General features: G+C 69.5%; 135 protein-coding genes and 1 pseudogene (1 of these 136 only partly in view). 72 read left to right on the forward strand and 64 right to left on the reverse strand.

Translation table 11 applies throughout. The features are described from left to right. Positions 1-594: pseudogene (locus tag BM272_RS09865) on the reverse strand (heterodisulfide reductase subunit B); the annotation flags it as partial. A gap of 184 nt (positions 595-778) precedes the next feature. On the opposite strand from BM272_RS09865, the gene BM272_RS09870 reads away from it, so the two are divergent. After that, positions 779-1,222, forward strand: coding sequence for a hypothetical protein (locus BM272_RS09870; RefSeq protein ID WP_093428633.1), 444 nt, complete (start codon positions 779-781; stop codon positions 1,220-1,222). A gap of 31 nt (positions 1,223-1,253) precedes the next feature. Here BM272_RS09870 and BM272_RS09875 read toward each other — a convergent pair whose 3' ends face one another. After that, positions 1,254-1,694, reverse strand: coding sequence for a DUF1249 domain-containing protein (locus BM272_RS09875; protein WP_159433062.1), 441 nt, complete (start codon positions 1,692-1,694; stop codon positions 1,254-1,256). Positions 1,695-1,808: 114 nt separating this feature from the next. On the opposite strand from BM272_RS09875, the gene BM272_RS09880 reads away from it, so the two are divergent. Continuing rightward, positions 1,809-2,813: a hypothetical protein gene (locus tag BM272_RS09880; protein ID WP_093428635.1), complete on the forward strand. Its 1,005-nt coding sequence runs from the start codon at positions 1,809-1,811 to the stop codon at positions 2,811-2,813. 36 nt (positions 2,814-2,849) lie between these two features. On the opposite strand, the gene BM272_RS09885 is transcribed toward BM272_RS09880, so the two are convergent. Genes BM272_RS09885 through lexA form a run of 3 tightly spaced genes read right to left on the reverse strand, consistent with a single transcriptional unit; the run spans position 2,850 to position 5,286 of the window. Beyond that, positions 2,850-3,470, reverse strand: coding sequence for a hypothetical protein (locus tag BM272_RS09885; protein ID WP_143613228.1), 621 nt, complete (start codon positions 3,468-3,470; stop codon positions 2,850-2,852). Next, a complete protein-coding gene (locus BM272_RS09890) occupies positions 3,467-4,900 on the reverse strand; it encodes a hypothetical protein (RefSeq protein ID WP_093428637.1) in 1,434 nt (477 codons plus the stop codon). The genes BM272_RS09885 and BM272_RS09890 overlap by 4 nt, the downstream gene beginning before the upstream one ends. Further along, the gene (gene lexA, locus BM272_RS09895) at positions 4,897-5,286 is read right to left on the reverse strand and encodes a transcriptional repressor LexA (RefSeq protein ID WP_399349520.1); all 390 of its coding nucleotides are present in this window, start codon (positions 5,284-5,286) and stop codon (positions 4,897-4,899) included. Before lexA ends, BM272_RS09890 begins: the two co-directional genes overlap by 4 nt. 173 nt (positions 5,287-5,459) lie before the next feature. On the opposite strand from lexA, the gene BM272_RS09900 reads away from it, so the two are divergent. From BM272_RS09900 to BM272_RS09910, 3 genes are read left to right on the forward strand one after another with little or no spacing between them, the layout of a single operon-like run. Beyond that, on the forward strand, positions 5,460-6,092 hold the full coding sequence (locus BM272_RS09900; protein ID WP_159433063.1) for an SCO family protein: 633 nt from the start codon (positions 5,460-5,462) through the stop codon (positions 6,090-6,092). Further along, positions 6,089-6,967, forward strand: a complete 879-nt coding sequence (gene asd / locus BM272_RS09905) for an archaetidylserine decarboxylase (protein WP_093428640.1) — start codon at positions 6,089-6,091, stop codon at positions 6,965-6,967. Before BM272_RS09900 ends, asd begins: the two co-directional genes overlap by 4 nt. Before the next feature lie 37 nt (positions 6,968-7,004). Next, complete coding sequence (locus BM272_RS09910) at positions 7,005-7,184, forward strand: DUF3330 domain-containing protein (protein ID WP_093428641.1); 180 nt, start codon at positions 7,005-7,007, stop codon at positions 7,182-7,184. A 42-nt stretch (positions 7,185-7,226) separates the two neighbouring features. Here BM272_RS09910 and epmA read toward each other — a convergent pair whose 3' ends face one another. Both epmA and efp read right to left on the reverse strand, forming a co-directional pair. Continuing rightward, complete coding sequence (gene epmA, locus BM272_RS09915; RefSeq protein ID WP_093428642.1) at positions 7,227-8,198, reverse strand: EF-P lysine aminoacylase EpmA; 972 nt, start codon at positions 8,196-8,198, stop codon at positions 7,227-7,229. A 4-nt stretch (positions 8,199-8,202) separates the two neighbouring features. Beyond that, positions 8,203-8,772, reverse strand: a complete 570-nt coding sequence (gene efp / locus BM272_RS09920) for an elongation factor P (protein ID WP_093428643.1) — start codon at positions 8,770-8,772, stop codon at positions 8,203-8,205. Between the two features lie 32 nt (positions 8,773-8,804). Here efp and epmB point away from each other — a divergent pair, with 32 nt between their 5' ends. After that, positions 8,805-9,809, forward strand: coding sequence for an EF-P beta-lysylation protein EpmB (epmB, locus tag BM272_RS09925; protein WP_093428644.1), 1,005 nt, complete (start codon positions 8,805-8,807; stop codon positions 9,807-9,809). Between the two features lie 4 nt (positions 9,810-9,813). Here the strand turns inward: epmB and BM272_RS09930 are convergent, their stop codons facing one another. Next, positions 9,814-10,371 (reverse strand): GNAT family N-acetyltransferase, encoded by a 558-nt coding sequence (locus BM272_RS09930; RefSeq protein ID WP_093428645.1) that lies wholly within the window; start codon positions 10,369-10,371, stop codon positions 9,814-9,816. Between the two features lie 141 nt (positions 10,372-10,512). On the opposite strand from BM272_RS09930, the gene BM272_RS09935 reads away from it, so the two are divergent. Further along, complete coding sequence (locus tag BM272_RS09935; protein ID WP_093428646.1) at positions 10,513-12,519, forward strand: EAL domain-containing protein; 2,007 nt, start codon at positions 10,513-10,515, stop codon at positions 12,517-12,519. A 22-nt stretch (positions 12,520-12,541) separates the two neighbouring features. On the opposite strand, the gene htpX is transcribed toward BM272_RS09935, so the two are convergent. Further along, positions 12,542-13,432, reverse strand: coding sequence for a protease HtpX (gene htpX, locus BM272_RS09940; protein WP_093428647.1), 891 nt, complete (start codon positions 13,430-13,432; stop codon positions 12,542-12,544). Between the two features lie 175 nt (positions 13,433-13,607). On the opposite strand from htpX, the gene BM272_RS09945 reads away from it, so the two are divergent. From BM272_RS09945 to folE2, 6 genes are all read left to right on the forward strand, one after another. Continuing rightward, complete coding sequence (locus BM272_RS09945; RefSeq protein WP_093428648.1) at positions 13,608-15,431, forward strand: SulP family inorganic anion transporter; 1,824 nt, start codon at positions 13,608-13,610, stop codon at positions 15,429-15,431. 98 nt (positions 15,432-15,529) lie between these two features. Continuing rightward, positions 15,530-15,823 (forward strand): exodeoxyribonuclease VII small subunit, encoded by a 294-nt coding sequence (locus BM272_RS09950; RefSeq protein ID WP_093428649.1) that lies wholly within the window; start codon positions 15,530-15,532, stop codon positions 15,821-15,823. A gap of 2 nt (positions 15,824-15,825) precedes the next feature. Beyond that, positions 15,826-16,701, forward strand: coding sequence for a (2E,6E)-farnesyl diphosphate synthase (gene ispA, locus BM272_RS09955; protein ID WP_093428650.1), 876 nt, complete (start codon positions 15,826-15,828; stop codon positions 16,699-16,701). A gap of 99 nt (positions 16,702-16,800) precedes the next feature. Beyond that, positions 16,801-18,669, forward strand: a complete 1,869-nt coding sequence (dxs, locus tag BM272_RS09960) for a 1-deoxy-D-xylulose-5-phosphate synthase (protein WP_093428651.1) — start codon at positions 16,801-16,803, stop codon at positions 18,667-18,669. Positions 18,670-18,735: 66 nt separating this feature from the next. Then, positions 18,736-19,125 (forward strand): 6-carboxytetrahydropterin synthase QueD, encoded by a 390-nt coding sequence (queD, locus tag BM272_RS09965; RefSeq protein ID WP_093428652.1) that lies wholly within the window; start codon positions 18,736-18,738, stop codon positions 19,123-19,125. Next, positions 19,122-19,931: a GTP cyclohydrolase FolE2 gene (gene folE2 / locus BM272_RS09970; protein WP_093428653.1), complete on the forward strand. Its 810-nt coding sequence runs from the start codon at positions 19,122-19,124 to the stop codon at positions 19,929-19,931. Before queD ends, folE2 begins: the two co-directional genes overlap by 4 nt. A gap of 129 nt (positions 19,932-20,060) precedes the next feature. Here folE2 and BM272_RS09975 read toward each other — a convergent pair whose 3' ends face one another. The 3 genes from BM272_RS09975 to thiL are packed head-to-tail and all read right to left on the reverse strand — an operon-like array spanning position 20,061 to position 21,939. Next, positions 20,061-20,459: a hypothetical protein gene (locus BM272_RS09975; RefSeq protein WP_093428654.1), complete on the reverse strand. Its 399-nt coding sequence runs from the start codon at positions 20,457-20,459 to the stop codon at positions 20,061-20,063. Then, the gene (locus BM272_RS09980; protein ID WP_093428655.1) at positions 20,456-20,971 is read right to left on the reverse strand and encodes a phosphatidylglycerophosphatase A family protein; all 516 of its coding nucleotides are present in this window, start codon (positions 20,969-20,971) and stop codon (positions 20,456-20,458) included. The genes BM272_RS09975 and BM272_RS09980 overlap by 4 nt, the downstream gene beginning before the upstream one ends. Beyond that, positions 20,968-21,939: a thiamine-phosphate kinase gene (gene thiL, locus BM272_RS09985; RefSeq protein WP_317622793.1), complete on the reverse strand. Its 972-nt coding sequence runs from the start codon at positions 21,937-21,939 to the stop codon at positions 20,968-20,970. The genes BM272_RS09980 and thiL overlap by 4 nt, the downstream gene beginning before the upstream one ends. A gap of 63 nt (positions 21,940-22,002) precedes the next feature. Here thiL and BM272_RS09990 point away from each other — a divergent pair, with 63 nt between their 5' ends. Next, positions 22,003-22,494, forward strand: a complete 492-nt coding sequence (locus BM272_RS09990; protein WP_159433064.1) for a DsrE family protein — start codon at positions 22,003-22,005, stop codon at positions 22,492-22,494. Between the two features lie 18 nt (positions 22,495-22,512). Here BM272_RS09990 and nusB read toward each other — a convergent pair whose 3' ends face one another. From nusB to BM272_RS10030, 8 genes are all read right to left on the reverse strand, one after another. Next, a complete protein-coding gene (nusB, locus tag BM272_RS09995; protein WP_093428657.1) occupies positions 22,513-22,959 on the reverse strand; it encodes a transcription antitermination factor NusB in 447 nt (148 codons plus the stop codon). Next, the gene (gene ribH / locus BM272_RS10000; protein ID WP_093428658.1) at positions 22,956-23,441 is read right to left on the reverse strand and encodes a 6,7-dimethyl-8-ribityllumazine synthase; all 486 of its coding nucleotides are present in this window, start codon (positions 23,439-23,441) and stop codon (positions 22,956-22,958) included. Before ribH ends, nusB begins: the two co-directional genes overlap by 4 nt. Further along, positions 23,438-24,586 carry a bifunctional 3,4-dihydroxy-2-butanone-4-phosphate synthase/GTP cyclohydrolase II gene (ribBA, locus tag BM272_RS10005; protein WP_093428659.1) on the reverse strand — a complete coding sequence of 383 codons (1,149 nt, stop codon included), beginning with the start codon at positions 24,584-24,586 and terminating at the stop codon, positions 23,438-23,440. Before ribBA ends, ribH begins: the two co-directional genes overlap by 4 nt. A gap of 43 nt (positions 24,587-24,629) precedes the next feature. Beyond that, positions 24,630-25,289, reverse strand: a complete 660-nt coding sequence (locus BM272_RS10010; RefSeq protein WP_093428660.1) for a riboflavin synthase — start codon at positions 25,287-25,289, stop codon at positions 24,630-24,632. 1 nt (position 25,290) lies between these two features. Beyond that, entirely contained in the window at positions 25,291-26,415 is a 1,125-nt protein-coding gene (ribD, locus tag BM272_RS10015) for a bifunctional diaminohydroxyphosphoribosylaminopyrimidine deaminase/5-amino-6-(5-phosphoribosylamino)uracil reductase RibD (protein ID WP_093428661.1), read from the reverse strand. Continuing rightward, positions 26,408-26,869 (reverse strand): transcriptional regulator NrdR, encoded by a 462-nt coding sequence (gene nrdR, locus BM272_RS10020; protein ID WP_093428662.1) that lies wholly within the window; start codon positions 26,867-26,869, stop codon positions 26,408-26,410. Before nrdR ends, ribD begins: the two co-directional genes overlap by 8 nt. Positions 26,870-26,887: 18 nt before the next feature. Beyond that, complete coding sequence (gene glyA, locus BM272_RS10025; protein ID WP_093428663.1) at positions 26,888-28,141, reverse strand: serine hydroxymethyltransferase; 1,254 nt, start codon at positions 28,139-28,141, stop codon at positions 26,888-26,890. Positions 28,142-28,306: 165 nt separating this feature from the next. Next, entirely contained in the window at positions 28,307-29,251 is a 945-nt protein-coding gene (locus BM272_RS10030) for an arginase family protein (protein ID WP_093428664.1), read from the reverse strand. A 138-nt stretch (positions 29,252-29,389) separates the two neighbouring features. Between BM272_RS10030 and BM272_RS10035 the strand changes: the two genes are divergently transcribed. From BM272_RS10035 to BM272_RS10060, 6 genes are all read left to right on the forward strand, one after another. Continuing rightward, entirely contained in the window at positions 29,390-29,899 is a 510-nt protein-coding gene (locus BM272_RS10035) for an ATP-dependent zinc protease family protein (protein ID WP_093428665.1), read from the forward strand. Then, positions 29,896-30,804, forward strand: a complete 909-nt coding sequence (gene rimK, locus BM272_RS10040; protein WP_093428666.1) for a 30S ribosomal protein S6--L-glutamate ligase — start codon at positions 29,896-29,898, stop codon at positions 30,802-30,804. The genes BM272_RS10035 and rimK overlap by 4 nt, the downstream gene beginning before the upstream one ends. After that, complete coding sequence (locus tag BM272_RS10045; RefSeq protein WP_093428667.1) at positions 30,801-31,841, forward strand: succinylglutamate desuccinylase/aspartoacylase family protein; 1,041 nt, start codon at positions 30,801-30,803, stop codon at positions 31,839-31,841. Before rimK ends, BM272_RS10045 begins: the two co-directional genes overlap by 4 nt. Before the next feature lie 17 nt (positions 31,842-31,858). Then, positions 31,859-32,572: a hypothetical protein gene (locus tag BM272_RS10050; protein ID WP_093428668.1), complete on the forward strand. Its 714-nt coding sequence runs from the start codon at positions 31,859-31,861 to the stop codon at positions 32,570-32,572. Between the two features lie 66 nt (positions 32,573-32,638). After that, complete coding sequence (gene ettA, locus BM272_RS10055; RefSeq protein WP_093428669.1) at positions 32,639-34,306, forward strand: energy-dependent translational throttle protein EttA; 1,668 nt, start codon at positions 32,639-32,641, stop codon at positions 34,304-34,306. Between the two features lie 4 nt (positions 34,307-34,310). Next, positions 34,311-35,168, forward strand: a complete 858-nt coding sequence (locus tag BM272_RS10060; RefSeq protein ID WP_093428670.1) for an ATP-binding protein — start codon at positions 34,311-34,313, stop codon at positions 35,166-35,168. A gap of 17 nt (positions 35,169-35,185) precedes the next feature. Here BM272_RS10060 and BM272_RS10065 read toward each other — a convergent pair whose 3' ends face one another. Further along, on the reverse strand, positions 35,186-35,536 hold the full coding sequence (locus BM272_RS10065) for a DsrE/DsrF/TusD sulfur relay family protein (RefSeq protein ID WP_093428671.1): 351 nt from the start codon (positions 35,534-35,536) through the stop codon (positions 35,186-35,188). A gap of 45 nt (positions 35,537-35,581) precedes the next feature. Continuing rightward, on the reverse strand, positions 35,582-36,271 hold the full coding sequence (locus BM272_RS10070) for an ArsR/SmtB family transcription factor (RefSeq protein WP_093428672.1): 690 nt from the start codon (positions 36,269-36,271) through the stop codon (positions 35,582-35,584). A gap of 128 nt (positions 36,272-36,399) precedes the next feature. Here BM272_RS10070 and BM272_RS10075 point away from each other — a divergent pair, with 128 nt between their 5' ends. Beyond that, a complete protein-coding gene (locus tag BM272_RS10075; RefSeq protein WP_093428673.1) occupies positions 36,400-37,083 on the forward strand; it encodes a hypothetical protein in 684 nt (227 codons plus the stop codon). On the opposite strand, the gene BM272_RS10080 is transcribed toward BM272_RS10075, so the two are convergent. Genes BM272_RS10080 through BM272_RS13885 form a run of 8 tightly spaced genes read right to left on the reverse strand, consistent with a single transcriptional unit; the run spans position 37,080 to position 42,364 of the window. Next, positions 37,080-37,454, reverse strand: coding sequence for a hypothetical protein (locus BM272_RS10080; protein WP_093428674.1), 375 nt, complete (start codon positions 37,452-37,454; stop codon positions 37,080-37,082). The genes BM272_RS10075 and BM272_RS10080 overlap by 4 nt on opposite strands. Positions 37,455-37,486: 32 nt before the next feature. Further along, positions 37,487-37,720, reverse strand: coding sequence for an RND transporter (locus BM272_RS10085; RefSeq protein ID WP_093428675.1), 234 nt, complete (start codon positions 37,718-37,720; stop codon positions 37,487-37,489). Next, entirely contained in the window at positions 37,717-38,352 is a 636-nt protein-coding gene (locus tag BM272_RS10090) for a TIGR04282 family arsenosugar biosynthesis glycosyltransferase (protein WP_093428676.1), read from the reverse strand. The genes BM272_RS10085 and BM272_RS10090 overlap by 4 nt, the downstream gene beginning before the upstream one ends. Beyond that, a complete protein-coding gene (locus tag BM272_RS10095) occupies positions 38,349-39,023 on the reverse strand; it encodes a TIGR04283 family arsenosugar biosynthesis glycosyltransferase (protein ID WP_093428677.1) in 675 nt (224 codons plus the stop codon). Before BM272_RS10095 ends, BM272_RS10090 begins: the two co-directional genes overlap by 4 nt. Next, positions 39,024-39,986 (reverse strand): arsenosugar biosynthesis radical SAM (seleno)protein ArsS, encoded by a 963-nt coding sequence (gene arsS, locus BM272_RS10100; RefSeq protein ID WP_093428678.1) that lies wholly within the window; start codon positions 39,984-39,986, stop codon positions 39,024-39,026. A gap of 19 nt (positions 39,987-40,005) precedes the next feature. Continuing rightward, a complete protein-coding gene (locus BM272_RS10105; protein WP_093428679.1) occupies positions 40,006-40,497 on the reverse strand; it encodes a DsrE family protein in 492 nt (163 codons plus the stop codon). 44 nt (positions 40,498-40,541) lie between these two features. Further along, complete coding sequence (locus BM272_RS13880; protein WP_205407793.1) at positions 40,542-41,510, reverse strand: VTT domain-containing protein; 969 nt, start codon at positions 41,508-41,510, stop codon at positions 40,542-40,544. Continuing rightward, the gene (locus BM272_RS13885; RefSeq protein WP_205407794.1) at positions 41,507-42,364 is read right to left on the reverse strand and encodes a sterol desaturase family protein; all 858 of its coding nucleotides are present in this window, start codon (positions 42,362-42,364) and stop codon (positions 41,507-41,509) included. Before BM272_RS13885 ends, BM272_RS13880 begins: the two co-directional genes overlap by 4 nt. A 116-nt stretch (positions 42,365-42,480) precedes the next feature. Between BM272_RS13885 and BM272_RS10115 the strand changes: the two genes are divergently transcribed. The 5 genes from BM272_RS10115 (at position 42,481) to katG (ending at position 51,697) form a co-directional block, all read left to right on the forward strand. Next, positions 42,481-43,671, forward strand: coding sequence for a BaiN/RdsA family NAD(P)/FAD-dependent oxidoreductase (locus tag BM272_RS10115; protein WP_093428680.1), 1,191 nt, complete (start codon positions 42,481-42,483; stop codon positions 43,669-43,671). Between the two features lie 36 nt (positions 43,672-43,707). Further along, positions 43,708-44,445: a sulfite exporter TauE/SafE family protein gene (locus BM272_RS10120; RefSeq protein WP_093428681.1), complete on the forward strand. Its 738-nt coding sequence runs from the start codon at positions 43,708-43,710 to the stop codon at positions 44,443-44,445. A gap of 652 nt (positions 44,446-45,097) precedes the next feature. Continuing rightward, a complete protein-coding gene (locus tag BM272_RS10125; protein ID WP_143613233.1) occupies positions 45,098-47,893 on the forward strand; it encodes a TrlF family AAA-like ATPase in 2,796 nt (931 codons plus the stop codon). Between the two features lie 260 nt (positions 47,894-48,153). Beyond that, positions 48,154-49,206, forward strand: a complete 1,053-nt coding sequence (locus BM272_RS10130) for a lipase family protein (protein ID WP_093428682.1) — start codon at positions 48,154-48,156, stop codon at positions 49,204-49,206. Between the two features lie 316 nt (positions 49,207-49,522). After that, positions 49,523-51,697: a catalase/peroxidase HPI gene (gene katG / locus BM272_RS10135; protein ID WP_093428683.1), complete on the forward strand. Its 2,175-nt coding sequence runs from the start codon at positions 49,523-49,525 to the stop codon at positions 51,695-51,697. An 83-nt stretch (positions 51,698-51,780) separates the two neighbouring features. On the opposite strand, the gene soxB is transcribed toward katG, so the two are convergent. The 24 genes from soxB to BM272_RS10250 all read right to left on the reverse strand — a co-directional run bounded on the left by soxB (position 51,781) and on the right by BM272_RS10250 (position 64,843). After that, the gene (gene soxB / locus BM272_RS10140; RefSeq protein WP_093428684.1) at positions 51,781-53,562 is read right to left on the reverse strand and encodes a thiosulfohydrolase SoxB; all 1,782 of its coding nucleotides are present in this window, start codon (positions 53,560-53,562) and stop codon (positions 51,781-51,783) included. A 217-nt stretch (positions 53,563-53,779) separates the two neighbouring features. Next, on the reverse strand, positions 53,780-54,388 hold the full coding sequence (locus BM272_RS10145) for a protein-methionine-sulfoxide reductase heme-binding subunit MsrQ (RefSeq protein ID WP_093428685.1): 609 nt from the start codon (positions 54,386-54,388) through the stop codon (positions 53,780-53,782). Beyond that, positions 54,389-55,342, reverse strand: a complete 954-nt coding sequence (msrP, locus tag BM272_RS10150; protein WP_093428686.1) for a protein-methionine-sulfoxide reductase catalytic subunit MsrP — start codon at positions 55,340-55,342, stop codon at positions 54,389-54,391. Between the two features lie 253 nt (positions 55,343-55,595). Then, complete coding sequence (locus BM272_RS10155; protein ID WP_205407795.1) at positions 55,596-56,429, reverse strand: tyrosine-type recombinase/integrase; 834 nt, start codon at positions 56,427-56,429, stop codon at positions 55,596-55,598. A 202-nt stretch (positions 56,430-56,631) separates the two neighbouring features. Next, positions 56,632-56,853 (reverse strand): DUF4224 domain-containing protein, encoded by a 222-nt coding sequence (locus BM272_RS10160; protein ID WP_159433065.1) that lies wholly within the window; start codon positions 56,851-56,853, stop codon positions 56,632-56,634. Beyond that, on the reverse strand, positions 56,850-57,419 hold the full coding sequence (locus BM272_RS10165; RefSeq protein WP_159433066.1) for a 3'-5' exonuclease: 570 nt from the start codon (positions 57,417-57,419) through the stop codon (positions 56,850-56,852). Before BM272_RS10165 ends, BM272_RS10160 begins: the two co-directional genes overlap by 4 nt. A gap of 15 nt (positions 57,420-57,434) precedes the next feature. After that, positions 57,435-57,893, reverse strand: a complete 459-nt coding sequence (gene ssb / locus BM272_RS10170; protein WP_093428690.1) for a single-stranded DNA-binding protein — start codon at positions 57,891-57,893, stop codon at positions 57,435-57,437. A 28-nt stretch (positions 57,894-57,921) separates the two neighbouring features. Beyond that, complete coding sequence (locus BM272_RS10175; protein ID WP_093428691.1) at positions 57,922-58,398, reverse strand: hypothetical protein; 477 nt, start codon at positions 58,396-58,398, stop codon at positions 57,922-57,924. 9 nt (positions 58,399-58,407) lie between these two features. After that, positions 58,408-59,007, reverse strand: coding sequence for a hypothetical protein (locus BM272_RS10180; RefSeq protein WP_093428692.1), 600 nt, complete (start codon positions 59,005-59,007; stop codon positions 58,408-58,410). After that, positions 59,004-59,246 carry a hypothetical protein gene (locus tag BM272_RS10185; protein ID WP_093428693.1) on the reverse strand — a complete coding sequence of 81 codons (243 nt, stop codon included), beginning with the start codon at positions 59,244-59,246 and terminating at the stop codon, positions 59,004-59,006. Before BM272_RS10185 ends, BM272_RS10180 begins: the two co-directional genes overlap by 4 nt. Next, a complete protein-coding gene (locus BM272_RS10190) occupies positions 59,243-59,842 on the reverse strand; it encodes an HNH endonuclease signature motif containing protein (protein ID WP_093428694.1) in 600 nt (199 codons plus the stop codon). Before BM272_RS10190 ends, BM272_RS10185 begins: the two co-directional genes overlap by 4 nt. Continuing rightward, positions 59,839-60,228 (reverse strand): DUF7768 domain-containing protein, encoded by a 390-nt coding sequence (locus tag BM272_RS10195; RefSeq protein WP_093428695.1) that lies wholly within the window; start codon positions 60,226-60,228, stop codon positions 59,839-59,841. The genes BM272_RS10190 and BM272_RS10195 overlap by 4 nt, the downstream gene beginning before the upstream one ends. Continuing rightward, on the reverse strand, positions 60,225-60,422 hold the full coding sequence (gene lysC, locus BM272_RS14310) for an Rz1-like lysis system protein LysC (protein ID WP_449649473.1): 198 nt from the start codon (positions 60,420-60,422) through the stop codon (positions 60,225-60,227). The genes BM272_RS10195 and lysC overlap by 4 nt, the downstream gene beginning before the upstream one ends. Continuing rightward, a complete protein-coding gene (locus BM272_RS10200; protein WP_093428696.1) occupies positions 60,340-60,771 on the reverse strand; it encodes a hypothetical protein in 432 nt (143 codons plus the stop codon). Before BM272_RS10200 ends, lysC begins: the two co-directional genes overlap by 83 nt. Then, positions 60,768-61,073 (reverse strand): hypothetical protein, encoded by a 306-nt coding sequence (locus BM272_RS10205; protein ID WP_093428697.1) that lies wholly within the window; start codon positions 61,071-61,073, stop codon positions 60,768-60,770. Before BM272_RS10205 ends, BM272_RS10200 begins: the two co-directional genes overlap by 4 nt. Continuing rightward, on the reverse strand, positions 61,058-61,402 hold the full coding sequence (locus tag BM272_RS10210) for a hypothetical protein (RefSeq protein WP_093428698.1): 345 nt from the start codon (positions 61,400-61,402) through the stop codon (positions 61,058-61,060). The genes BM272_RS10205 and BM272_RS10210 overlap by 16 nt, the downstream gene beginning before the upstream one ends. Positions 61,403-61,785: 383 nt before the next feature. Continuing rightward, the gene (locus tag BM272_RS10215; RefSeq protein ID WP_093428699.1) at positions 61,786-62,106 is read right to left on the reverse strand and encodes a hypothetical protein; all 321 of its coding nucleotides are present in this window, start codon (positions 62,104-62,106) and stop codon (positions 61,786-61,788) included. Further along, the gene (locus BM272_RS10220; protein WP_205407796.1) at positions 62,103-62,606 is read right to left on the reverse strand and encodes a hypothetical protein; all 504 of its coding nucleotides are present in this window, start codon (positions 62,604-62,606) and stop codon (positions 62,103-62,105) included. The genes BM272_RS10215 and BM272_RS10220 overlap by 4 nt, the downstream gene beginning before the upstream one ends. Then, positions 62,600-63,124 (reverse strand): DNA N-6-adenine-methyltransferase, encoded by a 525-nt coding sequence (locus BM272_RS10225; protein WP_093428700.1) that lies wholly within the window; start codon positions 63,122-63,124, stop codon positions 62,600-62,602. Before BM272_RS10225 ends, BM272_RS10220 begins: the two co-directional genes overlap by 7 nt. Next, positions 63,124-63,642: a class I SAM-dependent methyltransferase gene (locus BM272_RS10230; protein ID WP_093428701.1), complete on the reverse strand. Its 519-nt coding sequence runs from the start codon at positions 63,640-63,642 to the stop codon at positions 63,124-63,126. Before BM272_RS10230 ends, BM272_RS10225 begins: the two co-directional genes overlap by 1 nt. A gap of 94 nt (positions 63,643-63,736) precedes the next feature. Continuing rightward, a complete protein-coding gene (locus BM272_RS10235; RefSeq protein WP_093428702.1) occupies positions 63,737-64,009 on the reverse strand; it encodes a hypothetical protein in 273 nt (90 codons plus the stop codon). Next, the gene (locus tag BM272_RS10240; protein WP_093428703.1) at positions 64,006-64,335 is read right to left on the reverse strand and encodes a hypothetical protein; all 330 of its coding nucleotides are present in this window, start codon (positions 64,333-64,335) and stop codon (positions 64,006-64,008) included. Before BM272_RS10240 ends, BM272_RS10235 begins: the two co-directional genes overlap by 4 nt. Beyond that, positions 64,332-64,598 (reverse strand): hypothetical protein, encoded by a 267-nt coding sequence (locus BM272_RS10245; RefSeq protein WP_093428704.1) that lies wholly within the window; start codon positions 64,596-64,598, stop codon positions 64,332-64,334. Before BM272_RS10245 ends, BM272_RS10240 begins: the two co-directional genes overlap by 4 nt. Further along, the gene (locus BM272_RS10250; RefSeq protein ID WP_093428705.1) at positions 64,595-64,843 is read right to left on the reverse strand and encodes a helix-turn-helix domain-containing protein; all 249 of its coding nucleotides are present in this window, start codon (positions 64,841-64,843) and stop codon (positions 64,595-64,597) included. The genes BM272_RS10245 and BM272_RS10250 overlap by 4 nt, the downstream gene beginning before the upstream one ends. Positions 64,844-64,961: 118 nt before the next feature. Here BM272_RS10250 and BM272_RS10255 point away from each other — a divergent pair, with 118 nt between their 5' ends. Next, complete coding sequence (locus BM272_RS10255) at positions 64,962-65,576, forward strand: hypothetical protein (RefSeq protein WP_093428706.1); 615 nt, start codon at positions 64,962-64,964, stop codon at positions 65,574-65,576. On the opposite strand, the gene BM272_RS10260 is transcribed toward BM272_RS10255, so the two are convergent. Then, complete coding sequence (locus BM272_RS10260) at positions 65,554-66,279, reverse strand: LexA family protein (protein WP_240308106.1); 726 nt, start codon at positions 66,277-66,279, stop codon at positions 65,554-65,556. The two genes, BM272_RS10255 and BM272_RS10260, sit on opposite strands and share 23 nt — an antisense overlap. Before the next feature lie 263 nt (positions 66,280-66,542). Between BM272_RS10260 and BM272_RS10270 the strand changes: the two genes are divergently transcribed. From BM272_RS10270 to BM272_RS10465, 41 genes are all read left to right on the forward strand, one after another. Beyond that, positions 66,543-67,190: a hypothetical protein gene (locus BM272_RS10270; RefSeq protein WP_143613235.1), complete on the forward strand. Its 648-nt coding sequence runs from the start codon at positions 66,543-66,545 to the stop codon at positions 67,188-67,190. Continuing rightward, positions 67,180-67,392: a TraR/DksA C4-type zinc finger protein gene (locus tag BM272_RS10275; RefSeq protein ID WP_093428709.1), complete on the forward strand. Its 213-nt coding sequence runs from the start codon at positions 67,180-67,182 to the stop codon at positions 67,390-67,392. Before BM272_RS10270 ends, BM272_RS10275 begins: the two co-directional genes overlap by 11 nt. Then, complete coding sequence (locus tag BM272_RS10280) at positions 67,382-67,591, forward strand: hypothetical protein (RefSeq protein ID WP_093428710.1); 210 nt, start codon at positions 67,382-67,384, stop codon at positions 67,589-67,591. Before BM272_RS10275 ends, BM272_RS10280 begins: the two co-directional genes overlap by 11 nt. 65 nt (positions 67,592-67,656) lie before the next feature. Continuing rightward, positions 67,657-68,586 carry a hypothetical protein gene (locus tag BM272_RS10285; protein ID WP_093428711.1) on the forward strand — a complete coding sequence of 310 codons (930 nt, stop codon included), beginning with the start codon at positions 67,657-67,659 and terminating at the stop codon, positions 68,584-68,586. A 52-nt stretch (positions 68,587-68,638) separates the two neighbouring features. Next, the gene (locus BM272_RS10290) at positions 68,639-69,235 is read left to right on the forward strand and encodes a hypothetical protein (protein ID WP_093428712.1); all 597 of its coding nucleotides are present in this window, start codon (positions 68,639-68,641) and stop codon (positions 69,233-69,235) included. After that, positions 69,232-69,519: a hypothetical protein gene (locus tag BM272_RS10295; RefSeq protein ID WP_093428713.1), complete on the forward strand. Its 288-nt coding sequence runs from the start codon at positions 69,232-69,234 to the stop codon at positions 69,517-69,519. Before BM272_RS10290 ends, BM272_RS10295 begins: the two co-directional genes overlap by 4 nt. Continuing rightward, entirely contained in the window at positions 69,516-69,875 is a 360-nt protein-coding gene (locus BM272_RS10300; protein ID WP_093428714.1) for a hypothetical protein, read from the forward strand. Before BM272_RS10295 ends, BM272_RS10300 begins: the two co-directional genes overlap by 4 nt. 7 nt (positions 69,876-69,882) lie before the next feature. Continuing rightward, the gene (locus BM272_RS10305) at positions 69,883-71,100 is read left to right on the forward strand and encodes a tyrosine-type recombinase/integrase (protein WP_093428715.1); all 1,218 of its coding nucleotides are present in this window, start codon (positions 69,883-69,885) and stop codon (positions 71,098-71,100) included. After that, a complete protein-coding gene (locus tag BM272_RS10310; RefSeq protein WP_143613237.1) occupies positions 71,097-71,519 on the forward strand; it encodes a hypothetical protein in 423 nt (140 codons plus the stop codon). Before BM272_RS10305 ends, BM272_RS10310 begins: the two co-directional genes overlap by 4 nt. Before the next feature lie 168 nt (positions 71,520-71,687). Next, positions 71,688-72,197, forward strand: a complete 510-nt coding sequence (locus BM272_RS10315) for a DUF1441 family protein (RefSeq protein WP_275886937.1) — start codon at positions 71,688-71,690, stop codon at positions 72,195-72,197. Beyond that, positions 72,190-74,250 carry a phage terminase large subunit family protein gene (locus tag BM272_RS10320; protein ID WP_159433068.1) on the forward strand — a complete coding sequence of 687 codons (2,061 nt, stop codon included), beginning with the start codon at positions 72,190-72,192 and terminating at the stop codon, positions 74,248-74,250. Before BM272_RS10315 ends, BM272_RS10320 begins: the two co-directional genes overlap by 8 nt. Positions 74,251-74,327: 77 nt before the next feature. Then, on the forward strand, positions 74,328-74,693 hold the full coding sequence (locus BM272_RS10325) for a hypothetical protein (protein ID WP_093428719.1): 366 nt from the start codon (positions 74,328-74,330) through the stop codon (positions 74,691-74,693). Then, complete coding sequence (gene gpW / locus BM272_RS10330) at positions 74,693-74,920, forward strand: gpW family head-tail joining protein (protein ID WP_093428720.1); 228 nt, start codon at positions 74,693-74,695, stop codon at positions 74,918-74,920. The genes BM272_RS10325 and gpW overlap by 1 nt, the downstream gene beginning before the upstream one ends. Next, positions 74,917-76,356, forward strand: a complete 1,440-nt coding sequence (locus BM272_RS10335; protein WP_093428721.1) for a phage portal protein — start codon at positions 74,917-74,919, stop codon at positions 76,354-76,356. Before gpW ends, BM272_RS10335 begins: the two co-directional genes overlap by 4 nt. Then, positions 76,349-77,638, forward strand: coding sequence for a S49 family peptidase (locus tag BM272_RS14205; RefSeq protein ID WP_093428722.1), 1,290 nt, complete (start codon positions 76,349-76,351; stop codon positions 77,636-77,638). The genes BM272_RS10335 and BM272_RS14205 overlap by 8 nt, the downstream gene beginning before the upstream one ends. 15 nt (positions 77,639-77,653) lie before the next feature. After that, positions 77,654-77,989, forward strand: a complete 336-nt coding sequence (locus BM272_RS10345) for a head decoration protein (protein ID WP_093428723.1) — start codon at positions 77,654-77,656, stop codon at positions 77,987-77,989. A 12-nt stretch (positions 77,990-78,001) separates the two neighbouring features. Then, entirely contained in the window at positions 78,002-78,997 is a 996-nt protein-coding gene (locus BM272_RS10350) for a major capsid protein (protein ID WP_093428724.1), read from the forward strand. A 64-nt stretch (positions 78,998-79,061) separates the two neighbouring features. Further along, positions 79,062-79,418 carry a hypothetical protein gene (locus tag BM272_RS10355; RefSeq protein ID WP_093428725.1) on the forward strand — a complete coding sequence of 119 codons (357 nt, stop codon included), beginning with the start codon at positions 79,062-79,064 and terminating at the stop codon, positions 79,416-79,418. A gap of 3 nt (positions 79,419-79,421) precedes the next feature. Further along, positions 79,422-79,964, forward strand: a complete 543-nt coding sequence (locus BM272_RS10360) for a phage tail protein (protein ID WP_093428726.1) — start codon at positions 79,422-79,424, stop codon at positions 79,962-79,964. A gap of 54 nt (positions 79,965-80,018) precedes the next feature. Continuing rightward, positions 80,019-80,516, forward strand: a complete 498-nt coding sequence (locus BM272_RS10365) for a hypothetical protein (protein WP_093428727.1) — start codon at positions 80,019-80,021, stop codon at positions 80,514-80,516. Next, positions 80,513-81,139 carry a phage baseplate assembly protein V gene (locus tag BM272_RS10370; RefSeq protein ID WP_093428728.1) on the forward strand — a complete coding sequence of 209 codons (627 nt, stop codon included), beginning with the start codon at positions 80,513-80,515 and terminating at the stop codon, positions 81,137-81,139. Before BM272_RS10365 ends, BM272_RS10370 begins: the two co-directional genes overlap by 4 nt. Before the next feature lies 1 nt (position 81,140). Continuing rightward, entirely contained in the window at positions 81,141-81,332 is a 192-nt protein-coding gene (locus tag BM272_RS10375; RefSeq protein ID WP_093428729.1) for a hypothetical protein, read from the forward strand. 2 nt (positions 81,333-81,334) lie between these two features. After that, a complete protein-coding gene (locus BM272_RS10380; RefSeq protein ID WP_093428730.1) occupies positions 81,335-81,670 on the forward strand; it encodes a GPW/gp25 family protein in 336 nt (111 codons plus the stop codon). After that, positions 81,667-82,587, forward strand: coding sequence for a baseplate assembly protein (locus tag BM272_RS10385; protein WP_093428731.1), 921 nt, complete (start codon positions 81,667-81,669; stop codon positions 82,585-82,587). Before BM272_RS10380 ends, BM272_RS10385 begins: the two co-directional genes overlap by 4 nt. Then, positions 82,580-83,206 (forward strand): phage tail protein I, encoded by a 627-nt coding sequence (locus BM272_RS10390; RefSeq protein WP_093428732.1) that lies wholly within the window; start codon positions 82,580-82,582, stop codon positions 83,204-83,206. The genes BM272_RS10385 and BM272_RS10390 overlap by 8 nt, the downstream gene beginning before the upstream one ends. Positions 83,207-83,215: 9 nt before the next feature. After that, positions 83,216-84,277: a phage tail protein gene (locus BM272_RS10395; RefSeq protein ID WP_093428733.1), complete on the forward strand. Its 1,062-nt coding sequence runs from the start codon at positions 83,216-83,218 to the stop codon at positions 84,275-84,277. A gap of 1 nt (position 84,278) precedes the next feature. Continuing rightward, positions 84,279-84,599, forward strand: coding sequence for a hypothetical protein (locus BM272_RS10400; protein ID WP_093428734.1), 321 nt, complete (start codon positions 84,279-84,281; stop codon positions 84,597-84,599). A 3-nt stretch (positions 84,600-84,602) separates the two neighbouring features. Further along, positions 84,603-85,655, forward strand: coding sequence for a phage major tropism determinant (locus BM272_RS10405; protein WP_093428735.1), 1,053 nt, complete (start codon positions 84,603-84,605; stop codon positions 85,653-85,655). Next, on the forward strand, positions 85,648-86,043 hold the full coding sequence (locus tag BM272_RS10410) for a four helix bundle protein (protein WP_093428736.1): 396 nt from the start codon (positions 85,648-85,650) through the stop codon (positions 86,041-86,043). Before BM272_RS10405 ends, BM272_RS10410 begins: the two co-directional genes overlap by 8 nt. A gap of 290 nt (positions 86,044-86,333) precedes the next feature. After that, positions 86,334-87,374, forward strand: coding sequence for an RNA-directed DNA polymerase (locus BM272_RS10415; RefSeq protein ID WP_093428737.1), 1,041 nt, complete (start codon positions 86,334-86,336; stop codon positions 87,372-87,374). A gap of 372 nt (positions 87,375-87,746) precedes the next feature. After that, positions 87,747-88,466: a hypothetical protein gene (locus BM272_RS13590; RefSeq protein ID WP_143613239.1), complete on the forward strand. Its 720-nt coding sequence runs from the start codon at positions 87,747-87,749 to the stop codon at positions 88,464-88,466. 130 nt (positions 88,467-88,596) lie between these two features. Then, positions 88,597-89,814, forward strand: coding sequence for a phage tail sheath C-terminal domain-containing protein (locus tag BM272_RS10420; RefSeq protein ID WP_093428738.1), 1,218 nt, complete (start codon positions 88,597-88,599; stop codon positions 89,812-89,814). Between the two features lie 3 nt (positions 89,815-89,817). Next, positions 89,818-90,324: a phage major tail tube protein gene (locus BM272_RS10425; RefSeq protein ID WP_093428739.1), complete on the forward strand. Its 507-nt coding sequence runs from the start codon at positions 89,818-89,820 to the stop codon at positions 90,322-90,324. A 13-nt stretch (positions 90,325-90,337) separates the two neighbouring features. Continuing rightward, a complete protein-coding gene (locus tag BM272_RS10430; protein WP_093428740.1) occupies positions 90,338-90,586 on the forward strand; it encodes a hypothetical protein in 249 nt (82 codons plus the stop codon). Beyond that, positions 90,579-90,821: a phage tail assembly protein gene (locus BM272_RS10435; protein ID WP_093428741.1), complete on the forward strand. Its 243-nt coding sequence runs from the start codon at positions 90,579-90,581 to the stop codon at positions 90,819-90,821. Before BM272_RS10430 ends, BM272_RS10435 begins: the two co-directional genes overlap by 8 nt. 155 nt (positions 90,822-90,976) lie before the next feature. Beyond that, entirely contained in the window at positions 90,977-93,349 is a 2,373-nt protein-coding gene (locus BM272_RS10440; protein WP_093428742.1) for a phage tail tape measure protein, read from the forward strand. After that, on the forward strand, positions 93,342-93,740 hold the full coding sequence (locus BM272_RS10445; RefSeq protein ID WP_093428743.1) for a phage tail protein: 399 nt from the start codon (positions 93,342-93,344) through the stop codon (positions 93,738-93,740). Before BM272_RS10440 ends, BM272_RS10445 begins: the two co-directional genes overlap by 8 nt. Next, the gene (locus BM272_RS10450; protein ID WP_093428744.1) at positions 93,737-93,946 is read left to right on the forward strand and encodes a tail protein X; all 210 of its coding nucleotides are present in this window, start codon (positions 93,737-93,739) and stop codon (positions 93,944-93,946) included. The genes BM272_RS10445 and BM272_RS10450 overlap by 4 nt, the downstream gene beginning before the upstream one ends. Then, positions 93,946-94,941, forward strand: coding sequence for a phage late control D family protein (locus BM272_RS10455; protein ID WP_093428745.1), 996 nt, complete (start codon positions 93,946-93,948; stop codon positions 94,939-94,941). The genes BM272_RS10450 and BM272_RS10455 overlap by 1 nt, the downstream gene beginning before the upstream one ends. 62 nt (positions 94,942-95,003) lie before the next feature. Then, entirely contained in the window at positions 95,004-95,714 is a 711-nt protein-coding gene (locus tag BM272_RS10460) for a hypothetical protein (RefSeq protein ID WP_093428746.1), read from the forward strand. A 170-nt stretch (positions 95,715-95,884) separates the two neighbouring features. Beyond that, positions 95,885-96,898, forward strand: a complete 1,014-nt coding sequence (locus tag BM272_RS10465) for a quinone-dependent dihydroorotate dehydrogenase (RefSeq protein ID WP_093428747.1) — start codon at positions 95,885-95,887, stop codon at positions 96,896-96,898. Between the two features lie 23 nt (positions 96,899-96,921). Here BM272_RS10465 and serB read toward each other — a convergent pair whose 3' ends face one another. Continuing rightward, entirely contained in the window at positions 96,922-97,758 is an 837-nt protein-coding gene (gene serB / locus BM272_RS10470; protein WP_093428748.1) for a phosphoserine phosphatase SerB, read from the reverse strand. A 115-nt stretch (positions 97,759-97,873) separates the two neighbouring features. Between serB and BM272_RS14080 the strand changes: the two genes are divergently transcribed. From BM272_RS14080 to BM272_RS10490, 4 genes are read left to right on the forward strand one after another with little or no spacing between them, the layout of a single operon-like run. Next, the gene (locus BM272_RS14080) at positions 97,874-98,614 is read left to right on the forward strand and encodes a pentapeptide repeat-containing protein (protein ID WP_159433069.1); all 741 of its coding nucleotides are present in this window, start codon (positions 97,874-97,876) and stop codon (positions 98,612-98,614) included. An 8-nt stretch (positions 98,615-98,622) separates the two neighbouring features. Then, on the forward strand, positions 98,623-99,516 hold the full coding sequence (locus tag BM272_RS10480) for an ABC transporter ATP-binding protein (protein WP_093428749.1): 894 nt from the start codon (positions 98,623-98,625) through the stop codon (positions 99,514-99,516). 4 nt (positions 99,517-99,520) lie between these two features. After that, positions 99,521-100,510 carry an ABC transporter permease gene (locus BM272_RS10485; RefSeq protein ID WP_093428750.1) on the forward strand — a complete coding sequence of 330 codons (990 nt, stop codon included), beginning with the start codon at positions 99,521-99,523 and terminating at the stop codon, positions 100,508-100,510. A 4-nt stretch (positions 100,511-100,514) separates the two neighbouring features. Continuing rightward, positions 100,515-101,000: a DUF6231 family protein gene (locus BM272_RS10490; RefSeq protein WP_093428751.1), complete on the forward strand. Its 486-nt coding sequence runs from the start codon at positions 100,515-100,517 to the stop codon at positions 100,998-101,000. A 9-nt stretch (positions 101,001-101,009) separates the two neighbouring features. Here BM272_RS10490 and xerD read toward each other — a convergent pair whose 3' ends face one another. The 8 genes from xerD to ffh form a co-directional block, all read right to left on the reverse strand. Continuing rightward, positions 101,010-101,924: a site-specific tyrosine recombinase XerD gene (gene xerD, locus BM272_RS10495; RefSeq protein WP_275886938.1), complete on the reverse strand. Its 915-nt coding sequence runs from the start codon at positions 101,922-101,924 to the stop codon at positions 101,010-101,012. Then, positions 101,911-102,405, reverse strand: a complete 495-nt coding sequence (locus tag BM272_RS10500; protein WP_240308107.1) for a methylated-DNA--[protein]-cysteine S-methyltransferase — start codon at positions 102,403-102,405, stop codon at positions 101,911-101,913. Before BM272_RS10500 ends, xerD begins: the two co-directional genes overlap by 14 nt. After that, positions 102,395-104,176 (reverse strand): hypothetical protein, encoded by a 1,782-nt coding sequence (locus tag BM272_RS13795; protein ID WP_093428753.1) that lies wholly within the window; start codon positions 104,174-104,176, stop codon positions 102,395-102,397. The genes BM272_RS10500 and BM272_RS13795 overlap by 11 nt, the downstream gene beginning before the upstream one ends. A gap of 26 nt (positions 104,177-104,202) precedes the next feature. Continuing rightward, entirely contained in the window at positions 104,203-104,550 is a 348-nt protein-coding gene (gene rplS, locus BM272_RS10510; protein ID WP_093428754.1) for a 50S ribosomal protein L19, read from the reverse strand. Between the two features lie 36 nt (positions 104,551-104,586). Then, positions 104,587-105,333: a tRNA (guanosine(37)-N1)-methyltransferase TrmD gene (gene trmD, locus BM272_RS10515; protein WP_093428755.1), complete on the reverse strand. Its 747-nt coding sequence runs from the start codon at positions 105,331-105,333 to the stop codon at positions 104,587-104,589. Between the two features lie 4 nt (positions 105,334-105,337). Continuing rightward, entirely contained in the window at positions 105,338-105,859 is a 522-nt protein-coding gene (gene rimM / locus BM272_RS10520; RefSeq protein WP_240308109.1) for a ribosome maturation factor RimM, read from the reverse strand. A gap of 9 nt (positions 105,860-105,868) precedes the next feature. Further along, positions 105,869-106,120, reverse strand: a complete 252-nt coding sequence (gene rpsP / locus BM272_RS10525; protein ID WP_093428756.1) for a 30S ribosomal protein S16 — start codon at positions 106,118-106,120, stop codon at positions 105,869-105,871. A gap of 150 nt (positions 106,121-106,270) precedes the next feature. After that, positions 106,271-107,319, reverse strand: the 3' portion of a protein-coding gene (ffh, locus tag BM272_RS10530) for a signal recognition particle protein (protein WP_093428757.1). The gene runs 304 nt beyond the window's last position; 1,049 of the gene's 1,353 nt are visible here — the last part of the coding sequence; its start codon lies off the right edge, out of view; the stop codon is at positions 106,271-106,273.

Genomic DNA, 107,319 nt, shown 5'->3' on the forward strand with positions numbered 1-107,319 from the left:
CTCCTTGTAGTTGCCGAAGGAGGTGCCGCAGTGCACCAGCGGGAAGAAGTGGCCGGCCTGGTGGCCGTGCTGCTGGCCGGAGACGTAGGCCTGGTGGAAGTTGCGCAGGAACACCGCCGACAGCGACTCGACGTTGCCGATGCCCGAGCCGTGGTAGTTCCAGGCGGTGCAGGAGGTCTGGTCGGTCTCGTCCAGGTAGTCCTTGCCCGGCTCGAAGCCGAACTGGTTCATGAACCACATCAGCGAGGCCGGGTAGCCCGGGATGTTGCCGCACTGGCCGCAGGACTTGTGGTGCCACAGCTTCTTGGTCGGCACCCGCTTGGTCCAGCCGAACAGCGTCTCCACCTCCACCGGCTCCATGTCGTCGGTGATGCGATGGACGATGATCTCGCCGTCCTTCTCCAGCTCCCACATGTGCTCGCGGATGTCGTCCATCCGGTCACCCAGGTCCACCGTCCGGCGGTCCACCTGACGGCGCACCCATTCGGTCGCCGCCTCGGCCTCGTTGGCGTTGAGATTGGTGTCCTGAAAGAAGGAACCGTGACCGGCCACGCCCTCGGCGCCGGTGGTGTTGTGCTCGGTCTCGTCAGCCATGCCTGTGTCCTCCATGGGCCTTGTCGGGGCCTCGTCGAGGCCGCCGGTAAACCCGCACCCTTTGCGCGGGCAAAACCTGAGTGTTTGACTCAACTTTAGGGGCGAGGCCGGTCACTGTCAAGACACCCGCCGGGCCGCCGCCTGCGCTACAATCCGCGCCCACAGGCACCAGAGGAGTCGAACCATGCAGCAGCACCTGGACCATCTCGCCCAGCAGGCCCGCGCCGACCGGGTTGCGGTCACCCCCGATCTCGACGCCGCCCTCGCGGCCCTGGACGAGGCCATCGAGGCCATCGCCCCCGAGCTGGAGGTGGAGGCCTACGGGCCCGGCGTGGGCGTGGAGGGAGAGCAGGACGTCTACCGGCTGGTTATCCGCAACCACGAGTGGAATGCCGGTGATTACCGCTGGGGCCTGAAGGTCTGCGACGCCCTTCCCAACGCCGGCTGGCGCGTGGCCTGGCCCATCCAGGGGGTGGCCCGGCTGCGCAAGGGCGAGGTGGTCCGCGGCCTGCCGGCCATGCTGGGGGAGTGGCGCCGGGCCGTGGCCAAGGCCGGCCTGGCGGAGAGCGATGCCGGTCGCCGGGTCTCGGAACTGGCGGCGGCGCTGGGTGCCCCCGCCGACGCCTGAGGCGTTTCAGCCAGGTGGCCGTTGTCAGACGTCAGACGTCGGCGGCGTCCGCCACCCGGCGCAGGCCCAGGCGCAGGCAGTAGCGCAGCCAGTCCTCCAGGAAGCGGTTCACCTGGCCCTTCTCGTCGGGCAGACGCATGGCGGGATTGGGATAGGCGTAACGCGGCTGGAAGCGATTCCCGCCCTGATAGTCGATGACCTCGGCCACCCGGGCGTCGTGGTAGGCGCGCACCTTGAGGCTGACGTCGGGGAGGCAGGCGGCCTCCCCGCCCAGGCAGTGGTCCAGGCGGATAGTGGAGGTGTAGCGGGCCCGCTCCAGCAGCTCCACGCGCAGCTGCCCTGCCCCCTCCCCGGCCACGGCCACCGCGCCAGCCCGGTCCGGCATGGCACCGAGTACGCGCAGCAGCATGCGGTAGTTCGCCGCGTAGACGCGCATGCTTCCGGGGGTGTCATTGCCGGTGTCCACGGCCATGGGGGCAGTCCTCACTGGGTTCGGACCCATGGTATCAGGCTCCACCACCCTGTGCGCCCTTGCCGACGCCCGCTACGTGGGGATAATGGCCCCTTTGACCAGCGCGAGGTTCCCATGGATCAGGCCCCCACTGTGCTCCTGGCCCCCGATGAGGCGGTCCGCCACGCCGACGCCTTTCTGGACCGGCTGGAGGCGGAGACCGGCCCCCTGGTCCTGGCGACCCCGGGCGGCCAGGGCAGCGACCGGCACCCGGCGCGCAAACTGCCCTGGCTGGGCAAGCGGCGCTGGCTGGCGCGACTGGCGCCGCGACGGCTCCTTCGGCTGGGCGCCGCGCCCACCGTACCGGCCCCGGAGGGAACCCCGGCGGTCTGGATCAACGCCCCCGTCGACGCCGATCCCGCCCTGGCGGACCGGCTCCTCTACGCCGACCCGACCGAGGGGACGCCGTCGAGGGAAGTCACCGGCGATCCCGTCCTCTGCCTGGAGGAGCCGGCCACCGGCGGGGACACCGACCTGTGCGAGCGCTTCCGGGAGCTGCGGGAGGCCGGCCGCTGGATCTGCTACTTCGCGGGCACGGTGGAGGGGGAGGAGAGCCGGGCCTACGGCGCCTTCTTCGACCTACTGCGCCAGCGCATGGGCTTCATGATTCTGGCGCCCCGGGATCCCGAGCGCTACGAGCCCGTCTACCGCGACGCCATCAAGTACAACCTGCCCACCAACCGCCACAACCGGCTCTCCACCAGCTGGATCCCCAAGAAGAGCCGCGTCTACTACGTGGAGGATCCCGAGACCCTGGCCGGGATCTATCCCTGCGCCGACCTGGTGGTGCCGGGCGGGACGCTGGTGGGGGATGGGCGCACACCGGACCTGGCGACCCCCCTGGCCCGGGGCTGTGCCGTGGCCGTGGGGCCGGCGGGGCGGGCACATCCGGTGGTGGCCTCGGCGGTGGCGGCCGGGGCGGTGGCCGCGGCCGGTGACGAGGAGCTGGAGGAGACCCTGGCCGCCCTGCTCACCGACCCGGAGCGCCGCGAGGCGCTGGCCACGGCCGGCCAGGCCTGGCTGCGGCACCACTCCGGGGCCCTGGAGCGGGTCCTGCGGGCCGTAAAGGAGGCCGGTTAGGGACGCACGGCAGGAAAAGGCAGGAAGCGGAGCGGCTCAGCGCTCCAGAATGGTGGCCATGGCCTCGCGCATGCCGTTGGCCACGGTCCATTCCGCCTCCCGCGACTCCACGGCCCGGCGCCACGCCTCCACCCGGCGAAGATAGGCCCAGGGCTCCTCACCGGCCCCGATATCCCCTACGTTCAGCGCCACGAAGCGGTATCCGCCGAAGTGCGGGCCCAGCTCCTCCGGCTCGCCGGCGGTGAGGTCGGTGGCCAGTACGATGATCCGGTTCCGGCAACGGGTCTCCTCGAGAAGGGTCCGGGCCCGGCGAATCGCCGCCACGCCCTCCACCGGCTCGGCCGAGGGCTCGGCCTCGAGGAGGCCATCCACCTGGCGCAGCAGGGCGCGCCGCTCCACGACCGCCACGCTGGGACGCCCGTCCAGATTCACCCCCAGGCGGTGTTCATTCCCCGTCCGGGCACCATCGATCCGTTCCACTGCGAAGGTATCCCCGGCCTCCAGGCCAAGAATCAGCCGCCGAGTGAGGCGTCTCAGGGCGGCGGTCTCCACCCCTTCGGCATCCAGAACGAGATAGACCCCCCGCGAGTCAGGAGCGGTATCCAGGCAGCCGGTGGTCACCACCACCGCGAGCAGCAATACCGCGACTGTCCTCACGCGGTGGCACTCCCCTCGATCTGTTCACCGGACGGAGGAGCGGGGCGACGACGGTTCAGGCGCCCCTGGATCCACAGGGGCAGGAAGATCACGGCGTCGTAGAGGCGGGTCAGGACCCGCGCCAGGGCAACCAGGGCGTTCCCCAGCCAGCGCAGGGCCAGGGCCAGCAGGGTCAGCAGCGCCTCGGCGAGGAGACCGGCGACTACCCGGGTGGCCTGAACGAACCCCTCCAGTGGGAGCAGGGCCACGGCCAGGGCCAGCGGGAAGATGAGCCCCAGGAGCATGTGGATCACGGTCGCTGCCACTCCCGGGCGGGAAGGCTGCAGCCCACCCGCTTCGGCGGCCAGGGAGGCCACCTCGGCCTCCACCGCCTGGTGGAGATAGCCGAGGACCGCGCCCAGCAGGGCGGTAGCCACTACCAGCACCACGCCGACCACGAGCAAGCTCCTGCGGCCGCCGCCCTCCAGAGAGTCCAGCTGCGGTAACAACCGGGTGAACCGGGCCGACTCCAGGATCAGGGCGCCACCCAGGATGGCCATGCCCACCAGGGCCGCTGCGGCGACCGAGGCCGCGGACCACGGCCCCAGCTGATTCCCCGCCCCCACGACCTCCTGCAGGGGGAAGGTGGCCACGGCCATGTGTGCCGCCGCGATGAGCACGAGGACCGCCACGGCCCCGCCATTGATGAAGAACCGGACCAGCGCCGACAGATTGAGCTGGCGGTCCATGCCGTCGCCGGCCTCCAGGAGGCCCTGATAGGAGTGCCACAGGCCGTCGATGTGCCGCCCCCGTTCCTCCAGCGTCCGGATGCGCCCGCGCACCGCATCCAGGCTGGCCTGTACCCGGCGCCAAAGCGGCAGCAGTGCCCGCAGCCGGCGCTGGCGCCGACGGAACTCCCGGCGGTGCCGGCGCAGGGCGCGATCCTCCGAACGCTCCAGCGACTGTCGAATCCGGGCGAGCATGTCGGCAGTCGTACCGTCGCCGCGGTCGGAGACGGCGGCGACGGCCTCGGTGGCCTCCCCCCAGGCCGCCGGCAGGGGCGGCGGGGTGCTGCTGGCCTCGTATTCGCGCTCCTGTTCGGCGATGGCGTCGTTGAGTCGCCGCTGGAGCTCGGGGAAATGGCCGAACTCCCGCTCCACCAGCGCCTCCATGCCGTTGAGCGACCGCGCCAGCCGCTCCTCGGTGCGATCCACCGCCAGGGCCCGGCGGACGCGCGTATTGCGCTCCGCCAGCCCGCGCCGGGCAGCGTCCACCGCGGCGGCCAGGTGGCGCAACAGCCCCCGGAGCTGGCGGGCGACACTGAGCAGGAGCCGATGGGCCATCCGGCGGGCCAGGAAGAGCAGAACCAGCCCTGCCACCACCCCGACCAGAATGGCGCTGACGGGATAGTCGTGGATCCAGCCCAGGGTCAGGTAGGCGAGATCGCTCACGCGCCCTCCGCCTCCGGAAGGCGGAGTACCCCCGTGACGATACCCAGGATCTCCACCTCCGCGTGGGCCAGGTGGATAGGCGCCATATCCGGATTGGCCGGCTGCAGGCGGATCCCGTCCGGCTCCACGTAGAAGCGCTTGAGGGTCACCCGTTCGCCGTTGATCATGGCCACCACGGACTGACCGTTCTCCGCCGTCTCGCGCTTGTCCACCACGATGATGTCGCCATCCTGGATGCCGTCATCGATCATGGAGTGGCCCCGCACCCGCAGCGCGTAGCTGTTCTTGCGCACCATGTTGGACGGGACCTGGACGGTCTCCTCGTCCACCACCGCATCCAGCGGTTCGCCGGCCGTGATCCGCCCGAGCAGCGGGATCGTTGCCATCGCGGCCGGCTCGACTTCCCTGTCATCGGCGCCCGGAACCCACAACGGCCGCTGCCGTCGGGACAGTAAGAGGCTTACATCCGCCATGCCGATGCTCCCGAAAAATGGAGGGGTCTGCGTGGAAACGGTACGCGGCGGCGTGGTATAGATCAATGTTCAACAAGGGAGAACCCATGCGACGCAACTGGCTCACCCCCGCCCTGGTCCTCGGCCTCGCCGCCCTGGCCGGCGCCTGGCTCACCACCCAGCTCACCCCCGGAGCGGACGCGCCGGAACACGGCGGGGCCGGCGAACTGGCCGCCGACGCGCTGCCCCGAACGGTGGAGCCCTTCGAACTCACCTTCGCCGACGGGTCGCCGTTCACCGAGGCCGCGCTGGAAGGGGGCTGGCAGCTGGTCTTCTTCGGCTATACCCACTGCCCCGACGTCTGCCCCACCACCCTGCACAACCTCCAGCGGACCGTCGGGCTGCTAGAGGAGCGCGGGGCCACGCTGCCCGAGGTGGTCTTCGTCTCGGTGGACCCGGCGCGGGACGACCGCGAACAGCTGGGGCAGTACGTGCGCTTCTTCCGGGACGACTTCCGCGCCGCCACCGGCGCGCGGGAGGCCATCGACAATCTCACCGACCAGTTCGGCGCGGTCTACCGCATCAACCGGGAGGAGGGGGAGGACTACACCGTGGACCACAGCGCCGCCATTGCCGCCGTGGGGCCCGAGGGCCGGATCCGCGCCCTGCTCAACCCGCCGCACCGACCGACGGAGATGGCGACCCGGCTGGAGCGCCTGATGAGCGGGAATGAATCGTGAGCCTGGGCGACCGACTGCGCGCCCTGCTCCAGTACCCGCTGCCCCAGCACGCCCTCTCCCGCCTGGCGGGGCCGGTAGTGCGCTGCCGCTGGCGTCCGTTCCGGAGCGCCCTCATCCGCTGGTTCGTGCGCCGCTATCGGGTGGAGCTGGAGGAGGCGGAACACGCCGACCCCGCCGCCTATCCCCACTTCGATGCCTTCTTCACCCGCGCCCTGGCCCCGGGGACCCGGCCGGGGCCGGCCGCCGCCGAGGCGCTGGCCGCGCCGGTGGACGGCACCGTCTCCGAGGTGGGCCGCATCGAGGACGGGCGGATCTACCAGGCCAAGGGGCGACACTACACCGCCGCCGAGCTCCTCGGCGACGAGGCGGAGGCCGCGCGCTACGAGGGCGGCCACTTCATCACCCTCTACCTCTCGCCGCGGGACTACCACCGCATCCACGCCCCGGCGGCGGGGCGGCTGGTGAGCAGCCACTACCTGCCGGGTCGCCTGTTCTCGGTGAACCCGGCCACCACCCGGGCCGTGCCACGCCTCTTCGCCCGCAACGAGCGCCTGGCCACCCGCCTGGAGACGGCGGTCGGCCCCGTGGGCCTGGTGATGGTTGGTGCCCTCATGGTGGCCGGCATCGAGACCACCTGGGGCGGCTGGATCACCCCGCCCCATCGGCGCCACGCCCGGCGGCGCGACCACGATGGACCGGACTTCCACCGAGGCGACGAGATGGGCCGCTTCCACATCGGCTCCACCGTGATCCTCCTGCTGCCGCCGCGCGCCAGCACGACCTGGAGCCCGGGATTGACCCCGGGGACCCCGGTGCGGCTGGGCCAGCCGCTGGCCAGCCTTGCCACCGGCGTGGACCAGTACCATCCTGAATAGGAAGGGCCGAACCACGCCAAGCACGGGGAGAAGGGATATGGCCGACAACGACGAGCAGGAGACCCCCACCATCGCCTGCGATGTCTGCATGGCAGAGGTGCCCGCCTCGGTGGCCCAGACGGCCGAGGGGCCGGACTACGTCCAGCACTTCTGCGGCCTGGACTGCCTGGAGAAGTGGCAGGAGCAGAGCGAGAAGGAGGAGAAGAAGCCGGGCTGACCGCCCCCTGCCCAGGGATCATCCAGAGTCATTCCGGGCCGCTCAGGCCCGGTCAACCGGGAAGGCCAGCACCCCCTCGATGGCCACCGCCCCCGTGGCGGCCATGATCAGGCGGTCCACGCCCATCGCCATCCCGCAGGCATCGGGCAGCCCCGCCTCCAGCGCCGCCAGCAGATGCTCATCCACCGGCAGCGGCTGCTGCCCCGCGAGGCGACGTCGATCGTTGTCGTCCTCGAAACGCCGCCGCTGCTCCGCCGGATCCGCCAGCTCGTGATAGCCATTGGCCAGCTCCAGGCCGTGGAGGTAGATCTCGAAGCGCTCCGCCACCGCCGGCTCCTTCGGGTCATCGGCCGGCCGGAGCCGGGCCAGGGCCGCATCATCGGCAGGGAAGTCGGACACCACGACCAGCCCCCTCTCCGCCAGGGCCGGCTCCACCAGGCATGCCTGAAGGAGGTGGCGCCAGGGGCGCGGATCGCCCTCCCCCTCCAGCCCGGTGACGACCAGACCGGCCGCCCGGGCCGCCTCCGCCAGCTCACCGGCATCGGCGCGGTGGGGATCCACGCCACAGGCCTGGTGAAAGGCGTCGGCATAGGACAGCCGGGTCACCGCCGGCTCCGCCCCCAGCCCGGCTGCCGCCAGCGCCACCGCCTCGGCGATGAAGGCCGCCGGGGCGACCCCCGGGGCGTACCACTCCAGCAGGGTGAACTCGGGATTGTGCCGACGCCCCTGCTCCTCCCGGCGAAAGGCGCGGGCCATCTGGTAGATGGGGCCGGAATCGGCGGCCAGCAGGCGCTTCATGGGGAATTCGGGGGAGGTTGCCAGCCACAGGGGGCCGGCGTCGCCCGCCACGGAGAAGGGCTCCACGGCGGGATCGGGATTGGCCGCGGCGGAGAGCTGGGGGGTCTCCACCTCCAGGTAGCCGCGCGCCTCCAGGAAGTCCCGCAGGCGGCGGCGAACGGCGGCGGCGGCGGCCAGGGCCGCCCGGTCGGCGGTGGGCCGCCAGTCCGCCGCCACCGGCCTACTCCTTGACCCGGCCGACGTACTCCCCGGTGCGGGTATCCACCTTGATCACCTCGCCCTCGTCCAGAAAGAGCGGAACCTTTACCACCGCGCCGGTCTCCAGGGTCGCCGGCTTGGTGCCGCCCTGGGCGGTATCGCCCTTGAGACCCGGATCGGTCTCGGTGACCTTCAGGGTCACGTGGTTGGGCGCCTCGACGATGATGGGCGACCCATTGTAGAGGGTGACGGTGCAGGTGTCCTGCTCCTTGAGCCACTGGGCGGCATCGCCCACCACCGCCTTGTCGGCGGGGTACTGCTCGAAGGTCTCGGGATGCATGAAGTGCCAGTGCTCGCCGTCGTTGTAGAGGTACTGGAGGTCCAGCTCCATGACGTCGGCCCCTTCCAGGGATTCGCCGGACTTCAGGGTCCGCTCCACCACCCGGTCGGTCTTGAGATTGCGCAGCTTCACCCGGGTGAAGGCCTGCCCCTTGCCGGGCTTCACGAATTCCACATCGACGATGGCGCAAGGGTCGCCATCGTTCATTACCTTGAGCCCGTTCTTGAGTTCGTTGGTACTATAGCTCGCCATTCTCGCCTCGTAGTGGTCCGACGCAGCGCCCCATGATAGCCCGAACCGAAGCGCCCGCCCAACGCCTGCCGGAATGGCAGCGCCAGGCCGCCGAAGCGGTCCGCGATCCCGATACCCTCTGGGCGCTACTGGACCTGCCCCCGGAGGGCCTTCCGGCAGCCCGGGCAGCGGCCGAGACCTTCGGTCTGCGCGTCCCGCACCCCTATCTGGCCCGGATGCGCCGCGGCGACCCCGACGATCCCCTGCTTCGCCAGGTTCTGCCGCTGGGAGCGGAGCTCACCCCTGCCCCGCCGGGCTTCACCACCGACCCGGTGGGCGACGGCCCGGCCCGGGCGGAGACCGGGCTGCTGCAGAAATACCACGGCCGCGCCCTGCTCTTAGCCTCCGGCGCCTGCGCCGTCCACTGCCGCTACTGCTTCCGGCGCCACTACCCCTACGCCGAGGCCGGCGCCGGCCGCTGGGAGGCGGCCCTGGAGGCCATCGCCGCCGATCCCTCACTGGAGGAGGTCATCCTCAGCGGCGGCGATCCCCTCTCCCTGGCCGACCACCGCCTGGCGGAGCTGGTCGCCGCCATCGAGGCCATCCCCCACATCCGCCGCCTGCGCCTGCACACCCGTCAGCCGGTGGTCCTGCCGGCTCGGGTGGACGACAACCTGCTGGAATGGCTGGGCCGTACCCGACTTTCGACGGTAGTGGTCTGGCACCTCAACCACGCCCGGGAGATGGATGCCGAGGTGGCGGCCGCCGCCGGGCGGCTACGCGAGGCGGGGGCCACGCTGCTCAACCAGGCGGTACTGCTGGCGGGGGTTAACGATAGCGTGGAGGCCCAGGCGAACCTGGCGGCGGCCTCCTTCGATGCCGGGATCCTCCCCTACTACCTCCACACGCTGGACCGGGTGGCCGGGGCGGCCCACTTCGAGAGCGGGGTGGACACGGCCGCACTCATGGAGGGCCTGCGACGCCGCCTGCCCGGCTACCTCGTCCCGCGCCTGGTGCGCGAGGAGGCCGGCGGGGCCTACAAGACCCCGCTGGAGTGAGGACCTACGCCTCCACCGGGCGGCGGTAGAAGGCGCGGAAGGGGGCGGGATAGTCCAGCCGGCCACCCCCGGCCAGGGCCCCCTCGGTGATCTCCAGGGCGGTGGCAAAGTCCGCGGCCACCGGCAGGTCGTGGTGGAGGCCGTGCTCGGTGATGGGTCGGAAACCCAGCCGCTGGTAGAAGGCCGGGAAGCCCACCTCCACGATGGCGGAGAAGCCCATCTGCCGGGCCCGCTCCACCCCCTCGCGAACCAGGGCGGTCCCCAGTCCGCGATGGGTGCGGGAGGGGACCACGGCCGTGGGCGCCAGGGTGAGGATGGTCTGCTCGTTCCCCTCGCCGGTCAGGGTACTCCGGAAGAGCATGAGGTGGCCGGCCACGCGGCCACCATCCTCGGCCACCAGGGAGAGCTCCGGCACGTAGGCCGGCGTCTTGCGCAGTTCGTCCACCAGCCGGGCCTCGGCATCACCGGCGAAGGCGCTCATGTTGATGAGATCGATGGCCCCGGTATCATCGGCGGTCTCGGGGCGGATGGGACGTTGCTCCGCAGCTACCGCTTCGCTCATGGTGCGCTCCCGTGGACGTTGGGCCGCCACCGGCCCTCACATCCCCGATTATAGTAGAGGTCCCGGGGGTGGAAACCCGGCGGGAGGCGCGGCATCCTAGGCGGGTCGGCAGGATGCCGACGACAGCCTGGAAGGGAAGCCGTGAGCCACGAGGAACCGACCCCCCTGCGCCTGCTCGTCGTCGACGGCGACGATGCCCTCAAGGAGAACGCCGTGCGCGCCCTGCGCCGCCGCGGCGACCCCGTCAGCGCGGCCCGAGTCGAGGATACCGCCGGCCTGGAGACGGTTCTGGCTGGGGATGGAGCGGACCTCGTACTGCTTCACCCCCACCTCACCGGGGTGGACCCCGCCGCGATAGTCGCTGCCGCCACTCAGCCGGAGCCCCCGGTCCCGGTACTCCTCCTGGCGGGCTCCACGCCACCGGCGGCTGTTGGCGCCCGTGATCGGGTGGACCCCGATGACCCCGAGGACCTGGTCCACCGCCTGCGCCGGGAGGCAGCGGATCTGGCCGCCCGCCGGCGGCTGAGTCTGGTGGAGCGGCGCTATCGGGACAGCGAGCGGCGCGCCCACGAGCTGGTGGACCGCTCCCGGGACCCCATCGCCTACATCCAGGAGGGCATCCTAGTCCATGCCAACCCGGCCTTCCGCCGCCGCCTGGGCGAGGAGGCCGAGCCAGAGGGCACTCCGCTGCTGGAGTGGCTCCGCGGCGAGGGGCGCGAGGCCGTAAAGAAGGCCCTGCGCCGGACCGAGGGGGGCCAGGGGCGGCCCGGCCCCCTCTCCTCGGAACTGCTCCGGGCCGGTGGCCACAGTGAGACCGTCCAGCTCGACCTCCGCCCCGCCGACCACCAGGGCGAGCCGGCCATCCAGCTCACCCTCCAGAGCGGCGAGGAAGAGGGCGCCCTGAGGCAGCGCGTCCGGCGACTGGAGCACCAGGACCCCATCACCGGCCTCTTCAACCGCCAGCACTTCCTCCAGAACCTGGAGGCGCTCTCGCCCGACCGGGATCCGGGCGCCGTGGTGGTCTGCCTCACCGTGGATCACTTCGAACAGCTGCGGGAGCGCCTGAACCCTGCCGGCGCCGATGCCCTCCTGGCCCGGATCGCGGAGCGCCTGCGGCGACGCTTCAGCCCCCGCCACCACCTGGCCCGGTTCCAGGGCTCACGCTTCACCGCCGTCCTGGAGGCGCTGGACACACCGACCCTGGAGCGGCTCGGCCAGGCCCTGTGCCGGGACATCGCCGACGACCTCTTCGAGGTGGGGGAACACTCACTCCCGGTAAGCGCCAGCATTGGCATCGCCTGCTGGGACGGCGACGAGAGCCCGGTGGAACTGCTGGAGCGCGCCTTTGACGCCGCCCGGGAGGCCGCCGACGGCGGCGGCAATACTGCCCGCCTGGCCCCGGCGCCGGACCGCGGCGAGGAGGCGGACGACTGGCTGAATGCCCTGGAGCGGGCGCTGGCCGAGGACCGACTGGTCCATGTCTTCCAGCCCGTGGGCGATGTCCGTTCCGCCGCCACCCACGGCGGGGAATTACTGGTCCGCCTGCGGGATCGCGAAGGGACCCTCCATCCGCCGGGGCCCTTCCTCTCGGCGGCGCGACGCGGAGGCCTCATGCCGCGCCTGGACCGCCTGACCCTGGATCACGCGGCCGAGCGCCTGGCCAGAGACGGGAGCGGCCCCCTCTTCCTCAAGGTGGCGGCGGAGAGCCTGGAGGAGGCCGACTTCCCCGCCTGGTTCGGGGACCGCTTCGCCGGCGAGGGGGCCAACGGCCTGGTCATCGAGCTGGCGGAGGCCGACGTGGTGGCCCACCTCAAGGCGGCGGTGGCCCTGGCGGAGGCGGTGCGGGCCGCTGGCGGCGCCGTGGCACTGGAGCACTTCGGCACGGCACCGGATGGCGAGGCGGCCCAGGAACGGGTACAGGCCGAATACCTCAAGATCGACGGCGAGGTCATCGCCCGACTGGAGGAGGACCCGGACTGCCTCGCGCGGCTGGAGGGGATCGTCCGCCTTGCCGGGGAGACCGGCGCTACCACCATCGCCGAGCAGGTGGAGAGCGCCCGGACCCTGCCGATGCTCTGGCAGGCCGGGGTCGACCGGATCCAGGGCTACTTCCTCCACGCCCCGGGGAGCGAGCGCGCCGCCGGTTGACCGCCGCGCGCCTGCACCCGACTCAGGCGCCGCGCTGCTGCTTCAGGGCCTCGATGCGCTCCTGCAGTGGGGGGTGGGACATGAACAGCCGCTTGAGCCCCTGGCCGAAGCCGCCGCTGATCCCGAAGGCGGCCATCTGGTCCGGCAGATGGGGCTCCCCGGCGTAGCGCTGCAGGGCCTGCAGCGCCCCGATCATGGACTCCCGGTCCGCCAGCCGCGCGCCACCGGCGTCGGCCCGGAACTCCCGCTTGCGGCTGAACCACATGACGATGGCGGAGGCGAGGATCCCCAGGACCACCTCGGCGATGATGGCGGTGATCCAGAAGGCCGGGCCGTGGCCCTGCTCGGTCTTGAAGACCACCCGGTCCACCAGATGGCCGATGACCCGGGAGAGGACGATGACGAAGGTGTTCACCACCCCCTGGATGAGGGCGAGGGTAATCATGTCGCCGTTGGCCACGTGGCTCACCTCGTGGCCCACCACCGCCTCCGCCTCGCGCTGGCCCATGTGCTGGAGCAGGCCGGTGCTCACGGCCACCAGGGCGTCGTTGCGGTTCCAGCCGGTAGCAAAGGCGTTGGGATCCGGCGAATCGAAGATGGCAACCTCCGGCATGCCGATGCCGGCCGCCCGCGCCTGACGCTCCACCGTATCCACCAGCCACTGTTCGGTGGCGCTGGAGGGGGTTTCGATAACCTGCGCCCCGGTAAGGTGCTTGGCGGTCCACTTGGAGATGACCAGGGAGAAGAGCGAGCCGCCGAAGCCGAGGACGGCCGCGAAGAGCAGCAGGCTGCTCATGTCCAGGCCCACGCCCTGCTCGTCGAGGATGTCCTCGAACCCCAGCAGCCGCAGGGTAATGGAGAGCACTACCAGGATGGCGAGGTTGGTCGCCAGGTACAGGGCAATACGCTTCATGCTGGAAACTCCCGAAGAGGACCGGAATCACCCCTTCGACCACGGCCGGGAGGATTCCGGCCCACCCCGCCCCCGGCGGGACAGTCGAAGGGTAGCCGTAATATAATGGCGGTTTTACAGGATTCAAGGGGCCGGCCTTGCCGGTTCCCCGGTAACCACATAGGGAGGAAGAGCGATGTCCCAGGCGCAGCAGTGCAACCTTCTACTGGCGCGACTTTTCCCGCCCATGCGCTGGCTGCACCGGGTCAACCGTTCCACCTTCCGCGACGACCTCATGGCCGCCATTACCGGCGCCATCATCGTCCTTCCCCAGGGCGTGGCCTTCGCCGCCATCGCCGGCATGCCGCCGGAGTACGGCCTCTACGCCGCCATGGTGCCGGCCATCATCGCCGCCCTTTTCGGCTCCTCCTGGCACCTGGTCTCCGGCCCCACCACCGCCGCCTCCATCGTCCTGTTCGCCTCGCTGTCGACCATGGCGGAGCCGAGTTCGGAGCAGTACGTGGCCCTGGCCATCACCCTGACCTTCATGGTCGGAGTCATACAGATCGCCATGGGCATGGCGAAGCTGGGAACGCTGGTCAACTTCATCTCCCACTCGGTGGTGGTGGGCTTCACCGCAGGGGCGGCCATCCTCATCGCCGCCCAGCAGATCCAGAACTTCTTCGGCATCGCCATTCCCCGGGGCTCCGACTTCCACGAAACGCTGTGGCACTTCGCCACCGGCCTGGACGAGCTGGACGGCTTCATTACGCTGATCGGCGTGGTGACGCTGATCAGCGGCATCCTCGTACGCCGCTACTTCCCCCGGTTCCCCTATATGGTCATCGCCATGGGCGCGGGCACGGCGGTCTCCATCGGGCTCAACCTCTACTTCGGGCGCGAGAACACGGACATTGCCACCGTGGGCGCCCTGCCCGCCTCCCTGCCGCCGCTCTCCGCGCCGGATCTCACCCTGGAGACGCTGCGTGAACTCGCCCCGGTCGCCCTGGCGGCGACACTGCTCGCGCTCACCGAGGCGGTCTCCATCGCCCGCGCCCTGGCCGCCCGCTCCGGGCAGCGCCTCGATGGCAACCAGGAGTTCATCGGCCAGGGGCTGTCCAATGTCGTCGGCAGCTTCTTCTCCTCCTACGTGGCCACCGGCTCCTTCAATCGTTCCGGGGTCAACTACGAGGCCGGCGCCCGGACGCCGCTGGCCGCCGGCATGGCCGGGATCCTGCTCATCCCGCTGACCCTGGTGGTAGCGCCCTACGCCGAGTTCCTCCCCAACGCCGCCATGGCCGGGATCCTCTTCCTGGTGGCGTGGGGTCTCATCGACTTCCACCACATCCGCCAGATCCTCCAGACCAGCCGGTCGGAGGCGATGATCATGGGGACCACCTTCCTGGCCACCCTCTTCCTGGAGCTGGAATTCGCCATCCTCATGGGCGTCTTCCTCTCCCTGGTGGTCTACCTCAGCCGCACCTCCCGGCCGCGCATCGTCAGCCGCGTCCCCGGCCTGCGCGACGGCAAGCGCACGATGGTGACCAATGAGACCGGTCTGGCGGAGTGCCCCCAGCTCAAGGTCATCCGCATCGACGGCTCCCTCTTCTTCGGCGCCGTGCCCCACGTGGAGGAGGCGCTGCAGAACATCGATGCCGAGGACCCCGAGCGCAAGCATCTGCTCATCGTCGCCGACGGCATCAACTTCGTGGACGTCGCCGGCGCCGAGATGCTGGCCCAGGAGGCCGAGCGCAGGCGCTACATGGGGGGCGGCCTCTACCTCTACGGGGTGAAGGCGTCGGTCTGCGCCACGCTGCGCTCCGGCGGCTACCTCGACGCCATCGGTGACAAGAATATCTATACCTCCAAGACCGAGGCGCTGCACGACATCGTCCTCCTGCACCTGGACCCGGAGATCTGCCGCGGCTGCGACAAGCGGATCTTCCAGGAGTGCGACCAGCAGCCCGGTGGTGCCGGCCTCGCCGCGAGCGCCGCCGCCTCCCGGGGCGATGGCACTTGAACCGCCCGGCGGAGGATAGCCACATCGTGGGCAATTGACCCCCGCGGCGGTGCGGCCTATCTTGTCGCCGCACCGCCCATGCATCCGGAGAAACCCTGGTGTCCGACGAATCCACCCAGCCCGAGACGGCCGGCACCGAGCCGGCAGCCACCGAGGAGCCACTGGCCCCGGAGGGCTTCGAGTCCGCCCTCAAGGAGCTGGAGAGGCTCGTAGAGCGCCTGGAGCAGGGTGATCAGGGACTGGACGCGGCCCTGCGGGACTTCGAGCGCGGGATCGGCCTCTCCCGCCAGTGCGAGCAGGCGTTGAAGGCGGCCGAGCAGCGCGTGGCGACCATCACCGGCGACGATGGTGACGGTGAGTCGGCCGGCGACGAAGACAGCCTCCCCTTCTGACCATGGCCATCACCCTCGCCGAAGCCGCCGAGCGCGCCGAAGGGGCGCTCTCCGCCCGCCTGCCCCCCGAGGCCGACGACCCCACGCCGCTGGCGGCCGCCATGCGCTACGCCGTCACCGGTGGCGGCAAGCGCGTCCGCCCCTTCCTGGTCTACGCCGCCGGGAGCGCCCTGGGTGCCCCGCTGGAGCACCTGGACGCCCCGGCGGCCGCGGTGGAGTTCATCCACGCCTACTCCCTGGTCCACGACGACCTGCCGGCCATGGATGACGACGACCTCCGTCGGGGACGGCCCACCTGCCACCGCGCCTTCGACGAGGCCACCGCCATTCTCGCCGGCGACGCCCTCCAGGGCCTCGCCTTCTCGGCGCTGGCCGAGGCGGGAGCGCTCCCCGAGGTTACCCGGCTGCGCATGGTTGCCAGCCTGAGCCGCGCCGCCGGGGCGGAGGGAATGGTCGGCGGCCAGGCCCGGGACATCAACGCCGTGGGCCGGGAGACCGACCTGGCCGGGCTGGAGGCCATGCACCGCCGCAAGACCGGCGCCCTCATCGAGGCCAGCGCCCGCCTGGGCGGCCTCGCCGCGGGGGCCGACGACGCCACCCTGGGGACCCTGGAGCGGTACGCCGCCGCCGTGGGCCTGGCCTTCCAGATCCAGGACGACATCCTGGACGTGGTGGGCGATACCGCGACCCTGGGCAAGACCGGCGGCGCCGACGCCGCCCGGGAGAAGCCCACCTACCCCGCCCTGCTGGGGCTGGAAGGGGCCCGGGAACGGGCCCGCGCCATGGTCGACGACGCCCTGGAGGCCCTGGCCGAACTGGGCGACGGCGCGGAACCCCTGCGAGACCTGGCGCGCTACGTCATCGAGCGGGATCACTAGGGCGGAATCACCCGGCAGCCCGATTCCCCGGCTCCCGTCCCGCTTGCCCGGAACGGGCAGACAGCGCATCATTACCGTTTATCCTGGCCAGAACCCCCGATGCCCGGCAGCGACTACCCCCTCCTCCAGCAGATCGACGACCCGGCCGCCCTGCGCGCCCTCCCCGAGGGCGAGCTGGCGCCCCTGGCGGCGGAGCTGCGCGCCTTCCTCATCGACTCGGTGGCCCGCACCGGCGGCCACCTGGCGGCGGGGCTGGGTACGGTGGAGCTCACCGTCGCCCTCCACCGGGTCTTCGAGACCCCGGAGGACCGCCTGGTCTGGGATGTGGGCCACCAGAGCTACCCGCACAAGATCCTCACCGGCCGCCGCGAAGCCATGCCGACCCTGCGTCAGCACGGCGGCCTGGCCGGCTTCCCCAAGCGCGACGAGAGCCCCTTCGACACCTTCGGCACCGGCCACTCCAGCACCTCCATCAGCGCGGCCCTGGGCATGGCCCTGGCGGCCCGGCGCGAGGAGGACCCGCGGCAGGTGGTGGCCATCATCGGGGACGGCGCGCTCACCGCCGGCATGGCCTTCGAGGCGCTGAACCACGCCGGCGGCATGGATGCCAACCTGCTGGTGATCCTCAACGACAACGACATGTCCATCTCCCCCAATGTCGGCGGGCTCTCCAGCCACCTGGCCCGGATCCTCTCCGGCCGTCTCTACGCCGGCATGCGCGAGGGGGGCAAGAAGGTCCTGTCACTGATGCCGCCGGTCCACGAGCTGGCCCGCCGCGCGGAGGAGCACTTCAAGGGCATGGTGGTGCCGGGGACGCTGTTCGAGGAACTGGGTTTCAACTACATCGGCCCGGTGGACGGCCACGACCTCTCCACCCTGGTGCCCACCCTGGACAACGTCCGCCAGCTGGAGGGGCCGCAGTTCCTCCACGTGGTCACCCGCAAGGGCAAGGGCTACGAGCCGGCGGAGGATGCCCCCACCCGCTACCACGGCGTCGGTCGCTTCGACCCGGCCCAGGGGCAGACGCCCAGCGCCCCCGCCCCCTCGCCCACCTATACCGAGGTCTTCGGCGACTGGCTCATGGAGACCGCCGCAGCGGATGAACGCGTCCACGCCATCACCCCGGCCATGGGGGAAGGGTCCGGCCTGGTCGCCTATGCCGAGCAGTTCCCGGAGCGCTACTACGATGTCGGCATCGCCGAGCAGCACGCCGTCACCATGGCCGGCGGCCTCGCCTGCGAGGGGGCGAAGCCGGTAGTGGCCATCTACTCCACCTTCCTCCAGCGCGCCTATGACCAGGTCATCCATGACATCGCCCTGCAGGACCTGGATGTGCTCTTCGCCATCGACCGGGGCGGCCTGGTGGGCCCGGACGGCCCCACCCACGCCGGCAGCTTCGACCTCGCCTACCTGCGCTGCCTGCCCAACCTGGTGGTGATGGCCCCGGCGGACGAGGCGGAGAGCCACGCCATGCTCACCGCCGGCCTCGCCCACCCCGGCCCGGCGGCAGTCCGCTACCCCCGGGGCCGGGGACCGGGCCGGCCGGTGGCCGACGCGCCGGCGGAACTCCCCCTGGGCCGGGCGGAGGTCCGCCGGCGCGGGCAGCGCGTCGCCCTCCTCGCCTTCGGCAGCATGGTCGCCCCCGCCACCGAGGTGGCCGAGGAGCTGGACGCCACCCTGGTGAACATGCGCTTCGCCAAGCCCCTGGACGAGGCGGCCATCCTCGAGGCCGCCGCGGGCCACGAGCTGCTCGTTACCCTGGAGGAGGGGGCGGTGATGGGCGGCGCCGGCAGCGGCATCCTGGAGACCCTGGCCCGCCACGGCCGGCTGGCGCCGGTGCTGCAGCTCGGTCTGCCCGACCGCTTCCAGGAGCAGGGCAGCCGCGAGGAGCTACTGGCCGAGGCGGGGCTGGATGCCGCCGGCATCCGCACCGCCATCCGCGAGCGCCTGGGGGAGTCCGCGGCGTAGCCGGCGGGACGACCCTCGCTCCCGCGCTGGATCTCGATAATAGTTCAGTAATATACTCAGGATTCAATGACTGCACGCTACACCATGACCATCCGCACCGAGTTCGCCGCCGCCCACTGGCTGCGCGACTACGACGGCCCCTGCAACCGCCTCCACGGCCACAACTGGAAGGTCGATGTCGAGGTGGATGCCAGCGGCCTGGACGAGCTGGGGATGGGCGTGGACTTCGGGGACATCAAGGCGGCAACCCGCGAGATCACCGACGGCCTCGACCATCGCAATCTCAACGACCTGCCGCCCTTCGACCGACTCAATCCCACCGCCGAGAACATCGCCGCCCACCTGCACGGCGAGCTCTCCGAGCGCCTGAACGACGAACGGGTGCGGGTCCGCGCCGTCACCCTCTGGGAGACCGACCGCGCCTGCGTCCGCTACACGGAGGACGAACCCGCATGAACGACACCACCAAGCCGACCATCGCCGACGTCCAGGCCAGCGCCGACACCCGCAACATCCCCATCAACAAGGTGGGGGTCAAGGACGTCCGCCATCCGGTGCGGGTGCGGGATCGCAGCGGCGGCGAACAGCACACCGTCGCCAACTTCAACATGTACGTGAACCTGCCCCACAACTTCAAGGGCACGCACATGTCCCGCTTCGTGGCGATCCTCAACAACCACGACTACGAGATCACCACGCACTCCTTCAAGGAGATGCTGCGGGAGATGACCCACACCCTGGAGGCGGAGGCGGGCCACATCGAGATGAGCTTCCCCTACTTCGTGAACAAGGCGGCGCCGGTGAGCGGGGTCCAGAGCCTCATGGACTACGCCGTCACCTTCCAGGGGGACTTCCGCGCCGGGGAGCCGGAGCTGACCATCAAGGTCCAGGTCCCGGTAACCAGCCTCTGCCCCTGCTCCAAGGAGATCAGCGACTACGGCGCCCACAACCAGCGCTCCCACGTCACCGTGGCGGCGCGGACCCGGGACTTCGTCTGGATCGAGGAGCTCATCGACCTGGTGGAGTCGGAGGCCTCCTCGGAGCTCTGGGGGCTGCTCAAGCGGCCGGACGAGAAACACGTCACCGAGCGCGCCTACGACAATCCCAAGTTCGTGGAGGACATGGTCCGGGACGTGGCCGCCCGCCTGAACGCGGACCACCGGATCGCCGGCTACACCGTGGAGTCGGAGAACTTCGAGTCCATCCACAACCACTCCGCCTACGCCCGCATCGAGATCGACAAGGAGGCGCACGGCGCCTGAATCCCGTCGTTCCGGATGGCGCGCAGCGCCAGTCCGGAACCTCGAGAACAGGCCCGTAGCGGTCGGTTCAGGCCGGTGGCTACGTTCGCGGGATTCCCGCCTGCGCGGGAATGACGGGGAATACGCCCGCTAGAAGGGCCGCAGCCGCCAGCGCTCGCCCTCGGTGGCCTCCCCCTCCAGCTCCACCACCACCGGATTGCCGCCCCAGCCGTGGAGCCGATCGTGGGCCTCCACCTGCAGCCGCGTCACCCCCTCGGGGAGGCGGACCCCGCGGAGGGTCGCCCGTCGAGGCGGCGCCTGGGGCCGGGGATGCTTGAAGTCCTGCTCGGCCAGGACCTCCCCCTCCGGCGTAGTCACCCGCCAGCCGTCCAGGAAGTGGTAGCGCGCCTCGTCGTCGTGCTCCAGCACGGCGGTGACCGTGTAGCTTCGCACCTCCTCGGTGACCTCCACCCAGGAGACCCGGGGCTCCCCCGCCTGCGTAGTGGTAACCAGCAGTAACAACAGCAGCGAACCCAGCGCGCGGCTCATGCGCCCACCCCCCATGCCAGCAGTTGCAGGACCGCCAGGGCCAGCAGCCCGGCGGCGACGTCATCGGCCATCACGCCCAGGCCGCCGGGCAGATTCCGGTCCAGCCAGCCCACCGGCGGCGGCTTGGCGATATCGAAGAGCCGAAAGAGCAGAAAGCCGCCCAGGACCCAGTACCAGCCGGCCGGTACGGCGACCAGCGCGATGAGCAACCCGGCCACCTCGTCCCAGACGATGGCCGGGTGATCGGAGACGCCCAGGGCCCGGCCGGTGCGCCCGCAGATCCCGACGCCGGCCACCACCACGATGAGGGTGGCGACCAGATACGCGGTCAGGGAGAGCTGGCTCAGCGGCCACCAGAGGAGAAGCGCGGCCACCGTGCCGAAGGTCCCGGGCGCCTTCAGGGCAAGGCCACTACCCAGCCCCAGGGCCAGGGCGTGGCCGGGATCCCGGAGCAGTCGCGGGGACGGCGGAGCGGGTCGTTCCTCGGCAGAACGCCTGGCGGTCCGGCTCATGGGTCTCTCCGAAAGTGATCGTGGCCGCCGGCCGCCAGCAGGGCCACGTGGCCGTCGGCCCCCCGCCCGCGCAGGCCGGGCTCGGGGTCGATGGTGCCGATGCGGGTGAGGGTTCCCCCGGTCTCGGCGACGGCGGCCACCGCCTCCTCTTCCACAGCTGGTGGCAGGGTCACCACCAGCTCGTAATCATCGCCGCCGGCCAGGGCCGCCTGGCGGGCCACCTCCTCGCCGGCGGCACGGACCCCGGCGGGGACCAGAGGAAGGTCGACCAGCTCCAGGGTCGCCCCCGCGCCGCTGGCGGCCAGGATGTGGCCGAGATCGGCGGCCAGGCCGTCGGAGACATCCACCGCCGCGGTGGCTCGCCGGGCCAGGGCCCGTCCCGCCCGCACCCGTGGCTGCGGCCGATAGTAGCGTTCCCGCAGGACCTCGCCATCCGCGTCGCCGGGGGTGAGCCGGCCCAGGACGACCTCCAGGCCGATGCCGCCACCCCCCAGTTCGCCGGTGACCCAGATCCCGTCCCCCGGGCGGGCCCCGCCCCGGGGCAGGGGGCGGTCGACGAAGCCGGCCACCCCCACGGTGACGGTGAGCGGGCCACCGGTGGTATCCCCGCCCACCAGGGCTACCTCGTGCTCGGTGGCGAGGTCACAGAGGCCGGCGGCGAAGCCGGTGAGCCACGCCTCCTCGGCCTCGGGCAGGGTCAGGGCCAGGGTGGCCCAGGCAGGCTGGGCGCCCATGGCGGCGAGGTCGGAGAGGTTCACGGCCAGCGCCTTGTGGCCCACCGCGGCCGGATCCGCCCCCTCCGGGAAGTGGCGACCGGCCACCAGGGTATCGGTGGCCCAGGCCAGGCGACGGCCGGCGGCCGGGATGAGCAGGGCCGCGTCGTCGCCGACACCCAGCTCCACATCGGGCCGGAGGGCGCCGCAATGGGCGAAATAGCGGTCAATGAGGTCGAATTCGCTCAGGGACACCGTGAACCCCCGAGAACACGGGCGGTCACAGGAGGTGCAACCCCAACTGCAATGGAGGCAGTCATGCCACGCATCATCCTCTCCCTGCTCACCGCCCTTCTCGCCTTCGGCCTGATGGCCCCCGCAGCGGCGGTCCAGCCCTCCGCCGGTCTCGACGGCGTGGAGCAGGCGAAGGCGGTCTACCAGTTCAACACCGGCAAGCCCAGGAAGGCGGCCTTCATGCTCAAGGGCGTGGGCAAGAACTTCGACGCCCTGGCCGAGGCCGGCCACGATCCCGACTTCGTGGTGGTCTTCGCCGGCCCGGCGGTGCGCCTGCTCACCGAGGAGCCGCCGGAGAAGATCGCCAACCGTCACGGCGACCGGCTGCTGGCCATCGAGGGCACCGTGGAAGAGCTGGCCGAGGCCGGGATCCGCATGGAAATCTGCGCCACCGCCCTGAACGCCTTCGACATCGACCCGGAGAGCGTCCTCGACGGCATCCAGCCGGTCCCCTCCGGCCACCAGGCCATTATCGGCTGGCAGAACCGCGGCTACGCCCTGGTCCCCGTGCTGTAAGAGTCGGAGCCGGGGCGGTCAGGCCGCCCCGCCTCCCGTCGCCTCGATCTCGGTCCTGCGCAGCTCGCGGGCGGCGCGGTCGAGGACCGCATTCACGTAGCGGTGGCCCTGTTCCGCCCCGAACTGGTGGGCAAGCTCCACCGCCTCGCTGATCACCACCCGCCACGGCACCTCGGGGCGGTGGATGAGTTCCCACGCACCCAGGCGCAGGATGGCGCGCTCCACCGGGTCCACCGACTGGAGGCTCCGGTCCATGTGCGGGGAGACGGCCTCGTCCAGCGCCCCCAGGTGTTCGGGGACGCCGGTGAGGAGGTCGTGGAGGTACTCCAGGTCGGCCCCGTCGGCCGCCGGCGTGGTGAGGATGTGCTCCTCCACCTGCCGCGGTGTGTTACCGGTGAGCTGCCACTGATAGAGCCCTTGCACCGCGGCCATGCGGGCGCGGTGTCGTTCGCGGCTCGCCTTCATCCGCGGCCCTCCGGCGCCAGCTGGCGCAGGGCGTTGGCCGTCTCGATGGCCGCCATGGCCGCCTCGGCGCCCTTGTTGCCGGCCTTGGTCCCGGCCCGCTCGATGGCCTGCTCGATGGTATCCACGGTGAGGACACCGAAGGTAACCGGCCGGTCCTCCTCCATGGAGACCGAGGCGAGCCCCTTGGTGCACTCCCCGGCAACGTAGTCGAAGTGGGGGGTGCCGCCGCGGATGACGCAGCCCAGGGCGATGACGCCGTCCAGCTCCCGCGCGCGCAGCAGGCGACGCGCCGCCATGGGGAGCTCCCAGGCGCCGGGGACCAGGACCTCCTCCATGTCCGCCTCGCGCGCGCCGTGGCGGCGCAGGGTGTCCACGGCCCCGCCGCGCAGGCGGTCCACGATGAAGTCGTTGAAGCGGCCGACGACGAGGCCGAAGCGCAGGCCGGTGGCGTCGAATCCGCCCTCGTGGGTGGCGATGGTCATGGTGCAGTTCTCCTGTTCGTTTCCCCGGACGGCCGCTCGCCGTCCACGTATTCCACGACCTCCAGGCCGTAGCCGGAGAGGGCGTGCAGCCGCTTGGGCGCCGACAGCACCCGCATCCGGCGCACGCCGAGGTCGGTAAGGATCTGGGCGCCGATACCGTAGGTGCGCAGGTCCTCGGCACCCCCCTCGCCCGGCGCCTCGGCCCCCTGGTCCCGCAGCTCCCAGTCCTGGACCCGGTGCAGCAGCGCGCTCTCGTCCTCCGGCGGCCGCAGGATCACGGCGACACCGCTCTCGGCCTCGGCGATCCGCGCCAGGGCATCGTCCAGGGGCCAGCCGCACTCCGGCCGCCGGCCGAGGACGGTGTCGCAGAGTCCGTCCTGGACGTGGACGCGCACCAGGGTGGACTGCTCGGGGTCAGGCTCGCCGCGGACCAGCGCCCAGTGGAGCCGGCCGTCGGTGGTATCACGGTAGGCCACCATGCGGAAGTCGCCGTGGGCGGTGGGCATGGTGGTCTCCGCCACCCGCTCCACGGTCTTCTCGTTGCGCAGGCGGTACTCGATGAGATCCGCGATGGTCCCCATCTTCAGGCCGTGCTCCTCGGCGAAGGCCTCCAGGTCCGGGCGCCGGGCCATGGAGCCGTCCTCCTTGAGGATCTCGACGATGACCGAGGCCGGTTCCAGCCCGGCCAGCCGGGCCAGGTCACAGCCCGCCTCGGTATGGCCGGCCCGGGTGAGGACCCCGCCGGGCTGGGCCATGAGCGGGAAGATGTGGCCGGGCTGAACCAGGTCGTCCGGGCCGGCGTCGGGGGCGACGGCGGCGCGCACCGTCACCGCCCGGTCGGCGGCGGAGATCCCGGTGGTCACCCCCTCCGCCGCCTCGATGGAGACGGTGAAGTTGGTCGCCTCGCCGGGGTTGTTGTCGCTGACCATCAGCGGCAGCTTGAGCTGCCGGCAGCGCTCCTCGCTCAGGGTCAGGCAGATGAGCCCGCGGCCGTAGCGGGCCATGAAGTTGATGTCCTCCGGGCGGACCCAGGAGGCGGCCATGACGAGATCGCCCTCGTTCTCGCGATCCTCGTCATCCATGATGACCACCATCCGCCCCTGGCGGAGGTCGTCGATGATGGCTTCGGTATTATCCAGCGGCATGGGGCCAAGTATCCGTGCGGTCGGGGGGGCGGGGCAAGGGCGATCAGCCGCCCAGGAAGCCGTGCTCGGCGAGGAAGGCGCGATCGATGCCCGCGTCGGGGTCGGCGGCGGCCTCGCCCAGGAGCAGCCGCTCCAGGTAGCGCGCCACCAGGTCCACCTCGATGTTCACCCGGGAGCCGGTGGTCCAGCCGTCCAGGGTGGTCGCCGCCAGGGTGTGGGGGACGATGTTCAGGTCGAAGCGGGCCCCGTCCACGGCGTTCACCGTGAGGCTGACCCCGTCCAGGCAGACCGAGCCCTTGCGCGCCAGGTAGCGCGCCAGCTCCGCCGGTGCCTCCAGGCGGAAGCGCTCGCTCCGCCCCTCCGGGGCCCGCTCCAGGACCCGGGCGACACCGTCCACGTGGCCGCTGACGAGGTGGCCGCCCAGGCGGGTGGTGGGCAGCAGCGCCTTCTCCAGGTTCACCGGCGAGCCGGCGGCAAGTTCCCCCAGGGCGGTGTTCGCCAGGGTCTCCCCGGAGACGTCGGCGACGAAGCGCTCGCGCCCCGCCTCCACCGCCGTGAGGCAGACGCCGTTGACCGCCACGGAGTCGCCCACCGCCAGGTCGGCGGTATCCAGCTCCCCGGTGGCCACGGTCACCCGGCGGTCGCCGCCCCGCGGCTCCATGGATTCGATGCGGCCCACGGCCGTGACGATCCCGGTAAACATGTCAGCCCTCCTCCCGACGGATCCACAGCCGCTGGTCATCCCCGAACATCCGCCGCTCCACCACCCGGAGCGTGGTCCGCTCCGCCATGGAGGCCGGCTCCGGCAGGCGGAAGAGGCCCCGGGCGGCGTCGCCCAGCAGGTGCGGGGCCTGGTAAAGGACCAGCTCGTCCCACAGGCCGGCCTCCAGGAAGGCACCGGCCAGGGTGGCGCCGGTCTCCACCAGGAGTTCGTTGACCTGCTCCTCGGCCCCCAGGTGGTCCAGCAGCGGCCCCAGACGGATGGTCCCGCCGTGGGCCGGGAGGCGGATGACCTCCGCCCCGGCGGCCACCAGGGCCGCCTCCGCCCCGTCATCGGCCTGGCCATCGCCGCCGGCGGCGGCCACCACCAGGGTCCGGCCGGGTTCGCGCAGCAGGGCGGCCTCCGGCGGCAGGGCGAGGTGGGGATCCAGGACCACCCGCAGGGGCTGGGCCACCGCGTCCTCCACTCGCGCCGTCAGCCGGGGATCGTCGGCCAGAACGGTGCCGATGCCGGTGACCACCGCCGAGCTGCGCGCCCGCAGCCCATGGACGTCGGTCCGGGCCGCCTGGCCGGTAATCCACTGGCTCTCGCCGGAGGCCAGGGCGGTCCGCCCATCCAGGCTGGCCGCCATCTTCAACCGCACATGGGGGCGGCCGGTCTGCATCCGCCGGATGAAGCCGGGGTTGAGGGTCCGTGCAGGCCCCTCCATGAGGCCGCTGGCCGTCTCCACCCCGGCCACCTTCAGCCTTTCCAGGCCCTGGCCGGCCACCTGCGGATTGGGATCCTCCATGGCCGCCACCACCCGGGCCACCCCGGCCCGGGCCAGGGCCTCGGCACAGGGCGGGGTCCGGCCGTGGTGGGCACAGGGCTCCAGGGTGACGTAGGCCGTGGCCCCGTGGGCCGACTCGCCGGCCGCCTCCAGGGCGCGGACCTCGGCGTGGGGTTCACCGGCACGCAGATGCCAGCCCTCCCCCACCACCTCGCCGCTGCGGACCAGGACACACCCCACCCGCGGATTGGGATCGGTGGTCCGGAGCCCGCCCTCGGCCAGGCGCAGGGCCCGGGTCATGAAGGCGTGGTCGGCGGCGCTGAAGGGGGTGTCAGCCATCCTCCCCCCGCTCGAGCCGATCGATGGTCTCGCGGAAGGCGCGGATATCCTCAAAGCTGCGATAGACGGAGGCGAAGCGGACGTAGGCGACGTGGTCCATGGCCCGGAGTTCGTCCATGACCCACTCGCCCAGCAGGTCCGCCGAGACCTCGCGCTCCCCGCGGCTGTGGAGCTGACGGGTGATCCGGCCCACGGCCGCTTCCACCTCGTCCGCCCCCACGGGCCGCTTCTCCAGGGCGTGCTGGATCCCGGCGCGGAGCTTGGCCTCGTCGAAGGTCTCCCGGGAGCCGTCACGCTTGACGATGCGCGGCATGGTCAGCTCGGCGGTCTCGAAGGTGGTGAAGCGCTCACCACACTCCCCGCAGGCCCGTCGCCGGCGGACCGCATCGCCCTCCTGGGCGAGGCGCGAGTCCACCACGCGGGTATCGGCGGCACCGCAGAAGGGGCAGCGCATCGCGGCTCCCGGCCCCGATCAGTTGCCGTAGACGGGGAAGCGCCCGCAGATCTCCAGCACCTTCTCCTTCACGGACTGGATGGTGGCCTCGTCACCCATGTTGTCGATGACGTCACACATCCAGGTAGCCAGCTCCTTGGACTCGGCCTCGCCGAAGCCGCGGGTGGTGATGGCCGGCGTGCCGATGCGGATGCCGCTGGTGACGAAGGGGGACTGCGGATCGTTGGGCACGGCGTTCTTGTTCACCGTGATGTTGGCGCGACCCAGGGCGGCGTCGGCGTCCTTCCCGGTGAGCTCCTTGGGCGTGAGGTCCACCAGGAAGAGGTGGTTGTCGGTGCCGCCGGAGACGATGCGGAAGCCGCGCTCCACGAACACCTGCGCCATGGCGCGGGCGTTGTCGACGACCTGCTGCTGGTAGGCCTTGTAGTCCGGCTCCAGCGCCTCCTTGAAGGCCACCGCCTTGGCGGCGATGACGTGCATCAGGGGGCCGCCCTGGGTACCGGGGAAGATCAGGGAGTTGAGCTTCTTCTCCAGGTCCGGGTTGGACTTGGCCAGGATGATGCCGCCGCGCGGACCGCGCAGGGTCTTGTGGGTGGTGGAGGTCACCACGTCGGCGTACTCCATGGGGCTCGGGTAGACCCCGGCGGCCACCAGGCCGGCGACGTGGGCCATGTCCACCAGCAGCCAGGCACCGACCTTGTCGGCGATGGCGCGGAAGCGGGCCCAGTCCACCTCGCGGGAGTAGGCGGAGAAGCCGCCGACGATCATCTTCGGCTTGTTCTCGACGGCCAGGCGCTCGATCTCGTCGTAGTCGAGGTAGCCCTCGTCGGTGATGCCGTACTGCACGGCGTTGTAGATCTTGCCGGAGAAGTTCGGCTTGGCGCCGTGGGTCAGGTGGCCGCCGGCGTCCAGGCTCATGCCCAGGACGGTGTCGCCGGGCTGGCAGAGCGCCATGTAGACGGCGGCGTTGGCCTGGGAGCCGGAGTGGGGCTGGACGTTGGCGTAGTCGGCGCCGAAGAGCTGCTTGGCGCGGTCGATGGCCAGCTGCTCGACGATGTCCACGTGCTCGCAGCCGCCGTAGTAGCGCTTGCCCGGGTAGCCCTCGGCGTACTTGTTGGTCAGCGCGGAGCCCTGGGCCTCCATGACCCGGGGGCTGGCATAGTTCTCGGAGGCGATGAGCTCGATGTGCTCTTCCTGCCGGGTGCGCTCGGCCTCCATGGCATTAAAGAGGTCATCGTCGAAACCGGCAATCTTCATATCGTTCTTGAACATGGGGGATCCTTCGCGGTTGCGCCCGCGTTTCGTCTGCGTGTCTTTGAGTTCGCGCGCCTGCGGGCTTGGCTCGCGGTAGGCGGCGGCGCGTCCCCGCCAACGGGGGATGCGGCCGCGTGACCCTCCATGATAACGCAAATGCCCCCGTTCTTCATGGCCTCCTGTTCAGTGCCCCAGCAGGGCCTCCAGCACGGCGCGCCAGCCGGCGGCGATATTGGGATCGAAATAGCCGCCGCCGCCCAGGGCCAGGAGGCGGCCGTGGCCCAGTTCATCGGCCCGATCCGCCAGCCGCCGGGTGGCGTGGCGATGGGCCGCCGGGGTGAAGGCGAGATGGGCCAGGGGATCGCCGCGCAGGCTGTCCACGCCACACAGGAAGAGGACGAACTGGGGGCGCGCCCGCTCCAGGTGCTCCTCCACCGCCTCCCAGGCGGCATGGAACTCGGCGTCCCCCGCCCCGGGCTTCAACGGCAGGTTGAGCTTGGTCCCCTCGGCGGCCCCGGTGCCCGTCTCGTGGCGGTGGCCGGTGCCGGGAAAGTTGTGAGCCCCGTCCTCGTGGATATCGGCGGTCCAGACGCGGGGATCGTCATCGAAGGCGTACTGGACGCCGTCGCCGTGGTGGGCGTCGATATCCACGTAGGCGATGCGCTCCAGGCCGTACTCCGCCAGCAGGGTAGCGATGACCACGCCGGCATCGTTGAAGACGCAGAAGCCGGAGGCGGCATCGCGGCCGGCGTGGTGGAGCCCGCCGATGGGGACGAAGGCGCGGCGGCAGGTGCCGTCCATGAGCCGGCCGGTGGCGTCCACGGCGGCGCCGACCACGGTGGCCGCGGCCTCGTAGATCCCGTTCCAGGCCGGGGTGTCGCCCCCGTCCAGAAAGCCCTCGCCGCTCTCGGAGGCCGCCCGCACCCGCTCGATATGGGCCGCCGTGTGGAAGCGCTCCAGCACCGCGGGCGAGGCGGGTTCGGCGTCCCGCAGGCGCACCCAGGCATCCAGCCCGGCGAAGCGCACCCCATCCATGAAGCGGTTCAGCCGCCCCTGGTGGAAAGGGTGCTCCCCCGGAAAGCCGTAGCGCCCGATTTCGTCGCCGTCGTAGAGACAGACCGCTGCCATTACTCACCTCGCTCTCTCGCCCAGTGTAGGCGGTTTGGTCGGCGCTTCACCGCAAGCCCAGGCATTGACCCGCCGGCGCGGCTGTCGCATAAAGCGGCCGTGACTCATGCGACCGACCCATCATCCCCCACCCCGACCGTGGCGCCAAGCGAGGCGCTCGTCGTCGGCTGGCGCGAATGGCTTGCCCTCCCCCGACTGGGAGTCGACGCCATCAAGGCCAAGGTGGATACCGGCGCCCGGACCTCGGCACTCCACGCCTTCGAGCTGACCACCGAGGAGACGGACCAGGGCAGCTGGGTCCACTTCGGCCTCCATCCCGACCAGGGCCCCGAGAGCCGGGTGGTCTGGTCCAGCGCCCCGCTGGTGGATCAGCGCTGGGTCACCGACTCCGGTGGCCACGGCGAGTGGCGCTACGTCATCGAGACCCCCCTGGTCCTCGGCGACCGCTGCTGGCCGGTGGAGATCACCCTCACAGTCCGCGACAGCATGCGTTTTCGCATGCTCTTGGGCCGGACCGCCATGCGTGGCATCATCCACGTGGATCCCGGGGCCTCCTACCTCGCCGGCCCGCCCCATACGGGGCCGGACGAAGCGACTCAGGACGCCCCGGAAACGCCCAGCCCTTACCGCCAGGACCATTCGACTTGAAGATCGCCATCCTCTCCCGCCGCTCCAGCCTCTACTCCACCCGGCGCCTGGTGGAGGCCGGCCGTGAACGCGGCCACGAGGTCCGGGTCATCGACACCCTCCGGTGCTACATGAACATCACCTCGCACCGGCCGGAGATCCACTACAAGGGAGAGAACCTCACCGGCTTTGACGCCGTGATCCCGCGGATCGGCTCCTCCATCACCTTCTACGGCACGGCGCTCATGCGCCAGTTCGAGATGATGGGGGTCTTCCCGGTGAACGAATCCGTGGCCATCGCCCGCTCCCGGGACAAGCTGCGCTCCCTGCAGCTCCTCTCCCGCGAGGGGATCGGCCTGCCAGTGACCGGCTTCGCCCACTCGCCGGACGATGTCCAGGACCTCATCACCATGGTCGGCGGCGCCCCCCTGGTCATCAAGCTGCTGGAGGGGACCCAGGGGATCGGCGTGGTCCTGGCGGAGACGCGCAAGACCGCCGAATCCATCATCGAGGCCTTCATGGGGCTGCGCGCCAACATCATGGTGCAGGAGTACATCAAGGAGGCCGGCGGCGCCGACATCCGCTGCCTGGTGGTAGCCGGCAAGGTGGTGGCCTCCATGAAGCGCCAGGCCAAGGAGGGCGAGTTCCGCTCCAACCTCCACCGCGGCGGCAATGCCACCCTGGTGCGCATCACGCCGGAGGAGCGCGCCACCGCCGTGCGCGCGGCCAAGGCCATCGGCCTCAACGTGGCGGGCGTGGACATCCTGCGCTCCAACCACGGCCCGGTGGTCATGGAGGTGAACTCCTCCCCGGGCCTGGAGGGGATCGAGGCGGCCACCCACAAGGACGTCGCCGGCCAGATCTTCAGCTTCATCGAGAAAAACGCCGCCCCCAACCGGACGCGCACCAAGGGCCGGCGGGGGTGAGCACCCCGCTGGTCATCAACGGGACCACCATCCCCCCCGGCCGGCGGACCACGGTCGAACTCCCCGCCGGCCGCCTCTACACCCACGCCCCCATCAATGTCCCGGTCCACGTGGTCCGCGGCCGCAAGGACGGGCCGCGGCTCTTCGTCTCGGCGGCCATCCACGGCGACGAGATCAACGGCGTGGAGATCATCCGCCGACTGCTGGGCAACAGCCTCCTGCGCCGGCTGCGCGGGACGCTCATGGCGGTGCCGGTGGTCAACGTCCACGGCTTCATCGACCGCACCCGCTACCTCCCCGACCGGCGCGACCTCAACCGCAGCTTCCCCGGTTCGGAGAAGGGCTCCCTGGCGGCCCGGCTGGCGCACCTGTTCATGAACGAGGTGGTGGCCAATTCCACCCACGGCATCGACCTGCATACCGGCGCCCTCCACCGCAGCAACCTGCCCCAGATCCGGGCCAACCTGGACGACCCGGAGACCCGCGACCTGGCGCTGACCTTCGGCACCCCCATGGTGCTCAACTCCGACCTGCGCGACGGCTCCCTGCGCCAGGCCGCCGCCGATGCGGATGTCCCCATCCTCCTCTACGAGGCCGGCGAGGCCCTGCGCTTCGAGGAGCCCTCGGTGCGCGCCGGGGTCTCCGGGATCATCGAGGTCATGCGCAAGCTGGGCATGCTCCCGCCCTCCACCCGCCGTCGGAAGAAGACCACCGAGCCGGTGGTGGCGCGGACCTCCGGCTGGGTCCGCGCCCCCCAGAGCGGGATCCTGCGCTCCACCACCGCCCTGGGCGCTCGGGTCCACCGCGGCAGCACCCTGGGCATCATCGCCGACCCCTTCGGGGTGCGCGAGGAGCGCATCGAGGCCCCCTGGTCGGGGGTCATCATCGGCCGGCTCAACATGCCCCTGGCCTACGAGGGCGACGCCCTCTACCACATCGCCCGGTTCGAGGGGCCCGACGAGGCGGAGCAGGTGGAGGCCTCCAGCAACGCCCTCTCCGACTGGGCCGGGGACGACGACGAGCCGCCCCTGGTCTAACGAGGTTCGCCGCGACCATGTCCGACCCCCATCGCCTCTCCGACCCCTACTATGCCCAGCGCGTGGCCGGCACCATCAACGGTCTGCTGAGCGATGTCATCGCCATCGGCCTGCTGCTGCTCTCCTTCAACTACATCCGCCTGATCCTCGAGTACCCGGAACTCCTCGGCGACCCCGAACTCTGGAAACGACTGGTGCTGCTGCTCCTGGCCATCGCCTTCATCGCCTACGATGTCCTCGCCTACAAGACCCACCTCGCCCTCCAGGAGGGGGAGACCCGACCCGCGGATGGCGGCAGCAGCCCGCGCCGGATCCTGGCGCTCTACTTCATCGACCTCTTCCGGATCGGCGTCTCCGCCTGGCTGCTGGCGGCGCTGGCCATCGGCGACCTCGCCGAAGACCCGCTGAACGCGAAGCTACGGGCGGAACTGGCCGTGGGCCCCTCGCTGTTCGCCACCGTCTTCACCTTCGTCGCCCTCTGGCACGCCACCATCGGTCTCTGGTACGTGGTCGAGGGCTCCAATCGCCGGAACAAACGCCTCCACGCGGCCTACGCCCTGGGCCACGCCGCCGCGGCGTTCTTCTTCGCCGGCCTGGCCCCCGCCAGCTACGCCGCCGCCAAGGACCTCTGGGACCTCGCTGCCACCGGCTGGCTGGCCCTGTTGATCGCCCTGGTCTATCGCACCCAGGTGATGGCCTTCCTGCGCTCGGACATGGAGCGCGCTCGCTAGCCCCCGGCGGGCATCTGTTACAATCGCGACCTTTCCACCTCAGCCCAGCGGAGCTTCGAGCGAACCATGGCGCAGTACGTCTATACGATGAACCGGGTGAGCAAGGTCGTGCCGCCCGGCAAGACCATTCTCGAGGACATCTCGCTCTCCTTCTTCCCGGGGGCGAAGATCGGTGTGCTCGGTCTCAACGGCTCCGGCAAGTCGAGCCTGCTGCGCATCATGGCCGGCGAGGACACCGAGTACGAGGGCGAGGCGCGCCCGCAGCCGGGGATCCGCATCGGCTACCTCTCCCAGGAGCCGCAGCTGGACCCGGAGAAGGACGTGCGCGGCAACGTCGAGGAGGGCGTGGGCGAGCTCAAGGCGCTGGTGGACCGCTTCAACGCCGTCTCCGAGCAGTTCGCCGATCCCGAGGCCGACTTCGAGGCGCTCATGGCCGAGCAGGCCGAGCTGCAGGACAAGATCGACGCCGCCGGGGCCTGGGAGCTGGACCGCACCCTGGAGATCGCCGCCGAGGCCCTGCGCCTGCCGCCCTGGGATGCCGACGTGAACAACCTCTCCGGCGGCGAGCGCCGCCGGGTGGCGCTGTGCAAGCTGCTGCTCTCCAAGCCGGACATGCTCCTGCTGGACGAGCCCACCAACCACCTGGACGCCGAGTCGGTGGCCTGGCTGGAGCGCTTCCTGGGCGAGTTCCAGGGCACCGTGGTGGCAGTGACCCACGACCGCTACTTCCTGGACAACGTCGCCGGCTGGATCCTGGAGCTGGACCGCGGTCGCGGCATCCCCTTCGAGGGCAACTACTCCGCCTGGCTCGAGGCCAAGGAGAAGCGCCTGGAGCAGGAGGAGAAGCAGGAGAACGCCCGCCGCCGCGCCATGAAGGAAGAGCTGGAGTGGGTGAAGTCCAATCCCAAGGGGCGCCAGGCCAAGAACAAGGCCCGTCTGCAGCGCTTCGACGAGCTGGCCTCCCAGGAGTACCAGAAGCGCAACGAGACCCGGCAGCTCTACATCCCGCCGGGTCCGCGCCTGGGCGACAAGGTCATCGAGGCGGACCACGTGCGCAAGGGCTTCGGTGACACCCTGCTCATCGACGACCTCACCTTCCGCCTGCCGCCGGGGGGCATCGTCGGCGTCATCGGCCCCAACGGCGCCGGCAAGACCACCCTCTTCCGCATGCTGGTGGACCAGGAGCAGCCCGATGACGGCTCCTTCGACGTCGGTGACACCGTGGATCTCGCCTACGTGGACCAGTCCCGCGACACCCTGGACCCGGAGAAGACGGTCTGGGAGGAGATCAGCGAGGGCCAGGACATCATCAAGGTGGGCGACTACGAGGTGCAGTCCCGCGCCTACGTGGGCAAGTTCAACTTCAAGGGCACCGACCAGCAGAAGCGCATCGGCGAGCTATCCGGCGGCGAGCGCAACCGCGTCCACCTGGCCAAGCTCCTGCGCTCCGGCGGCAACGTCCTGCTCCTGGACGAGCCCACCAACGACCTGGACGTGGAGACCCTGCGCGCCCTGGAAGAGGCCCTGCTGGAGTTCCCCGGCTGCGTGGTGGTGACCTCCCACGACCGCTGGTTCCTGGACCGCATCGCCACCCACATCCTCGCCTTCGAGGGCGACTCCCACGTGGAGTGGTTCGAGGGCAACTTCGCCGACTACGAGGCCGACCGCCGGCGCCGGCTGGGCAGCGAGGCCGACCAGCCGGAACGGATCAAGTACCGCCGCCTCCAGGGCTGAGACCGTGGAGCTGGACGAGTTCCTCGACCGCGCCGCCCGGGTCCTGGAGCGGGCGGAGGCCTGGCTGCCGCCGGCGCCGGAGCCGGTGGACTGGGCCGCCACGCCGGCGGCGCGCTGGCGCCCCCACCCCGCCGGCGGCGGCCACCTGGAGGCGATCACCCGCCCCGACCCGGTGAACCTCGCCGACCTGCGCGGCGTGGACGAGGCCATCGCCCGGCTCACCGGCAACGCCGAGCAGTTCCTGGCCGGCGCCCCGGCCAACAATGCCCTGCTCTGGGGCGCCCGGGGCACCGGCAAGTCCAGCCTCATCAAGGGGCTGCTCACCGCCTACCGGGAGCGCGGCCTGCGCCTGGTGGAGGTGGACAAGGCCGACCTCGTCCACCTCCCGGCCATCGTCGAGGGGCTGGCGGCCGAGCCCTACCGCTTCATCGTCTTCTGTGACGACCTCTCCTTCGACGCCGACGAGCGCGGCTACAAGGCGCTCAAGGTCGCCCTGGACGGCTCCCTGGCGGCCCCGCCGGCCAACGTCCTCATCCACGCCACCTCCAACCGGCGCCACCTGCTGCCGGAGAGCATGGAGGAGAACCGCCAGGCCCGGATGGTCGACGGCGAGATCCACCCGGCGGAGGCCACCGACGAGAAGATCGCCCTGTCCGAGCGCTTCGGCCTCTGGGTGCCCTTCCACCCCTTCTCCCAGGAGGAGTACCTGACCGCGGTGGACCACTGGCTGCTCCACCACGGCCTGGAGGCGGACGCGGACCGCCACGAGGAGGCGCTGCGCTTCGCCCTGGAGCGGGGCTCGCGCTCCGGCCGCGTGGCCGCCCAGTTCGCCCGGGATTGCGCCGGGCGGGCGGCGCTCTAGGGCCCTCGCTGCTCCGCCTAGAAGACCAGGACCTTTTCGGCGGCGGTGGTCCACTGGGTGAGTTCGTCCATGGTGCTGCGATGGGCCCCTTCGAAGAGTTCCTCCGCCTTGATGCCGCGGGCATCCATGCAGGTGCCGCAGACGCCGATCTCGCCACCGTGGCGGACGACGATGGAGAGCATCTGCTGGAGGTTGTAGTAGCCCTTGGGCACCTTCTGCCCGCCGTGGCCGGCGACGGCGGCATCCCCCATGAGGAAGAGGCGGACCGCGTTGCCCTCCTGCCGGATCAGGGACTCCGCCAGGCGGACGGCGTTGAAGGTGCGCTCGGAGCCGTAGGGGCTGTCATTGAGGATGAAGAGGTAGTTCATGGGAGGCCCTCCCGGGCGCTGGGGACAGGGTCGTGGCAGCGGGGTTCATTCACCCCGCGCCACCGGTAGATGGGCGGCATTCCACTCCGGATAGCCGGCCTCCAGTCGACGGACCTGGTAGCCCTGCTGGCGCAGGCGTTCCACCGCCTCGAAGGCGAGCATGCAGTAGGGGCCGCGACAGTAGGCGACCACCTCCCGGTCCCGCGGCAGCTCGGCCAGGCGGTCATCCAGCTCCTCCAGGGGGACGTTGACCGCCCCCTCGATGTGGCCGGCGCGGTACTCCTCGTCGGGCCGGACATCGATCACCGTGACGTCGCCCTCGCGGGCCCGCTCCATGAGCTCATCGTGGCTCACGGGGGTCAGCGGATCCCGACTCTCAAAGGCCTCGCGGACGATCCGGTTCACCTCGGCGAGCTGCTCCTCGGCGATCCGGCGCAGGCCGTTCAGGACACCGACGATCTCCTCCTCGTCACTGAGGCGATAGAAGGCCTGGACCCCCGCCCGGCGAACATTGACGAGCCCGCCCTCCCGGAGGACCTGGAGATGATGGGAGGTATTGGCCTTGGGGGCGCCGATGGCCTGCGCCAGCGCCTCTACGCTGTGCTCCCCCTGGGCCAGCGCCTCCAGAATATCCAGCCGCTGGGGGCTGGCCATGGCCTTGGCCACCCGGGCAAAGCACTCCAGCAATCGCTGCTTGGGAGGCGTCTCGCCGCCGGGATCCGACTGTCCTGCCATGTAATGTTCCTCTCCTGCTTCCTTCTTTATCCCAGTCTACCCCAGGGGCGGCCCCCAGGGGCAGCGCACGGCGGACATCCCTTCGGCAAGCTGCTAGACTCCCAAGGGTCACGAACGCGGAGATCGTCATGGCCCGGATGTCCCTGGAACAGGTCCGACCCGGCATGGTGCTGGCCAGCCCCGTCATGGGGGCCAACCAGCGGGTCCTTCTGCGCGCCGGGGTCCAGCTCACCCGCAAGCACCTCCAGAGCCTGGCCAGCCTCGGCTTCACCCAGCTGGACATCCGCCAGGCGGAACAGCCCACCCGGGGCGAGGAGCCGGCGAAGGCCCAGCAGCCGCAGCGCCGCCGGACGAGCCAGCAGCAGCCCCGGCGCCCGCGCCCCAGCCGGCCCGAGCCGCGCCCGGCCACCCCGCGCCGGGAACGGATCGCGGACAAGCCCATCCTGGACCACGTCCCCGACGAGCCCATCCCGGAGCGCGCCCGGGAGGTGATGAGCACGCTGGAGGTCAGTCGGCCGGCCAGCCGCTCCCTGCACGAGCGCACCAGCGCCGACCCCGAGACCGTCCGGCAGGCGCGCGCCATCTCCGAATCCCTGCTGGCCCACACCCGCCACGCCGAGGGCTCGGCCCTGGGCGAGGCCCTGCAGCGGGCGGCGGCGCGCCGGCTGGGCGATGATGGCGTCGCAGAGGGGGAACCCGCCACGGCCCCCCAGGCCACCGGCGAGGCGGAGGCCACCAGCGACCCGCTGGAGGTCCGCAACGACGCCCTCAAGGACCTCATCGCCGGCCAGTTCGGCCGCCGGCCGAGTTAGCCCGCCAGGCAGTGCTCCCGGATGGCCGTCTCCAGGGCGGCGACATCCGCGCAGGCCGCCAGCGCCTCCGGTTCCAGGCACGGCGTCAGCGCTGCACCCTCGCGCACGAAGACCGCCGGCAGCCCTACCGGCGGCTCCCCGTACTGCTCGCGGAACTGGTCGCGGTGGAGGAACTCCGCGGCCAGTGGCAGCCCCTGCACGAAGGCCTGCCACTCCTCGCGGACGCTGAACAGGCCGTAGGTGATCCGGCAGAGGTCGCACTGGTAGGTCTGCGGCGAGAAGAGCTTGTGGCCGATGTCGGCCACGGTATTGAAGAGCCCGCTGTCGGCGTTGTAGACGAAGACCAGGGCGCGTTCCGTTTCATCAGCCATCCTGTGCACCTCCCCGTCCGGGTTCGATGGGTTCAGCCGCGGTGGAAGGTCGCCACCCCGGCCATGCGCCCGAGCTTGGCCGCCAGCAGCATCCACGGGGCGCCGTGGAGCACCAGGTCGAAGATGTCCAGGGGCCGCGAGAGTTCGCCGGCCGAGAGCATCTTCAGCTTCTGCCACAGATGCGGCTCCGGAATGAAGGGAGCCAGCCCCAGGGTCAGGGCGATAAGCAGGATCAGGGGCAGGGATTGGCGGTCGAGCCAGTTCATGGTTCCTCCGTGGTGATGAGTTCCGGGAAGGCGGCCAGGTCCGCCGGCGTATCCAGGTCCTGCAGCGTGGCCACCTCGGCCAGCCTCAGGCCGGCGGCCGCAGCCCGCGCCCGGGTGGCCGCCGCCACTTCCGGGCCGCCCCAGGGGATCCCGGTAAAGAGCGCCCGGGCCGGCCGGCGCAGACCCACGAGATAGTACCCGCCATCGACGGCGGGACCCAGGACAGCATCCGCCCCGGCAGCCATTTCGGCGAAAGCCGCGGCGACCGGTTCGGCGGTGAGGCCCGGGCAATCGCTGCCCACCAGGACCGCCGCCGGAGCGCCCTCCTCCAGGGCCGATTCCAGAGCGCCGGCCATGCGCTCGCCCAGGTCGTTGCCGGCCTGCTGACGTAGCCGGAATCCCCGCGCTTCCGCCGCCCGGAAGACCGGGTGGTCAATATCGGGATGGCACCAGAGCTCCGCCTCCAGGCCAGGGATGCGCGCGGCTGCCCGCTCCGCCACTTCCAGGGTACGCTGCAGCAGCCGGTGATGGACATGGGCCGCACCCGCCGCTCCCAGCGCCGGTATGAGGCGCGTCTTGGCCGCCCCCGCCACCGGGGCGCGGGCGAAGAGTTGCAGGCGCGGACCGGTCATCGATACCACGCCGCCAGTCTCCGCGCCGGCACGCCCAGGAAGAAGGCCAGCCGCAGCCCCCACATGAGCAGGATGGTCCGGGCCACCCCGCCCTCCTCCCAGCGGCGGCTGGCGGTGGTCAGCGCCGGCCGCAGGCAGGCCGGCCAGCCGGCCCGGCGCCGCAGGCGGCGGGAGAGCTCCACATCCTCCATGAGCGGCAGCGCCGGCCAGCCGCCCACGGCGGTGAGGGCCGCGCGGGTGACGAAGATCCCCTGATCGCCGGTGGCGATGCCGGTGAGGCAGGAGCGGCGATTCATGAGGGCGGCGATGACGCGGAAGATCGGCCGGCGACCGGAGAGGCGGACGTCGAATCGCCCCCAGCGTCGGCCGGCGGCCACCGCGGACCGCAGCGCCGCCTCCGCCCCCGCCGGCAGCCGGGTATCGGCGTGGAGGAACCAGAGCAGCTCCCCGCTGGCCGCCGCCACGCCGGCCGCCATCTGGCCGGCCCGGCCACCATCGGCGGTGAGGACCCGGTCCGCGCCGGTCCGCGCAAGGTCCGGGGTGCCGTCGACGCTGCCGCCGTCGACCACGATGACCTCCCCGCCGGCGGCGCGCAGCGGCGCCAGGTCGGCGAGGAGTGCCGGCAGTGCCGCCGCCTCGTTGCGGGCGGGGATGACCACCGACAGCCGCATTCAGCCGGCGGCCAGGGCGCCCCCGCAGGAGGAACCCTGGCCGGCGGTGCAGCCGTAGCAGTGGTCCGCCACGGCGATGGGCTCGCCGGCGAGATCGCGCTGGAGCAGGTCGGCCAGGTGGACCGGCCCGCCCCCGCCCAGGTGGAGGCCCAGCATCTGGTTGAAGTCGCAGTCGTAGACCTGCCCCTGCCAGTCGACGCTGATGAGGCTGCGGCACATTACCGCCGCCAGGTTCTCGTCGCGGTGGGAACCGCGCAACAGCGCCATGTAGTCGTCGAACTGGCCCCGGCTTACCAGGGTGGAGCCGAAGCGCTGGATGGGGAGGTTGGCCAGGGCCAGGAGGTGGTCGAAGACGATCCCGAAGCGCCCCTGCAGCTCCTCACGATAGGCCGCCTCCAGCGCCCCCTGCTCCGGCGGCAGATGGGGGCCGCCGGGGTTGTAGACCAGGTCCAGCCGGTGGCGACCGTCCCCGCTGCCGTAGCCTCGCTGGTTGAGCAGCCGCAGGGCCCGGATGCTGCCGTCGTGGACCCCCTCGCCGCGCTGGGCGTCGACGTTCTCCGCCTCGTAGCAGGGCAGGGAGGCGACCACCTCCACGTCGTGGTCGGCCAGGAAGTCGGCCAGGTCCTCGTGGCCGGGCTCCAGGAGGATGGTGAGGTTGCAGCGGTCGCGGACGTGGACGCCCCGCTCCCGGGCCGCGACCACCAGCCGCCGGAACTCCGGGTGGAGCTCCGGGGCGCCGCCGGTGAGATCCAGCTCCCGCACCCCGCTGGCCTCCAGGAAGGCGATGACGGTATCCACCGTCTCCGCGCTCATCATCTCCGTACGCTTGGGGCCGGCGTTGACGTGGCAGTGGAGACAGGCCTGGTTGCACTGGTAGCCCAGGTTGACCTGCAGGGTCTCCAGCGCCCCCCGGCGGATGGCCGGGAAGTCCGAGCGCTGCAGGCGATGGAGTGTGGCGTGCATGGGTCCTCCCGGACTCCCCTCACCGGATCCCGATGATGGAGTACCCCTTCTGGGTGTAGCCGATATTGGAGACGTAGGTGTTGCCCACCACCTCTACGTCGTCGCGGATGGCGCCGCGATCGGCGCCGTAGACGCGGGTGGCAATGGCGCAGGCCTCGACGCGAACGCCGTCCAGGGCCAGGAGCTTGTCCAGGGCCTGGTTGAACTGCTCCACCTGGTCGACCTCCTCCAGCGGCACGGACTCCAGGTCCTCGGTGAGGAAGTGGACGTTGCGGCCGTGGAAGGCCAGCACCATGCGCGGCTCGATGCCGTTCTCCTGCAGGTCGTGGTAGGTCTCGCGGATCACGCCCATCTGGCCGGTGAGCTGCGCCGGCTTGGAGAGGGTGATATCCCAGATGACATCGCCGTTCTCCACCCCTTCCAGGGCGTGGTCGTTGTTCTGGGGCTCGGCCATCGCTGCCAGGGGCAGTGCCAGGGTCGCGGCCAGGGCCGGGATGCGGACGTTCTTCATGGCAGGCTCCTTGTTGTTCTGAGCGGGTCGCGCCTCAGTATGGATCATCCGCGGCCGGAAGGGGCCCCCTCGCCGGCCCGCCAGGCAGTCATGCCGCCCCGGACCACGGCCACCTCGGGAAAGCCCCGGGTGCGCAGTTGCCGCGCCGCGGTCAGGGAGCGGCGGTCGGTCTTGCAGACCAGGGCCAGGGGCCGGTCCGCCGGGATCTCGTCCAGCCGGCCCTCCAGCTCGTCCAGGGGCAGGTTGAGGGCACCGTCGATGTGGCCGAGCTCGCCCTCGAACTCGTCGGGGCCGCGCACGTCCACCACCACCGGCGGCTCGCCCCCCTCCAGGCGCCGGGCCAGCTCCGCGGCATCCACCCACTCGGAGGGCCCGCGCATCCGCTGGACCAGCCGCGGCAGGAAGGCCACCGCCGCCAGCAGCCCCAGGGCGATGAGGGCGGTCTGGATGACGGTCTCGCCCCCGGCCACCGCCTGGCGACCGGCGTAGCCCACGTAGGTGTAGGCCAGCGCCCCGGGCGCCATGCAGATGGCGGTGGTCAGGGCGTAGGCCACCAGGGGGATCCGGGTCAGCCCCAGGGCGTAGTTGAGCAGGTTGAAGGGGAAGAGCGGCACCAGCCGGGTAAAGGCGACGAAGCGCCAGCCCTCCGCCTCCACGCCGTGGATGAGCTTCGCCAGCCGGCCGCCGGCGCGCCGGGCCACCCAGTCCGAGGCAATGTAGCGCGCCACCAGGAAGGCCAGAGTCGCCCCCAGGGTCGCCCCGGCGAGGTTGAGCAGCGTCCCCCACACCGGCCCGAAGAGCGCCCCTCCGGCCAGGGTCATCACCGACCCGGGCACGAAGAAGACCGCGCCCAGGGCGTAGACCAGGATGAAGAGCGCCGGCCCCATCCAGCCCGCCGCCGCGACCCAGGCCTCCAGCGCCGCGGGGTCGATGCGGTCGCGGTTGAGCAGGACCACGGCGATCCCCGCCGCCAGGACGACGACCAGTAGGATGCGCAGCCACCGCCCGCTCACGACTGGCCCCCGGAGAAGCGGCGATTGATGGCGTACTCGCCCACCGGCCCCTTGAAGGGCAGGGCCAGCATCCCGGGCAGGTAATCGCACTCGCGCACGTCCCGGATGTTGTGGATGCCGATGGTCATGCCCTCGTGGCCGGCCCGGGGCTGGGCGCGGTAGGTGCCCAGGAGCCGGTCCCACCAGGGGAAGTTGAAGCCGAAGTTGGAGTTGGTCTCGTCCCCCTCCACCGAGTGGTGGACCCGGTGCATGTCCGGGGTGACCACGAACAGCCGCACGATCCGGTCCACCGCCAGGGGCATGCGGATGTTGCTGTGGTTGAACATGGCCGTGGCGTTGAGCAGCACCTCGAACAGGACCACCGCCACCACCGGCACACCCAGCAGGAGGATGACCCCGAACTTGATGACCATGGAGAGGATGATCTCGATGGGGTGGAAGCGGGCGCCGGTGGTCAGGTCGAAGTCCAGGTCGGCGTGGTGCATCCGGTGGACCCGCCACAGCGCCGGGATGGCGTGGAACATCACATGCTGGACCCAGATGGCCAGATCCATGAGCAGGACCCCGGCGACCACCGCCAGCCACCACGGCACCTCCCAGAGATGGAAGACCCCCCAGCCCTGGCTGGTGGTGAAGGCGGCCACCCCGACGGCGGCCGCCGGGAAGAGCAGGCGCAGGAGGATCGTATTGAAGACCACCAGGGTGATATTGTTCGTCCAGCGCACCGCCCGGGGGAGCAGCCGCACCCGGCGCGGGGCGGCGATCTCCCACAGGGCCATGAGGGCGAAGATCCCCAGGAAGGCGGACAGCCGGATGGCCGGCTCGTTCTCGGTAATGAAGGTCTGGAACTCCATGCGCTCCTCCTGCGATGGTTATAATACAAATATACTTTTGATTAATAGTGAATGCAGGGCCCGGGCCTGTCAACGCACCGGACAGGGGAAGCGGCGGGGACAACGAGGGCAGGCCCATGGCCGGTAGCGGCGCGACCTTCGACGTCGTCGTCATCGGCGCGGGGGCGGCCGGGCTCATGGCGGCGGCCACCGCCGGCGCCCGCGGCCGCCGGGTGCTGGTCATCGACCACGCCGAGCGGCCGGGCAAGAAGATCCTCATGTCCGGCGGCGGCCGCTGCAACTTCACCAACCTGGAGTCGGGGCCGGAGCACTTCCTCTCCGACAACCCCGACTTCTGCCGCTCCGCCCTGGCCCGCTACACCCCTTGGGAGTTCCTGGCGCTGGTGGAGGGCCACGGGATCCCGTGGGTGGAGAAGGCCGCCGGCCAGCTCTTCTGTCGCGACTCCAGCCGGGATATCGTGACCCTGCTGGAGCGGGAGAACCACGCCGCCGGCACCACCCTGTGGCTGGAGACCCGCGTGGAATCGGTGGAGGCGATGGAGGGCGGCTACCGGCTGGCGACCTCCGCCGGGCCCGTGACCTGCGAGTCGCTCATCGTCGCCACCGGCGGCCGCTCGGCGCCGAAGATGGGCGCCACCGGCTTCGGCTACGCCCTCGCCGAACAGTTCGGCCTGCAGGTGCTGCCCACCCGCCCCGCCCTGGTCCCCTTCACCCTGGACGAGGGGCTGCGCCGCCAGCTCTCCGAACTGGCCGGGGTGAGCATCCCGGTGGAGGTGGCCGCCGGCGAGGCCGCCTTCCACGAGCCCATGCTCATCACCCACCGCGGCCTCAGCGGCCCGGCCATGCTCCAGGTCTCCGGCTTCTGGGAGCCCGGCGAGGCGCTGACCATCGACCTGCTCCCCGGCGAGGCGGCCCTGGATCTGCTCCGGGAGTGGCGGGAGGACCACCCGACCCGCCCCCTGGATCGGCTGCTGGCCACCCGCTTCCCCCGCCGTTTTGCCCGGGGGCTGGCCGCCCTGCACGGCTGGACCGGCCCCCTGCAGGGCTACTCCAACGCCGACCTGGAGCGGGCGGCGGCCACCCTCGCCGGCTGGCGCCTGGTGCCGGCGGGCACCGAGGGCTGGCGCACCGCCGAGGTCACCCTGGGCGGGGTGGATACCCGCGCCCTCTCCTCCCGCACCTTTGAGGTCCAGGGCCAGCCGGGGCTCTACTTCATCGGCGAGGTGCTGGACGTCACCGGCCAGCTGGGCGGCCACAACTTCCAGTGGGCCTGGGCCTCCGGGATCGCCGCCGGTCGCCACGCCTGATTTCCCGAATTTCCCGAAACCCGAGGATCGCGAACCATGCTCGAAGCCCTTCCCCTGACCCTGACTGAATGGCTCCTGGCCAGCCTGGTGCTGGTAGGCGGGGCGATCGTGCAGGGTTCGGTGGGTTTCGGCGTGGCCCTGGTGGGGGCGCCGCTGCTCTTCCTGGTGAACCCCGCCCTGGTGCCGGCCCCCATGCTCATCGCCGGGCTCTTCCTGCCCGCCCTCATCCTGATCCGGGACCGCGCCGGCCTGGAGATGGGGCCCGTGGCCTGGGCCGTGCCGGGCTTCATGGGGGGCTCCATACTGGCCGGCGGCGTGGTGGCCGCGCTGCCCGAGGGCGGCCTGGCCCTGGTCTTCGGCAGCCTGGTCCTGCTGGCGGTGGCCCTGAGCGCCCTGGGCTGGGCCCCCGCACACCCCCGCCGCGGCCACCTGGCGGCGGCCGGAACGCTGGCCGGCTTCATGGCCACGGCCACCTCCATCGGCGGCCCGCCCCTGGCCCTGGTCTTCCAGCACGCCTCCGGCCACCGGCTGCGGGCGACCCTGTCCGCGATCTTCGTGCCCGGCGGCCTGTTCGCGCTGCTCTCCCTGGCGGCAGTGGGCCGCTTCGGTGTAACGGAGCTGACCCTCGGCCTGTCACTGCTGCCGGCCATCTTCGCGGGCTTCTGGCTGTCCAGCTTCACCGCCCACGCCCTGGACCGGTCCTGGCTGCGCCACGCAGTGCTGGCCGTCTCTGCCGTCGCCGGGGTCGGGGCCGTGGTCCGGGCGTTCATCTGAGCCGGGCGCCTGCCCCAAGTTCCGGAAACAACGGTAAAACGAGGCCCTGCGAACGAGGCCCTGCGCAAGAAGGTATACACGGCTTCCCGCTTGCTGCATAAGGATTCCATCGCTACCGTGGCTGAACGTCCGGTCCGCAAGGAGCGCTTCCGCCGTGGACACTACCAGCCCCCGCATCCCCCTAGCGCCGCCTCATCGCCATGATGAGGGAGCTAACGGCAAGCCTACTGCGCACCACCTTCTCCAACGTGGCATCCAAGGCCAACTACCTCTTCATCGGCGACTTCGCCTGGGAGTCATGGGCGTTCGCCCTAAATTGAACGTCCTCGAGGCTGCAGCCATCCCGAACGGGATGCAGGCAGATTCTAGGTTCGCGAGCAATGCCCTAAAACGCGCGGCCTCTGGAGAGAACGCTAATTGGGAGATCGGGCAATCCCAAGGGTAATAACGAAATCGAGCGCACGACTGCGGGTGCGAATTAAGGGTCCAAGAACCCAACCACCAACGTCTCCGTCATCGCTGACCGAATCCGAGCTAAATAGGTGGGGAGTCCTGAAGACTGAATAAGCGTTCTGGAAGGCTAACATTTGAGGCTGGCCTGATTCCCAAATGTGTACAGAAGCCCTATCGAAGATTCCGGCCAGGGGTGCCTTTGAACCGAAACCTCACCACCCCACAAAACCATTCTTTCGCTAATAACTCACAGGCTTTAATAATGCAAGAAACTGAGTACAAATTCGGATCGGAATGGATTAGGTGCGATCTTCATGTTCACACTCCGGAGTCCTTGGTAAACACTAACTACGGGGGAGCCGGGAACGAGCCTTGGGAAGAGTTTATCGCCGATCTAGAAAACCTACCCGAAGATTTTAAACTCCTAGGAATTAATGATTATTTGTTTCTAGATGGGTATAAAAAAGTACAAGAATACAAAAAACAAGGGAGACTTAAAAATATAGACTCCATCATCCCTGTCATAGAATTGAGACTAGCTCAGTTTGCATCTTCCAGCGGGAAGTGGCAAGAAGTTAATTACCACGTAGTTTTCTCAGACGAACTGTCAGCGGAAGATATTGAGACTCAGTTCATTGGCGGCCTAATGGCTGATTTCCAGCTTTCTGATTCGTATGCTTATTTGAAGGAGCGCTTTTCGGCGGCCCCTACTTATAAATCCCTAACAGAACTCGGAAAGTTAATTATTGATGCCGCCCCAGAAGATAAAAGAAAAGATTTCTCTGCACCATTAATAGAGGGATTCAATAATTTAGTTTTTGAAAGAAACGTCATTGAAAAACTACTCCAGAAATCTGTATTCAACAACAAAACATTGACAGCAATAGGAAAAACTGAATGGGATAAATTACAATGGAACGATCATAGCATCGCCTCAAAAAAACACACCATACAGTCTGTCGATTTTTTATTCGTCTCCTCCGAAAATGCGTCTGCGGCAACTAATGCGTGGCAAAAGTTAAAAGACCAGAACGTCAATGACAGGTTGATAGATTGCAGTGATTCTCACTATCACTCTTGGAGCTCTAATAAAGACCGATTAGGAAACTCTTTTTCTTGGATACGAGCCAAGCCTTCTTTTGAGGGAATACGGCAGGCTCTTTATGAGTACCCGGCCCGTGTTCGATTCTCGGACGCAAAACCTAATGAACCAGTTCAAAGGCTAGACAATTTCAAAGCATCCCTTCCAAATGACATTTACTTAAAAGAAGAAAAGTTTTGCTTTAGTGGTGATTATGAATTCAACTTCAACCCCTGCTTTACGTGCATAATTGGAGGCAGAGGCTCAGGCAAGAGCACACTACTCCAAATGGTAGCGAAAAGTTATGGGGCTTCTATAACTAACGATATTTGGGATCAAACTTTAGGATCGTTGTCCTCGGATGGAGGCCCCTTACAAGTCACAGATTTTTTTGAAACGAAGGGCACTGCCTATTCATCAGAGATAGAATATATACACCAAAATGCTGTTGAGGCCTTTGCGCAAGACACATCAAAATTAAAAACCGCGATCAATAATAGGGTTAAAAAGAGGGTCGATAAAACCGAATACGAGGAAATCAAGGAAGACTTGAAAAGCAGCCACGAATTGAGTAATGAGGAAATCAATAAAGTCAAAGAAACGATTTCTCTGCAAAAGGAGAAGGACTCACTCTCTTCGCAGATTAAAGAAAAAAGGTCTCTAATTGAAACTGTCTCGGACGAAAAGTATAGAGAAAAGCAGAACAAACTCGATAAATCCCAACAACACGAAAAGGAGTTAAAAAAGGCGTACGATAAAACGTCTGACGCTCTGTCCGGGCTTAAAGAATGTCAAGATCGCCTAGATGAAGTTACGTCTTTGGAAAATAATCCTCTGGCCTCTCCAGCGGAAGCGGCAAAGAAATATCTAGAAGAGGCCATTTCGGAGCTATCAAAGAAGGAACCTTGGCAACGATCAAACGAGCAATTAAAGGCTGCCAAGGATGACGCTACACACGCTCAGCATGAAATCCAGAAAATTTTTCAGGATAAGGGGTTGGATCCTGAATCAGTAACGGATGTTCAAACTGCAAGTTCAGAAATCGGCCCTTTAGAAGACCGCCTTTCTGAAATTGACGGTATTCTGGGGAGTTTCAATGAAGAAGACGACCCTAAGAGGTTATGCGCTGAAAACGCGAAACGCTTGGAATGTTATTTAGATTCCGTTTTGGAGTCGATGGTTAAAGAATTGGCAAGCTCTTCAGACCAGGTTTCTGACCTTCAGATTGTTAGCGAGAGGGCGCGCTCTAAGGCTCATGAAGATTGGGTGCAATGGTTAATCGAGGAAATCAGGAAATCCAACAAAGAAGAGAGAGTTCAAGAAGCGAAAATCACAGAGATTTTTGCAACCATCCCCCTAAAGGATGATCTGGTTTGGAGCGATATAGATTCCGCTTTGACATCCTCCTCTGCCCAAAAAGCTTCAACTCAAATAAGAGAGTTTCTAAAGGATCCATCCGTATTCAAGATCGCCCAAATCAAGTGGAACTCTCTTCAAACGGATGTTGAAAACTATAGAAGTTATCGACTTTTATATAATGGCCGTAATATTGAAGATTTATCTTTTGGCCAAAGATGTACAGCTGTTCTAGTTTTTTTGTTAAAAATGGGAAACACTCCTGTCATTATTGATGAACCTGAGGCCCACTTGGATTCATTGCTAATTGCCAAATACTTAGTGGAATTAATCAAGGAAAAGAAGCAATACAGACAGATTATTTTTGCAACGCATAATGCTAACTTTGTTATAAACGGGGATGCCGATTTAATCCACCACCTTGAGGTCGATGAAAGTGGAACGACTAAAGTTGAATCCTTTTCTATCGAAGACACTGAGAATCGACAAAGGCTTTTAGGATTGGAGGGAGGAGATAGGGCTTTTCGCTTGAGAGCCACCCGCTACCACACTTATTGAAAGCAGCCGGCGGTACCCACTCCGGTTATATCTAGTTGCCGGAGTTGGTTCTGGAAGACAAAAGAGTGAAGCAAATTATCCCGGAAAACGAGGGCCAGTTTTTATTTTGGCTTATGTGTAAAGCCTTACTCTTGCGCGTTAGAGCATCGACAAATAATTCTTTAGAAAGCCGGGCCTTGAGGTTACGCGCATCAAAGACTAGGTTTTTCTTGTGAGCGCGCCGCGGACGACGTTCCAGTTGCCAAAAAGGAGGGAAGAATATGGCCAGCTATTTCAGAGAGAAGAGATTACTGACTTCTCCGCCCGTGGCCCGGGCGGCCTACTCGGATCGGACCGCCTGGATCATGGCGGAGCTGTCACGGCTCGTGTACGAGCCGTTGCCGGCAGAGGTCTCAATCACCCGGCTGGTGCAAGAGATCAAGGAATCCGTGGAGACCGGGGAGGCGGAAGACACCGTTACAGCTCTGGTCAGAAAGGCCGTGGCGGCAGAGCAGGAAACCACAACGGAGCTGGCCTCGATCCTGCGACAAGCCGATTTCGAGCTTCTGGAGAGCTTCGATGAAGGGGGAACCCAGGCCTTCCTGGCGCGGCTCAATGCGAACGGCGCCGCCGGTAGCATGCTAATTCTGGCCTTCCGGGGAACGGAGCTAGAAGCCGCTGATATCTTTGCTGATATCAAGGCGAACCTGCGCTCGGCCCCGGGCGGAGGGCGCGTGCATCGGGGTTTCCTTGAGGCCTTTCAACGTGTTGAGGAGCCCATCAGGCAGGCTCTGGAACAGCACGCCGGGCCACCCCTCTACATTACCGGCCACTCCCTGGGCGGCGCCCTGGCCACACTCGCCACCCGGTATCTGGAGAAGGACAGCACTGGTGCCTGCTATACCTTCGGCGGCCCCAGGGTTGGTGACCGGGAACTCTTTGCCGGGATCAAAACGCCGGTGTATCGGGTGGTAAACGCCGCGGACGGGGTGCCAAGGGTGCCTTTCGGCTATGGCTTCAACATTATTTCAGGGGCCATTGGCCTGCTCCCGGGAAGTATCTCCAAGCGAATCTCCAGCTTTATGGAGAACTTCAAGGGCTATACCCACTATGGCTATCAGGTATTCCTCACCGCGCCCCCGAACCAGCCTGATGAGAAAGGCATCCCGTTCAAGAAGCTGCGGGTGGAGCATAGCCCGAATTTCTTCCGGAAGGCGCGCCTGGTTCTCGCCCGCTGGATAAAGTCCTGGGGCGCGGCGGCGGCCCAAGACCACGGCTCGGGCGAATACGTCGAGAAGCTCCAGGCCCACGCCCTACGCCGGAATCCGGAATAGTCCGGATGGAGGTTCGGGTTGGATGTTGAGGCTCAGGATCGAGGCCTGGGCCCATCCCCAATGCAGAGGGAATGGAAGGCGCGCGTAAGTAAGTGGGGTCAGGTCTTGCAACGTTATTTATGCGGTCTCGAAGGGTTACAGATAGTGATTGCCCGCGAGGCGAAGCTCAACCCTGCCCTCTCTGCTGCCCCCCCGTAGCGCACACGGTTTAGAACTAGTCTATATTCGGGGGAGGCGGCAGCGCCGGAAGGCCGGCGGCCAGGCCGTCAGCGCGCCGTGGCGACACGGTATGCGAACCTCGGAACCGGAGAGCGAGATGACGGACAAGCCCAGCACCGGCCGGTGCCCGGTGATGCACGGCGCCAACACTGCGGTTGGCAGCGATGTCATGGAGTGGTGGCCCAACGCCCTGAACCTGGACATCCTCCACCAGCACGACCGCAAGACCAATCCCATGGGGGCGGACTTCGACTACCGCGCGGAGGTCCGCAAGCTCGACTTCGACGCGCTCAAGGCGGATGTGCGGGCCCTGATGACCGAGAGTCAGGCGTGGTGGCCGGCGGACTGGGGGCACTACGGCGGGCTGATGATCCGCATGGCCTGGCACGCCGCCGGCTCCTACCGGGTGGCGGACGGTCGCGGGGGTGCCGCCACCGGCAACCAGCGCTTCGCGCCCATCAACAGCTGGCCGGACAACGGCAACCTGGACAAGGCGCGCCGCCTGCTGTGGCCCATCAAGAAGAAGTACGGCAACCGGCTGAGCTGGGCAGACCTTATCATCCTGGCCGGCAACGTCGCCTACGAGTCCATGGGCTTCAGGACCTTCGGCTTCTCCTTCGGCCGGGAGGACATCTGGCACCCCGAGAAGGATACCTACTGGGGCAGCGAGAAGGAGTGGCTCGCCACCAGCGACAAGCCCGGCAGCCGTTACGATGAGCAACGCAATCCGGAATCCCTGGAGGACCCGCTGGCGGCGGTCATGATGGGGCTCATCTACGTGAACCCCGAGGGCCCGGACGGCCAGCCGGATCCGCTGGAGACGGCCAAGGATGTCCGCATGACCTTCAGCCGCATGGCCATGAACGACGAGGAGACCGTCGCCCTCACCATCGGTGGCCACACGGTGGGCAAGTGCCACGGCAACGGGGATGCCGCCAATCTGGGCCCGGCCCCGGAGGCGGCGGAGATCGAGGAGCAGGGCCTGGGCTGGAACAACCACGTCACCCGCGGCGTGGGCCGCGACGCCGTCACCAGCGGCCTGGAGGGCGCCTGGACCACCCACCCCACCCGGTGGGACCACGAGTACCTGGAGATGCTGTTCGGCCACGAATGGCAGGTGGTCCAGAGCCCGGCCGGCGCCAACCAGTGGCAGCCGGTGGACATCCGGGAAGAGGACATGCCGGTGGACGTGGAGGATCCCTCCATCCGCCGCATGCCCATGATGACCGACGCCGACATGGCGATGAAGGTCGATCCGGGGTTCCGCGCCATCGCGGAAGAATTCCGCCAGGACCCGGACCGGCTCGACGACGCCTTCGCCCGCGCCTGGTTCAAGCTGATCCACCGGGACATGGGCCCGAAGGAGCGCTACATCGGCCCCGAGGCGCCCACCGAGGACCTGATCTGGCAGGACCCGGTGCCCGCGGGCCCCACCGCCTACAACGTCGAGGCGGTCAAGCAGCGGATCGCGGACAGCGGTCTCGGCATCGGCGACCTGGTCACCACCGCCTGGGACAGCGCCCGCACCTTCCGCCAGTCCGACAAGCGGGGCGGCGCCAACGGCGCCCGGATCCGCCTGGCCCCGCAGAAGGACTGGGCGGCCAACGAGCCGGAGCGGCTGGCCCGCGTCCTCGGCGTGCTGGAGCCCATCGCCGCCGACAGCGGCGCCAGCCTGGCGGACGTCATCGTGCTGGCCGGCAATGTCGGCATCGAGCAGGCGGCGAAGGCGGCGGGCCACGACCGGGTGGTGCCCTTCCAGCCGGGCCGGGGCGATGCCAGCGAGGAGATGACCGATGCGGACTCCTTCCGCTGGCTGGAGCCGCTGTCCGACGCCTACCGCAACTTCCTCAAGAAGGACTACACCGTCCCGGCGGAGGAGCTGATGCTCGACCGCACCCAGCTCATGGGGCTGACGGCCCCGGAGATGACCGTGCTGGTCGGCGGCATGCGGGGGCTCGGCACCAACCACGGCGGCACCCGCGACGGCGTGTTCACCGACCGTGAGGGGCAGCTCACCAACGACTTCTTCGTGAACCTCACGGACATGGACAACCGCTGGGTGCCGACGGGGCACAACCGGTACGAGATCCGGGACCGGCAAACCGACGACGTGAAATGGACCGCCACCCGCGTGGACCTGGTCTTCGGCTCCAACGCCGTCCTGCGCTCCTACGCGGAGGTCTACGCCCAGGACGACAACCCGGCGAAGTTCGTCGACGACTTCATTGCCGCCTGGAACAAGGTGATGAACGCGGACCGTTTCGACCGGTAACCCCCGTCACCGGTATTCCGCATGAAAAAGGGGCCGCCCCTCCCGGGACGGCCCCTTTTCCTCTTACCGGTGGCTGAGCGGGACTAGCTCAGGATCTCGCCGGCGTAGTCATCGATGCCCGGGTTGCCCTTCACGTTACGCAGCTTGGGCGTGTTGAGCTTGTCGATGCTCACCGTGTCGCGATCGCGGAGGTAGGTGGCCACCACGTCCCAGATGGGCTCGCCGGGGGACTGCTCGCCCACGGTGGCCCAGCCGGCGACCTTGTAGGTCTTGTTGGCCTCCAGCTTCTCGCCGTTGTCCAGGGTGAGGTCGGAGATCCGCTTGCCGATGGTGGCGGTGGGGTCGATGGTGTAGTCGAGCCCGCCGACGCGCACCATGTCCCCGCCCTGCTGGCGGTAGGGGTCCTCGTTGAAGAGGTTGTCGGCGACATCCTCCAGGACCATCTTGATCCGCTCGCCGGTCATCTCCTGGACGTAGGTCTCCGGGTAGGTGACGCCGGTCTGGTCCATCACGTGCTCCATGGTGATGGACTGGCCGGGCAGCACCGAGGTGCCCCAGCGGAAGCCGGGGGAGAGGCTGATATCGGCCCCGCCCACCTCGCGCTGGGCATCGCAGATCACCTGGTCGAAGGTGCCGTTGAAGTTGCCGCGGCGATACATCAGCTCGTCGGCCACCGCCAGCTCCTCGTTGAGCTTGTCGAGGTAGGGCTCGCGGACCCCCTGGATGTAGCGGCTCATCTCCTTGTCCGGCTCGATGTAGTTGGAGAAGACCGGCACCAGGTGGTACTTGAAGTCGCGCATCTTGCCGTCGCGGATATCCATGTCCATGACCGCGAGGAACTTGCCGTTGGAGCCGGCGTTGGAGACCACGGTCTGGCCGTCGGGGCTGTCCACCACCACCGGCTCGACGATGGCATCGTGGGTGTGGCCGCCGAAGATGACGTCGATGCCGCGCACCCGCTGGCCCATCTTGATGTCCACGTCCGCGCCGTTGTGGGAGAGGACGAAGACCGCGTCGGGCTTCTCCTTCTCGCGCACCTCGTCCACCACCTTCTGCATCTCCGACTCCTTGATGCCGAAGCTCCAGTCGGGGATGAAGCGCTGCGGGTTGGCGATGGGGGTGTAAGGGAAGGCCTGGCCGATGACGGCCACCCGGGCGCCGCCCACTTCCTTCATGGTGTAGGGCGGGAAGACCCGGCCGGAATCCTCGTCGTAGACATCCGCGCCGCCGAAGATGGCGTCGATACTGGCGAAGACGTTCTGCGCCACGAAGTCGCCATTGAAGCGCTTGATGTTCTTGAGGATCTCCTCCTGGTGGTAGGTGAACTCCCAGTGGCCGGTCATCACGTCCACGCCCAGGAGGTTGGTGGCGTCCACCATGTCCTGGCCACGGGTCCACAGGGCGGTTCCGGAGCCCTGCCAGGTATCGCCGCCGTCCATGAGGAGGGTGTTGTTGTCGCCGCGCTCGGCCCGGATCTTCTTCACCAGGGTAGCCAGGTGGTCAAAGCCGCCGACCTTGCCGTACTTCTCCGCCGCCTCGGCGAAGTCGAGGTAGGTGAAGGCGTGGGCCTCGGGGCCGTTGGAGGGCAGGCCGAAGTAGTCCAGCAGGTGTTTGCCCACCAGGTGCGGCGGCCGGCCCTTGGCGCTGTTGAGCCCGAGATTGACGTTGGGCTCACGGAAATAGACCGGGTTGAGCTGGGCGTGGCAGTCGGTCATGTGCATGACCGTGGCATTGCCGAACTTCGGAATATCGTAGAGCTGCTCCGGCGACTTGACCGTGCCCCGGCCGGAACCGCAGGCCGGCAGCATGCCCACGGCGCCGGCGGCGCCGATCATCTGCAGGAATTCGCGACGATTGAAGTGCATATTATCTCCTCGATGGTCTGTTCTCGCCGATCCGGCGTCCGGGCGACACCGCATCCTCCTCCCTGCGCCCCGCCTGCAGCGGTGGGGATAGCCACTTCCTCCATTAAGCGGGCTACTTTAGCCCCCGGGCTTCCCGCGGACAAGGCGACTCCCCCACTGAGATGCGGGATTGGCCCTCGGGATTCCGCTTAAGGGGATGGGATTTTTTATGGGGGCATTAGTTGCGTTGGAGAATCCGGGGCGCCCAGCCGAACACCAGCCGATAGCCTAGCAACAAGGTCATAATAATGGCATGGACCATCGCCTCGCGGTAATCGGCCCGGACGATCCACCAGTGGTGGACCACCCCGGCCACCGCCGCCGGGTAGACCAGCCGGTGCAGCGCCTGCCAACGCTTGGCCCCCAGCCGCTTCACCGCCGCCCGGGGCGAGGTGAGCGCCAGCGGCAACAGCAGGGTGAAGGCCAGCAGGCCCACCGTGATGAAGGGCCGCTCCAGGATGTCCCGGGCGATCTCCGTCCACCAGAAGAACTGGTCCAGCCAGAGGTAGAGGGTCAGGTGGGCGGCCGCGTAGAAGAAGGCGAAGAGCCCCAGCATCCGGCGTAGCTGCATGGGCCAGTTCCAGCCGGTGAGCCCGCGCAGCGGGGTCAGGGCCAGGCCGATAAGCAGCATGCGCAGAGTCCAGGTGCCGCTCTCGACGATGAGGGTCTCCGCCGGATTGGTCCCCAGGCCGCCGGTGAACGCCCCCCACACCAGCCACAGGGCCGGCAGCGAGGCGAGGCCGAAGACCGCCGGCTTGAGGCGGTAGCGGACGGTCTGTCGGCGCATCTAGAAGTGCTTCTCCAGATCCATCCCGCGGTAGAGATCGGCCACCCATTCGCCGTAGCCGTTGAATTTCTCCGTGGGCCGCTTGCCGAACTCGCCGATGCGCCGCTCCCGGCGCTGGCTCCAGCGCGGATGGGGCACCTCGGGGTTCACGTTGGCGTAGAAGCCGTACTCCTCCGGCGCCGAGCGCATCCAGGTGGAGGTGGGCTGCTCTTCGGTAAAGCGCATCTCCACGATGGACTTGATGCTCTTGAAGCCGTACTTCCACGGCACCACCAGCCGGATGGGGGCGCCGTTCTGCTTGGGCAGCGCCTCGCCGTAGAGGCCCACGGCGAGGAGGGTCAGCGGATGGGTGGCCTCGTCCATACGCAGCCCCTCCACGTAGGGCCAGTCCAGGATGTCTCGGCGCTGGCCGCGCATGTTCTCCGGGTCATGGAGGGTGGTGAACTGGACGTACTTGGCCCGGGAGGTGGGCCGGAAGCGCTGGATGACGTCGCGCAGGGGGAAGCCCACCCAGGGGATGACCATGGACCACCCCTCCACGCAGCGCAGCCGGTAGATCCGCTCCTCGAAGTCGTGGGGGCGAACGAACTCCTCCAGCGGGATATCACCGGTGCGCTCCGCCTCCCCCGAGACCCGCACGCTCCAGGGGTCGATGGGCATCTGGTGGGCGTAATCGCTGGGGTCGGACTTGCCGGTCCCGAATTCGAAGAAGTTGTTGTAGGTGGTGACGTCACCGTAGGGTGTGCGCTCCTCGTCGGTGGAGAAGCGACCCGGCTCCCGGATCTCGCCGAACCGCCCCTCGGGGATGGCCGCCTCCGCCAGCGCCGGCAGGCCGCCGGCCGTGAGCAGGACCCCGGCGGCATCGCGCATGAAACGCCGCCGCTGGCGATAGACCGGCTCCGGCGTCACATCCTGTTCGCGGCCCTGCCACGGGCGCTGGGGACGAATGAACATGGCGACCTCCTCTTTCGTTCCGGGGCTTTCACTGTATTCCCGGGGCTGCAAAAGACCCCGTCATTCCCGCGAAGGCGGGAATCTCGAAGACCCGCCACCGAGCCTGAAGGGCCAATGGAGCAGGACCTTGTGGCATGATGATAGCCCAGAATATGACCTATCCCCGCTAGCCTTAGAGTTAACCTGTTATTTCAGGTACTTGGATAAAGCAGTTAGGGGCGTGTATACAATTCTAGGGGGTGCCTGTATACAGTCACTCGCCGGGGTCCGGGTCGATGAGGTCCAGGGGGTTCATCTGCCGCTGGCTCTTGGCGCGGAGGTAGGCCTCCGTCGTCGACCGGCTCCGGTGTCCGGCCAGGGCTTGCGCGTCTTCTCCGCGCTCATGGTAATCCGTCAGGCTCTTGGCGCGTAGGTCGTGGAAGGTGAAGCTCTCGGCGATGTCTTCGGCGCGCATAGCTCGTTTGATGGTGTTCCTCCAGGTCGAGCCAAAGCCGCCAGAGGTGTACGGCTGGCCATGGGACGAGGTCAGGATGTAGACGCTGGGGACGGTTCGCCTGTTCAGGTTCTTGGCGTGCTCCAGGGCGCTGGCAAGGGCCGGCGTTATGCGAAGGACGAGGGGCCGGCCGCCCTTCTTGGGCTGTATGCGCAGGCCGTCCTCGGTGACGTCGCTCCAGCGCAGGGCGATCAGTTCGCTCTTCCGCCGAGCCGTGATGTAGGCCAGATCCATGGCCAACGCCATCGACGCCGATGCGTGACTCCGAACCGCCCGGAACTCCGCGTCTGTGACGTATCGCTCTCGAGGTTTTTCCGGGAAGCTCCGGACGTCCCTGCATGGGTTTCGGTCAGCCAGCCCCCGCCGCAAGGCGTAGGCGTACACCGAGGATAGGACGGACTTGTCCCGGTTGGCTGCTGAGTGGCTGAAGTGTTCGTCGAGGTATCGGGCGACGTGGCGGGGCTGGATCTCCTGGATGGGCATGTGGCCGAAGACCTGCTCCAGGCGGCGCAGGCACACGTCGTAGGAGGACTGGGTGTTGGCGGCCTTCTCAACCAGGACCTCGGCCCTGTACTGGGCGATGGTCGCGGCCACGCTCCCGGGTGGCACCTCCCCCATCTCGGCCTCGAGGCGCGCATACTCGGCCAGGGCCTCTTCCCAGGTGGTGCCCAGACGAATCCACCGGCGCCCCTTACCGCCCCGGCCGGAGGTCAGGTAGCGATAGGCTCCGTTTTTCCAGTGCATCCGGCGCGGTAGCCCCGCGCCGTTCGTCCTTTGTCGCCCCATACCCTCCATGTTAGCCGGTCTTCCTCAGCCTGGCGAAGTCCGGCTCGGGACGAGCGGAGGACCCGCTGCCCCCTGCAAGCATCTGCTCGGCGTGGGCCCGACTGACGCGCGGGCGGCCGACGCGGTCCTCGACGTAGGTCCACCCGTTGCGCTCCAGCCATCCCCGCTGATACGCCGGCAGCTGGTAGCCAGTCAGCTCCTGGAGCTCATCGGCGGTCAGGCAGAGGCTCACGATTCGGCTTCCTCCAGGTCGTGGGGGTCGGCGCTCCGGATCCAGGTGTCGCGCTCCAGGTGCCGGTAGACGTCGCGCAGGATCCGGGCATCGTCCAGGGCATCGTGGCGCTGGTCGCGCTGGCCCCGGTCGACGCCGTAGTAGAGGGCGAGGTTGTCCAGGCTGTAGATCCGCAGGCCCTCGGCCTGCTCTTCGAGATCAGGCAGGACCCGGCGGGCCAGGGTCTGGGTGCAGATGACCCCGGAGATCGCTGGGGGCCGCTCGTCAGCCCGGTCGAACTCGGTCAGCAGGTGGACGATGTCGAAGGGGGCGTTGTGGGCGATGAGCGTGGCCCCGTCCAGGGCCTCCCGGATGTCGACGGCCACGTCGAGCCAGCGCGGGAGCCCTCGCAGCTGTTCGCGGCTGAGGCCGTGTACCGCGTAGGCGCCGTCGTCGCTCTCGCGCTCGGGGTCCACGGTCCACAGGCTCTCGCCGCCGGCGCCGTCGACGGCGCCCAGCTGGATGATCCGGTGGCCGGCGCTTATTCGGAAGCCGGTGGTCTCGGTGTCGATGAAGATCGGGTGCATGAGGTCTCCCATATCCTAGAAGGGGATGTCGTCGTCCATGTGGTCGAAGCCGTTGCCGGTCTGCTGGCCGGCGGGCTGCCCCTGACCCTGCTGGCCGCCGGCGGTCTGGCCGCCCTGGTCACCGCCCTGCCCTCCCCGGCTGTCGAGCATCTGCATCTCGTTGGCCACCACTTCGGTGGTGTAGCGGTCCGAGCCGTCCTGGGCCTGCCACTTGCGGGTCTGCAGCTTGCCCTCGATGTAGACCTTGGATCCCTTCTTCAGGTACTGGGCGGCCACTTCGCCCAGCCGGCCGAAAAGGGATACCCGGTGCCACTCGGTGCGCTCCTGGTTCTCGCCGGTCTGCTTGTCCTTCCACTGCTCACTGGTGGCCAGGCGCAGGTTGGCGACGGCGGTGCCGTTCTGGGTGTAGCGGACCTCCGGGTCGGCGCCGAGGTTGCCGATGAGGATGACTTTGTTCACTCCGCGGGATGCCATAACTTTTACTCCGCTCTGCTTTTTCTGTTCATTCCTCGAGGTACTCCCGCGGGTCGACCTCGATCTCGACCTCCGAGGGCTCGCAGGGCCAGACCGGATACTGCTCGCCGACCATGGCCACGAGTTCCCGGGCCTTATCCCAGATCGCCGGGTCGGCCTGGTTGGCCTGCATCTCCTCGTCACCAATGCTCGGGTCGGGGCCGTACTCCTCACCAAGCCACTCGTAGAGGTGGGTCAGCATGAAATCGGCCATCCGCTGTTCGCTCGGGAGGGCCATCGGGACATACCCCACGACCGTCACCGAGGTCGGTGCATCGGATGGGTCCACCTGTTCATGCTCACCAGCCCGGAATGCCCGCTCCACCGCCTCCTGGGGATCGGCCGGAAGCGTCTCGGCTGCGTCCTCATAACCCTTAACCTCCCACCCCTTGATGGGGCGTCCACGGTAGTCTTTCGCCTGCTTATTGCTGGCGCCGCCGTGGTTTATCTGATCACTGTTCTCCATGGGTCTCTCCTATACCGCGAGGGCGAGCTGTACCGGCTCGCTGGTGTGTTGTGCGTGGCGTCCACGGTTTCGGCTGTCCGGCGGGATGGCGCCGCCCACTACCCGCTCCGCCCACCGGCGGACGGTGGCCACGTTTGCCAGGCGCAGGCGCTGCACCTGGGCCAGCAGGGTGGCGGCGCCGGCGGCCAGGGCCTCGCGCCGGGTGGTCCAGCGCGGGCCGGTCAGCCGGTCGTCGATGGGGCCGGCATTGATCCAGGTGCCGTCCTGGAGCTGGACCACGCCGATCATCGGCGGCGGGGCGCGGAAGGTCCGCTCCTCGGTGGACCGGATCATGGCGTCCATCATGGTGTCGCTGGCGCGCTGCTCCGCCGGCGTGCCTCCCCGGCCGAGCTGCCAGGTGTGCCAGGTCTCCCGCCGGACGGCGCGGCGGTGGGCCATCCACATCACGTCCCATGCGTGGTAGTTGCAGTGCCAGTCGCCACCCGAAAAGAAGATCCGGCCGCCGTCATACTGGCCGGAGACCTCCAGGCCGTAGACGCCGATCAGCTGGTGGTATCCGCCGGGGCCCGGGGCGACCCGGGCGGGGACGGGGCAGCGGTCGAGCTTCACGATTTCGGCTCCGGGAGCGAGCGCTGGTTGCCGGCCAGGAATGCGCTGCCGCTGTCCTGGCCGGTGGCCTCGAGGTATTCCACCTCGGCCTTGGCGCTGTCGATGAGCCGCGCGGCGGTGTCGTTGATCGACTTGGCCTTGCGGGTCTCGCGGTCCAGCGTCTCGGTGTCGTCGGCGTCCCGCAGGCGCTCCAGGCTCTCGAATAGGTGATCGCGGAGATCGTCCATTTTGTTCTTCACACTGCCTCCTCGGCTTCTCGTATGCGGCGCTTGAGCTGGCCGCGCAGGATGATGGCGTGGGCCAGCGCGTGCGGGTATCGGGTCCAGATCCCGTTGCGGCGGACGTTATCCGTCTTGCTGATGCACTCGAGGTTCGCCGGGTCCAGGTTGTCTCGGTCGCCGTCGCGGAAGATGACGATGTGGCCCTCGGGTATGGGGCCGTTGTGCTCTTCCCAGACAATCCGATGGATGTAGCGCCAGTTGAACCTGGCCGGCCGGTCACGGCGGTCGCTGATCTTCCGCTTCCAGTAGCCGTCCGGGTCGCGGACCTCGGTGCCGACGGGGTGCCAGGTGTGCGGCGTCTGCCCGGGCTGGAAGCGGGTCTCGGCGCTCCGGCCGCCCGCGATCCAGCGCTGGCCCTTGTTCCAGGGCTTGTGCCCCGCGGGGAAGCGGCCGGCGTTCATGTCCGGATCCTTGGTCAGGCCCATCTTCCGGGCCTTCTGGCCGATGGCCCGCGCCGGCCGACCCAGGAGGCCGGCGATCACGGTGTTCGGGGTGTCGTGGTACATCACCTCGAGCCAGGATTCCTCGATCTCGGTCCAGCGGCGGTAGCTCACGGCTCGTCGGCCTCCAGCGCCCACTTGTCGTCGGTGTACGCGGCGGCCGGGGCGGACCAGCCGCGGCCGATCTGGCGGTATTCAATCGGGCGGCCGTGGCGGGTGGCGTGGTCGATGCCTTGCTGCATTCCCTCGGTTACGCCGAGGTCGGTGTAGACGACGGTGGCGTCTGCGACCTCGCCCCAGACGAGGCCGGCGGCGATGCCGGTGGCGCGCTGCGCGTGGTCCCGGTCGTCCAGTACGTCGGTCAGCAGGCCGTGGCTGGCGTAGGGGCTGTCGCCCTGGGCGATGCAGTCCTCTTTGGCCGCCCGCAGGTACTCGGCGTGGAGCTGGAGCTGTTCGTCGGTGTCGGCCGCGTGGGGGCTTTCGATGATTACGCGCCTCACTCCTCGCCCTCCTCTTCCTCGGCCCACTCGCGCAGCTCGCGGCGGTCGGCGTTGTCGGCGCGGATGACCTGGCGCATGGTCAGCGCCCAGGACAGGAGCGCGCCGTTGGTGCTACCCATCAGGGCCGGCACCGGAATCGTCTCCATCAGCTCCGCCGGCGGCGTCACCCGCTGGGTCTCGGTCTGCGTCACCACTTCCGAGCCCCCGCAGCTTGTCAGCAAGGGCATCAGGCAGAGGGCGGCGGCTCCACTGGTCCACCTCATCGTCGGTCTCCTGCAGTTGGTCGATCTCGGCCCGGAGCTGCCGGGCTTCGTTCTCGATGGCGAGGCGGCGCCGGCGGGCGTCGGCCACGGCTTGCTGGGCGCGCTCGCGCTCGGCCTGGAGCTGTTCCAGGGCCTCCCGGGTACGCTCGGCGGCGTTCTGGTGGGCCTGGACTCGTTTCTCGGCCACGGCCAGGTCCTCGGCGGTGGCCTGGTACTGCCACCAGAGGACGGCCGCGACCAGGGCGAGGACGCCGGCGGCGCCCAGGGCCATGCGGCTCATGCCTCGCCCCCAACGGCCCGGCGGGCGCGAGCGGTGACCATCTCCAGCGCGGAGTCGGCCAGGTAGCCGGCGCCGAATGCGGTCAGGAGGGAGAGCTGCCCGGTCTCCGCCAGGACGCCGTAGGCGGCGAGCGCTCCGCCGGCGGCGAGCGCGGTCTTGTACGGCCGCTGGGAGAGCCAGCCGGCCAGGGTCTGGCCGTCGCCGCTCTCTCGGGCTTCGACGACCCGGGCGAGGATGTGGCAGGCGAGGCCGACCAGGAGCATGGCGAGCGCGGGGGCGTGGGTGGTCAGGAGTTCCGGCATGCCTGCGCCTCCCCCGCCTTGGCGGCGATGTTGATCCACAAGAGAGAGAGCAGGTAAGCCACGCCGGCCACCGTCCAGCCCGCAACGGCAAGAGTTGCGCCGGCGCCGATGGATGCCGGGAAATAGACCCACCTGTGCGCTTTTTCTTCTTCCTTGGGCGGCTTCTCGGCAAAGGAAAAGCCAGAGAGGATCATCATCGGAATCAGCGCCCAGACAATTACCGCTGCAATATTCCCGGCCCATTCCTGGCCGCCCCAGTAGCTCGCACCGACGAGGCCGGCGATAGATCCGTTGATCGCTATATTGGTGAGGGTTGCTTTCAGCTTCATGCCTTCCGTCCTTATTTCCCGATTCTGATGGGGTGTTCGGTCCGTTCACTCACTGCGTCCCTCCTGTTCGGTCTGTAACGGTCATCGGCGGGATCCGTACAACGGCCCCGCACCAGGGGCAGGTCACCGCTACCCCGCCCGGCACGTCGCGCCAGACCATGCAAGTCGTGCAGCGACCGTTGACGGATAGATTGATGAGGGTGCCTTTCACGCTCATTCCTTCCGTCCTTATTTCCGGATTCTGATAAGGTTTCCGCAGCCATCCGTGTAAACTGGCCCGTTAACCATTTCCCATTCCCTGAACCTCACCCCGTATAAAAACCAGATCACCGTGGAAGTCGCCGGGTCCAGGCGGACCGAAGTGGTGGTTTTGCTGGGAATGTTCATGCCACTTCCTCGTCTCGGCCCCAGCTCACGTCGGTGCCGCATTCCTCGGGGGGAGTCTCCGCCTCAACCAATGGCCGCCCGCAGAAGGGGCAGTGGCGCATACCCATTTCCGTGGGGCGGGCATCTTCCGTCCAGAACTCGCGCCCGCAGGACGTGCCGAATATCAGTTCGGCCCCCTCCTGCCAGGAGCAGAAAACCGCCCGCTCCTCTTCCGGAAGCGTCCCGTCATGAACCCGCTGTGCCAGTTCGCGGGCACCTGCCCAGCGCAGGAGCTGCATCGCCGGGTGCCCGATTAGGTTGTGAACAGGCCAGTTCATGCCGTCACCTCGTCTTCGCCGGAGTGCAGGGCCTCGGTGACGGCCTCGATGTAGTGCTCGACGGTGCCGGCGCCCTGGTCGGTGTTGTAGTGGCGCTTCCAGTAGTCCGCCTGGGCCTCCAGGTCGCCGGAGAGCGGCAGGGGCTCGGAGACGCGGTAGTAGTGGACGCGGGCCATTGCGGCGGCGTAGAAAAGGTTACCGGTGAGCGCTCCTCCTGCTTTAGCGAGCGTCCGCCGGCCCTCCAGCCCGTCAATTGCTAACTCCAGTTCGCCACGGTATCCCAGGAAGTTGTCCCAGATGTCCCTCTCGGTCGCCGGCTCCATCTGCCACAGCCCCAGCGCGGGGCCACCGCCGAGCTGCTGGAGGTACTGCAAACCGCTCTCGGTGATGGCGGTGCCGAGCAGCAGCTCCTCGGCTTCTTCGGTGTGCGGGATTTCGGGGTCCAGGTGGGCCAGCGTGGGCCGGATCACCAGATCCATGAGTTGGTCGGGGCTCAGCATGCCGCCTCCTTCTGGGTGCGTTTGTCGGGGATCGCGATTACGCCGCCGGCCGGGGCCTCTACGCGCCACGGGGTCCAGATCGGCACGATGGAGCCCTTGGGGTTGCCCTCCTGGGGCTGGCCGTTGGCGTCCAGGAATGCGATCCGGCGGGTGGTGATGTAGATGGCGCTCGCGTTGGGGTGGACCGCGTTCTGATACCACTCGGTGCTGCGGTCGTCCGGCAGCAGGCCGATGACGATGGAGCCGTGGGAGGCCTCATGGGCGGCCTTACGGCACCAGGCGCCGGGGTCGCTGTAGGGCGGGTTCATCCAGCAGACCTCGTTCTTCGGCCACGGCCGCGCCAGGGCGTCGTCCTCGGCCGTCCAGTAGTTCGGCGCCTTGGCGGTCTCGGGTTCGGCGCAGACGTCCAGCGTCGGCTCCACGCCCAGCTCGGTGCAGATGGCGTGGTAGACCGGCCAGGGCGTGCCGCGGCGGTCGCGCTCCTCCTTGGGGGTGCGGCTTCGGGCGTAGGCGTCCATCAGGAAACCCCTTTCATAAATACGAGCCAGTGGGTCTTCCCGGCGCGGCCCGCCTGCTGGCCGAACAGCGGCTTTCCGGGGGCGAGCGGCAGGACCTCACGTAGCGGCACCTGGGTTTCGTTCCACTTGAAGACGAGCGTCCCTTCGGGCTTGAGGACTCGCCAGCACTCAGAGAAGCCCTGGCGGAGGTCCGATCGCCAGTCATCGCCGAGCTTCCCGTAACGGGCCGCCATCCAGCTGCGGTCGCCGGCCCGCTCCAGGTGCGGCGGGTCGAAGGCGACCAGCGGGAACGACGCATCGGCGTACGGGAGCGCCCGGAAGTCGAGCTCCACGTCCGGCTCGATCTTCAGGACCCGGCGACCGTCCTCGCGGCCGTGGGAGCGGTCGGTTACCTCCCGGGTCTCCGTGCGGCAGTCACCGAAGACGGCGGCCGGGTTTGTCGGGTCGAACCACATGGAGCGCGGCCCACAGCAGGCGTCCAGGATGCGCGGCCCGGAGGCCTCGTTCGGGGCGTTCATCCCGCCACCTCAACCAGGAACCGCAGGCCTTCCAAGAACAGAGTCCCCAGGACGAAGCCAGCGAGAGCAACCAAAAAACGGATCGTGTAGCTATTCATGCCACCCCCTCCCGGTCCTGCCGCATCGCGTCCAGCGCGAGGGCGTCCACGGTGTCGGCCAGGTAGGTGAGCCAGGCGCGCTCGTCGCCCTGGCTCACGTCCGCCGCTCCCCGCAGGCGGGCGCCGAAGCGCTCCACCATCAGCGGGAGGTCGGCGGGCAGAAACTCGATGGAGTTGCGAAGGTCCTGGATGGCGATGTACCACAGGACCGCGGCGCGGGCGGCGGTCGATAGGCTTACGGCCCCGGGCATGGATGCGGGCTCGCTCATGCCACACCCCCGTCCGGCCCCGGGCCGTCCTCCAGCTGGGCGCCGACGTACTGCCGGCGCCGCCGGGGCATGGGGACCACCTGCCCGTTACCGGCCCGGGCGCGCCCGCCGGTGACGGTGCCCAGGAGCCGCCCGCCGCTCTCGGTGACGGTGCGCTGCAGCTCGGTCATGCGGTGGTCGTGGGGCGCCTGCAGGCTGAGGGTGTACCGGTGGCAGCCGCCCCCGGCGGCGCGGGCGCTGACGGCCTCCACGCGCACGCCGCTTTCCTCCAGCGCGCCGATGATCTCGCCGGCCGGGCGCTTGGTGACGACGTCGACGCGGGTCATGCCGCCACCTCGGCGCCGGCGACGAAGTTGCGCCAGTCGTGGAGCGTGCCGACCAGGCGGGCGCGCTCCGGCTTCTCGCCGAACAGGAATCGCCCGGTGCGCGCGTCCCGGTGGATGCGACCGTGCCGCCAGAGTGCGCGGACCACGAAGGCGACCTGATCCAGGCTGTTGCCCATCTCGTTGCTCAGCGCCGCGACGGTGATGCCGCCCTCGGGGCTGCGGTCCCGGATCGTCTTCAGTGCTTCAGCGATGGATGCGCTCATGCCGTTACCCCCTCTTCCTGCGCGGCCTGCTCGGCCGGCGCCTCTTCGATGAGCCGATACCGGGCGACGCGGGAGGCGCCCCGGCGGGTGCGGACCTCGACGGTCTCGGTGATCACGGTGTGGCCACGCTCGCGCAGCTCGAAGACGCGGGTCGCGGGCATGCCAATGCCCAGCTCGGCCCGGATCTCGCCGGTGGTCAGCGGGCCCTCCTGGAGGGCGTGGAGCAGGTCGGTCGTCTGGGTCATCGCTCTGGCCTCTGTGTCGGTGGCGATGATTGGAGTTTAGAGAGGTAAACCGATCTGGTCAATCCCCGTAAACCTCGTGGTCGATACGATTGAACTTTGGCCAACGCAGGAGGCGAATATGTCAGTCGAGGCGGTTCTGTGGAGGGGAGAGAAGCGGCTCCAGTTCGATTACCTGACCGCGGGCGGCGAGCGAACCCGCCGCGATCTCATTGCCGGGAAGGTGGTACGAAAGGCGGGCGGCCAGGTGACGCTCCAGGGCTATTCGCTCAAGCGGGCGGCCCCGCGCGCGCTCAAGCCGGAGCGGATCGTGGGCGACGTCCTGGACGCGGATACCGGGGAGGTCGGCGAGCTGTGGGATCTGCTGGGGATTGATGCGGAGCCGGCGCCGCCACCACCGCCGGCCGGGGACGCGCACCAGCGCCACGAGGCCGTGGCGGATGCCGACGTGGAGGAGCTACTGGACTACCTGGAGCCGATGGCGAGGAAGGCGGAGGCGCACGGGTGGGTGATCCACCGGAAGCCGGAGGAGCTGTCAGTCCATGGGGTGTTCAAGAATGGGCGGGTGAAGAAGGGCGCGGTCGCGGCGGTCCGCTACTTCCCTGAGAAGAGCCGGCCGCTCCGGGTGGAGGCGAGGCATTCGGTCGCGGCCGGGGTCTATTCCAGGCCGGAGGCGGCGGCCGGCAAGTTCGAGGCGGTCTTGGAGAACCTTCTCAGAACTGGCGCTGGTGGCTGATGACCTTGCCGACGATCTCGGCCGGGTTGTCGGCGTCCACTGAGATGGTGGCGTAGTTGTCGTTCAGCGGGACTAGCTCGTAGACCGGGGCGCCGTCTCGGTCGTGGCCTCGGTCCCGGTACTTCTTGAAGGTGACCTCGCCGGAGTCCACCCGGGCCACGACGTAGTCGCCAGGGCGGACGCAGGCGTCGGGGTCGACGATGATCGACTCCCCTTCCCGGAACTCCGGCTCCATGGAGTCGCCTTCGATCTCCAGGGCGAAGGCGTACCGCCCCAGCTTGTAAGCCATGGTCCCGGAGACCGGGACCTCGTCGAATCCATCCCCCTCGGCGTAGATGTCCACCGCTTCCTTTGGCCTCCCCGCCTGCACCCAGCTGATGACGGGGATCATCCGCGTCGCGCCGGGTTCCCTGACTCCCGACCATCCGGTGGCGTGCTTGCCGCCCTCTCCGTAGAGCAGCCAGTCCGGGCTCACTCCCAGGGTATGCGCGACCGGGACGATGCTGGAGTAGCGCGGCTCGATGCCGCCACTCATCCACTGGCTGATCGTCGCCTTGCTGAGCCCTACGCGCGCAGCCAGCTCCGACCCGTGGGCGAGATCGGATTCCTGCAGGGCCTGCCGTAGCCGCTCATTCCAGTCGGGGGTGGGCCGTTTCATGGCGTGCAGAGTAATGAACTCGGAGTTTAGCGGGGTTGACTGCATGGTTGACGCCTCTAAACTGTCCAGCCATGGACAAGGATCGAGCACCTACAAAAGCCGAAGTTATGGATTTGCTCGGCATCAGCCTGGAGCGCGAGCTCGCGGAGCTATTCGGGGTCACCAAAAGTGCGGTCTCGCAATGGCCCAAGAATGCTCCTATCCCGCCTGCGCGCTACCTGGAGCTGCGGTACGTGATCCGTCCTGACCTGTTTAGCGCCGGCGCCGCATGACGCCGCCGCTCCGTCATCACACCCGGAGGATGATCCATGGCTGATCCCAGCGCCACGTCCGACCAAGGACCCACACCCGCCCCGACCCGTCAGGCGGCGCTCGTCGCCTGGGCGCAGCAGATGATCCAGCGCACCGGCAGCAGCGAGCGCGATTTCGCCCTGCGGGTGGGCGAGCAGTACCGGGCCACGGTGCCGCCGGATCAGCAGTCGCTCCCCTGGCCGGACCCGGACCAGGCGGAGTCGGCGGATGAGTACAGCCGGCTGGTGGACTCGGCCCGCAAGCGGGTGGAGCGGTATCTTCGCGGCGATAACGCGCTGCCGGTGGAGCTGGAGGAGGCCTGGGTATCGGCCCTGGGCGGGGAGTGGTCCACCGGCTGCCGGCGGGAGCTGGCGCGGCGGATGGGGCTGCTCGGCGCTCGGCTGCCGGAGGAGGGCGCGGAGGCGACGGTGACCGACGCGGGCGCGCTGCTCCGCACGGCCGGGGCGGCGGTGGAGGCGCTGGCGCCCATCGTGGCGGACGGTGTGGTGGACGAGCACGACCGGCCGCACGTCGGCCGGGCGCTGAGCCAGATCGCGAACGCCCAGGCGGAGCTCACCACCTGGATCCAGCGCCTCTCGGCCGTCCTGGACGACGAGGAGACGGTGCATCTCTACGCGGTGGAGGGCGGCCGGGATGCCGGATAGCACCGACCACTCCCAGGAACGGGAGGCCCAGGTGACCGCGGAGGCGATGCGGCAGCGGGCGGAGTCGGCGCCGGCCGGGGAGTCGGCGCTGGAGTGCGCCGAGCCGATCCCGGACGACCGCCGCGCCGCGATCCCGGGCTGCCAGGTCTGTATCGACTGTGCCGAGCGTCTGGAAAGGGAGGCGCGGGTCTATGGGCAGTAGGCGGACCAGCAAGGATGCCTCCTATGCCGGCCCGGATCCGTGGATCGCGGGGTACTGGGCGGAGGTGTGGGGATGCGACCGCGAGCCGCCGAGCCATCACCCAGAGTCCGGCAACCCGGAGTGGCGGGAGCGCTGGCTGGCCGGATACCGGGAGGCGGAGAGCCGCCGCGGGGCCGTGCGGGAGTCCGCCCATGCGTGATCTAGGCGGCGCACCTTTCCCTCGGTCCGTCCTCTCTCTCATAGGAGACGATAAAGGAGGACCCCATGCCGGCTGATATGCGCATCACCGCCGCCGAGCTGGAGGCGCTGAGCGGGCTGCCTTATCCGGCTCAGGTGCTGTACCTGACCGCGCTCCGGCCGCATATGGACTACGCCTCCGGGACCGTTGGCATCCGGCGGCGGGTGTCCTGGCAGTCGCTGGGCGAGGCGCTATACGTGGAGCCTCACCAGGGCCTGAAGGGGTCTGGGGCGCCTAGCAAAGAGCAGGTGCGGCGGTACGCCGGATGGCTGGAGCGCGCCGGCCTGGTCTCGATGGAGAGTGCCGGGCTGCGCCTCGTTTTCCGCTGCCTGATGGCGCAGACGGACGACTCCGCGCAGAAAAAACCCGACACTATCCCGACACAATCCCGACACCCCCATCCCGACACGCCAGAGCCCGCACCACTCGGCGAATCTGGCGAAGAAGCCGACACAATCCCGCACACCCCCGAGAACCCAAAAGCCGACACACCTCCGGGATCCGGGATCCGATCCCCCCGCTCCCCCTCGGGCGCGGGCGCGCGTAGCAGCGAGCATGCCAGTGAGTCGGCCGGGAGCGTAGCAGCCCTGGGTGGCGCCAAGGTCGTGATCGAGGAGCTATCGCGCACCGGCCGGTGGGGACTACAGCGTCTCCAATCCACCCGAGTCGTCCGTATGGCGGCCTCACTGGCTGGCGAGGGAGTCACACCAGGGGACGTGCAGACCGCCATAGCGGCCGTGGATGCCCGGGGTATGAGCGACTACGGCCCGGAGTATCTGGCGGGACCCATCCGTGACGCGATGCAGACCAGGCAGCAGGAGCAGAGCAATGCAGGAAGTGGATCAGTCGGCCGAGCAGGTGGCGGAGGTGCTGGAGCGCGCCGCCGAAGTCAGTCCGACGAGCGAGAGGACTACCTCGACGAGATCGCCGAACTCGAGCGGCGCGGGGAGCTGTGAGGACGAGCAGCCGCGCCTATCGGTCCCGTGGGTCGCCCGGGTCTGGGCCCGGATGGGCGATATATACGGGCCGAAGTGGACGTCCGACAAAGGGCAGCGCCCGACCCGTAGTGACGACAAGACCCGGCTGACCTCCACCGGCGACACCTGGGCCCGCGCACTGGCCGACCTCGATGGCGCTGCGATCTCCGGCGCGATCACGGCCTGCGCCACCGGGGCGACCGGCGAGTGGCCGCCATCCCTGCCTGAGTTCCGCCGCCTCGCCCTGGAGGCGGTCGGCGATGGTCTGCCGACGGTGGATGCCGCCTACCGCGAGGCCTGCGAGGGCAGTTACCACCCGTCCCGCCATCAGTGGAGCCACCCGACGGTTATCGACGCCGCCCGGGCCGTCGGCTTCCGGGCGCTCAGCCACGAGCAGCCCCGCACCACCTGGCCTGCCTACCGGCGCGCGTATGAGGACGCCTGCCGCCGCTACCGCGCCGGCGAGCCCCTGGCCGACGCCGTCCCCGAGGGCCTGCCCCAGTCCCCCGGCGCCGCCCAGCCGGCCGACCGGCAAACCGCCCGCCGCCACCTGGATTCGATCCGCGTCCAGCTGCGCCGGCGGCCCAACAACGACTGCGCCCAGGTAGGCGAGGAGGCCCGGGCATGAGTTACCGCGCGAGGGGCAGCGAGAGACTGAATGACGATCTGGAGAGATTCCGGGCGGCCGTGATGAGGGCGGGCCTCCGTGTCGAGGCGGCCTTCGGAGACGGCCCAAGGAAGAGAGCTGCCGCCGCCGCCGTGGCTACTTTTCAATCCTCCCGGAAGCGGTTGCTGGTTGCCCGCCTTCTCGGCCGCCGGACGGACTTCTTCGAGGGCCAAAGGACGATCAAGGCCGTCACGTTTCGCGGGGTCGAGTACATGCTTTCTTGGAGCGAAGGGAGCGAAGAATGATCCTCTCCATCTACTGCCTGGCGGCCGCCGCCGTCTCGGCCGCATTCCTCGCCATGGCCCTGTACGGAGCCTGGCTTTCCTGGAGGGAGTGCCGGGCCGAGGCCGATGCCGGAGCGGTCGGCCCGATGGGCGGGCGGATCGGCACCATGCCCGGCACCACGACCGGCAGCAATCCGCGCCACGACGCCGACCAGCAGCCCGCCGCCGACTCCGAAACGATGAGCGCGGAGGGGTGGGAGGGCTGCCGCGGCTACCTCGACGGCGAGTGGGCGCGAGCCCTGCGCGGCACCCGCCCGCGCCACCGGGAGTGGTCGAGCCTTCGGCGGCCAGAGCCCGGACCGCGCGGCGAGGAGTAGCCCAGCGATGCTGACCCGAGCGCAGATCGAAGAGGCCCGCCCCCGGTCTAGTATTTACGAGCTGTACGACTCCGAGGGCCTGGTCCTCCGCGTCCTGCCCTCCGGGACGCGGAGCTGGGCGGTCTACTACCACGAGCGCGGAAGGAAGAGGCGGGAGACGGTGGGCCGCTGGCCCGATATGGGGCTGCGAGAGGCGCGGCGCCAGCGGGACCAGGTCCGCGCCCGGGCGGCCGGGGCCGACGCGGTCACCGTGGAGGCCTTCGCCCGGGAGTACCTGTCGGCGTGGGCGCGTCCCGCCAAGCGCTCCTGGCGCGAGGATGCGCGGATCCTGGAGCGCGAGATCGTGCCGGCCATCGGCGACCGCCCCGTCGCCACCCTCACCCGCCGGGACTGCGTGGCCGCCGTCGACGCCGTACGGGAGCGCGGCGCCCCGGCGATGGCGTCCAAGACCCACGCGGTCCTCCGTCGACTCCTCCAGGTCGCCGTGGAGCGCGGCGTCAGGGATGACAACCCGGCCGCCCGGATCCGCCTCCCGGCCGCCCAGAGCCGTGACCGCGTGCTGACCATGGACGAGGTCGCCGCCCTGCGCGCCGAGCTGGCCACCTCCACCGCCCTGCCCCGCATCGCCCTGGAGCTGATCCTCGCCACCGGCCAGCGCGGCGGGGAGGTCCTGGAGATGGCCGCCTCCGATCTGCAGCTGGGTGATGGCCTTTGGGAGATCCCGGCGGCGAAAGCCAAGAACGGCCACGCCCACGTCGTGCCCCTGACGGCCTGGGCGGTGGAGCTCATCCGCGAGGCGAGGCGGATCCGGTGCAGCGAGCGGGTGATCCCCATCTCCGGCGACACCCTGCGCCACGCCATGCGCCAGGCCGTGGAGGCGGCGAACCTGGAGCGGTCAACGCCCCACGACCTCCGGCGCACCGTGGCCACCCACCTGGGCCGACTCGGCCACGGCCGCGCCGTCCAGGACCGCATCTTGAACCACGTCGACCAGTCGGTGGGCGGGATCTACGACCGCTACGACTACCTCCCGGAGCAGCGCGCGGCCCTGGAGGCATGGGAGGCCGAGGTCACCGGGGCAGGCAATCGCGATCACCAGGGGGAGGGGGTTGTTCCACAGGGAGTCACGGCGGCACCAGAGCGGCACCACGAGGCACCGGCCGATCCGCAGAGCGGCGCGGCCTGCATGACAGAAGCGGCAGTCATAGGGGATGAGGACGAATGAAAGGAGAAGAGTACACCCGAGACGGGGCTATGGAGGCGGTCGCGGAGGTCGTTGGCTGGTACTCGGCGGCCCGATTGGCGGCGCGGCTGGGCGGGAAGACGCTCCACGTCCCCGAGCGCATGGATGAGGGGCATCTCATCGCGCTGATTGTCGGTCCAGATAAGGCCAAGGAAATCAGTGACATGATGGGAGGCGAGAATATCGAACTCCCGAGCACCTGCGAGATCCAGCAAGAGATGGAGCGCAGCCGCCTGCATGACAACATCTGCGAGATGGCCGCACGCGGAGTTGAAACCAAAACCATCGCTCGATGGCTCCATATGAGCCGTAAGACTGTGCAAAAGGTGCTGGATCAGCAGCAGGCTATCGTGGATGCGTACAAGGCAAAGCATCCGCGCCGCCAGGAGGTCCAGAAGTGACGGGGTCCCTGGGGGTGTGGCTACCTACCACGGGGAACGAAGCGCGCGGTTTTCGACAATTTTTTCAGTCTCGTCAGGTCGTCGCCAGCAGTTCTCGTGGAACGCCCGGCCTGCTTGAGATCGGGGGGTGACGAACCCGGCATGCGTGGAGTCTAGCTAGTGTCATCGGTGGCATCCATTTCTGAGGCTTCGCTGTACTCGATAAGCCGACTCGCCAGAGAGACCGGTTTGGCGCGGGATACCGTCCGCAAGCGACTGGCTTCCGTGCAGCCGTCGGCGACCCGCAAAGGGCACCCGGTTTACACCCTGGGGGATGCCTGCCCGGCCCTGTTCGGCGCCCAGGGCGGCGGCGAGCCCGGCGATGGCCCGGCCGACCCCGACCAGATGGACCCTTCTGACCGGGATCGCTGGTACGCCTCCGAGATCAGGAGGCTCGATTACGAGAGCAAGGTCGGCCAGCTCATCCCCCACGAGGACGTGGCGCGGACCTTCGCGGCGGCTTTCAAGCGGGTGAGCAGCGCCCTGGACACACTCACCGACGTGGTGGAGCGGGAGGCGGGGCTTAGCGGTCACCAGGTCGCGGAGGTCCAGCGGGTGGTCGACGGGATCCGGTCGGATCTATACGCCCAGCTAGGCGACGAGGAAGCGGATGATCCCGAGGAGGCCGTCGGTGAGTAGCTACGGGAGCGCGGCGGCCGTATTGCGGGACACTGCCGAGATCCTGCGGCCCCCGCGCCGGCTCACGGTGCCGGAGGCGGCGGAGCAGTACGTCTATCTCGACGTGCCGGGCGGATATTCCGGGTGGTGGAGCAACGAACTGCCGCACTACATGATGGAGCCGGCCGAGTGCCTGACCGCCCGGGAGTACGAGGCCGTGATCTTCGTCGGCCCGGCGCAGAGCGGCAAGACGCAGATGCTTGTCGACAACTGGGTAGCGCACACCGCCACCTGCGACCCGGCCGACCAGATGGTCGTCCAGACCGCCCAGGATACGGCCCGTGATTTCAGCCGGCGCCGCATCGACCGCCTCATCACGCATTCGCCGGATCTCCGGGATAAGGCCCTACCGGGCCACGCGGATAACACCTACGACAAGACCTGGCGGAACGGCGCGATCCTCTCCATCGGCTGGCCCAGCAAGAACCAGCTCGCCGGCCGCGCCATCGGCCGCATGGCCCTGACCGACTACGACCGCATGCCGGAGGACGTCGGTGGCGAGGGGTCGCCGTTCGAGCTGGCGAAGAAGCGGACGACCACCTTCCTCTCCCGCGGCATGACCATGGCCGAGTCCTCGCCCTCCCGCCCCGTCCTGGATCCCCGCTGGCGTCCGTCGACTCCGCACGAGGCGCCGCCCAGTCGCGGGATCCTGGGCCTCTACAACACCGGCGACCGCCGCATGCTCTACGGCCGATGCCCGGAGTGCGGCGAGTATTTCGCCCCGGCCCCCGGCCCCGAGGCGGTCTGGATCCCCGATGAGGGAACCATCGACGATCGCGCCCAGGGCGCCGGCCTCATCTGCACCGAGTGCGGCGCCGTGATCGGCCAGGAGCGCGAGCGGGACTTCAAGCGCTCGGCCCGCTGGCTGCGCGAGGGGCAGCACATCACGCCGGCCGGCGAGGTCTACGGCGAGCCGCGCACCAACCGCCGGGCGAGCTTCTGGATGGCCGGCTGGTTCGCGGCCTTCGCCAGCTGGGAGGGGATCGTCTACGCCTACCTGACGGCCGAGGACACCTACCAGCGCACCGGCGACGAGGAAGCGCTCAAGAACGCCCACAACGTGGACATGGCGGCGCCCTACATCCCCCGAGCCCAGCTCGCCGAGCGCGGCGGCAGCGAGTGGCTGGAAGAGCGGCGCGAACCGCTGGAGCGCTACGTGGTCCCGGACGAGGCCGCCTTCGTGACCGCGGCCGTCGACGTCCAGGGCGGCGAGATCCCCCGCTTCATCGTCGAGGTCTACGCCCACGGCGCCGGGCATGAGCAGTGGCCCATCGACCGCCGCGAGATCCGGCAGTCCGACCGCCAGGGCCCCGACGGCGACCCCGCGCCCATCGACCCGGCCGGCCACCCCGAGGACTGGGACGTCCTCACCCGCGAAGTGGTGGAGGCGACCTACCGGACCAGCGATCCGGAGACCGAGATCCGCCCCCGCCTGGTGGCCGTGGACTCCGGCGGCGAGGCCGGCGTCACCGAGCGGGCCTACGACTGGTGGCGCCGCCTGCGCCGAGCTGGCCAGCAGAACCGCGTGGTCCTGGTGAAGGGGGCGAGCCAGCGCACCGCCCCGCGCCTGCGGAAGAGCTACCCCGACTCCACCGGCCGGAAAGATCGCGGCGCCGGCTCCCGCGGCGACGTGCCGGTCTGGAGCCTCAATACCGACCAGCTCAAGGATGCCGTCTGGTCGAGCCTGCAGCGCCCCGAGCCCGGCCCCGGCTACCTCCACATCCCGGAATGGCTCGGCGGATGGTGGCTGGACGAGCTCCTGGCCGAGCGGCGGACCGAGAAAGGCTGGCAGCAGGTGCGCAAGCGCAACGAGGCCCTGGACTTGAGCGTATACAACCGCGCCGCCGCGATCATCCTGGGCGCCGAAAAGGTCGACTGGAGCAACCCCCCGCCCTGGGCGAACCGCGACACCAGCCCGGACGTCGTCAGCCGCGACCGCCGCCGCCAGGACCAGGCCGAGCAGCAGCGCCCTCGGCATCCGCGCGGCCGCCGCACGCGCATGCGGATGCGGTAGCACCTGACCCCCGCCCCCCGGACTCCCTCCCGGCCCGCTCCCCATCATCCCGGGCAGCATAGGGATCGAGGGGCCGCATGAGCGACCAGCCGCAGACCGCCGACAGCCCGATTCACGCCCAGGTAGCGGAGCTACGGGCGCGGATGGATGGACAGGCCGCAGACCATGACCGCATCCGCGAGGAGATTGCCCGGGAGCGTGAGACCCGGGAGAGCGAGGTCGGCGCCCTTCGCACCGAGATCAGCGAAGAGGCGCGGGGCCGCCAGGACGACTACCGGGGACTGATGAGCCACATCCAGGGCCTGGAGAGCCGATTCGGCACCCTGGAGGGCAAGATCAACCGGATGATCTGGGCGGTCGGCCTGGTCGGCGCGACCATCGCCGTCATCGGCGGCCTCATCCTCTGGGTCATCCAGGTCGGCAACGGTGTGGGGATCCTCTGATGGCCACTCAGGCAGACCTCGACGCCATCGACGCGGCCATCACCCGGATCATCACCGGCGAACAGGTGACCCAGGTGAGCTATGAGGGGTATACCGCTCAGTTCACCAGCGCGTCCCTGCCGCAGCTGCGCGCCGAGCGCGCCCGCGTGGCCCAGCTGGTCGCCGCCGAGGACGGCACCCGCCGCCGGCCCCGCGTCCTGCGTAGTCGCTACCGGAGCGGTCTATGACGCGGCTCGCTACCGTCCGCGCCCCCCGGCGGCCCCAGGCTGCCGCCGCCGACTGGCTGCCGCAGGCGCGGATCTATGACGCCAGCGCCACCGGCCGCCGCCTCGGCGGGTGGGACGCCCCGGCCGCCTCCCCGCGCCGCGCCGCGATTGCGGAGATCGACCGCATCCGCCGCCGCTCCCGCGCGGCCGCCCGCAATTCCCCCTGGATCCGCCGGGGGCTCGACGCTGCGGTGGCCGACGAGATCGGCACCGGCATCGTCCCCCGCTTCCGCGCCCCGGATGGCTATGGCGAGGCCATGCGGCAGCTGTACCGGCAGTGGCTGCCGCATGCGGACGCCGACGGCGCGCTCGACTTCTACGGCCTCATGGCCCTGGCGGTCCGGTCCCGCCGCGAGTCCGGCGAGGTCTTCGCTCGCATCCGCCGCCGCCGGCAGAGCGACGGCCTGCCCGTCCCGCTCCAGATCCAGCTCCTGGAGGCCGACTACTGCCCCGCCCACTACCACCGGGACCTGGGCGGCGGGCGCGAGATCGTAAGCGGAATCGAGCTGGACGTCATCGGCCGCCGGGTCGCCTACTGGATGCACCGCCGGCACCCCGACGACGGCGGCCACCTGGCCGACCTGGTGCGCGTACCGGCCGACGAGGTGATCCACCTCTACCGCCCCCTGCGCCCCGGGCAGCTGCGCGGCGAGCCGGAGACCACCCAGGCCCTGGTCCGCGCCTACCAGTACGACCAGTACGACGACGCGGAGCTGGAGCGGAAGAAGACCCGCGCCGCGTACACCGGGACCATCGAGCGCCCCGACCCCGGCGAGAACGACTGGCAGTACGACCCGATCACCGGCGAGGAGCTGGGCTACGACGCCGCCGGCGACCCGGTTACCGAGACGCAGCCGGGGCAGTTCACCGCCCTGCTGCCGGGCGAAAAGATCAATCTCTTTGAGGGCGACAACACCGGCAGCGGATACAAAGATTTCAGCCGCCACCAGCTCTTGGGCATCGCCGCCGGCCTCGGCATGCCGGTGGAGGTCATCAGCCAGGACTACAGCAACATCAACGACCGCACTTGGCGCGCGACGGTGCAGCAGTACCGGCGCGAGCTGGAGCAGGTGCGCGAGCAGCAGACCATCCACCAGTTCTGCCGCCCCATCATCCAGGCCTGGATCGACCGCGCCGTCCTCTCCGGCGCCCTGCGCGTGCCGGACTACGGCGAGCGCCGGGCCCAGTACCAGCGCGTGGAGTGGCGCCCGCAGGCCTGGCCGCACATCCACCCGCTGCAGGACGTCCAGGCCGACAAGAAGGCCGTGGATGCCGGCTTCGACAGCCGTCAGTCGGTGGTGGCCCGGCGCGGCCGGGACGCCGAAGACGTAGACCAGGAGCGCGCTGAGGATCTGGCGCGCGAGGAATCCCTCGGACTCGGAGAAAACGATGAGTGAATCGACCAGCCTACTCGCCCGGCTGTTCCGCCGGGGCCGTGGCGGCGACCTGGTGGGCGAGCTGTACAGCCGCGCCATGGGGCAGCCGCTGCTCGTGGACCCGGAGAGCGGCCAGGCCCTGCTCTCCGCCTACCTGCGCGGGCCCTCGCCCACGCCGGACCGGGAGGACTCCGACCTCCTCCAGCGCCACGGTCAGATCGGCGTCATCGACGTCTCCGGCCCGCTGGTCCACCGCGCCCCGGCGCAGAAGTTCTGCGCCCCGCCGAGCTACGAAGAGATCGCCGACGCGGTGGACTCCGCCGTCGACGACGCGGAACTGGCGACCGTGGTCCTCCGGCTGGACACCCCCGGCGGCGAAGCGGCCGGCACCTTCGACCTGGCGGACCGCATCCGCGCCCGCCGGGACGACAAGCGGATCATCGCCGTCATCGACGACCGCGCCCTCTCCGCCGGGTACGCCATCGCCTCCGCCGCCTCCGAGGTCTGGATCAGCCGCACCGGCCGGGCCGGCTCCATCGGCGTGGTGACCTACCACGTCGACCAGTCCGGGTTGAATGAAGCCCTCGGGGTGCGGGTGGAGTACATCTACGCCGGCGAGCGCAAGGTCGACGGCAATCCCCATCAGCCCCTGGGTGACGAGGCCCGCAGCCAGATCCAGGGCGAGATCGACCGCCTCTACGACCTCTTCGTCGAGACCGTAGCCGCCGGCCGGCCCGCCCTGGGCGCCGACGGCGCCCGGGCCACCCAGGCGGCCGTCTACGGCGGCCAGCGCGCCGTGGACGCCGGCCTCGCCGACCGGGTCGGCACCCTGCGCGAGCTGCTGGAGGAGTACACCGCCTCCACCGCCGACGGCCCCTCCGTCACCCGGATGGAGGCGGCCGCCGAGCCGGCCCCGGATGCCGAGCCCGCGCCCGCCGCCGCTCAGCCGGACCAGCCTGCCCCGCCGACCCTGGAGGGCACCGGCGAGGGCGAGCCCCTGGCCGAGCTCCCCGATCAGCCGGCCGCGCCGGCGACCGAGGCAGACCCGACCGCCCCGGCCCTGACCGACAGCCAGACCGCCGAGATCCGCGCCGTCTGTGCCGCCGCCGGCCTGGCCGACGTGGCCGACGACTACATCCAGGCCGGGACCGACCCCGAGCGCGTCCGCGCCGACCTGCTGGCCGCCACCGCCGACACCGGCCCGGAGGTCCGCAGCGCCCGCAGCGCCGAGGGCGACACCGGCCACACCGAGCAGTACCGAGAGAGCACCGGGCTCTCCCGTGCCGCCTACGACAACGTCTAACGAGGAGACAAGACGATGCTCGAAGAAGCCATCCGCAACGGCGAGATGATCATCAGCGAGGGCCCGGGCGCGATCAGCCGGGACACCGTCACCATCGGAACCGGTAACCTCCCGGCCGGCCAGGTCCTGGGCAAGGTCACCGCCACCGGCAACTACGTCGCCTACAGCTCCGGCGCCACCGACGGCTCCGAAGTGGCGGCCGCCATCCTCTACGCCCCGGCCGACGCCAGCGGCGGCGCCGTGGACGCCGTGGCCGTGACCCGGCTCGCTGAGATCGACAGCAACGTGCTGACCGGCCTGGACGACAGCGCCACCGATCAGCTCGCCGACAACTACATCATCGTCCGGTAACGAGGAGGCCCCATGGCGACTCTCGACGTATTCAACTCCGACGCCTTCAGCGTTCGCAGCCTGACCGCGAGCGTGAACGAGACCCCGGCCGTCCCTGGCCGGATCGGCGCCCTCGGCCTCTTCGAGTCCGACGGCATCACCACCACCACCGCCCAGGTGGAGAAGCGGAAGGACGGCCTCGGCCTGGTCCCCGCCGGCCAGCGCGGCAGTGCCGCCACCCACGGCTCTGCCCCCAAGCGCCAGATGATCCCGGTTAACACCACCCACCTTCCCCAGCGCGATACCATCATGGCGGACGAGATCGCCAACATGCGCGCCTTCGGCGAGGAGTCGGAGGAGGAGATGGTCGAGCGCTACGTGCGCAGCCGTCAGGCCAGCCTCCGCCGGAATTTGGACGCTACTATCGAGTACCAGCGCGCCTCCGCTATCCAGGGCAAGATCCTGGACTCCGACGGCGCTGTCCTGGTGGACCTCCTCTCCGATTTCGACGTGGAACAGACCACGCAGGACATCAAGCTCAGCGACTCCACCACCAAGGTCCGCACCAAGGTGCTGGAGGCGAAGCGCAAGGCGGAGAAGGTCCTCGGTGGATCCCCGATCTCCGGTTGGCGAGTCCTGTGCGGGTACGAGTTCTTCGATGCCTTCATCTCCCACTCCGACGTAGAGAGCGCCTACGAGCGCTGGAACCAGGGCGAGATGCTGCGGAACGACCCCCGCAACGCCTTCCCCTTCGGCGGCGTCCAGTGGGAGGAGTACAACCACACCGTCGGCGAACGGTCCTATGTCCCCAAGGGGGAGGCCTACCTCGTCCCCGAGGGTGTCCCGGGCATGTTCATCACCCGGTTTGCCCCCGCTGACTATGTCGACTCCGTGGGTACCGTGGGCCTGCCCATGTACTCGAGCATCGAGCGCCTTCCCCACGGCAAGGGCGTCGACCTCGAGGTGCAGTCCAACCCGATCTCTCTCTGCACCCGGCCCGACGCGGTGGTGAAGATCACCAAGAGCTAGTAGCCCGCAGGGCTGATGGGCGGCCGCGGCCGCCCATCGCCGTGCGCGCTACCTGGAGCCGACCGTGATCACCGCCGCCCTCAACGCCGCCGAAGAGGCCATCATCCGCCGCCTCAGCCGCCCCGCCACCGTCGGCGGCGCGGAGGTCAGCGCGATCCTGGTCCGGGGCGACGAGGCCGGCCGGATCAGCCGCACCGGCTCCCGCGCCACCGACCACGGCCTCGCCGACGGCCCCCGGGCCACCCACATCGTCGTCCCGGCCGCCGACGGCGACGACGTCCCCGTGGGCACCGCGGTCACCGTGGACGGCGAGGACTACCTCACCGCCAAGCCGGCCACCCGCCGGGGCCAGGGCCTGGCGGTCCTCGTCCTGGAGCCGGCGGCCGAGACCGACGACCCCAGCGGCACCGTCTGGAGGTAACCCGTGGCCCGCCCCATGGAGATCCGCGCCGACTGGACCGAGCGCAGCCGCAAGCAGGTGGAGGCGCTGGGCGGACAATCCAGCAGGGCAGTAGAGGCCGCCGCCGCCAGAGCGGCGTCCAAGACTGCCCGCTGGCTGCGGGGCCAAATCTCTCGGAGCGTGGCCAAGGAGTTCAACGTCAGCTCCCGAGCAATCGGGAAAAACCGCATCGTTACCAGCCAGGATCGAAAGCGGGGGGAGGCGAAGCTCTGGATCGGCACCATCGACGTCCCGGTCCATCACCTGGGCCGCGTCGAGTGGTCTCGCCGCATGCGTGGTGCCCGGGTCGGCCGCCGCCAGTTCCGGGGCTCGTTCGCGCCATGGGGTGACGGCTACCCGGTATTCCGCCGCTCCTCGAAGAAGAGGCTGCCGATCAACGTCGAGACGATCAGCATTCACGAGGCCGCGCAGGAAACCGTGGACCGCCTCACTGCCCGTGCGAGCCGTAGGTTTGGCGTACTACTGCAGCAGGAGCTCAACTACGAGATGGCCAAGGCCTTCGACTGACCCTGACCCCCGCCCCCCGGACCCATTGCCCGCCCCGCGCCTACCGTCGCGGGCATGACGACCCTGGCCGAGCAGCATGACGCGATCCTGAAGACCCTCCGCGATGGCCTCCCCCAGCTGGCCACGGTGGAGGCCTACAGCCCGGGCGATGCCATCGACACCCCGGCCGCCCTCCTGGAGCTGGAGGTCATCGAAGAGGACCCCGGCGAGAACGACGGCAGCGACCGCGTGCCGCTGCGCTGCACATGGACCGTCCACTGTGTGCTCTCCACCCGCACGCCGAACGTCCAGCGCGAGATCCGCGCCATGGCCGCGCAGATCCTCGGGATGATCCGGCGCCAGCGCTGGGGCGGCCTGCCCGTGCGCCCGCCGGAGCAGATCCAGGGCGGCCCGGGCGAGATCAGCCAGGGCCCGCACGGCTACGAGAGCTGGTATCTCACCTGGGAACAGGTCCTGTACCTGGGTGACGACGTCTGGCTAGGCGACCCGCCGGAGATCGACACCGTCTACATCTCCGCCCAGGGCGACGAATACGAGGAAAACGACGTATGACGGGCGAGCGGGAGCTGATCGACCTCGCCCGCCGCCTCTCCCGGATCGTCATGGTGGGCACGGTGGAGGAAGTCACCGCGAAGCCCCCGCGCGCCCGGGTGCGCATCGGCGACGCCGTGACCGCCCCCCTCCTGTGGGTGAATGCCCGGGCCGGCGACACCCGAACATGGGACCCGCCGAGCATCGGTGAGCAGGTGCTCCTCCTCTCCCCCTCCGGCCGCACCGAGCAGGGCGTCGTCGTAGCCGGCATCTACGGCCCGGACGGCGAGGCCAACGGCTCCAGCCTGACCGAGGCGCGCACCGACTACCCCGACGGCTCCTGGGAGACCCACGACGAAGAGGCCGGCGACCGGGGGCTCAAGATCACCGGCAACGCCACCATCTCGGTCGACGGCGACGTGACCGTCATCACCAAGGGCAACGCCACCGTCCAGGCCGACGGCAACGTCGAGGCCGAGGCCGGCGGCGACGTCCTGGCCACCGCCGGCGGCAAGGCGGTGGTCGACGCGCCCGCGATCGAGCTGGGCGGCACCGACGGGGAGGTCGTCACCACCGCGCACCCGTGCGCCTACACCGGGTCTAGCCACATGAAGGGATCCAGCATCGTGAAGGCGGGAGGCTGATATGGCGCTCGATGAATCGTCCCTGCAATCCGCCATTGAGACCAAGCTGGAGGCCGCTGGCTTCAATCTCGACGTCGGCGAAGCCAGCGCCATGGCCCAGGCCGTGGCCGAGGCCACGGTCGAGCACATCACTGCAAACGCCGAGGTCGTGATCCCCTCTGGGTCCTCGGCCGGCACCTACTCGGTGAGCTGACCATGGCCCTGGACCGACACACCGGCAAGGCGATCACGACCGAGGAGGAGCGGATCCGGCAGTCCATCGCCGACATCCTCACCACCCGGCGCGGCACCCGGGTCATGCGCCGCGAGTACGGCAGCGACCTCCCGGCCCTCATCGACGGCCCCATCAGCCCGGAGACGGAACTGGACCTCTACGCCGCCGCCGTGGACGCCATCGAGCGCTGGGAGCCCGCCGTCAAGGTCAGCAACGTGCAGCTCCGCTATGAAGAGGGCGGAGCCGTCCTGGAGTGCGACTTGCGGCGCCGTGACACCGGTGCGGCCCTGGTCGTCGGCGTGGAGGCCCGGCAGTGAGCGTGATCGACCTCTCCCAGCTGCCCGCGCCCGACGTCGTCGAGGATCTGAGCTATGAGGAGATCCTGGAGCAGCGGAAGGGGAAGTTCCTGGCTCTCGTCCTGGAGACCAACGGCGAGGACGCGCGGGACAGCTGGGCCCGCGCCCTGGAGCGAGATTCGGAGCCGATTACCAAGCTCCTCCAGGAGAACGCCTACCGCGAGCTGAACTTGCGCCAGCGCGTGAACGATTCCGCCCGCGCCCGGATGCTGGCCTACGCCACCGACGACGACCTGGATCACATAGCCGCCGACTACAACGTCGAGCGCCAGGTGATCGACGAGGGAGACGAGGACGCGACCCCCCCTGTACCGCCGACCTACGAGTCCGACGACTCCCTGCGCCTTCGCGCCCAGCAGGCCTGGGAGGGCCTGAGTGTGGCCGGCCCGCGCCAGTCCTACGAGTACCACGCCCGCTCGGCGGACGGCCGGGTCGCGGACGTCTCGGCCACCTCGCCGGCCGGCGCCGAGGTGGTGGTCACCGTCCTCTCCACCGAGGGAGACGGCACCGCCTCCGCCGACCTGCTCACCGCCGTCGACGACGCTCTCTCTCCGGACGACGTGCGGCCCCTGGCCGACCTGCTCACGGTGCAGTCGGCCACGATCGTCGAGTACGCCGTGGACGCCACCCTCTACGTCTACCCCGGCCCCGAGCAGGACCCGATCCTGGAGGCCGCCGAGGCCTCGCTGCAGGAGTACGTAAGCCAGCAGCAGCGGCTCGGCCGCGATATTCGGATCTCCGCCCTCCACGCCGCCCTCCACGTCGAGGGCGTGCAGCGCGTGGAGCTGGCCAGCCCCGCCGCCGACGTGGTCCTGGACAACACCCAGGCCGCGTACTGCACGGGCACGACGGTAGCGATCGGCGGCAGCGATGAGTGACGACCGCGCCCCCATTCTGCCGAGCAACGCCACCCCGCTGGAGCGCGCGGCGGCCGAGGCCCTGGCGGAGATCCAGCGCGTGCCCATCCCGCTGCGGGACATCTGCACCCCCGAGGGCTGCCCCGAGCGCCTGCTCCCCTACCTCGCCTGGGCCGTCAGCGTCGACCGGTGGGACCCGACCTGGAGCGAGGCCACCAAGCGGGGCGTGATCCGCGCGAGTTGGGACGTCCACCGCCACAAGGGGACGATCTCGGCGCTGCGCCGCGTCGTCGAGCCGCTGGGCTACCTCCTGGAGGTGATCGAGTGGTTCGAGACCGACCCGCCCGGACCGCGCGGCACCGCGGCCCTCAAGATCGGCGTCCGCGACACCGGCATCACCCCGACGATGTATGAAGAGCTGGAGCGGCTGATCGACGACGCCCGCCCGGTCAGCCGCCACATCACCGGCCTGGACCTCGCCGGCGAGACCCGGGGCACCCACTACTACGCCGCGGCCGTCTACGACGGCGACGTGACCGCCGTCATGCCGTATCAGCCCCAGACCGTGACCGTGAGCGGCGCCCACCACTACGGGGCGGCGCTGGACGGCGAGGACTCCGCGACCGTCTACCCCGCATAGGAGCAGATCATGGCCACCTTCTACACCATCCTGACCGACGTCGGGCAGAACAAGATCGCCAACGCCATCGCCGTGGGCGAGACCATCGAGATCACCGACCTGGCCGTGGGCGACGGCGACGGATCCCTGCCGACGCCCGACTCCAGCTTCGAGTCCCTGGTCAACGAGGTCCGCCGGGCGAGCATCAACTCCAGCCAGACCGACCCGGATAACCCGAGCTGGATCGTGGTCGAGCAGGTCCTGCCGCCGGACGTCGGCGGCTGGACGATCCGCGAGGTGGGGATCTTCGACGTCGACGGCGATCTGATTGCCTACGGCAACTACCCGGAGACCTACAAGCCGGTCCTCGACGAGGGCAGCAGCCGCACTCAGACGGTCCGGTTCATCACCGAGGTCTCGGACACCAGCGCCGTCACCCTCAAGGTCGACGCCTCCGTGGTCCTGGCCACCCGCGAGCTCGTCCAGCGCGAGGCCCGGGCCGACTACATCACCGACGCCACCCTCGCCTCCGGCGTCAGTACCGGCGACGCCGTCTACTGGGACCACGACGCCGGCGAGTACAAGCGCGCCATCGCCGACGGCTCGGCCGCCTCCCACCCCGTCGGACTGGCCGATGCCGTGAACGGCCGCGTCTACTCCGGCGGGCTGGCCGAGGGCCTGCTTACCGGCCTCACCGCCGGCGCCACCTACTACCTCAGCGGATCCGACGCCGGCGCGCTGATCACGGACCGGCCGGCGTACCCGGTAGAGGTGGGCGTGGCCCACGGCGCCGAGAGCCTGCGGATCGGCATCCACGCCGACACCCTGCGCCGCGAGAGCACCGGCGACCCCAACGGCAACCTCGCCGCCGATCGCCTCTACGAGGCCGCCTGGGACACCTCCACCGCCACCCCGGTCCTCTACCTCTCCACCGAGGCCGACGGCACCGTGGACGGCACCACCTGGACCCCGGCCGCGGACCTCTGGGCCGCGCTCTCGGCGTCCGGCGCCGGGTCTGCCCTGGCCACGTTCAGCGACGCCAAGCGCTTCACCCGGGACGCCGACGGTCAAATCTACCTGGAGGACTACTGAGATGATTGGGAATCCCCGACACCGCCGTACCCTGCATGACTGGCAGGTCGCCCACTCCATGGCCCTCTCCGGCGAGATGCCCACGGCGAAGATGGCCGAGGAGTGGCGCCGCCTCCGAGATGGACGATTCGCCTACTTCTTCGACCGCGAGCTGGGGGCCGACGAGAACCCGGACGGCGACCCACCGGAGTACATCGTCCTGACCGACGAGGACGGCGCCCGCCGTCAGCAGCGTCGGCAGGAGGATCCGAACAGCGAACTATCCCGCCTGGGCCTGACGGCCGCAGACGTGGACGCCTACATCGCCGAACTGGAGGCCTGACCCATGCGCATGATCACCGCAGACGGCCCGGCCGCCCTGGAGCAGGCTGGGCACGTCGAAAAGAGCGACAACGGCGACCTTCTCAACACCCCGGAGGCCGCGATCAACATCGGCGGACTGGCTGGCCAGGGTTACCGGCTGGACGCGGTCACCGACCTAGACCCCACGACCGAGGAAGACGGCACCGTTACCAGCCTGGCAGTGGGCGACGACGTGTACTTCTACGCCGTCCCCTCCGGCGTCGGGGACGGCCGCGCCAACCTGGTCGCATCGAAGAACGCCACCACGCCCGACGGGTTCACGGCGGCCACGAGCCGGAAGTTCAGCGGCTTCCACTTCGGCCGAACCCGCCCCCTGGACGACGCCCACGCCCACGTGAAGACCTACACCCCCGCCGAGGAGATCGTCTGGAACTCGGTCTGGGACCTTCTCAACCGCCCCTCCGCACCACCGGAGGGGATGGTCCGGCTGCCGTCCGGGTGGTGGGTCACCATCTACCTGCTCTCGGTGGGCTCCGGAAGCGGCGCGAACGTCGTGCCCGTGAGCCGGTACAACGCCACCCCGATCAAGGACGACGTCTACGCCCGCCGGGATCTCGGCATCATCGCCGGCCGGGGCGGTTATGTCCTCCCGTGGGCGGGTCTCTTCGACGAGTACGCCGAGGGCGCCCCCGAGGGAGAGGACGCTGCCAACGACACGGCCTGGGCCGATACCAGCAATTCTGGGCCCGCGACTACCGGCGCCGTCGCCAAGGCCGTCAGCTCCCACAACGTGGTCGACGCCGTCGGCAACCTCTGGGACTGGCTGGACAACCAGCACAACACGGGGACGAACTACTCCGACGACCGGACCGTGGTCGAAGTCGGCATGTACTCCGCCGACCTGCGCGGCGAGGTTTACCACGACAACTGGCGCTCCGCCATCGGCGGCGGCGACTTCGACGACGGCTCCCGCGGCGGGGCCGGCTGCGTGTACTGGAATGCGAAACCGTGGGTCGCGAATGGCTATGTCGGGGTGCGTGGCGCCAGTGGCCCCCTGAGGGCACGCAGTGCCTGAGCCGGCCGCCCGGCAGGGCGGCCTTGAACTCCAGGCGCGGGCCGAGGAGCTGTGGCACGAGCTGGCGGGGCCAATTCAGCGCATCCCCAGATCCCACCGCTACCGCACCGGCGCCGACCTGGAGGACCAGCTCCGCCATCTGGTGGACCTGGTCATCGAGGCCGCGAGCTCCGGGCAGCCTAGCCGGGTCTACCGTCTACACGAGCAGACCCGAAAGGTGGAGTGGCGGCTCGCGGCGGCGGCAAAGCAGGGGCTATTGCGCCCCGCCGCCGTCGGCCGCGTCTCCCGCCCTCCAGTAGAAGACGACCCGCGAGACCGTGGCGGCACCCTCTATCAGATCAAGGCGATGGTCGGTGCCTGGCGGGAGCGGGTCAAAAGCAAGGGCTGAGAGGGTTTCGGCGCTCCGCCATCGGCGGCGGCAACTTCGACAACGGCTCCCGCGGCGGGGCCGGCTGCGTGAACTGGAATACGAAACCGTGGAACGCGAATGGCAATGTCGGGGTGCGTGGCGCCAGTGACCACCATTTGAGAGGGCGCCGAACGGTCGGCGTCACCCAGAATCCCTCAGGGGGTCAGCTTCTCAGTCCCGGTGCCCGCAGGGCGCCAAACCGATCCGGGCGGGCCGGCGCGAGTAGGGAGACCGAAAGCCCCGGCCCGCTTTTTTGAGGAGGAGAACGCATGGGCAGGAAGGCCAAGAACCTCATCGAAGAGATCGCGCACTGGGACAACCTCGTCGCAGCTCATCGGCTATGCCGGCGCGGAAAGAGCGGGAGCCAGGAGGTAGCCCGATTCGACGCCGACCTGTGGACCCACCTCGGAGCCCTTCAGAACGAAATGCTCTGGAGCATGTATCGGGTGGGTGATTACCGGCATTTCCGCGTCTACGACCCCAAGCGGAGAGACATTGCCGCCGCCCCGTACCGCGACCGGGTTGCCATGCAGGCGGTCTGCCGAGTTTGTGAGCCCATCTGGACCCGAGCGCTCATTGCCGATACCTACGCCTGTGTTCGCGGGCGCGGCGCCTATCAGGCCGTCTTCCGGCTTCAGCAGTGGATGCGCCGTTATCGGCGCCGGGGCGAATCGGCCTGGGCCCTGCACATCGACGTTTCCAAGTTCTTCGACAGCGTCCCGCACTCGGTCGCCAAGCGCGTCATCCGCAAGCGCATCGCATGCCGCCGCACGCTCGCCGTACTGGACGAGGTCATAGATAGCGCGGAGCCAGGCGGCCCGGCCGTCGGCCTTGGGACCGGGAACCTGCCCAGCCAATGGATCGGCAACCTGGTGCTGAATGAGGTCGACCAGAAGGCCAAGCGCGAGATGGGCGTGCGCCATTACATGCGGTACATGGACGACATCCTGGTCCTGAGCAGCGACCGCGCCCAGCTCCGGGCCTGGCGCGACCAGATAGAACAAGAGCTGGCGGCCCTGGGCCTGCGCGCCGGGAAAGTGAACATCAGCCGAGCCGAGGGCGTGACCTACGTCGGCTATCGAGTCTGGCCGCACGCATTCCGGGTAAAAGGCCAGACTCTTCGCCGCATCCGCCGACAGATGCGCGGCCTGAGGAACAGCCGGGAGGAGGGACGAGTAAGCCCGGCCGCCGCGCGGGACACCCTCCAATCCTGGAGGGCGCACCTCATCCAGGGTCAGTGCCGGGGATTCTGGCTGCGGCGGGTGGGTGAGTGGCGCCGGGCCTCTGCCCGAGACACCCCCTCCGAGTAACCGCCGCCCCTACTCCGCCCGGCGGGCGCGTGCGCCCGCTGCGAGGATTTACCCTATTCGTATTGCGCAGAGATAGTGGATGGCCCGATGCTTATGCGCGGCGCTCCTTGCATCCACGGCTTACCCAAGTCGCTTCTGGCGACATCGTCAATCAGCCTCTCTGGCGAGTATCCCGGTCTTGCCCCGCCGGAAGTATGTAGCACCAGAAGATGATCACCCGATCCATCGTCTGTCGTCTTCCCCCGAATCTTCGCCGGCCCTTTGTCCATGTACGTTACTTTAAGCTCGTATGGCATAATCCCTCCAGCAAGTTGGCGTTATGATGATAACATCACTAAACGACCGCGTTTTCCCGGAGAAGGGGTTGCAGCAGTGGAAGACCACAACCTCCAAGCCAAGCGTCGAAACCTGATCGTCTCGTCGGTACTTCTGACCATCTTTCACCTTGGTGGTGGCCACCCGGCCGATGACAAAACCGGGACCCTTGGCCTTATGTTCGTCTCCCTAGAGTATCCGACCGTCGCCATTGTTGGAGCCTGGGTCGCGTGGATCTACTTCGTGTGGCGCTTCTTGTCTGATGTAAGAGTGAGGTCAATCGGAGGTAATGATTCTACATCTTTCAGGATAGATCTAGCGAGGCGAATATTTACAAGCGGTGAAGATGACCAGTTGTTGTACAAGGTAGATGGATTTGAAAGGGGCAACAATCACCCGCCTTTCTTTTATGGCAATGGGGTATCATTCAAGGATGGAGAGAGAGTGCTGGATGAATCAAAAAATGGCCGCCCTCTGCCGACGCAAGGCGGAAATCAAGAGTTTGCCAAAAAGCTAAAAATAAAATACGGCCTTTTTGGAATAAAGGTGCAGGCCCGTCAGCCTAAATATCAAGGCGATGGAAGCATGAGCGAGCCATTCGTTGTCCCTTACACAAAGATCATCGCGAGAAGCGAAGAGGGGTCGCGCATACCGCCACGGATATTCCACGACGCGATCGTAAGAGACCCGGGATTTTCAGAGACAGAGATTCCGAAGGCAGTAATGTTTATGCCAGTAGGCGCACTTGTCTTCTGGGTCCTGCTCTACTGCCTGTAGGCGCAGTGCCTGGCGCGCAGGACATCTGAGGTGGTAACGCTTTAGAGCCACCACCTGACCCCCGCCCCCCGGACTCCCTAGCGCAGCGCTCCCCATTATCGCGTCAGGCTCAGCAACGAGGTGACGCGAGATGGCGGAGTCCTATCTCCACGGTGTAGAGGTCGTCGAGATCGACGGCGGCACTCGCCCGATCCGCACAGTCCGCTCGTCTACCATCGGGATCGTCGGCACCGCGCCCGACGCCGATGCGGAGGCGTTCCCCCTAGATACTCCGGTTCTGGTGGCGGGCAGCCCCACCGAGGCGGCGAAGCTCGACACCGTGGGCGATGGCGCCGGCACCCTGCCGGCGGCCATGGACCTGATCCTGGAGCAGACCGGCGCCCTGGTGGTCGTGGTCCGCGTCACCGAAGGGGCGGACGACGCCGAGACGGTGAGCAACATCATCGGCGGGACCGACTCCAGCGGCAACCGCCAGGGCGTCGAGGCCCTGCTCGATGCGCAGAGCGAGGTCGGATTTACCCCGCGCATCCTCGCGGCCCCCGGCGGCGTCGGGACCGGCTACGTCGATCGGGACGACACCACCGATGACATTACCGGCGCCCCGGTGACCACCGCCCTGGAGTCCAAGGCGCAGCAGCTGGCCGCCATGGTCTACGCCGACGGCCCGAACACCACTGATTCCGATGCGCAGACCTACCGGGACCTGTTCGGCTCCGCCCGGGTCATGGTCTGTGACCCGATGGTCCGCGTGTGGGACACCGAGGCCAGCGCCTACGTCTCCCGCTCCCTCTCCTCGGCGGCCGTTGGCCTCCGCGCCCGCGTGGACGCTGACCGGGGCTTCTGGGTGTCGATCTCCAATAACTTGATCTACGGCATCTCCGGGACCGACCGCCCGATCGATTTCACCCTGGGCGACCCGAACAGCCGCGCGAACCTCCTCAACGAGAAAGAGGTCAGCACGGTCATTCAGCAGGAGGGGTTCCGCTTCTGGGGTGGCCGCACCACCTCCAGCGATGCCAAGTGGGCGTTCGAGCCCGTCCGCCGCACGGCGGACATGGTCAACGACTCCATCCTCCGCGCCCACATGTGGGCCGTGGACCGGGGCATCACCAAGACCTTCGTCGAGGACGTGGTCGAGGGCGTGAACGAATACCTCCGCTCGCTCAAGGCGCGCGGCGCGATCCTCGGCGGCGAGGCCTGGGCCGACCCGGCGCTGAACACCGAGGACGCGCTCAAATCGGGCCACCTCTACATCGACTTCGACTTCACTCCGGTCTACCCGGCCGAGCGGATCACCTTCCGCTCCCACCTGGTGGACGGCTACCTCTCCGAAGTAATCGAGGGCTAAATCATGGCCGGAATGCCTCAGTACCTGCGCAACTGCAACGTCTGGGTGGACGGCCGCGGCTTCGCCGGCCAGTTCGACTCCCTGACGCTCCCCAAGCTCGCCATCCAGACCGAGGAATACCGGGGCGGCGGCATGGACGCCGCGGTGGAGCTGGACGTCGGCATGGAGAAGCTGGAGGCCAGCCTCTCCGTCAACCAGTACGACCCGGCCACCTTCGCGCTTCTCGGTCTCGTGCCCGGCAACATCGTGAACATCACCGCCCGCGCGGCCCTGGACCAGGACGGCGAGATCACCCCGGCCGTAGTGACGATGAACGGCGCATGGAAGGAGGTAGATTTCGGCGACTGGAAGCCCGGCGAGAAGGCGGCCAACACGTTCTCCGTCGCCTGCCGCTACTTCGCTCTGAGCATCGGCGGCACGCCGACCGTCGAGATCGACGTCCCCAACATGGTGCGGAAGCTCCAGGGCGTGGACCAGCTCGCCGAAGTCCGCAAAGCCATCGGCATGTAACTGGAGACCATCAATGGCCGACATGAACGACAAGCGCAACCAGCCCCAGACCTACATCGCCCTGCGCCCGTTCCGCGACAAGCGGACCGGCGAGGTCGTCCCCAAGGACGCCGAGGTCCAGATGAGCCGGCGCGAGGCCGCCCACCTGGAGGGCTCCCGCCTCCAGCTCAAGGGCAAGGGCGGCGGCAACAAGTCCGCCACCAAGACGGCCAAGACCGCCGAGGCCCCGACGGAGAAGGCCGAGGGGTCCACCGATGAGTAACCGCGTCACCCTGAACGACCCCATCACCGTGGACGGCCAGCAGGTCACCGAGATCGAGCTGCGCCGGCCCAAGGTCCGCGACCAGCTCCTGGCCGAGAAGTCGGGCGGCGGCCCTGGTGAGCAGGAGGTCTCCATCTTCTCCAACCTCTCCGGCCTCCCCCAGGAGGCCATCCAGGACCTGGACCTGGCCGACTACCTCCAGCTCCAGGAGGTCTACCGGGGTTTTTTCGACTAGGCGCCGGGGAGCTGAGGAAGGCCTGCGCCGAGCTGGCCAGCTATACCGGCTGGGGGCTCGGCGACCTGCTCGCCCTGGAGTGTGACGACCTGACCGAGTGGCTGGACGCCGCCCGCGCCATCCAGCCCGACCCACCGAGCCAGTAGGAGCCCACTGTGGCCGATACCTCCATCGGGATCCGCATCGGCGCCAGCCTCGCCCCCTCCCTGGGCAACGCCATGCGCTCGGTGGAGGAGCGGACCAGCCGCGTGGGCTCCGCTCTGCGCCAGACCTGGAACGCCCGGGACGTCGCCGGCGGCGTCATCCGCTACCGCGACCAGCTCCAGGCCCTGCGCCGAAAGCAGGCCCAGACCGGGGACACCTCCGCCCGCATGCAGCAGGGCATCGCCGACCTGGAGCGGCGGTACTCCGAAGCCAAGGCGGCGGCGAAGTCCTACGGCATGAGCATCGCGGGGATCGACCGCGAGTACCAGCGCCTCTCCGACTCCGCCGCCACCGCCGAGCGGCAGATGCAGCGCCTGCAGACGCTGCAGAACAACAGCCAGCGGCGGCAGCAGCTCCACGGCGAGGTAATGGGCACCGTCGGGGCCGCCATCGCGGCGGCCGCGCCCATCCGCGCGGCCGTGCAGTTCGAGTCGGCCATGGCGGACGTCCGCAAGGTGGTCGACTTCGACACCCCCGAGCAGTTCGAGGCGATGGGGAACGAGATCCGCCGGCTCTCCACCCAGATGCCGATGGCGGCCGAGGGGATCGCGGACGTCGTCGCCGCGGCCGGGCAGTCCGGGATCGCCCGGGACCAGCTCACGGCGTTCGCCGAGTCGGCGGTCCGCATGGGCACCGCGTTCGACCTCTCCGGCGCCCAGGCCGGGAAGATGATGGCCTCCTGGCGGGCCGGCATGGGCCTGACCCAGCAGCAGACCAACGGCCTGGCGGACGCGGTCAACCACCTCTCGAACAACCTCAACGCCGAGGCCGGCGAGCTGGCCAAAGTGGTCCAGCGCGAAGGCGCCACCGCCCAGGCCGCGGGCCTGGCGGCCACCGAGACGGCGTCCCTCGGTGCCGCCCTGCTCTCGTCCGGCACCTCCGCCGAGCGTGCTTCGACGGCGCTGAAGAAGATCACCGGCAGCCTCACCGCCGGCGAGGCGGCCACCGCCCGGCAGAAGGAAGGCCTCGCCGCCCTGGGCATGGAGGCCGGCACCCTCGCAAAGCGGATGCAGACCGACGCCCAGGGCGCCATCGAGGACGTCTTCGCCAAGATCCGGGAGCTGGACGGCGAGCGCCAGGGGGCGATCACCAAGCAGATATTCGGCGAGGAGTCGAAATCGGCGATCATGCCGCTCATCGGCCAGCTGGAGAATCTGCGCCAGGCCAACCAGCTTACCGCCGACGAGACGCAGTACCTCGGATCGACCCAGGCCGAGTACGAGGAGCGGAGCAAGACCACCGCCAACGCGCTGCAGCTCATGGGCAACCGCGTGACCAGCCTCGGGATCACCCTGGGGTCGGTCCTGCTGCCGCCGCTGAATCAGGCCCTCTCGGTCATCGGCGCCGGCGTGACCTGGATCACCCAGATGGCCGAGGCCTACCCGGGCGTGACCACCGCCGTCGTCGGCCTCGCCGTGGGACTGGTCGGGCTGAAGGTTGCCATGCTCGGCGCGCGGTACGCCGGGACCCTGTTCAGCGACGCAATCACCGTGGGGCGAATGGCCGTGGACCTCCTGCGCCCGTCCACATGGCGACTGGTGGCGGCCAAGGTGGCGTATGTCGGCGCCTCCCTGCGCGCCCGCTTCGCCGCCCTCAGCTTTGGCGGAGCCCTCAAGGCCGTGGCCGTGGGCGCCTGGGCCACGAGTAAGGCTCTCATCGGCGGCGTGGTCACCGCGATCAAGGCCGTGGGCCTGGCGCTGCTGACTAACCCCATCGGCCTAATCATCACCGGCCTGGTCGTCGGCGCCACCCTGATCTGGCGGTACTGGGAGCCCATCAGCGGCTTCTTCGGCCGGATCTGGGGCGGGATCACCAACGCCATCAGCTCCGGCATGGGCTGGATCAAGAATGCCCTCGCCTGGTCCCCGCTCGGCCTCCTGATGCAGTACTGGGACCCGATAACGGAGTGGATCGGGGGGCTGTTCGGCGGGATCAAGAAGGTCGTCAGCGGCGCAATGGAATGGCTGGACCCCTTCATCCAGCCGCTGAAAGACGTCGCCGGCTGGATCGGGGACGCGGCCAGCGCCGTGGGCGGCTGGTTCGGCGGCGACGACGAGGGCGGCGAGGCCGCGAAGCCGGACACCGGCGGGGACTCCTCCCCCACCGTCCGCCGTGGCGGCCGCGGGGGCGCGCCCGCCTCCACCCCGGCCGCCTCCACCGGTGGAGGCGGAAGCGGGGGCGGCGGCGTGGTCGTCCACCAGCGCGTGGACCGCGTCGAGATCCAGGTCTCCGGCGCCGAGGGCATGAGCGTCGAGGACCTGGCGGAAGCCGTCCGCGCCCAGTTCGACAGCCAGAGCCGACAGCTCGCGGAGGACCATGCCTAGCCTCATCGCCCTGGGGGAGTTCCGATTCCGCACCGGTGGAGTGGCGCCGGACAGCGTGAGCCGGTCCACCGACTACCGCTGGTCCTCGGAGGACCGCATCGGCAACCACCCTGCCCTGGCCTTCCTCGGCCCCGGCCGTGACCAGATCCAGCTATCCGCCCAGCTCTACCCCGGCTCCGGCATGACCGCCGGGCGGGAGGCGGTAGAGGAACTGCGCGCCGCCGGCGCGGCCGGCCGGCCGCTGCGCCTGGTAATGGGATCCGGCCGGGCGCTCGGCCTGTGGGTGATCCAGTCCGTCCAGGAAGACGCCCAGCGGCTGGCCACCAACGGCGAGGCCCGCGCCATCGGCGTGCGCCTGCGCCTGAACTACTACGGGGAGCGTGAGGGATGAGCGCGACCTACCGCACCGTGGACGGCGACCTGCTCGACGCCATCTGCTACCGACACTACGGCCGGGAGTCCGCCGTGGTGGCCGTCATGGAGTCCAATCCGGGGCTGGCGGATCTTGGCCCCGTCCTCGAGGCCGGCACCGTGATCACCCTGCCGGACCTCCCCGACGCCGAGGAGGGCCCGGGCGCGCCCCGGCTCTGGGACTGATGAAGCCGCAGATCGCCCTTACCATCGACGGCGAGCCCGCGAGCGACGAGCTGCAGCGCCGCCTCCGCCGCGCCTCCGCCTCCCAGGAGGCGGGCGACCGCGCCGGCTCGCTGGATCTGGCCTTCCACAACGACCCGCCGCTGGAACTGCCGCGCGTGGGCGTGGAGATCGGCGTGCGCATGGGGTATCACGGCCGGGAGCTCCACCGCGTCGGCGCCTACGTGGTCGACAGCGTGGAGGCCGGCGGCCCCCGGCCGGAGATCAGCCTGCGCGCCAGCGCCATCAACTGGACCGACTCCGCCACCGCCGGCGGCGCCGGCCCGGGTATGCGCGAGCCGCGCACCCGCGTGTGGGAGGGGCTTACGCTCGCCGGCATCGCCGAGACCATCGCCGGCGAGCACGGGCTGACGCCGAAGATCCACCCCGACCTGGCCAGCGTCGAGATCCCGCACCTGGACCAGATCGACCAGTCCGATCAGTCCATCCTCACGGAGCTGGGGCGGCGCTACAATGCCGTGGCCACCGTCCTGGCCGGCCGTCTTATGATGACCCCGCGCGGGTCCGGCCAGGGCGCCGACGGCTCCAGCCTGCCGGCCGTGGAGATCGACGTTACCGAGGCCAGCCGCTGGAGCATCAGCCAGGACAGCCGCGCCGAGCTGCAGAGCGTCACCGCCCATTATCACGACTTCGCCACCGCCGTGCGCATGGCGGTCACCGTGGGCAGCGGCGAGCCGGCCACCGTCCTGCGCGACGTCTACCCCACCGAGGTGGAGGCCCGCGCCGCCGCCCGGGCGCGCCTGGCCGAGTCTCGCCGGCAGGCCATGAAGCTATCCCTCTCGCTGCCGGCCCGCCCGGATCTCTTCCTCGAGTCTCCCATCACCCTCCCCGGCGTTCCGCCCGGCTACGCCGACGGCGAGTGGGTAATCAACTCCGTGAGCCACGAGATCGGCCGCGGGGGCACTACCCGGCTCAAGGCCGAGCCCCGAGCCACCTAGCCCGGTTGCGCCCCGCGCCAGCCCCGGGCAGGGTAGCGCCAGGCACACAAGGAGACCCCGCCATGGATATAATCTGGATGATCCTCGGCTACGGCCTCGCGCTGTTCGCCGTCCTCATGTTCATCGTGGCCGTCGTCGGCCTGGTGCGCCCCAGCGCCCTGGCCAACGACCGCGACCCCAACCCGACCCGGCGGGGCACCGTCGGCCCCGCCCTGGGCGTCGCCGTGGGCGCCCTCATCATCGGCCGCGCCCTGATGCCCGAGCCCGACGCCGGGACCAGCGCTGAGAGCGCGAACCCGGCCGACCCGGAGGCCGCCGCCGAGGCCGCCCTGCGCGATGCCGGCGGCTGGGGCGCGAGCTACGAGATCGGCGAAGTCCGCTCCACTCTCCAGGTGGGCGACGAGATGCTGGGAGAGGTCTTCGTGGACCTGGGCCCGACCGGCAGCCAGGCCGACGCCGTGCGCACCTGGGGCCAGGCCGCCCGCGACATTCTCACCGAGGCGGGCGAACCGGCCCTCGAACACTACGACCGGGTGCTGTTCTACCTGCGCCAAGAGACCCAGGGCGGCGGCCACCACCTCGCCGCCAAGGCGCGCTGGACGACCGACGACGCCCGGGACCTGATCGATGAGCAGCACACCCAGCCCTATCAGCGCTGGATCGACCAGGTCCACGAGCTGGAACTCAAGCCCATGGGCGGCCGCGCGGTCGCCGCCTGGTGCTCCGAGAATCGCCAGGACGCGCCGGGATTCTGCCGCTCGGCCGGGCTCTAGGCTGTATACAAGCCCCTATAGGGCGGGCGAATATATGCGGGCTGCGAGGCGGGAATCGGGGAATGGTTTGTATACCAGAAAACTATATATTTCCTTCCAAGTCATGCAGTTAACCAACGCATGCCTCCCAATAGCCCACTGTGCCGGGAAAGTTTAGACTAATTCTAAATATGTTCGACGCCTACCGCCTCCTCCGCCCCCTGCTCTTCGCCCTCCCCGCCGAGACCGCCCACGGCGCCACCCTGGCCGGGCTGGACGCCGCCCACCGCCTGGGGCTCCTGCGAGCCCGGCCGGCGGGGCGCCCCGTGCGCTGCCTGGGGCTGGAGCTGGCCAACGGCGTCGGCCTGGCCGCCGGCCTCGACAAGAATGCCGACCACGTGGATGCCCTGGGCGCCCTGGGCTTCGGCAGCATCGAGGTGGGCACGGTAACCCCCCGGCCCCAGCCGGGCAGCCCCCGGCCGCGCCTCTTCCGGCTGCCGCCGGCGGAGGCCCTCATCAACCGCATGGGCTTCAACAACAAGGGGGTGGACCACCTGGTCCGCCAGCTGGAGCGGCGCCGCTATACCGGCCACGTGGGGGTGAACATCGGCCGCAACGCCGACACGCCGCCCGAGCAGGCGGTGGAGGACTACCGCACCGGGCTGAAACGCGCCCACGGCGTGGCCGACTGGATCACGGTGAACATCTCCTCGCCCAACACCACCGGCCTGCGCGACCTCCAGGGGGCCGACCGGATCGGCCGCCTGCTGGGGGAGCTGCGCGAGACCGCGGAGGGGCTGGACGGCGCCGGGCGGCGGGTACCGCTGGTGGTGAAGATCGCCCCGGACCTGGACCGGGACGAGGTCGCCGCCATCGCGACCGGGGTCCGGGAGGCCGGCATCGACGGCGTCATCGCCACCAACACCACCATCGACCGCACCAGCGTCCGCAACCTCCCCCACGGCGAGGAGAGCGGCGGCCTCTCGGGGGCGCCGGTGGCCCCGGCGGCGCGCCAGGTCCTGGCGTGGCTGGCCGAGGAGCTGGACGGGGGCGTCGACCTCATCGCCGCCGGCGGGATCCTCGACGGCGAGGAGGCCGCCGACCGAATCACCGCCGGCGCCTGCCTGGTCCAGCTCTACACCGGCCTCATCTACCGCGGCCCCGGCCTGGTCCGCGAGGTGGCGGAGGCCGTGGCCCGGGCCTGACGGGGCCCAGGGCCTGATGGGATTTAGATCTCCAGGAAGTGGAGGATGGCGTCGAGCCCGGCATAGTGGAGGACCACGTCGGCCTCGGCACGCACCTTGGGCTTGGCCCGGAAGGCGACACCCAGCCCGGCCCGCTCCAGCATGGGCAGGTCGTTGGCGCCGTCGCCGGCGGCGATGACCTGCTCCGGGACGATACCCAGGCGCTGGCAGAGCTCCTCCAGGAAGGCGCGCTTGCGGGCGGCACCGACGATGGCGCCCTGCACCTGGCCGGTTAGCCGGCCGTCATCCATCTCCAGGGCGTTGGCCAGGGCGTACTCGATGCCGTAGTCCTGCTGCAGGCCATCGGTAAAGTAGGTGAAACCGCCGGAGACCACGGCGCGCAGGATGGCCCGCTCCGCCAGACCGGCCAGCAGCGCCTCCGCTCCCGGGTTGAGCCGCAGCCGGTCGCGATAGATCTGCGCCAGGACACCCTCGTCCAGACCGGTGAGCGCCTCCACTCGCTGGGTGAGCGACTCCTCGAAGCCGATCTCCCCGCGCATGGCCGCCTCGGTCACCGCCGCCACCTCCGGCTTGCGGCCGGCGAAGTCGGCGATCTCGTCCACGCACTCGATGTTGATGAGGGTGGAGTCCATGTCGGAGATAAAGAGCGCCACCCGCCCGGGGTCGAAGCCCTCGGGGACCGGGTTGAGGTCGAAGGGGACCTGTTCACGCAGGCCCTCCAGTTCCGCCACATCCGGGCGCCGCTGCAGCGGCAGGCGCCAGTGGCCGGTGCGCTGTTCAGCGGGGCCGGCGGCGACCGCGGCCAGCGCGGGATGGTTCGGGGCCTCGGGATCGGGGGTGTGCAGGAGGAGCTGGGACATGGTGGCTCGCGATTCTGGGTCAGCCGGACATTATACGTCCCCCACCCGACCCGTTGCCACGCTTGGCCTCGGCCCCCCGGCGTGCAAGACTGGCCAGCCCAGTCGGAGGTTGTCCATGCTGCGTGTCCTCGTCGTCGCCTTCCTGCTCGCTGCCGCGCCGGTGGCCCTGGCCGGCTGTGACGATCCCCCGGCGCCCCGGGTGATCTGGTCGGGCTGCGACAAGGCCGGGGCCGATCTGGCCGGGGTCGACCTCACCGGCGCGACCCTGAGCCGGACCAATCTCCGCGGGGCCGATCTTACCGGCGCCAGGCTGGAGAAGGCCGACCTGGACTACGTCGACCTGCGCGAGGCCGATCTCCGGGATGCCATGCTGGCGGACGCCTACCTCATGGGGATGAAGGCGGCCCATGCCGACTTCCGCCGGGCCGACCTGCGCCGCATCGCCGCCGACCGTGCCGACTTCACGGAGACCCGGTTCAACGGCGCCCGGCTGGACGGGGCCAGCCTGGTACAGGCCACCCTCGCCCGGGCCGACCTCACCGGGGCCCGGCTGGATGGCGCCAACCTCGACCAGGCCGACCTCACCGGCGCCATCCTGGTGGACGCCGGCCTGCGCGAGGCCACCCTCACCGAGGCCGACCTCACCGATGCCGACCTGCGCCGGGCCGATGCCGAGCGCGCCAACTTCGGCGAGGCGCGGCTGCGCCGGGTGGACCTGCGCGAGGCCATCCTGCGCCACGCCGACCTGGCCCGGGCGGAGCTCTCCGGCGAACGGCTGGAGGGGGCCATCCTGGAATACGCCACCTGGCCCGACCATCGCCGCTGCAGCGGCGGCTCGGTGGGGCGCTGCGAGTAGGGGGCGACGTGGAGACACCCATCCTGGCGGTGGAGGGCCTGGTCAAGCGCTACCCCGGCGGCGTCACCGCCGTGGACGGCGTCGACCTCGCCGTGCCGGAGGGGATCTGCTTCGGCCTGCTGGGGCCCAACGGCGCCGGCAAGACCTCCACGGTGGAGATCCTCGAGGGGATCCACGAGCCCACCGCCGGCACCGTCCGCTACCGCGGTCGGCCCCGGGACCGGCGCTTTCGCGACGAGGTGGGGGTCCAGTTCCAGAGCACCGTCCTCCAGGACTTCCTCACCGTCCGCGAGATCCTCACCCTGTTCCGCCGCCTCTATCCCGCCGGCCGGGACGTGGACGAGCTGCTGGCCGAGGTGGCGCTCACCGAGTTCGCCGGCCGCGACAACCGCCACCTCTCCGGCGGCCAGCGCCAGCGGCTGCTGCTGGCCTGCGCCCTGGTCAACGACCCGGCCCTGGTCTTCCTGGACGAGCCCACCACCGGTCTGGATCCCCAGGCCCGGCGCAACTTCTGGGCGCTGGTGGAGCGGATCCGCGAACGCGGCACCACCGTGATCCTGACCACCCACTACATGGAGGAGGCCTACGTCCTCTGCGACACCATCGCCATCATGGATCGCGGCCAGGTCATCGCCGAGGGCCCGCCCCGGGAACTGCTGGACCGCCACTTCCGCGAGGCCGTGATGGAGCTGCCCCGGCTGGACCTGCCCACCGTCCCCGCCCTGAGCCGGGCCCGGGTGGAGATGGGGCGGGACGTGGTCACCCTGCTCACCGACGAGGTCAACACCACCCTCGCCGAACTCACCGCCGCCGGCGTGGACCTGCAGAACCTGCGCATCCGCGAGCGCAGCCTGGAGGACCTCTTCCTCCATCTCACCGGCGAGGGGCTACGGGGGGGATGAGGCGATGATCGACTTCTCGCCCCGCCGCTTCCGGGCCACCTTCGCCGCGCGCAACCGGGAGTTCCTGCGCGACCGCGCGGCGCTGACCTGGAACCTGCTGCTGCCGGCGCTCATCGTCCTGGGCTTCGCCTTCGCCTTCGGCGGCGTGGGCAAGGTGGACCTCACCGCCGGGGTCATCGGCGACCCGGCGGCGCTGGACGAGGCCAGTCCCCTGGCTCTGGAGCCGGTGGGGCGCGAGGCGGGGCTGGAGCGGCTGCGCCACCAGCGCCTGGATCTGCTGGTGGACCCGGCGGCGCGGACCTACTGGGTGAATCCCGACAGCGACCGGGGCCGGCTGGCCGCCCGGGCGCTCACCCCCGCCGAGGGCTGGGAGGCTCAACCGGTACCCGGGGAGCCGCTGCGCTACGTGGACTGGCTGGTACCGGGGATCCTGGCCATGAACATGATGTTCTCCGCCCTCTACGGCGTGGGCTACGTCATCGTCCGCTACCGCAAGAACGGCGTCCTCAAGCGGCTCTCCGCGACGCCGCTCACCGCCTTCGAGTTCCTGGCGGCCCAGGTGGCCTCGCGCTGGTGGCTGCTGCTGGCCATGACCGCCGCCGTCTACCTGGGGACCTGGTCCCTGGTGGGCTTCCCCCTGCGGGGCTCACCGCTGGCCCTGGTGCTCACCTTCGCCTGCGGGGGGCTGGCGCTCATCAGCCTGGGGCTGCTCGCCTCGGTGCGGCTGGCCAGCGAGGAGATGGCGGAGGGGGTGCTGAACCTCCTGGCCTGGCCCATGATGTTCCTGTCGGGGGTCTGGTTCGCCACCGACCGCCTCCACCCGTGGCTGGAGGAGGCGGCCTGGGTCCTGCCGCTGACCCACGTCACCCACGCCGCCCGGGCCGTGATGCTCGACGGCGCCGGCGTGGCCGACATCGCCGGTCACCTCCTGATCCTCCTGGCCATGGCGCTGGTGCTGCTGGTGGTGGGCGCCCGCCTCTTCCGCTGGGAATAGTCCGATGACGGAGTCGGCCCCGCAGGACCCCCTCGACCACCCGCTGGCCCGCCTGGTAGCGGGAGAGGCCCCCGGCGCCGTGCTCGCCATCGCCCCGCCGGACCACCCGGGGCTGGTCGCCGCCCAGGCGGCGGCGCCGGGCGCCGAATGGACCCTCCTGCCGCCAGGGAGCCAGGTGGCAGACCTGCCGCAGACCCGGTTCGACCTCGCCCTGCTCCTCCACGCCGTGGAGCCGCTGGAATCCACCGCCGGCGAGCAGCTCATCGGCCGGGTCCGGGACCTGCTGGCCCCTCGGCTCATCCTGGCCGTGGCGGCCGGCACCCGGTCGGCCAACGCCCTGCGCGGCCTGGGCCTGGTCCACGCCGGCGACAGCGACGACGGCGCCGTGGCGCTATGGACCTGGGACATCGCCACCTACAAGCTCACCCCCGACTGGCTCAACAGCCGCTTCTGGGCCAACCCGGAGCTCTTCGACGTCTACTGGTGGTAGCGGCGGGCGTCAGCCGCGAGGGTGGTGCTGCTGGTGGAGCTGCTCCAGGCGCGCCTGGGCGACGTGGGTGTAGATCTGGGTGGTGGAGAGGTCGGCGTGGCCCAGGAGCATCTGTACCGCCCGCAGGTCGGCGCCGTGATCCAGCAGGTGGGTGGCGAAGGCGTGGCGCAGGGTATGCGGCGAGAGGTGCTTCTCGATCCCGGCGAGGCCGGCGTAGCGGCGGATGAGCTGCCAGAAGGCCTGCCGGGTCATGGCCCCGCCCCGCCGGGTGACGAACAGCGCATCGCTGGCCCCACGCCCCTCGGCCAGGGCCGGCCGCCCCTCCCGGAGATACCGGCGCAGCCAGGCCGCCGCCTCGTCCCCCAGGGGCACCAGCCGCTCGCGGCCGCCCTTGCCCACCACGTGGACCACCCCCTGCTGCAGGCTCACCCGCCCGGCCTCCAGGGTCACCAGCTCGGAGACGCGCAGCCCGGTGGCGTAGAGGACCTCCAGCATGGCGCGATCGCGCAGACCCCGGGGCTCGTCGGTGTCCGGCGCGGCCAGCAGGGCCTCCACCTCCCCCTCGGTGAGGGTCGCCGGTAGCGGACGGCCGAGCTGCGGCGGGTCGATGCGGGCGGTGGGATCGTCGGAGCGCCGCCCCTCGCGGACCTGGTAGCGGTAGAAGCGGCGCAGGGCCGAGAGCAGGCGGCGCACGGACCGCGGCCGCGCCCCCTGCTGCTCCCCCAGCCAGTCCAGGAGGTCGGCGCGACCGGCGGCGAGCAGGGGGGAGCGCCCCTGCTCACCCAGCCAGTAGGCCAGGCGCGCCAGGTCGTTGCGGTAGCCGGCCAGGGTGTTGGCCGCCAGCCCGTGCTCCATCCACAGGGCATCCAGGAAGGCCTCGATGGCCCGGCGATCGTCCTCGCGGATGCGGTCAATCCACGCCACGGGCGGCCTCCTCTTCCAGCAGCCACGCCTTGAAGGCGGCCAGGGGGCCCTCGCTGGCCCCGGCATACCCCCCCGGCCCATCCACCGCGACGACGCGGTGGCAGGGGACGATGAGGGGGAAGGGATTCGCCCGCGCCGCCATGGCCACCGCCCGGGGCGCGCTGCCGAGGGTGGTGGCCAGGTCGCGGTAGCTCACCGTCTGCCCGGGGTGCAGGGCCTGCAGCGTCGCCCGCAGCCGGCCCTGAAAGGGGGTCCGGGGCGGGGCCAGCGGCCAGTCGGGGAATCCCCGCCCGGCACCGCCCGGGTCGGCGACCAGCCGGTCCCCGACCTCGGCGGCGAGCCCCGTCCCGGCCTCCTCCGCTTCGGCCCCCTCGGCCGGGAGCAATCGGACCCGCTCCAGCTGCCCGCCCCGGGCCTCAATGGTGAGCCGGAGCCGGGCGTGGGCGGGACCGACAAGGCGACTCGCCGACTCACTCCCCACGGCCGGGCCCCTCCTGGCGCTGGCCCTGCCGGTGCTCACCCTCCTGGCCGAGGCGGCGGAGCTCGTTGCGCAGCAGCGCCTCTCGCCGGCTCCCCTCGGTGGCCTGGAGCAGCCGCTGATAGAGGGCCCGGGCATCATCGGTAAAACCGCCCCGGGCCAGGCTGCGGGCCGCCCGGTAGTAGGCGGTCTCTACCCAGGGGTCGTCCAGATCGTCGGGGATGTGGCGCGCGGCCCGGAGATAGGCCGCCGCCGCCGCCGCGTGATCCCCCCGCTCGCGGTGGGACTCCCCCATCCAGAAGCGGATCTCGCGCTCGGTCCGGGGCTGGCGGGCCCGGCGGTAGAGGCGGTCGAAGAGAATCAGCGCCTCGGCATGGGCGCCCGCCCCCTGGAGGTCGAAGGCGATCTGCAGGGCGCGGTCCAGGGTCTGCTGCTCCAGGCTCGCGGCCTCGTCCAGCAGGGCGTGGAGGGCCTCGGCCCCGGCATCGGCCTCCCCGGCGAGGACCAGCACCCGCGCCTGGCGCAGCCGCCAGGTGGTGGCATCCCCCCGGGACGGGGGCTCCAGGCCGATAAAGAGGCGACCGGCCTCCTCCAGGCGCCCGGCATCGACGAAGCGATCCGCCAGGGTGTAGCGGATGGGGCGCGGGATGGCGTCGGCATCGCCGAAGGCAGCGGCCTCGGTGTAGAGGCGCTCCAGCAGACGGCCGTCGTTGGCCTCCAGCAGGGTGATGGCCAGGCGGCGGTGGGCCTCCGAACGGGCCTCCGGATCACTGGCCTCCCGGGCCAGGGTCGCCAGCAGGGCCCGCTTCTCCCGGGCCGGGGACTCCGCCGCGGCGGCCAGCCAGGCGTCGTGGTCGCCGAAGAGCAGCCCCCGCCGGTTGGCGACCACCCGCCCCTGCTCCCGCCAGGCGGCCCAGAGGTCGTCGGCGGTGGCCGCCGGAATTCCGGGCAGCGAGACATCGGGCCCCAGCGCCAGGAGGCGGGCGAGGGCGGCGGCGCGCTGGGCGGGATCGGTCGTGACATGGGCGAGCAGACGACGCAGGCGCGCGGCCTCCCGCGATTCGGCCTCGGCCGCGGCGGAGCGGGCGGCGCCGGCCACCTCCGCCGCCTCCCGTCGGCCGGCGCGCAGCTCGGCCAGCAGGCGCAGGGCGGGAGTGGCCGTCTCCGCCTCGTCAATGGCCCGGAGGGCCGCCTCGGGCTGATCCAGCTCCAGGAGCAGGGCGGCACGCTGATCGGGCCCCGAGGTGGGCGGCATCCGCAGTCGCTGCAGGGTCGCCAGGGCGGCGGCGGGGCGGTCCGACAGGCGCCAGGCGGTCACCAGTCGACGCTGCCAGATAGTGACCTCGTCGGCCGCCGGCGGTTCACCCAGCCACAGGCGCCGGAAGGCAAGCGCTGCCAGCGCCTCGCCCCGCTCCAGCCGCGTCAGGGCGCGGGCCAGATGGTCATCCGCCTGACGGCGGAAATCGGGGTCGAGCCCGGTCCGGGGGTAGGTATCGATCCGGGCGACCAGGTCGGTCCAGGCCTCGCGCCGCTCCAGCAGCGCCAGGCGGCGGCCCTCCCAGCGGCGCCAGGCACCGGGAGCGTTCTCCCGGGCGGGCTGATGGCGCTGGATGAGGGCAGTGGCCAGCTCCAGGGCCCCCTCGCCGGCCAGGGCCTCCACCTGGTCGAGATCGGTGGCCGCTGCCGGGGTACCCACAAAAAGGGCGGCGACCAGTATGGCCGCCGCCCCTCGCGGGCGGGCCCCGACGGGCTGGTTGGCCCGACGCTGCCCCATCGTCCCGTTTCCGCGTCCGGACTCCGCTAGCGGACCTTCTCCTTGATCCGGGCCGCCTTGCCGGAGAGCTGGCGCAGGTAGTAGAGCTTGGCCTGGCGGACGTCGCCCCGGCGCTTGACCTTGATGTCGGCCAGGATGGGGCTGTGGGTCTGGAAGACGCGCTCGACGCCCTCACCGCTGGTGGTCTTGCGCAGGGTGAAGGCCGAGTGCAGGCCGCGGTTGCGCTTGGCGATGCAGACCCCCTCGAAGGGCTGGAGCCGCTCGCGGCCGCCCTCACGCACCCGCACCTGAACCAGCACGGTGTCCCCCGGACCGAATTCCGGGATGTCGGACTTCATCTGCTCGGCCTCGAGCTCGTCGATGATGTTGCTCATGGTCTTGGTCTCCCGCGACAACCGCTTGCGTAATCGCTACTCGTGTTCGCCCTGCTCACGCCGGTATTCGGCGAGCAGGGCCCGTTCTTCTTCACTCAGGCCGCGGCGCTCCAGCAATTCCGGGCGCCGCCGCCAGGTCCGTCCCAGCGCCTGCTTGAGGCGCCAGCGCTCGATGGCGGCGTGGTCCCCGGAGCGCAGCACCGCCGGCACCTCCCGTCCCAGCGCCTGCTCGGGCCGGGTGTAGTGGGGATGATCCAGCAGGCCGGCGGTAAAGGAATCCTGTACCGCCGACTCCGTGTGGCCCAGCGCCCCCGGCAGCAGCCGGGTCACGCCGTCGATGACCACCATCGCCCCCAGCTCGCCGCCGCTGATCACGTAGTCCCCCAGGGACCACTCCTCATCCACCTCGGCCTCGATGAGGCGCTCGTCCACCCCCTCGTAGCGGGTGGCGAGCAGGATGAGCCGCGGCTCTGCCGCGAAGCGCTCCAGCGCCGCCTGATCCAGTACCTGCCCCTGGGGGCTCAGGTGGACGACCTTCGCCGGCCGCGGGTCGGCGGCCCGGGCATCCGCCAGGATCGCCGCCAGGGGGCCGGTCTGCATCACCATGCCCGGCCCGCCGCCGTAGGGGCGGTCATCCACCGTGCGGTGGCGGTCCGTGGTCCGCTCCCGCGGGTCCCAGGCCACCACCTCGGCCAGGCCGGCTTCCATGGCCCGGCTGGTGACGCCGTAATCGGTCACCGCCGCCAGCATGGACGGGAACAGGGTCACGACGTCGAAACGCACGGCGTCAGAATTCCGGGTCCCAGTCCACCACGACGCGACCGGCCTCGGGCTCCACCGAGCGGACCACCTCGCCCTGGACGAAGGGGATCAGCCGCTCGCGTTCGCCAGCGACCACCATGACGTCGTTGGCGCCGGTCTCCATCATCGTCTGGACGCGGCCGAGCTCCTCGTCGGCGGTAGTCACCACCGCCAGCCCTTCCAGGTCGGCCCAGTACCACTCGCCGTCAGGCGGCTCCGGCAGGGCCGAACGCGGCACGAGGATGACGCTGTGCGTCAGGGCCGCCGCACCTTCACGGTCGGCAACCCCGTCCAGCCGGGCCAGCGGCCCCTTGCCGCCGATCCGGCTCTCCGCGATGGTTACCGGCCGGGCCTCCGCCCCCTGGTGTCCGGCTCGCAGATACCAGGGGGTGTAGGCCAGGATGTTCTCTTCCGGCCGGGTCTCGGACTGGATCCGGACCCAGCCACGGACGCCGTGGGGGGCGCCGATCCGCCCCATGGGCACCAGGCTCTCCCCCACGGTCGCCACGTCGGCTCGTTACGAAGCCGCCTTGGCCTGCTTGCGGATCAGGCGGTCCACGCTCTCGCTGGCCTTGGCGCCGTTGTCCAGCCAGTGCTGCACACGGTCCATGTCCAGCCGCACCGCCTCTTCGTTACCGGTGGCCACGGGGTTGTAGAAACCCACGCGCTCGATGAAGCTGCCGTCACGCGGATTGGCGTGCTCGGTAACGACGATGTTGTAGAAGGGCCGACGCTTGGCGCCCTTGCGGGCCATGCGGATGGTGACCATAGGGCTCTTTCTCTCCGATTCGCTGCCGGGCCGCCGCGGCGGCCGCAAGATTCAGTACGCGATTAAACCGGCAATTATAGGGCAATGGCGCCCCGGCCGAAAGGGCCGGGGCGAATACCATTCGGGGATGGCGCCGATTTTCCGGGGGAGCTACATGCCGGGCGGCATCTGCCCCTGCATCTGCTTCATGAGCTTCTGCATGCCGCCACCCTTCATCTTCTTCATCATCTTCTGCATCTGCTGGAACTGCTTGAGCAGGCGGTTCACGTCCTGGACCTGGGTCCCGGAACCGGCGGCGATGCGGCGCTTGCGGGAGCCCTTGATGATGTCGGGCCGCTGGCGCTCGCCCGGAGTCATGGAGTTGATGATGGCCTCCATGCGCCGGAACTGGCTGTCGTCCACCTGGCCCTTGACGTGGTCGGGAAGCTGGCCCGCGCCGGGGAGCTTGTCCATGAGGCTGTTGACGCCGCCCATGCTCTGCATCTGCTGGAGCTGCTCGCGGAAGTCGGCGAGGTCGAAGCCCTTGCCCTTCTTGAGCTTGCGGGCGACCTTCTCGGCCTTCTGCTGGTCGACCTTGTTCTCGGCCTCCTCGATGAGGGAGAGCATGTCCCCCATGCCGAGGATGCGCTGGGCGATCCGGTCCGGGTGGAAGGGCTCCAGGGCGTCGTCCTTCTCGCCGGTGCCCAGGAACTTGATGGGGCGACCCGTGGTATGGCGCACGGAGAGCGCCGCACCGCCCCGGGCGTCGCCGTCGGTCTTGGTGAGCACCACCCCGGTGAGCGGCAGGGCATCGGCAAAGGCACGGGCGGTGTTGGCGGCGTCCTGGCCGGTCATGCTGTCGACGACGAAGAGGGTCTCCACCGGCTCCGCCACCTCGTGGAGCCGGCGGACCTCGTCCATCATCCCCTCGTCCACGTGGAGGCGGCCGGCGGTGTCGATGATGAGGACGTCCTTGTGGCCGGTGCGCGCCGCCTGCAGGGCCCCGGCGGCGATGTCGGCCGGGTCCTGATCCGAGGAGCTGGGATGGAAGGCCGCGCCGGCCTTCTCCGCCACGGTCTCCAGCTGGTCGATGGCGGCGGGGCGGTAGATGTCGGTGGAGACCACCATCACCGACTTCTTCTCCCGCTCCTGGAGCCAGCGCGCCAGCTTGCCGGTGGAGGTGGTCTTGCCGGAGCCCTGGAGGCCGGCCATGAGGATCA

The sequence above is a fragment of the Thiohalospira halophila DSM 15071 genome (assembly GCF_900112605.1).
GTDB lineage: Bacteria > Pseudomonadota > Gammaproteobacteria > Thiohalospirales > Thiohalospiraceae > Thiohalospira > Thiohalospira halophila.

Coding starts and splice junctions, on each gene's coding strand:
- dxs (WP_093428651.1), top strand. CDS start 16,801: ATGCCCGGCAGCGACTACCCCCTCCTCCAGCAGATCGACGACCCGGCC.
- nrdR (WP_093428662.1), bottom strand. CDS start 26,869: ATGCGCTGCCCCTTCTGCGGTGCCGCCGATACCCGCGTGGTGGACTCG.
- BM272_RS10235 (WP_093428702.1), bottom strand. CDS start 64,009: ATGAGCGAGCCCGCATCCATGCCCGGGGCCGTAAGCCTATCGACCGCC.
- BM272_RS10300 (WP_093428714.1), top strand. CDS start 69,516: ATGATCCTCTCCATCTACTGCCTGGCGGCCGCCGCCGTCTCGGCCGCA.
- BM272_RS09880 (WP_093428635.1), top strand. CDS start 1,809: ATGGATCAGGCCCCCACTGTGCTCCTGGCCCCCGATGAGGCGGTCCGC.
- ispA (WP_093428650.1), top strand. CDS start 15,826: ATGGCCATCACCCTCGCCGAAGCCGCCGAGCGCGCCGAAGGGGCGCTC.
- BM272_RS10485 (WP_093428750.1), top strand. CDS start 99,521: ATGATCGACTTCTCGCCCCGCCGCTTCCGGGCCACCTTCGCCGCGCGC.
- rplS (WP_093428754.1), bottom strand. CDS start 104,550: ATGAGCAACATCATCGACGAGCTCGAGGCCGAGCAGATGAAGTCCGAC.
- BM272_RS10115 (WP_093428680.1), top strand. CDS start 42,481: ATGGCCGGTAGCGGCGCGACCTTCGACGTCGTCGTCATCGGCGCGGGG.
- BM272_RS10420 (WP_093428738.1), top strand. CDS start 88,597: ATGGCGGAGTCCTATCTCCACGGTGTAGAGGTCGTCGAGATCGACGGC.
- BM272_RS10090 (WP_093428676.1), bottom strand. CDS start 38,352: ATGACCGGTCCGCGCCTGCAACTCTTCGCCCGCGCCCCGGTGGCGGGG.
- BM272_RS10445 (WP_093428743.1), top strand. CDS start 93,342: ATGCCTAGCCTCATCGCCCTGGGGGAGTTCCGATTCCGCACCGGTGGA.
- lexA (WP_399349520.1), bottom strand. CDS start 5,286: ATGGCAACGATCCCGCTGCTCGGGCGGATCACGGCCGGCGAACCGCTG.
- BM272_RS10275 (WP_093428709.1), top strand. CDS start 67,180: ATGCCGGATAGCACCGACCACTCCCAGGAACGGGAGGCCCAGGTGACC.
- BM272_RS10380 (WP_093428730.1), top strand. CDS start 81,335: ATGGCCCTGGACCGACACACCGGCAAGGCGATCACGACCGAGGAGGAG.
- BM272_RS09945 (WP_093428648.1), top strand. CDS start 13,608: ATGTCCCAGGCGCAGCAGTGCAACCTTCTACTGGCGCGACTTTTCCCG.
- BM272_RS10280 (WP_093428710.1), top strand. CDS start 67,382: ATGGGCAGTAGGCGGACCAGCAAGGATGCCTCCTATGCCGGCCCGGAT.
- glyA (WP_093428663.1), bottom strand. CDS start 28,141: ATGTTCAAGAACGATATGAAGATTGCCGGTTTCGACGATGACCTCTTT.
- gpW (WP_093428720.1), top strand. CDS start 74,693: ATGGCCACTCAGGCAGACCTCGACGCCATCGACGCGGCCATCACCCGG.
- BM272_RS10335 (WP_093428721.1), top strand. CDS start 74,917: ATGACGCGGCTCGCTACCGTCCGCGCCCCCCGGCGGCCCCAGGCTGCC.
- BM272_RS10310 (WP_143613237.1), top strand. CDS start 71,097: ATGAAAGGAGAAGAGTACACCCGAGACGGGGCTATGGAGGCGGTCGCG.
- ribH (WP_093428658.1), bottom strand. CDS start 23,441: ATGACCATCGCCACCCACGAGGGCGGATTCGACGCCACCGGCCTGCGC.
- BM272_RS10120 (WP_093428681.1), top strand. CDS start 43,708: ATGCTCGAAGCCCTTCCCCTGACCCTGACTGAATGGCTCCTGGCCAGC.
- BM272_RS10490 (WP_093428751.1), top strand. CDS start 100,515: ATGACGGAGTCGGCCCCGCAGGACCCCCTCGACCACCCGCTGGCCCGC.
- BM272_RS10010 (WP_093428660.1), bottom strand. CDS start 25,289: ATGTTTACCGGGATCGTCACGGCCGTGGGCCGCATCGAATCCATGGAG.
- ribBA (WP_093428659.1), bottom strand. CDS start 24,586: ATGCCGCTGGATAATACCGAAGCCATCATCGACGACCTCCGCCAGGGG.
- nusB (WP_093428657.1), bottom strand. CDS start 22,959: ATGAAGGCGAGCCGCGAACGACACCGCGCCCGCATGGCCGCGGTGCAA.
- msrP (WP_093428686.1), bottom strand. CDS start 55,342: ATGTTCATTCGTCCCCAGCGCCCGTGGCAGGGCCGCGAACAGGATGTG.
- BM272_RS09930 (WP_093428645.1), bottom strand. CDS start 10,371: ATGAGCGAAGCGGTAGCTGCGGAGCAACGTCCCATCCGCCCCGAGACC.
- BM272_RS13795 (WP_093428753.1), bottom strand. CDS start 104,176: ATGGGGCAGCGTCGGGCCAACCAGCCCGTCGGGGCCCGCCCGCGAGGG.
- rpsP (WP_093428756.1), bottom strand. CDS start 106,120: ATGGTCACCATCCGCATGGCCCGCAAGGGCGCCAAGCGTCGGCCCTTC.
- BM272_RS13885 (WP_205407794.1), bottom strand. CDS start 42,364: ATGGAGTTCCAGACCTTCATTACCGAGAACGAGCCGGCCATCCGGCTG.
- BM272_RS10290 (WP_093428712.1), top strand. CDS start 68,639: ATGGGCGATATATACGGGCCGAAGTGGACGTCCGACAAAGGGCAGCGC.
- BM272_RS10270 (WP_143613235.1), top strand. CDS start 66,543: ATGGCTGATCCCAGCGCCACGTCCGACCAAGGACCCACACCCGCCCCG.
- BM272_RS10225 (WP_093428700.1), bottom strand. CDS start 63,124: ATGGACGCCTACGCCCGAAGCCGCACCCCCAAGGAGGAGCGCGACCGC.
- BM272_RS10240 (WP_093428703.1), bottom strand. CDS start 64,335: ATGACCCGCGTCGACGTCGTCACCAAGCGCCCGGCCGGCGAGATCATC.
- BM272_RS10250 (WP_093428705.1), bottom strand. CDS start 64,843: ATGACCCAGACGACCGACCTGCTCCACGCCCTCCAGGAGGGCCCGCTG.
- serB (WP_093428748.1), bottom strand. CDS start 97,758: ATGTCCCAGCTCCTCCTGCACACCCCCGATCCCGAGGCCCCGAACCAT.
- BM272_RS10105 (WP_093428679.1), bottom strand. CDS start 40,497: ATGAAGAACGTCCGCATCCCGGCCCTGGCCGCGACCCTGGCACTGCCC.
- BM272_RS10430 (WP_093428740.1), top strand. CDS start 90,338: ATGGCCGACATGAACGACAAGCGCAACCAGCCCCAGACCTACATCGCC.
- BM272_RS09990 (WP_159433064.1), top strand. CDS start 22,003: ATGCCACGCATCATCCTCTCCCTGCTCACCGCCCTTCTCGCCTTCGGC.
- BM272_RS10215 (WP_093428699.1), bottom strand. CDS start 62,106: ATGAACTGGCCTGTTCACAACCTAATCGGGCACCCGGCGATGCAGCTC.
- BM272_RS10255 (WP_093428706.1), top strand. CDS start 64,962: ATGTCAGTCGAGGCGGTTCTGTGGAGGGGAGAGAAGCGGCTCCAGTTC.
- BM272_RS09875 (WP_159433062.1), bottom strand. CDS start 1,694: ATGGCCGTGGACACCGGCAATGACACCCCCGGAAGCATGCGCGTCTAC.
- BM272_RS10305 (WP_093428715.1), top strand. CDS start 69,883: ATGCTGACCCGAGCGCAGATCGAAGAGGCCCGCCCCCGGTCTAGTATT.
- BM272_RS10425 (WP_093428739.1), top strand. CDS start 89,818: ATGGCCGGAATGCCTCAGTACCTGCGCAACTGCAACGTCTGGGTGGAC.
- ssb (WP_093428690.1), bottom strand. CDS start 57,893: ATGGCATCCCGCGGAGTGAACAAAGTCATCCTCATCGGCAACCTCGGC.
- efp (WP_093428643.1), bottom strand. CDS start 8,772: ATGGCGAGCTATAGTACCAACGAACTCAAGAACGGGCTCAAGGTAATG.
- arsS (WP_093428678.1), bottom strand. CDS start 39,986: ATGCACGCCACACTCCATCGCCTGCAGCGCTCGGACTTCCCGGCCATC.
- BM272_RS10145 (WP_093428685.1), bottom strand. CDS start 54,388: ATGCGCCGACAGACCGTCCGCTACCGCCTCAAGCCGGCGGTCTTCGGC.
- BM272_RS10130 (WP_093428682.1), top strand. CDS start 48,154: ATGGCCAGCTATTTCAGAGAGAAGAGATTACTGACTTCTCCGCCCGTG.
- soxB (WP_093428684.1), bottom strand. CDS start 53,562: ATGCACTTCAATCGTCGCGAATTCCTGCAGATGATCGGCGCCGCCGGC.
- BM272_RS10260 (WP_240308106.1), bottom strand. CDS start 66,279: ATGCAGTCAACCCCGCTAAACTCCGAGTTCATTACTCTGCACGCCATG.
- BM272_RS10075 (WP_093428673.1), top strand. CDS start 36,400: ATGGCCCGGATGTCCCTGGAACAGGTCCGACCCGGCATGGTGCTGGCC.
- BM272_RS10200 (WP_093428696.1), bottom strand. CDS start 60,771: ATGAGCCGCATGGCCCTGGGCGCCGCCGGCGTCCTCGCCCTGGTCGCG.
- BM272_RS14080 (WP_159433069.1), top strand. CDS start 97,874: ATGCTGCGTGTCCTCGTCGTCGCCTTCCTGCTCGCTGCCGCGCCGGTG.
- BM272_RS10435 (WP_093428741.1), top strand. CDS start 90,579: ATGAGTAACCGCGTCACCCTGAACGACCCCATCACCGTGGACGGCCAG.
- BM272_RS10390 (WP_093428732.1), top strand. CDS start 82,580: ATGAGTGACGACCGCGCCCCCATTCTGCCGAGCAACGCCACCCCGCTG.
- BM272_RS10345 (WP_093428723.1), top strand. CDS start 77,654: ATGCTCGAAGAAGCCATCCGCAACGGCGAGATGATCATCAGCGAGGGC.
- BM272_RS10080 (WP_093428674.1), bottom strand. CDS start 37,454: ATGGCTGATGAAACGGAACGCGCCCTGGTCTTCGTCTACAACGCCGAC.
- BM272_RS09975 (WP_093428654.1), bottom strand. CDS start 20,459: ATGAGCCGCGCGCTGGGTTCGCTGCTGTTGTTACTGCTGGTTACCACT.
- BM272_RS09900 (WP_159433063.1), top strand. CDS start 5,460: ATGCGACGCAACTGGCTCACCCCCGCCCTGGTCCTCGGCCTCGCCGCC.
- BM272_RS10065 (WP_093428671.1), bottom strand. CDS start 35,536: ATGAACTACCTCTTCATCCTCAATGACAGCCCCTACGGCTCCGAGCGC.
- BM272_RS10465 (WP_093428747.1), top strand. CDS start 95,885: ATGTTCGACGCCTACCGCCTCCTCCGCCCCCTGCTCTTCGCCCTCCCC.
- BM272_RS09870 (WP_093428633.1), top strand. CDS start 779: ATGCAGCAGCACCTGGACCATCTCGCCCAGCAGGCCCGCGCCGACCGG.
- BM272_RS10450 (WP_093428744.1), top strand. CDS start 93,737: ATGAGCGCGACCTACCGCACCGTGGACGGCGACCTGCTCGACGCCATC.
- ettA (WP_093428669.1), top strand. CDS start 32,639: ATGGCGCAGTACGTCTATACGATGAACCGGGTGAGCAAGGTCGTGCCG.
- katG (WP_093428683.1), top strand. CDS start 49,523: ATGACGGACAAGCCCAGCACCGGCCGGTGCCCGGTGATGCACGGCGCC.
- BM272_RS10245 (WP_093428704.1), bottom strand. CDS start 64,598: ATGAGCGCATCCATCGCTGAAGCACTGAAGACGATCCGGGACCGCAGC.
- BM272_RS10230 (WP_093428701.1), bottom strand. CDS start 63,642: ATGAACGCCCCGAACGAGGCCTCCGGGCCGCGCATCCTGGACGCCTGC.
- BM272_RS10285 (WP_093428711.1), top strand. CDS start 67,657: ATGCCGGCTGATATGCGCATCACCGCCGCCGAGCTGGAGGCGCTGAGC.
- BM272_RS10095 (WP_093428677.1), bottom strand. CDS start 39,023: ATGCGGCTGTCGGTGGTCATCCCCGCCCGCAACGAGGCGGCGGCACTG.
- BM272_RS10375 (WP_093428729.1), top strand. CDS start 81,141: ATGGCGCTCGATGAATCGTCCCTGCAATCCGCCATTGAGACCAAGCTG.
- BM272_RS10210 (WP_093428698.1), bottom strand. CDS start 61,402: ATGAAGCTGAAAGCAACCCTCACCAATATAGCGATCAACGGATCTATC.
- folE2 (WP_093428653.1), top strand. CDS start 19,122: ATGAACGACACCACCAAGCCGACCATCGCCGACGTCCAGGCCAGCGCC.
- BM272_RS10415 (WP_093428737.1), top strand. CDS start 86,334: ATGGGCAGGAAGGCCAAGAACCTCATCGAAGAGATCGCGCACTGGGAC.
- BM272_RS09910 (WP_093428641.1), top strand. CDS start 7,005: ATGGCCGACAACGACGAGCAGGAGACCCCCACCATCGCCTGCGATGTC.
- BM272_RS10165 (WP_159433066.1), bottom strand. CDS start 57,419: ATGCACCCGATCTTCATCGACACCGAGACCACCGGCTTCCGAATAAGC.
- epmB (WP_093428644.1), top strand. CDS start 8,805: ATGATAGCCCGAACCGAAGCGCCCGCCCAACGCCTGCCGGAATGGCAG.
- BM272_RS10175 (WP_093428691.1), bottom strand. CDS start 58,398: ATGGAGAACAGTGATCAGATAAACCACGGCGGCGCCAGCAATAAGCAG.
- BM272_RS10050 (WP_093428668.1), top strand. CDS start 31,859: ATGTCCGACCCCCATCGCCTCTCCGACCCCTACTATGCCCAGCGCGTG.
- BM272_RS10030 (WP_093428664.1), bottom strand. CDS start 29,251: ATGGCAGCGGTCTGTCTCTACGACGGCGACGAAATCGGGCGCTACGGC.
- BM272_RS10205 (WP_093428697.1), bottom strand. CDS start 61,073: ATGCCGGAACTCCTGACCACCCACGCCCCCGCGCTCGCCATGCTCCTG.
- BM272_RS10405 (WP_093428735.1), top strand. CDS start 84,603: ATGCGCATGATCACCGCAGACGGCCCGGCCGCCCTGGAGCAGGCTGGG.
- BM272_RS10085 (WP_093428675.1), bottom strand. CDS start 37,720: ATGAACTGGCTCGACCGCCAATCCCTGCCCCTGATCCTGCTTATCGCC.
- htpX (WP_093428647.1), bottom strand. CDS start 13,432: ATGAAGCGTATTGCCCTGTACCTGGCGACCAACCTCGCCATCCTGGTA.
- BM272_RS10395 (WP_093428733.1), top strand. CDS start 83,216: ATGGCCACCTTCTACACCATCCTGACCGACGTCGGGCAGAACAAGATC.
- BM272_RS10370 (WP_093428728.1), top strand. CDS start 80,513: ATGACGGGCGAGCGGGAGCTGATCGACCTCGCCCGCCGCCTCTCCCGG.
- queD (WP_093428652.1), top strand. CDS start 18,736: ATGACTGCACGCTACACCATGACCATCCGCACCGAGTTCGCCGCCGCC.
- BM272_RS10400 (WP_093428734.1), top strand. CDS start 84,279: ATGATTGGGAATCCCCGACACCGCCGTACCCTGCATGACTGGCAGGTC.
- BM272_RS10350 (WP_093428724.1), top strand. CDS start 78,002: ATGGCGACTCTCGACGTATTCAACTCCGACGCCTTCAGCGTTCGCAGC.
- BM272_RS09980 (WP_093428655.1), bottom strand. CDS start 20,971: ATGAGCCGGACCGCCAGGCGTTCTGCCGAGGAACGACCCGCTCCGCCG.
- ribD (WP_093428661.1), bottom strand. CDS start 26,415: ATGGCTGACACCCCCTTCAGCGCCGCCGACCACGCCTTCATGACCCGG.
- BM272_RS10295 (WP_093428713.1), top strand. CDS start 69,232: ATGAGTTACCGCGCGAGGGGCAGCGAGAGACTGAATGACGATCTGGAG.
- BM272_RS10325 (WP_093428719.1), top strand. CDS start 74,328: ATGAGCGACCAGCCGCAGACCGCCGACAGCCCGATTCACGCCCAGGTA.
- BM272_RS10365 (WP_093428727.1), top strand. CDS start 80,019: ATGACGACCCTGGCCGAGCAGCATGACGCGATCCTGAAGACCCTCCGC.
- BM272_RS14205 (WP_093428722.1), top strand. CDS start 76,349: ATGAGTGAATCGACCAGCCTACTCGCCCGGCTGTTCCGCCGGGGCCGT.
- BM272_RS10460 (WP_093428746.1), top strand. CDS start 95,004: ATGGATATAATCTGGATGATCCTCGGCTACGGCCTCGCGCTGTTCGCC.
- BM272_RS10455 (WP_093428745.1), top strand. CDS start 93,946: ATGAAGCCGCAGATCGCCCTTACCATCGACGGCGAGCCCGCGAGCGAC.
- BM272_RS10220 (WP_205407796.1), bottom strand. CDS start 62,606: ATGCTGAGCCCCGACCAACTCATGGATCTGGTGATCCGGCCCACGCTG.
- BM272_RS10070 (WP_093428672.1), bottom strand. CDS start 36,271: ATGGCAGGACAGTCGGATCCCGGCGGCGAGACGCCTCCCAAGCAGCGA.